Raw genomic sequence first — 112,503 nt, forward strand, 5'->3', positions numbered from 1 at the left:
ATCCCGACCTTCGGTGAACCACGTGTATACTGGGCTGATCAGGGACCTGGCCTCGAAGTATCTTCCTTCGTTGATCCAGTGCCGCGCGAGACAAATGGAGGCACGCAATTCCCACCAGCGGGCTTGCTGTTGCCGCGCAATCGCCACGGATCGCTGCAACTCGGCCTCTGCCTGGTCCCTCCTGCCGAGTCCTAGATTGATGGTGCCCCGGAGACGGTACAGCTCAGCCTCAAAGAACCTCTCACCTGTTGCTTGGGCGAGCTGAACGCCTTCGTCCAGCAGGCGAAGTCCGACTTCCGGCTCTCCGACCTTGGCATGGGCAAGAGCGAGTTGGCCCAAGTAGAGAGTGCGGCGGCCACGTTCGGAATTGCGGTAAGTTGCTGCCAAGGCGCTGCGCATCAGGTCGATCCCGGCTTGAAGGTCTCCTGCTTGGGCTAATAGCGCCCCGCGGAAGAAACGTGCTCTTCGTTCGATCGCCGCGAATTCATGCTCAACGCTAAGTGATATCGCCTCGTCGGCGTGCGCCAAGGCACGCTGTGCGTCGCCCCCGATTATTCCCAATATGACTATATTTCCCAGAGCCAGGGCGGTCGTGAAGCTTTGTTGCCTCGTTCGAGCAAGAGTTTCAGTCTGCTCGACCATCGCCGCAGACTGCTCAGGATAGCCAAGCACCAATAGAGTCGAGGAGAGCCACGCTAGGCTGTTCACCGCGTCATCGACTCCGAAGCGGCGATAGGTCGATAACGTTGTTGGATTGGTTGAACACAACGAGAGGGCTCGCTCCAAGTGGTTGCGCGAGTCGGCGAACGCGCCTGTGCAATGCAGCGTCTGTCCAATGAAGCGTGTGGCTAGGACGGAGACGCCAGGATGATCATACTCTGCGGCCAACGCAAGGCAGTGGCGGGCGTCCTCGAGGGCCGTGCTGTACTCGGCGCGAATGCTGTGGGCGAGGTAGTTGCCCCACAGGATCGTCATTCGCTCTTCTAGAGTGGCACTTTCGCCAAGTAACGCGCGAGCCCGCGAGAAGACCCGCGACGTCTCAGGCGCGGCGTCGCCCTCAGTCGCAGCGACTGCAGGCCCAAGAGCCAGATAGAAATCAAGTTCCTTGCGATCGCGTTGTGGCGAGCTCCGCAGCTGTTGGATCAACTCCAGCCCTTGCGCCAGATGCTTTACCGCCTCCGCGTTGGAGGACCGGCCGAGCGCACGCTTTCCGGCCTTGAGCCAATAATCCGTGGCCTGTTCAAACAGGCCAGCTTCAGTGAAATGGTGTGCAAGGATTTCAGGGGCGTTCACGGCGGCTATTTGGAAGTCTTGCTCGATGACGTGCGCTATCTGAGCATGGAGCTGCCGCCGCCGTCTTTTCAGCAAACTTTGATAAGCTGCGTCTCGCACCAATGCGTGCTTGAACGTGTACACCGCATCCGGCAAGTCACCTTGGCGGAAAATGAGCCCTGCCTGCTCGAGTTCAGAGAGGGACTGCTGCAAACGTGTTTCCTCACGAGCGACCACAGCTCGTATCAAGCAGTAGGAGAAATCACGACCGATGGTGGCGCCGATTTGGGCGATCTCTTTCACTGAGTGCAGGCGGTCGAGCCGAGCCATGAGCGAATCGTGAAGGGTTTCTGGGATCGCGAAAGGCGGTAACGGACTCCCGAGTTGGTAGCGGTCTTGATCTTCAACCAGAATGCCTGCTTCGAGAACAGCCTTTGTGAGCTCCTCTACAAAAAGCGGATTGCCGTCCGTCTTTGTTATGATCTGTTTCATCACGTCGGTCGGAAGCGCGCGGCCATTGGCCACCTGAGTGGCCACATCTTTAACGTCTTCGGGGTTGAGCCTTCCTAATGTCAAGCTTCTGACATTTGAAAGACCCGTCCAAGGAGGCTCAAACTCTGGTCGAAAGGTTACCAGCACAAGCATAGGCAGCAGACGGGCTCGCTCTACGATGAGGTCGAGCAGTTCGAGCGTAGTGTCGTCGGCCCAGTGGACATCCTCAATGAGCAAGAGGATCGGCTGTTTGCGCGAACGGATCTCGAAGTGATCGAGCAGCGCGGCAAGGGTGCGTCGACGTTGTTGTGCGGGACTTAGCTGCAGTGCCGGATAACGGCCTTCGAATGGGATCGAAAGCAACGCGGCAAATAGTGGTGCGACGGTTTCAACATCTGGTCCTCTCAAAGCGAGCAGCGATTCCAGCTTATCAAGCCGCTTCTCGGCTGTATCCTCCGCCTTAAGCCCTGCGCTCCTCTCCAACTGCTCGACCACCGGATGAAGTGCACTGTTGGCGTGATAAGGAGAACATTGATAACGAAATTGCAGGTGCGTTTGATGCTTGCCGGCACGTTCGGTTAGAGCCGTCGCAAGCCGCGATTTGCCTATACCCGGCTCGCCGGAGATGAGGACGATCTGGCCTTCGCCGGCCCAAGCCAAATCCCGACGTTCCAACAAGAACTCCAACTCAGAATCTCGGCCAATGAGATAGCTGAGCTCTGCCGGACGCACCGCCTCAAAGCGGCTCTTGGACGCCAAGAGGCCCTGAACGACCCACGCCCTTACGGGCGCGCTGATGCCCTTGAGCTGGTGGGCGCCCAAATCGCGAAGATCAAAGATGTCCTTAAGAAGACGGCGCGTCGAGTCCGCGACGACCACCGTATTCGGCTCGACCAAGGCTTGCACGCGAGCCGCGACATTAGGAGCTCCTCCAACCACGGAATGCTCCCGAAGTTTGCCCTCGCCGCCGAGGTCGCCGACGACCACCATTCCGGTGGCGATGCCGATGCGCACGGCAAGCGGTTCTCCTGCGCGCGTTTCAAGCCGGGCGACAGCAGCAATGATATCTAGTGCCGCCCTGACCGTGCGTTCGGGATCGTCCTCGTGTGCAATGGGATAGCCGAAATACGCAAGGATGCCGTCCCCACGAAAGTCCGCGAGAAAGCCGTCATAGGAGCGCGTTATACGAGCACAAGCGGCGTGATAGGCATCGATGACAGCGCCCATATCTTCCGGGTCAAGCCGCGCCGCCAAGGCGGTCGAATCGACCAAGTCGCAGATCATCACCGTGAGATGGCGGCGTTCGGCGTACGGCGCAACTGCAGCGCTCCCGACCGGGGAGGCAGTGCTGGGCGGTAGTGCACTTAGTCCGCTCATGAGGCGCTTCCGGTCGCCGAGCGGGATACCGATCTTTTCGAAGTCGAGTTCCGTTAATTGTGGCAGCACATCGCAATCTATGGCGTTCGCGATGAACAAGGACTCATACCGTCCCAGTCCCAACCCTCTCAGCCAAGTCCTGATTTCCATGGCAGGACCCTTGTGCGCAGCAGAAGATTCAGCATCTCAGCGCCTGATGTTTGTTCGGGACAACCCAATCCTGTTTCATTCATAGACTGCTTCAAGTGACCGTAGTGCGCCCACGGTAGCATGCTCTCGGCGCTGGATATGTGAACAGCGTCGCAATCCGATCAAAATACCAGCGAAACCCGGCAAGTGCCTTTTACGCAAGGAACTGGCGCCGTCGGCTTCAGCTCTATCGTCGCTGTGAAGACGGGTAGCTAGATTGGCCCCAAAGCAGCCTTACCAGCGGAGCCCCGTTGAAGGGGATCAACTTCGCCAACTCCTCGGTTTACCCGCCAAACCAGGTGCACAAGGTAGCCCATTTGGGGACGAGCAGATAGCGGAAAGGAGTGATCCGCGGCTCTCCGTCATACGTTCTAAATGCGAGAAGCCGCTTGTCGAGCAACTATGGTCGCTGCTATCCGAGTTTTAACTGTGCCAATCCCGGCCAAGGCCCGTGTGCCTCGCGGGGGTGTCGCGCGGCTGTCGACCGGTGTGAGCAAAGGGCCAAAGGCGAAGGTGAACTGGGCTGATTTGATCGGACGCGTCGCCTCTTCTGGTGACAGAGAGGCATTCAAGCGCCTCTTCGAGCATTTCGCGCCTCGCATCAAGGGATTGATGTTGAAGGCCGGGTGCAGTTCCGACGAGGCCGATGAGATCGCTCAAAGCACCCTGATCGCCGTGTGGCGGAAGGCAAGCCAGTTCGATCCGTCGACGGTCGGGGCCGCGGCCTGGATATTCACGATCGCGCGTAACCTGCGGATCGATATGTTCCGCAGCAAGGCGCGGGCAGACCGCGTGCGGGGTGGGACCGAGCTGCCGGATACGCCGGATCTCGCCGAACCGGTCGATGTTGTCATTTCACGCGTTCAAGACGCCGCTCGGATCACGTCAGCCATCGAGAAGCTGTCGGCCCAGCAATCCAGGGTCGTGACGCTTTCGTTCATCGAGGAAAGGCCGCATCCGGAAATCGCAAGCCTGCTGGGAATTCCACTCGGAACAGTGAAGTCGCGGATCAGACTGGCGATGAACCGCCTGAGAGAGCTATTGGACGAAGAAGCATGACCATCATCCATCATCATCCGCCGGAAGATCTTCTGGCCGACTTTGCCGCCGGCAGGTTGGAAGAGGCCCATCATCTGGTCGTGGGGGTGCATGTGGCAGAATGCGCCCGGTGCGCCCGGTTCGTGCGCGCGATAGAGCAGCTCGCGGGCTTGGCACTCGAGGATGTCGAGCCGGTGCCGATGGCAACGGATGCGTTCGAGCGCGTGTTGGCCCGGATCGACGTTGCGCCTCGACCGAGAGCTGCGCCGTCCTCAACCGCCACGTTCGGGATGGTGCGAGATGTTCCATCGGCGCTGCGAGGCTACCGGGTCGGCAAATCCAGGCGCGTTGCGCCAGGTCTCAGCATGCAGCCGATCGAGCTTTCCGGCTCGGGCAAGGCGCGGGCCTTCTTGCTACGGTCGGCGGCGGGCACGCGCATGCTGGAACACACTCACACCGGCACCGAGTTGACCCTCGTGCTCGAAGGCAGCTTCAGCCACCAAGGCGGTCGTTTCGGCCCCGGCGATTTCGACTATGGTGATGACGAGGTCGATCATCGTCCGATCGTTGGCGACGAAGGCCCATGTCTCTGCCTGGTTGCGATGACCGGTGATCTGCGTATGAACGGTCTGCTTGGCCGGCTGATCGGGCCCTTCGTGCGGCTTTAATCCACTCCACTGCCTCTCCGCCCGGTGATCCGAACGTGAGCCCGGAGCGTTTCAATGCCAAACGCAAGGGAGACGGGACATGGGCTGCTCACGTCCGGCAAAACAGGGACAGAGCGACGGATTGCCCGAACTGCTCGCGCGGGTGTCACGCGGCGACGCACGAGCTTTTTCGACGCTGCACACGCTGACACGAGGCAGGTTGCGCAGGACGGCGCTCGCCGTTGGAGCACCGTCTCACGATATCGAAGACATCCTGCAAGAGACCTATCTGAAGATCTGGCGCAACGCCTGCCGGTTCGAGGTCCATCGCGCTCCAGCGATGGCATGGATGTCTGCGATCGTCCGCAATACCGCAATCGATCATCTGCGGGTCAAAAGACTGGCGACTGACGAATTCGACGAGGCGCTATCGATTGCGGCAAGCGAAGACCCGATCGACGACCTCGATTATGCCTGCGCCGAACCCATTGCTTTTAGCGCATTGGCGCGGTTGCCGGAAGATCGCCGCAAGCTGGTGGCGCTCGCCTATCTCGAGGGCGAGAGCCGAGCGAGTCTGTCCCGACGCTTTGGCGTGCCCGTAGGAACGATAAAGACCTGGCTGCACCGGGCTCTCCTGACCGTGCGCAAGGACTGCCTGGCCGCATCTGGCACGACCTGAACGCGAGGGAGCACCGGCCTTGACCGCCGATATCGTGGAATTTCCGATGCGCAGGCACGAGGATCGCCTGGTGCTTGCGGTCATCAGGCTCGAAGAGATCGTGCGAGAGGTCGAACGTATTGCGGTCGAGCAGCCTGCGGATGGTCTGCATTGCCTCCTGGCTGTAATGGAGCGCCTGGGAGACGGGCTGGTCGACTCATCATCGCTGTTGCTGGACGACGATGCAAACGGCCGAATTCAGTCCGCATTCACGTCATTGTCCATCAAGATCGCGGAAACCAGAGAAGCATTGGTTGAGCTTGGCAAACGCACGCATCCCTGACTCGATCCGCGACGCGCCCGTCGGCGAGGGTATCTGCAATCCCGCTGCAATGCTAGTTGAGCAGAAGCAACGAGATATTCAGCGACATCGCAAACACGACCCAGCCGGCATACGGCAGGAAAAGCGCCGCCGCCAGCCGGTCTGCGGTCCACTGCCGCCAGACGAATGCGGCGATTGCGATGAATAGAGCTACGATCACGCCGAGTGCAACGTCCATGCGATGAAGCGAAAAGAAAATGGGCGACCAGGCGAAGTTGAGGACCATCTGAACGGTCCACAACTTCATCGCGGCGCCGTTCGGTTCCGCCTCGAAGGTGCGATATCCAGCTGCGGCAATGAGGAGGAATAGAACAGTCCAAACCGGAGCGAAGACCGCATCCGGCGGATTGAAGGACGGCTTGTTCAGGCCGGTATACCAAGCCCCGGGCCGGTTTAGCACGCCGATCAGAAAACCCGCGGCGAGAACGAGACAGAGGAACGCGCCGCCGCGATACCATTTCCAGCTCTTGCGGCGTTGGTCCATCGGCAGTTCGGTTCCGACGCGCATGATCAGGGAGCCATTCGTTGAGCGACGAGAAAGCCGGTCCAGGCGCTCACACCGGCGAGAAACGATCCCCAGCAGATGTCCGCCACGGACAACCCGGTAGACCAGTTTCGGAGCGTTGCTTGATTGGTCAGATCGTAGGTCGAATAGGTGAAGCATCCGAGCAGCGCACCCGAGGCAAATGCGCGCAACGCAGCGCCTTCCTGCTGCGCAGGTAGCACCGCGAACCAGATCAACCCGGCGGGATATGCCAGATAGAACAGCGCGGCGGCGGCTAAATTGGGCTCGGACCGCAACATATCGCCCAACACCGGTCGATAGAGCCTTTCCGCCATGCTCTTGAGCCAGATCATGTCGAGCCCAACGAAGGTCACCGCGACACTGAGATACGTGAAGACGATGTTCATGTGCGCTTTCCCTTCCGCCCTGTGTCCAGCGTTAAGACCTGGACGGAAGATTAACGAGCCGAGAGCCGCATCGGATCACATCCGCATGCTCGTGCGCGTTTGCGGCCCGCTACGTAGGGCCAAATCGCGGCGCGTAGGGGCGCCCGATCATTGCAGCGGCTGTTTGGGCGGCCACGGAAAGAATGCGTTGGTTCTCGCCTGATACTCTCGATACCGTTCGCCACGCGATCGCAGCATCTGCTCCTCGAGCGGGGGTATGCCAGTCACCTTCACGAGTATCCAGTACATGATGGCTGGCGCCGCGAGGCTGGCCCAGCCCCACAGGTATTGCGGCGACAGCGCGATGATTGGATAGGCCAACCATGCGAGCCATTCGAAGAAGTAATTCGGGTGGCGCGACCAGTGCCACATTCCCGTATCGCAAACGAGGCTGTGCTTGGAGTGCGAGAGCGTGAAGCGCCGCAATTGCTCGTCAGCGATCGCCTCGCCGGTGACCGCCGCAAGCATGACGACCGCGCCGGCATAGTCCTGCAGTCTCAGGCCGGGGTCCGGAGCGTGTGCGGCGAGAAAGATCGAAAACGGCAGCGGGATCGACGCCAACCCCTGCGACTGCAGGAAAAAGAACATCCGGCGGGGAGCGTCGCAGCCCCATTCGCGTGCATAGTTCGCATAACGCGGATCGTCGACACCTGCGGCGGCGCGACGCGCAATGTGTGTTCCAAGTCTTGCCGACCAGCAAAGCACCAGCCCCGCCACGAGAGCCCGGCGAGCCGACGAACCGTCTTCGAGAGGCCATAGGGCCGCGACAGAGCCAACGAACCCGACCGAATAGCACCAGATTGCGTCAACCCAGCCGGAATTGCCGGTGCGCTGTTGGACCACCCAAGCGAGCGCCATCAACGCGGAAAGAGCCAGCGCAATGCCGGCCATTGCCTGCAGATTCAGGAAAAGCATCCATTCACCGGAGCTGTTTTCATCGGTACGGCCGCCGTATGCGCCGGTTTCAGTATGCCAAGCTCGGATGCGCGAGGTGATCCAGGCTGCGTTGGGGAGCGTTCCTATGTGCTGCCCGCAAAAGGAATGCGAATCGGTGGCATCCGAGCCTGGCGGAATGGCTTTGACCTCGGAATTGGACATTTCTCGTGGCCGGTGGCCGGCAGTATCGCAATGGGGGCAGTTGAAAGATGCGCTTAGCAGTGATCGGGACGGGGATTGCGGGCAATGCTGCGGCCTGGCTCCTGTCGAAGCGCTACGCCGTGACTGTGTACGAGCGCGAGCTGCGGCCTGGTGGGCACAGTCATACCGTTCGGATCGACTATGATGGCGAAGCCATTGACGTTGACGTCGGCTTCATCGTGTTCAACGAGCTGAACTACCCCGAGCTATCATCCCTATTCACGCATCTGGGGGTGAAGACCGTCGAGACGTGCATGAGCTTTGCGATGTCGGCCGATCACGGCCGCTTTGAATGGCGTGGGGGCGGCGAAGGCCTTGTGCAAACTGCCTGCGGTCTGTTCGCTCAACCGAGCAATCTGGCGTCGCCGTCATACCTTCGAATGCTGGCCGACATCCTGCGATTCAACAAGGAGAGCGTGGCCGACTTGCGCGCCGGCCGGCTCGACAAGATGACGCTCGGCGAATATCTGCAAAGGGGGTCATTTGGGGTTCGTCTGTTCCATAGTTATCTCGGACCGATGGGGGCAGCCATCTGGTCGTCCTCGGCGGCGGATATTCTGTCCTTTCCGGCGGAGAACTTCGTTACTTTTTTCGACAATCACAGGCTCCTGCACCTGGATCGCCCGCGCTGGCGCACCGTCGAAGGCGGCAGCCGGCGCTATGTCGACCAGCTCGCCGCTAAGTTCAAGGACCATATTCGGCTAGGCTGCGCAGTCACCTCCGTAACCCGAACGGAACACGGCGTGACCATTCGCGACAGCCGTGGCGGGATGGAGAGCTACGATGCCGTTGTGATGGCCTGCCACAGCGACCAGGCTCTGGCGGCGCTGTTGGACGCCGACGCGCAGGAGAAGTCCATTCTAGGCGCCATCCGCTACAGTCCGAATGCTGTCTATCTGCATCGCGATCGCAGTCTGATGCCCAAGCGCCGTCAAGCATGGGCGTCCTGGAACTTTCTGCAATGGCGGCGACAAACACCGGTCGAGAACGACGCGGCCGTGACCTATTGGATGAACCGGCTGCAGGGCATCGACGAGCGCAAGCCTCTATTTGTCAGCCTCAACCCGCCGCGCGAGCCAGCCCCCAACCAGACATTTGCAAAATTCAATTTCGCTCACCCCCTCTACGATATGGCCGCATTCGCAGCCCAGCGGCGGCTTCCTGCGATTCAAGGTCGTCGCCGAACATGGTTCTGTGGTGCGTGGACGGGCTACGGCTTCCATGAAGACGGTCTGAGGTCCGGCATTCAAGTCGCGGAGGCCATGGGCTGTGCGCCGCCTTGGCGTCAGTCCACCTCATTGCCGGCGCAAGCAGCCGAGTAGTTGCGATGTTCGGATCGAGGCTGCCCAGAGGGAATGAGCCGGTCGCGCCGGTCGTGCTCTATCGGGGAAAGGTGATGCATGCGCGATGGCGGCCGGTGCAGCACAGATTCTCATACGAGGTGATGAGCCTTCTCATCGACTTGGACCGACTAGACGATGCAGATCGACAGTCGCGCCTGTTCGGAGTCAATCGAGCAGCAATCTTCAGCTTCCACGAGCGCGACCATGGAAACCGTGCGGGGGCAAAACTGGGCCAATACGCGCGGAAATTGGCGGTCGAGCGCGGCATCGACCTGTCGGGTGGCCGGGTTCTTCTTCTGTGTTATCCGCGGCTCCTGGGCTACGTGTTCAACCCCCTCTCGATTTACTTCTGCTATCGCGCCTCCGGCGAGCTCGTGCTGTTGATCTATGAGGTGCGAAACACCTTCGGAGAGATGCATTCCTACGTCCTGCCGGTGCTAGAGGCGGCCCGTGAGCGGGTGATCCGGCAAACCCAGGCTAAGGAGTTCTACGTCTCGCCTTTCATGGAGATGAGGACGCATTACCGCTTCAGCATCTCTCCGCCAGCGCGTCATGTGCGGGTCAGAATCCAGCAGAGGAACGAACAGGGTGCGATGTTTGCGGCCGCCTTTGTCGGACGACGGCGCCGGCTGACCGGTCCTCGACTTGTTGCGGCATTCTTTAGTCTGCCCTTTGTCACCCTTAAGGTGATGACCGCCATCCATTGGGAGGCGCTACGGCTTTGGATCAAAGGCGTTCCCTACGTGGCCCGGATGAAACAGGGCGGAATTTAGATCATGGACGTCATAGCCGATCACCAGACCGCGCGATTCGACGATGTGCCGTTCCTCGCCCGGCTCGCGCTGCGGCTTGCATCGCGACTCAGGTTCGGCAGCGTGCACGTGCGCCTTCCGGACCACAGGACCACGGTCTTGCGAGGGGTGGAATCAGGCCCGTCGGCCACGATTCAGCTCAACAATTATAGGTTCGCCCGCAGTCTGATCATGGGCGGCGACATCGGCATGGCTGAAGCCTATGTCAGGGGCGACTGGACGACGCCCGATCTCACGCAGCTTCTCTACGTGTTCTGTCTCAACGACGACCTCGTCGACAGCGCCTTTACCGGGAACATGCTGATCCGGCTCTGCCGCCGGATGCTTCACGGGCTACGCCGCAACACGCGAGGAGGGTCACGGCAAAATATCCATGCGCATTATGATCTCGGCAATGAGTTCTTCGCGGCATGGCTGGATCGAAGCATGACCTACTCGTCGGCTCTGTTCTCATCCGGGACCGCCGACCTTGCCGCTGCGCAACGGAACAAATACGAGCAACTAGCGAAGGACATCGATTTGCAGCAGGGCCAGACCGTCCTCGAGATCGGATGCGGTTGGGGAGGCTTCGCCGAATTTGCCGCGAAAACGTGCGGCGTCAGCATATTGGCACTTACCATCAGCAAAGAGCAGCACGAATTCGCGCGCCGGCGGATTCACGAAGCCGGGCTCGCCGAAATGGTCGAAGTCCGGCTGCAGGATTATCGCGATCAAACAGGTCAATTCGATCGCATTGCCTCGATTGAAATGTTCGAAGCCGTTGGCGAGCAGTTCTGGCCCGCATACTTTGATCAGCTGCATCAAAGGCTCAAGCCGGGCGGGCTGGCGGGTATCCAGACCATCACCGTCCAGGACGAACTCTTCGACAGCTACCGGCGCCGAGTGGACTTCATACAGCGGTACATTTTTCCCGGCGGCATGCTGCCTTCGGCCGCTATCCTGCGCTCGCTCGGCGAGCGTTTCGAGATTCCCATGATGCGTGAGCGCGTCTTTGGACAAGATTATGCAAAGACTATCGCAATCTGGCGAGCAAATTTCGGTCAGGCGTGGGCTGACCTGACCTCGCTTGGGTTTGACGAGCAATTCCGGCGACTTTGGGAATACTATTTGGCTTACTGTGAGGCGGGGTTTAAGGCCGGAAAGATCGATGTCCGCCAATTGGTCTTTGCGCGTCGAGGTTAGAACCTCATGGGCGGGTTGATAGCTGTTCTTGGCGACAGTCTTGGTTCCCTTTGCACGGCAGTCTTTAGCGCTGGCGGATCATTACTCGAAGGAGAGATGGGTTGAATTTGTTTGCGCTTCTGGCGCAGCACTTCTCGCTCTTCTCTGAAGCGCAGTTTCCAGCTCATCGCGGTGAGCAGATCCGACGACTTGGATTTGTGCTGAGACCTGCTTACGCTCGCGGGAATAGCGCGCTGTCGTGAGCGTCGAAAGAACCTATGTGCACAACAAGGATCGTCGCGGTTTGGTCCGACCGTAGCGGACTCGCTCCGGAATAACCGAGTACATGTCTTTCCTTCGCCAGAGGGCGAAGCCGCGCAGGTACGTCGACTGGACTGCCGCAATTCGCGCCGCGAGGTCAGCGAGCGTTGTGCGATAGGCTCGTGTGTCATGTTGCAACCAACAGAATGCCGCCGTTCCAACGGCGGCATTCGCCCGCCGTGCGTTTACTTCAGCTTGTATGTACCGGCTTGGCTCAAAGGCACTGAGATAGATTGCATTGCGCCTATCAAGGTTAACTATCGATCCAGCTTCGTTCATGTCCCGCTCAATACTATGCTGAGGAAAACTCCTTGGTAGGGTGGCCTCACACCATGGACACGCTCGAAACGATTGGGGTCATAGCCGTCTCTTTCGCCCCGTTTCTGGTCTCGCTTGGAGCGGTCCTCTCCGTTGGAGGGCCCCGCAAATGGCCATTCTTCTCATACGCGTGTTCGTTTGTAGCTGGCTTGGTGGCCGGAAAGGGTTACGGTTTTCTGCTGTGGTCCATTTGCTGGATCCTTGCGTGGGGATTTGCCGTGATTGCCCTGAAGAGGCGTGGGGTTCACTTGATCCGAACCTCTTCACCGGAAGATGGAGCTTCGCCACAGGATTATGAAGCAGCTCCCGGTCCCGAACAAGGATCGCATCAGCTAGAGAAGGATGCCGGGCCCGCAGCGCAGCGCTAGTCCATTGGACGGCGCCTGGTGGCCGGGGGCATAACCGGATGCGCCAGGTCCAGCGCGATGAGATTAGATTGAATCACCACCGCGCTTTGGGTCATTGTTTGAGCATGATCTTTTCGGAAAACCGCCCCACACTTTTCCTCTAGCGAGGGGCATTCAGTGATTGATTGCAATGTTACGGCGTCCATCGATCATGCGTTGCACGAGGTCCAGGCCGCGCGGCGTGACCTGACCATAACCGCCTTCTGCATGCGGCAGGCAGAAATGCTTCGCAGAATAGATCGAGCGAAAGCCAGACTCGCTGATCTGGTGCAGTCCCGGGACGGCGGAGCAAACCGAGCCGAGAGTTCCTGTGTTGTGACGATTTCCGAATCCTGCCCGCTCCATCGCTGGGGCTGGGGGCTGATTTAGCGATGGAGCGGGAGTCTCGGACTTCGATCGAACCAGCGCGGAAACCGACCGCATCCTAGACGCGCTTAATTGCAGTTGCGATTCTGGCCTGCTGGCGGCCGATGCATGGCACAATTCCGCAGCGGCTGCCTTTCGCAAAAAGCTATCGAGTGTTGCAGTCGAGCAATTTTCAAAGTCGCAATTACGCCCCAAGATCGTCGCTAGCCGGTCAGATTCGACCAGCGGGCGGACTGGCTAGGCCCGGCACACGTTTCGGCGGGGGCAGTGTGCCGGGTCGTCGCATTGCGGTGGAGACTTCGATGAAATCCATCGGTCGCCTTCGTTGGGACCCGACTATCAGGCGGGCCGCCTTTCCTGTCGGGACGGCGAGGCGTGTCCGGTCGGGGACCTGCTTGCCGACTGTAGCCAGGCAGAGCCTCGTACGCCATGCAGCATGGGACGGAACATAAGCGTTCACCTGCATTTTACGAATCGGGGAGCAACGCCCAACAAATCAATGCCAATCCGATGCAATTAAAGAGCAGCAAGCCAGTGAAGTTCATCCACCATGTTAGGGGATGCGCTGCGCGCCTGATCAGGCGGTTGCCGCGAGCTCGAAATGAGCCATCTCGGAACATGGAGAACGCCTGATAAGAACCGATGGTGAGCATCGCTAGGCCGAACGCGACTAAGATTGGCATCATTTCCTGGCCCCCAGCAATGCTTTCAGCTACCCGCGATGTAGAGGGGTGCGCCGAGGCCTCAAGCAATGCTCTCTCATTCAAAAAGAAAGCCAAGCAACTTGCCACTTTTCCCGACTGGGTTCCAGTGAGCTTGGCTGTCAGATCAATGGCCTGGTCGGGGGCACACGATCGTGCCCCGTGGCGTGGTGTAACTGACAGCAGGCCACCGCCAATTTTCCGGCGGGTCGGAAGGCATCAGCCTGCCACGGCGGGCAAGCCGACGATGGGATCATCGCTCAAGGGAGCGATGGTTTCCAGCGTCATGTAGCGGGCGCGCTGGACGGCCCATTCGTCGTTCTGTTCGAGCAGGATCGCACCGACGAGGCGGACAATGGCGTCCTCGTTTGGGAAGATGCCGACCACCTCGGTCCGCCGCTTGATCTCACCGTTGAGGCGCTCGATCGGATTGGTCGAATGCAGTTTGGCACGGTGCGGAGCCGGGAAGCTCATATAGGCCAGCACGTCGGGCTCGGCGTCATCCATGAAGGCGGCGAGCTTTGGCAGTTTGGGACGGAGCTGATCTGCGACCTTGCGCCATTGCGTCCTGGCCGCTTCGGCATCGTCCTGGGCGAAGGCGGTGGCGATGAAGGCGGAGACGACGCGCCGGCCGCTCTTGCCAGCATGTGCCAGGACGTTGCGCATGAAGTGGACGCGGCAGCGCTGCCAAGCGGTATTGAGCACCTTACTGACGGCGGCCTTGATGCCCTCATGCGCATCGGAGATCACGAGCTTGACGCCGCGCAGCCCGCGGCGGGCGAGCTTGCGCAAGAACGCGGTCCAGAACGTCTCGGCCTCGGAGGGGCCGATATCCATGCCCAGGATCTCGCGCCGGCCATCGCTGTTGACACCCACTGCGACGATCACCGCGACCGAGACGATGCGCCCCTGCTGGCGCACCTTCACGTAGGTGGCGTCGATCCACAGATACAGCCAGTCGCCCTCGATCGGGCGGGCGAGGAAGGCCTTCACTTTGTCGTCGATCTCACCGCACAGCCGGCTCACCTGGCTCTTGGAGATCCCGCTCATGCCCATCGCCTGCACGAGGTCGTCGACCGAGCGGGTCGAGACGCCCTGCACATAAGCTTCCTGGATCACGGCGGTCAGCGCCTTCTCGGCCATCCGGCGCGGCTCCAGGAAACCCGGGAAGTAGCTCCCCTTGCGCAGCTTGGGAATGCGCAGCTCGACGGCCCCGGCGCGCGTCTCCCAGCTCCGATCGCGGTAGCCGTTGCGCTGGGCCAGGCGCTCGGCGTTCTTCTCGCCGTAGGCCGCGCCGGTCAGCCCGGCGACCTCCAACTCCATCAGCCGCTGGGCGGCAAAGCCAATCATCTCGCGCAGCAGGTCGGCGTCGGGGGCCTTCTCCACAAGCGCGCGAAGGTTCATCATCTCGTCGGTCATCGGTGGTTCCTCGAATCAGGTTGGTGTCAGCAACCCGACCCTACCGGCGAATTGCCGGTGACCACCGCAAAGCCGTCCACCCGCTACGGCGCTATTTGAGGGCGCGCGGGCGGACGGCTTTGCTCTACCGAGCTACACCATCACTGGGGACACGACCGGGCACACCTGTTGCGCGCCCTCATAAGTGCATTTCGTGCCCGGTGGCGAGCCGCAGATTTTGGTCACATTAGCGCGAGATACGCATTGGCCCCATGTTGAGCGCCAACCCGATCCGCCCTTACAGCCGCACCCTTGGCAGCGACACGCGTTATCGGGGTACCCTAGCACGGCTAAGGAGGACGCTTTTGGCATCGCTTGCCAACCCCACGCGATAAGCGCGAGCGCGGCTACAGCTGCTACCGGTACGAGGCGTCTCATGGAGGCACGGTAAGCGGTCAGCGCGCGGCTTTCTTGGGAGGGCGCGCCAAAAAATTGCTGATCTCGGCCAACCGTCAGTGAGCCATCACCACCAACACGCCCGCGATAAGCCTAGCTGGTTCGGCGCTTACTGTGCATGGACGGGCTGTGCTGGAGTGCCCGCAGTCCATCCTTGGGTCCTTTGCGCGAAGCGAAGGGCGCCAGGACCGGATCGCCTCACCCTGCGCGACGTCTTGGTTTGCCAAGGTGCGATCAATCGCAGCCAGACGAGCCCACGCCTCGCGAAAAGGCGAGCGGTTCGAGGTAGGCTGCGCCGGCCGCGGCGCGCTCTGCTTTGAGCTGTTGCAGATTCACGGTGTTTTCCTGAACTGGTCGATTCCAAGCGACTTCTCGAGCGGCGCCGGCATCGGCTTCTCAACGGGGCGGCGCTTGCCGCGGATCCTTTGGTTCAATAATGCGGAAATTCCAGTTACGCCGCGAGCGCCGTTTCGCGGACGCGACGTGCGGTTTCTTTCTTGATGTTCCAGATCGGGCTTAGAACCCTCAGGACCAGCTCGGTATCGACGGCTGGAACAGCAATGTGACCGATAGTCGGATAAGCATAATCACCGAGGCTGTTTGATCATTGCTGCCGGTGCTTTTCGTTTTTCCAAGCGGTCTCCTTGCCGCTGATGTACCGCTTGGCGTAAGCCTCGAAGGTGATCGTTCCCGCTGCTTCTGCCTTCGCCTTCGCTCGATCCTCCTTGCGATGTTCGATCGGATCTTTGTTGTTTCGGACCAGAGCCCGAGCGGCGCTGGCGCCTTCGCGCGCCTGTGCCAAGCTCACGTCCCTCAGAGGACCGAGCCCCATGAGCCTTTCCTTGCTGGTTTTGGGTGACTTGAAACGGAAGATCCAGCTTGCCTTCCCGTTCTTGTCGAGGTCCAGGCGAAGTCCGTCGCCGTCAGACAGACGGTCGCCCGGTTTTGCGTTTTTGACCTCTTTCGCTTTCAGGATTTGGTGCATCTACCACTCCGGGTGTCCGCCTAAACCCACATCCCAACCCACGGCCATAGCGTGGCTATGGTCTTGCAGCGTCGGACGTCATCGAACAGAAATGTTCGAAAAGCGCTTTTAGATCAAGTACATGTTCGACGCGGAAAGACGGATTAGGACTAGCAGGGAGCGGAAGGGGTGTCTGTCAACCTCGCTGAAATTGCTCGTCTTTTTCGCTCGCGCCGAGAACAATCTACGGTCCTAACTACGGACTTCCCTAGCGGCTTCCTGACCGTAGTTTTTGGCCAATTCCAGCAATGCGCCGCGCTCCAAGGGCAGGGCGCTTTCCTCCGCCAGATCCCTGCAGATGCGCTCCATGCGCGCGAGCTCGTCGATGTCGTGCTGATGCTCCCCATGCCGCCGATCAGACTCCGGCGCCCCGCTCAGGTCAAGGACGGCCCGCGTAAGGAGCCTTCGACGGCGACACGCGTTAAGCACCAGAGCAGGAGGACGGAGGCGGTTATGAGTACCATCCCCCTAGACCTTGAACGAAGGTTCGAACAGCGCTGGGCCGCCCGATTTCCGCCGTCGGGGGTAGCGGTTGCAACTCGGTGGGATCGGCCTGAAAAGCATGATCAACAGCTGGCCACGCCCAGAAAGGGCAAACGAAAAAATCGCCAAGCGAACTTAGCTCGTTCAAGTTCAATGCCAGCGGCGTGAGCGCGGGACCGAAGTCCACGTGTTGTTGATTTGAGTCTCGCCTGCGCCAGGTTTCGATGGCGGCATGCCTCGCTCTGCTCGAGGCCACACACCTACGCACGCCGACGGCCGGCCCCTCAAGATCACGTTCCGAAAAGATGCGCGAGATGGGCCTGCGCGGCGTCCTGGTCTACCATTGCGGCCATCACATCGCGTTGCGCGCCAATCGGTGGCCTCATGATGTCCGCCTGTCTGATGTCGAGCGCGGTTCGTCTGCGGCTCATGCGGCAGCCGAGGATCTGATGTCAGGCCCGATTTCTACAGCGGCAGGCCGCCCACCAGCGTCGCGCGGGTGAACCGCAAGTGAATGTTCCGTTCAATGGCCGTTCCGCCTTAGCGTCCTATAAGCATCGTCGCAGGAACTCGCTTCCGTGCCCTTCGTTACAGATCGACCAAGAGGGAGAGAAACGGTGCTTATCCAAGCTGTAATTCTGTCGTTGGCCGCATTTGGACCGTTGCCGGCCGCGCCAGCCCAGGACACTCAAGTTCAACAGATCCAATTCCACGGAAGAGACGGCGCGTGTCCGGATGGCTACGACTTCAATTATTCGAACGGTCGCTGCTTCCCTAACGATTATCACGCCCCCGGCGCCTACGCTCGACAACGTTACGTCCAACCTCGCTACGGCTACCGCGACGACTATTACCGAGATCGCCGGGATCGGTACGCGCCAAGATATTACGAACGCGACTAGGTGAAGGCCCGCCAGCGTGAACCGGCGTTCGCCCGGTCACCGCCCGGGGGTGACCACCCGGTGACTGGCGCCGCGATCGAGGTATGAGCGCGGACCGAAGCCCGCCCCTTATGCTAGCGGTCCTGCTCCTCATAGGCATCAGCCATTTCAAACAACATCGCAGCGAGGCCCCGTTTGCGTGCAGCGGTCGCTACCGACTGGTCCCCGTCCTGGTGAGGCCGGGGGGTGGACTCCAATTTGAGCGCGTCCGCAATGTATTGCGCGGCCTGGCGTCGATAGTCGTCAATCAGTTCCTGGAACATCGGTGAGCCCCGAAGACGATTCATGGTCCGACTACCAAGCTAACCAAGATGCGCCGGTCGGAACTATGCCGCGCTTGCCACACTGATCCGAATTCGGTGTGGGACCGACCGCGCCCTAACGCGATGCTCTCTCGCGCGCAGCATTCAGGTCCGCTTTTGTTCCAGGGATTGCTGCTCCATCGGCGGGCCCTCGACTTGGGGGCGGCTCATTGAGGTCCCGCGGCCATGGCGCGCTGGCACGCGCTGCTGATGGCGTCGGCTGACTTGCGCAAGCTGAGACGAGAAGACCTACAAGGGTCAGCGAACCTGCCCACGTCATCGCCTGGATGCGCATGCCCCATCCAACCGACTGCCCGAAGAATCGATCCCCGATAGTTTAGGCGAATTCGGAGGATAGGCGCGCCAGCGTGAACCGGCGGGATTTCTGAAAATCATGCGCTCGTGGCCCGGCGCGGTTCTTGTCCGGTGATCGCGCGCCGGGCCTAACCATTCCCCGCTTCCCCCGTGAGGTTTGGCTAAGCTGAGGATAAAGCGATTCTCGAACACCTTATACTTGTTTGTGCAAGCCCCAGAACGCGATCAGCAGAAGGGCGATGGCCCCATTCCGAGCAATAAGAGAACGGTTTCCAGCATGACGAATCAAGCTCCGTTCTCGTGGAGGGTACACCGACGAAAACTCGCCTAATAGCCGCTCGTGAAGTCCATATGTGCCTGAAACACACGAGCCAGCGTGAAGCGGCGGTACAAGCCAATCGCGATCCACCACGCTCGCACCGCGCGAGTGTTGGCGATAGGCCTAGATTTCCGATTGAGGCGTGGTTCCTATGTCGGGAAGGGGACCGACGGCTCGCGCAGCGGTTGATATTCGCGTTGCGGGAATTTTCGGCAATCGGCGCTAAGTCTGAAGAGACGTCGTTGCCTCGGGCTGAGGATCTGTCGTTGAAGCGGGAATTAACGGAATTCCGCAGGCTTGAGCGGATATGCAGAGAACACGCCGTCATTGCTTCCTGTGACCTTGAGCGGGAGGGCCTGCTTAAGGTGGCTGAGTATTATCGGAACGCCATCGAAGCTCTGGAACGACGGCAGGACTCCCGCAAGTAGATTTCCCAAGTCGGCCGGTCGACGGACCGATGCCACTTTTCCACCTAGGACGCGCAGTATAGTGCTTCTGTGGACGCGGGCTGTTCCGCGCCTCGCCGCGACGAGGGCCGGCTACCCGGAATTCAGCTCGGGCGCGCCGTGGCAGCGACGTCTGTGTTCTATTTTCACTCGTACATCGCGCTGTCCTATTTCAATCCGGGTGCGCTCTACACGTGGGATTGGCTGGCGTATCGTAGAGCGAGCGGTGTCGACCTGTTCTTCGCGATCAGCGGGTTCATCGTCTGCTACATCACCGCAAAGCCGGATTTTTCGCCGGCGACCTTCCTGGCCAAGCGCTTCTTCCGCATTTATCCGGCGAACGCGATCGCCACGCTGGCGCTGGTCGCAATCGTGGCGGCCGGCGTCAAATGGCTGGACCGGAGAAAGGAAGCGCCGGAGCCATTTCAGACTATTGCATCCGGCACCACCCAAGCCTGACCCGGCCACGAGCACGCCGCCTGTCAGCTTCTTCCCGCTGCAAGTGTGAACCGGCGGTCTGTTCCGCTGGCGAGAGGCAGCATGACGACGAGCAGGTTCTCAGCCGCGGCTTTCATTTCCGCATGAAGAACTACCAGTTCTTGGCGTGCCGCCTCGATGTTCGCCGCTGGCAGGTTCTCCGCCTCGGCTGCGAAGATCCAGGAGACAGCCTGTTCATACGCGCTGCGGGGACTATCACCCAACAATTCTGCGAATCGCGGACGCGGTTCCAACCAAGTAGACGCGAGACTTCGCTCGTGACAGACCTACGTAAAACAGTTCTGCCTTGGCCAACATCAACGCTCTCAAAATTGAAGAGGATAACTACGGGGGCCTCCTCAACGAAGCCACCACGTTGCGACGGGCCACCGCGATCCGCGTCTACGTCCATGCGGTCAAGCAGGCGACCATCGGAGATGGGATTGGTGGGACGACGGAGGAGATCGAGCGTGCAGTGGGCTCTTGCCGAAGCCGATCGGATCGATCCGGTCAAGAACGGTCGGTTTCTAAGGTCGATTACTTTCGTAGTTTTTGACCGTAGATTTCAAGGTCAGGATCAATAAGACAAGCGCTATCAAAGCAATTCGGAGGAGGGAGTATCCGTCAACAAAGTCGTGCAGCCTAGGCAGGGTGGGACCTCACCTGTCCGGCTTCTTGACCAGCCGAGTTGGGCGGATTCTCGGCCGTTCCAAACGTTCAGCGTATTGTTTTATGAGAGCTTGGAATTGTTTACTTTTCCGCCAGCGGCTGACATTTGATGGATCTACTTTGACTTGAGCTGCGACTGTCGCCGAACGAATAAGTTTGTTCTCTGCTATCAGGCTGGCCGCCTGCTCGCGTGCAACATAGCGAGCGAGTACTTTTGGTGATGGCGGAGACAGCCCTAATTGTAAGAAGATGAGCTTTTTTAGCCACGGTCCGGGCGGAGACTCCTTGTGAGCTCGCAGCAGGTCAAAGTCGACCCATGAGAGTAGTGTCTTAGAGACTGCTTTCCCGTGCCTTACAGCCGCGCCCTTGGCGCTCTTCGTGCGCTGAGCCTCTCTAACCAGCCAAGCCGATACGGCCTCAGCGACTGTTAACGGCAGGATGTCCGTTGTTTCGCGCGGAATCTGTTCCTCATTGCCGGAGCCTATGGAGAATTTGTAGTCGTCCGTGAAGAGTGGCTAAGCGATTGAGCTAGAATCGCATTTGTCGTTGTGGACTGTTTTGCGTTTGCAGGGGTTTGATGCTTCGGGCGTCGGAACCTTGCAATTTCATTTTCAGGATTCCGTCGAATCGCCAACCATGATTCCGTCATCACATCGGAGGTGGCGATGCGACCGAAGAAGCACAGGACGACGGGATCGGGCGATCTGTTCCGGGCCAGGCTGGACCAAATCATCAATATGAAGCACGAGCTGGTTCAGCTCGCCGGCAAGGTCGATTGGGACTGGATCGACGGCGAGATCGCGCCGCTCTATAGCGAGAATGGTCGGCCCGGGATCGCGAGCCGCTTCATGATCGGGCTGTTGCTGCTCAAGCACATTTACGGGCTGTCCGATGAGGGGGTGTGCGAGCGCTGGGTCCACGACCCATATTTCCAGTACTTCACCGGCGAAGAGTTCTTCCAGCACGCATTCCCGCACGAGCGCTCGGACCTGAGCCACTGGCGCAAGCGGCTCGGCGACAAGCTGGAGCTGTTGCTGGCCGAGAGCTTGCGGGTGGCACACGAGGCCGGCGCGTTACGCAGCCAGGACATCAAGCGGGTCACAGTCGATACCACCGTGCAGCCGAAGGCGATCACCTTCCCGACCGATGCCAAGCTCTTGCACGCGGCGATCAAGGGGCTCAACCGTCTGGCGAGGAAGCACGGGGTCAAGCTGCGGCAGTCCTATCTGCGCATTGCCAAAACCGCGACAATGATGGCGGGACGCTACGGCCATGCCAAGCAATTCAAGCGGCATCAGCGGCAGTTGCGCATCCTGCGCAGCCGACTGGGCCGGATCATCCGCGATATCCGCCGCAAGATCGAAGGTCAGGCTGTGCTTGAGAACACGTTCGCCCTCCCGCTCAGCCGGGCCTCGCAGATCCGCTCGCAGCAGCAGCGCCAGCGCGGCTTCAAGCTTTATTCCTTCCACGCCCCGGAGGTGGAGTGCATCGGCAAGGGCAAAGCAGCCGCGCCTTACGAGTTCGGCGTCAAAGCCTCCATCGTCACCAACAACCGCCGTTCTCCCGGGGGCCTGTTCGTGCTGCACGCCAGGGCGCTACCCGATAACCCGTACGACGGTCACACCTTGCGGGACGTCATCGACCGCACCGAGACACTCACCGGCTGCGCGATCGAGCGGGCCTATGTCGACAAGGGATACCGCGGCCACGACGCACAAAATCCCCGACGGATCTTCATCTCCGGCCAGAAGCGCGGCGTCTTCGGTGTCATCAAGCGCGAGCTGCGCCGCCGCTCCGCCATCGAACCCATCATCGGACACCTGAAGGCCGATGGTCACCTCGGCCGCTGCTACCTCAAAGGCCGCGCCGGCGATGCGGCTAACGTCATCCTCTCAGCCGTGGGCCACAACTTCCGCCGCATCCTCGCCTGGCTCAGAGAACTCTTGTGCCTCATCCTGCTCCAGCTATGGCGCACGTTCGGCCGTCCCGCCCCGCTCAATTCGCCTTCTTAACGGACGACTTTCGACAAGAATGGTTCTGACACCGTTGCTGGCGATGCGGTCGAGCATCGCTGCAAAACCCGGCCGCTCTGCGATGGGGCCTGCACCGCTGACCACGGCATCGTAAAACTCGCCAACGAGCTCGTACCCGTTCGCATTGGCGAAGCGTTCGATAGCGGCGCGCTGTCGGCGGTCACTATCCTTGTCAGCGCCCACGTTTGCCGCGGATGAAGTGCGTAAATATGCAATAGCTTCCGGCCTTTTTGTGTTTCGGCGCATTGAGTTAGCTCCCATCTCTGTACGGATTTCTTGAGAAATCCTGCTCGTCGGCGGCGCGTGAGGTTCAAGCGTTGATTGCGCCACGAGGTCAAGGTTTGAGGCGAGGGTGGGGAGGCAGCAGCGGATGTCGGCGGATCACCGCTCCTCCAACCTAAGTTCACTATCGATCTGATCTTAAAGCTTAATTCTGCAGGCGCAGCCTGATCACGATGTCTAATCTACGGTGGTGAGCTACGCTTGTGGTCCGAATGTGGAGGCATTTCGGAAATATCGACTCTGCCCGGCGGGGCTTCGGCCGATTCAAGGAGCTCACCCGCTATGCCCGAAGCGATCTACGGCTGTGATGGTCGCTCTAAGGCACGTTCCTCGGCTGCAAGCGCCGTAGGGGCTACTGCAGCAGAACCGGCATATTCAGCGGTCCGCGGAAACCAAATCCATGCCAGCGAACGCTTATTGGATCGAGCAAGGTCATGTTTGGAAAGCGCTCGAACAGCAGGGGTAGGAGGATGTCGCCAATCGTTCGTCGCGAAAGGTGCGCGCCCGCGCAATGATGCGGGCCATTGCCAAAGGCCTGGTGAGGATTGGGCTCGCGAAGGGCATTATAGTTCTCGCCGTCTGGGACGATGTCTTCATCCCGGTTGGCAGAAGCCTGGATTGTCATAACGGTGTCGCCCTTCGGAATGAAGTAGTCTCGAATCTCCGTGTCCTCCGTTACGAGCCGTGAACTAGCCTGGATCGGCGCCACCCATCGGATTCCTTCCTCGAAGGCGGCCCGCCACTTGCCCTCCGCGCGCACGGCCTCGAGCTGATCGCGGTTGGTCAGCAGGCCGTAGAGCACAGTTAGCAGGGCGTCACGCGGCTCGTTGATGCCGCCGCCGATGGCGATTTTCACATTGGCGATAATTTGGCTTTCCGGAATAGGGTTCTTGGCATTCACCATGAAGGAGAGGGCGGAGGAGTCCGGCTCGCCCCGCACCCGTTCGGCATTCGCCCTGATACATCTATCCATCTCCGCGTTTGCAATGTCGGTTGCCTGGAAAGGCCCGGGAGTCCAACCGAAATTGCCGGCGCCATCGATCAGCATCTGCGACCATCGCTGCATGTCCTCATCGCTCGCATCCGGAACGCCCATTGCATGCGCCAACATCCGCGCAGCGAGAGGCCCCGCCAGCGCGGGAAACAGGTCAACGACCTGGCCGCGCGGCAACCGGTCGAGATACGCCTCCGCTAGGTCCTCATAAAGCGCGGCCCAGACGGATTCGATCGTCTTCGGCATTAGCGCCGGCATCATAGCCATGCGTTCGGTCCGGTGCTCGTCGTGGTCCTTCCGCATCAGCGTATGAGCCAGAAAGGCCCGCTTCATGGGCGTGTTAGGATCATCGGAGCTGAATATAACTGGATTATCTTTGACCCACTTTGTGTCGGCGGCCTTGGTAAGAAACGTCCGGCCCACTGACTTTACCCGCAACACGGGAGCTTCGCGCCTCAGGCGCTTGTAGATCGGATAGGGATCACGAACGAGGTCCGAGATGCTGATCGTCTCATCCAAGGGGCTCAATCGGGCAGTCGACATGACGGTCATCCGTGCTGGCAGCGCTATGGGCTAAACTTTCTTCAGCGATGGTCGTTCACGCGCAAATGGCAAATGATGGAGCGGTTCCTTGAGGAAAGCGGGAACGGTTGCCGCAGCGCAATCGCCAGTACCACGGCGGCGTTCGGAACGCTTTGCGATCCGGGCGGTTGCGCGAGATCTCAAAGCAGTAACCATGCGCGCGCTATGCTAGCACATGTGGTTTGACATGTGGGATGATCCGCGACCTACAGCCGCCGATCGCTGCCGCATCCCACGGCCGCGCATATGTCGGTTGTCAGGGGTAGACCGGCCCTAGCTTAAACCGGGCAAAACCGTCGCGATTGACCCGAAGCGGACAAACGGCTGATGTCTGCGCTGATAGAGCGGACTGTACGCTTGAGGAGCATTATGCCGGCACCGCGGTTGAGTGTTTGCAGTGCGCGAGAAATCAAAAAAGCTTTGAGCTGTGGTTCGTCGGGGAGCGCAAGCAACCGTCGCGGTCAAATCCCGGACCCGTCTGCCATCCAAGCTTACGTTGCGAGCTCTTCCAAGGTTGCCCTGGCTTCTCGCAGAATCGGCGTGTCCAACCCTTCCGTGAACGAGTTGTAGATCGGCGCGAGGAGATCGCGGGCTTTGTCGCGTTTGCCCTGGGCTACCCACAGCCGCGCAAGAGACGCAGCGGCGCGCAGTTGGTAAGTTCTGGCATTCTGCTTCTGTGCGACAGCAAGGGCGCGCTCAAAACAGAGCTCCGCTTCGGCCAGCTCTGACCGCCGGTGCGCAAGCAGCCACTCTCCTTTCCGACGGTGCAGTTCCGCCTCGACGAAACGCTCGTTCCTGGTTTCGGCAATGTCCAGCGCCTCGGTCAGCAGGTCAAATGCCTCATCAGGCCGACCCGCATGTTCGCAGCAGTTGGCGAGCAGGCTGAGGTCCCAAGTCTCGAAGATCAATGCACCCGTTGCTTTCATACCTTCATAGCCGTTGCGGGCGAGCGCCAGTCCTTTCTCCGCTTCGCCGCGTGTCACAAGCACGTGACCGCGCAGCATTGTGCAATGTGCCAACCAAAATAGAAATCCTTGCTGCGTCGCAATTGCAATCGCTTCCTCCAGCGGGTCGAAGGCAGCCTTCTCATCGCAACGGAAAAGATGCAGGGCAGCCGCATGCCACAGCGCATAAGCCAGGCTGTGCGAGTGGTGCAAAGTTCGACCCCAGAGCACCGCCTGCTCGGCCCGCGACAGTGCCTGGTCCTGGTGGCCAAGCATGAAGAGGTTGAGGGCCAAGAAGCTGAGCGCGCTTACCTTGCCGTCGGTCGTAACGCCTGGAAGGGGCCGGTACGTTTCGGAATCATAGATGGCAAGGACGCGCTCCTGACGATGCCTGGACGAGGCAAAATCTCCCAAAAAATGCAGGGAGAGACCCATGACAAGATGACCAGCCAGCGTTGCACGCGAGTCATCCTGTTTGCCGGAGAGACGTAACAATTTCTCAGCGCACTCCCGCGCTGCAATGTACTCGCCTCGCGTGGTGTGAAACGAGCCTTGTCCGTGAAGCACGTACGTGAGAGTGGCGGCGTCGCCAAGCTGGGCGCACAGTGCGTGGGCGCGAGCATAGGCTCGGCCTGTTTCGGGTGCCGCATATCCTTTGGAGGCGGACACGGTTAAACCGAGGGCCACCTGGAGTGGAAGTTCTTGCCGCCCGCGTTCGAGGTCGTTCGGCAGGGTTGATAACAGCTCCAACCCCTTCTGCAACTGCACCACCGCCTCGGTCACGGCCCCGCGTGCGATCGCTTGTTCGCCCGCCTTAAGCTGGTAGCGCACAGCCTTGTCGACCAGGCCAGCCTCCGCACAATGCCGCGCCAATAGATCAGGCTGCGTTTCCACGATTTCTGCAAATTGCCCCTCCAGGACTTCGCTGATGCGATGATGCAGCTGCTGCCGTTGGCCGCGTAACAAAGTGCCGAGGACAGCGTCCTGCACAAGCGCGTGTTTAAAGGTGTACTCCGCGTTGGGGGCAGCTCCCCGCTGGAACATCAATTCGGCGCTAACTAATTGTGCGAGAGCCTCATCGATCTGTTGCTGCGGGATCTGCGCAATCGCGCTGATTAATTCGTGAGAGAACGAACGACCAAGCGTCGCCCCGATCTGCACCAGCTCGCGCGTCTCAGGCAGACGATCCAGTCGGGCGAGAAGGGAGGCTTGCAGCGTCGTCGGGATTGACAGGGGTGTCGCCAGCTCCGTCAGCGCGGAGCGATCGCCGGCCTCGGCGACGACGCCACTTTCAATGACGGTCTTGGTCAGCTCCTCGATGAACAGTGGCACGCCATCGCTGTGGTCTATGATCTGGTCGGCGATCTTCGCAGGTAACTCCTTGCCGCCAGTCACGCCCGCGATCATTTCGGCACCTTGAGCGGGCGACAGGCGATTGAGCGTGAGAAAAGTCACCTGCGGGCGGCCGATCCAGGGAGGCACGAACTCCGGCCGAAAGGTGATGATCAGCAGGACCGGCAGGGCAGGCACGCGATCGACGGTCAGGTCCAATAGCTCCAGTGAAGTAGGGTCGATCCAGTGGACATCTTCGAACAACACGAGCACGGGCTCGCGTGCGGCTAGCCCCTCGAGCTGCGTCAACAGCGCCCGAAGCGTCTTCTCCTTCTGCTTTTGCGGGGTTAGGTCGAGCGGCGGATAGCGGTTGCCGGTCGGCACGGACAGCAGGTTCGCGATTAGCGGGGCAGCCTCACTGAGATCGTCGGTCGCGCGGGCAAGCATCGCCACAAGCTTGTCCAGCCGCTGCTCATGCGTGTCGTCGCGCCGAAATGCGGCCGCCCGTTGCAGTTGGGTGATGATCGGATAAAGCTCGCTGTCCTGGTGGTGGGGTGAGCAGAAATTTCGCAAGCGCGAATGCGGCCCTGCCTGAAGCCGCTCTTGCAGTTCTAGTGTCAGCCGAGACTTGCCGATCCCCGGCTCGCCCGACAGCAGCACTACGCGTCCGTCTCCTTTCGCCGCCTGCCGCCAGCGACGCATCAGCAGCTCGAGTTCTTCGTCCCGACCAGTCAGCGGCGTGGTGGGCGCGCGCAGTGCTTCGAAACGGCTGTCGACGCCGCTTGGCCCCTTTACCCGCCAGGCCGGAATTGGCTCGGAGAATCCGTTGAGCGCCATCCGGCCAAGGTCGTTGCAGTCGAACAGGTTGCCGACGAGTTGACGGGTGCTCGCCGCAATCAGAACAGTGTTGGGCTCGGCGACCCTTTGCAGGCCGCTGGCGAGTTGCGCAGCCTCGCCGATGATCCCCTGTTGATCCGCTCCGTTACCCAGGGAACCCCCGACCACGACCGGACCGGTGGCAACGCCGACGCGCAGCTCAAGCGGTCCGGCGCTGCCGAAATCGAGCCTGGAGACCGCTTCGACCAGTGCGAGACTGGCACGAACCGCACGTTCAACGTCGTGTTCATTCGCCTGTGGATGGCCGAAATACGCTAGAATTTCAGTCCCGGAGAGCCTCCCTACCGCACCGCCGGACCGGGAGATGATGGGCGTGCAGCAATGCTGGTAGGCCGTGATCAGTGCCTGCAGCTGCTCCGGATCAAGCCGGGCTGCGAGCGAGCTTGCGCCAGCAAGGTCGCAAACGAGAACGGTGACTTGTCGGCGCTCCGGCGCATGCGGCGGTGTCGGCGGTTCAATCTCGATATCACCGAGGGGGGTCGCAGCATCGGCGCATGAGGTCGTGCCCTGCCGTTGATTCCACTCTCGAAGAATTTCGCGGCGCAAAGCTTTGGTCGTGGTGTCCGGTTCGATCCCCAGCTCCTTTGCGAGCAGATCGGCGCAGGTGCGGTATTGGCGAAGCGCCGCGCCATGTCGCCCCTGCCGGGAATAGAGCTCCATCAGGGTGCGATGGACACGCTCTTGAAGGGGATCGGCCGCCAGCAGCCGGGCCGCCATGCGAATGCCGGGTTCGACCGCGCCCGTGGACAAATGATGGTCCAGCAGCCTGGTCATGGCTTCGAGCGCAAGTTCGCGAAATCGCTCACGTTCCGCCGTTACCCAGCTCTCGAACTCGGGTGCGCGAACCTGGAAGCCATCGAGAAGTTCGCCGCCGTAGAGTGCGATGGCCTGCTCCAGATGTTCGGCTCCTTCTTGCGCAACCAGCTCCGCGAACAGACTGGCGTCGGTGGTCAACGCCGATGGTTCAAAGCTGATTGTGTCTTCGTGAGCAATCAAAGCGCCTGGATCGACGTGCGACAGCGCCTTGCGCAGAAGGCTGAGCGCCTGTCGCAGGCTGTCGCGCGCCTGCACCTCGCTATGGTCGCCCCATAGCAGGGCCGCAAGTTTCGCCCGCGCTTGTGCCCGGCCCGGGTTCAGCGCCAGATAAGCTAGCAGCGCGCCGGCCTTCTTGGTCGACAACGGGACCGGCTCTCCGGGATCGGTCTGGAGCCGGAAACCGCCGAGAAGTGCGAGATTGACCTTCGCCATATCGGTCGCAACCTGGCTTAAGGGGCAAGAAACGCACCCCGGCCGAAGATTTTGCGAATTTATCACGCTCGGAGCCACAGGTCGATTGCGGCCCGACCGTAGGGTTCTTGGACGAAGAGGGCATTCGATCGGTGCCGCATATGAAGCGGCTCACATCGCGGGGCGGCACATCGAATTAAGGCTCGTTCGGAAATTGGTATGCCTTTATTCAGCAGGAGACTGCCATGAAGAAAATGTTGTTGATGGCCGCCATCGCAGCGGCGACGGGTGCAGGAGCTGGAGAGCTTCCAAGCTTCGAACTGACAGGCTTTCCGATCGCGCGGCACCAGGTCGCGGTGATGGGAGCACGAGACGTTCAGGAGCAGTCGGTCACCCCAACGCTGACGTTCGGCGGCATGCCCGCGTCTCCGCATCAGATTGCCGTCTTGACGCCGCGGCCCAGCATCACGGCGAACGCGGCGGCCGTGAAGCCGGCGACTGTTGGTCTCGCGACTGAATGAGAGGCGAGATTGGGGGGCTGGGGTGCTGACAGCATTGGTGCTCATTTGCTCGGCTTCGGCCGCAGCCGATCCTGGCGACTGCACGCGCAGCAACGCAAACACGGTGGTGCGCGTGCCGGCCGAGTTCGGAAATCCGGCGACCTGCTTCATGCAGGCGCAGGCCTATATCGCGGGGAGCTCGATTGGACGGGAGCTCGAGGCCAACGAGCGGGTCAGGATTATCTGCGTGCCACGTGAAAGCATCATCGCTTCCACGCCGGGTGAATGACCAAGAAGTCGCTCTGGCCGCAAGGTCATGCGCGTCGCATCAACACGATACGCCATCGTGGTGGGTCGGGGTGAGCTGCGTGCGCAAGCAACAGCCTGTCCGCTCTTGAAGTCGCAGCGCGAAATCGAAAGTCATAATTACTGATTTTGCTCGAGTGATCGCAAGAAGAGAAGCAGTCTCGCTCTGCTGTCGGCCGATGGAAGCCCCCCATACGGCTTCATGCTATTGCCGGGCACTGCCTCATCCGGGTTCGCGATGAAGCGATCAAGTGCTTTCTCGTCCCAAACTAATCCCGCACCCTTGATGGCGCTGGACTAGCCGTAGTTTGCTACCGCGCCAGCTTTCCTTCCGACAATGTTGTGCAGGTGAGGCCCAAGTCGATTGTCACCATTCTTGGTCGAGTGACAGGTTCGGCAAAAACTGTTGAACACCTGCTCCCCCAATTTGACGTCCAGGCGGCGGATCGAGTCCTGACACATGGCAGAAGGCGGTAAAAGGATGGCCGCGGTACCGACCAGCGATGCCCGCCAGCGACGTCGAACCCTGTGCTTCACTCCTGCGACCATCAGCCAACTACTCAATCACCTAGCCTGTCCGCGGGCTTGGCCCACTTCGTCCAGATATCTTCCTCACCTTCGCATCTTCCTCCGACGGATCAGGGCAATTTACGCCTTCCAACGTCAGAGCCAAAGCCGACTGTGTCTTACTTGGGTCGAACAGTCATTGTCGGCTTTTGGCCCGTAGCTGCCCTCTCAGGTGATCGCGGCTACGTCAACTGTTGAGGGAGGAGCGGACAACCCGCGTCGCTGCCTCCAGAGCCGGTTTGACCCGAAGCGAACATCTACGTTGGGATCGTCGGTGTTAGGGAAGAATAGTTGCTAGCCGTTCACCTTGTAGTCGGCGATGGCTCCTTGGCCCTCTGACGAAGCCAGCCAGTCAATGAAGATTTGTCGCGGATCCTTTTTTGAATGCGGTCGTGCACGCAACAGTTCATGATCGCGATCATCGATATCATCGCCATAATTTCAGCGAGCAAGCACTGCCACGAGGTGCCCGTCACTTGACCGGTTAGGGCCCTTCGTCATATTTTTCCGAGAAAGACGAGCCATGAGACTCGTCGGCTTCGGAGGAAGACATGAACAACACATGGGCCGTCCTTGCGGGGACGACCCGCGATCCCAGGAGCGCGAACTATCCGCCCGCGACCGAGCTTGCGGACGGCACGCTGCCGCCGGCCGGCGCGGAGGGAAATTTCATCATCGGCCCGACACATAATCCGGCGCCCGAGACGATCGCAAAGGAGGGCGTGCCGAAAGGCACCATCACGACGTTCACGCTGTCGTCCAAGGACAGCGTGATCTACAACCCCGGGCTGATCCGTGACGACGTACCCGGCTGTGGCAACTCTTCGATCATGAGCACGACGACGGTGTCGGGCGACAAATCCAACATGATCGTCACCACCAGCCATCCCGGCACATGGACCCGCAATATCGAGGTCTATGTGCCGGCGAATTATGTCCAGGGCACAGAGATCCCGTTCATCGTGCTCGGCGACGGCGGCTCCACCGCCTGGAAGGACATGAACACGACGCTGGATAATCTGATCGCGCAGCGTCGCGTGCCGCCGATGGTGTCGATCCAGGTCGGCAATGGCGGACAGGACGCACAAGGCGCGCAGCGTGGGCGCGAATACGACACTGTGTCGGGCACCTACGCGCAATTCATCGAGCGTGAGGTATTGCCGCTGGTCGAAGAGAAGGCCGGCGTGAAGCTGACGAAAAATCCCGATGGGCGCGCCACCATGGGGTTGAGCTCGAGCGGCACTGCGGCTTTCACCATGGCGTGGTTTCATCCCGAGCTGTATCGCCGGGTGCTGGCCTATTCGCCAACCATGGTGAACCAGCAATGGCCGTGGAATCCGGCATTGCGCGGCGGTGCCTGGGAATATCACAGCGCGTGGGCGGGGCCGGCCGGTCCCAACCTGATCGTGAAGGCAGGCCAGCTGACGCCGTCGGATCAGCCGACCGGCGCGCCGCTGATCCCGGGTTCCCCGACAAAACCGATCCGCTACTGGTTCGAGATGGGCGATCAGGACCTGTTCTATCCCAATCCGACAATCCCCGACGGCATGCACGACTGGACGCTGTCCGCCGCGCTGATGGCAAAAGTGCTGGCGGAGAAAGGCTATCACTACCAGTACCTGTTCGCGCGCAACGCCAAGCATGTCGACCGCCCGACAGTGGCGCAGACGCTGCCTTCGGCGCTGGAATGGCTGTGGAAGGGCTATCCGGCTCCATGAGGTCTAGCCACGTAAGTAAGGGCGAGAAGCCCGGCGATCTTCCAACCGAGCAGGCAGGCAATTCACTCTGGTGATCAATCCGAACCGCAAAGACGCTTGGGCCCCATACAAGGGTTTCGGATGCCGGCCGCATGAGGGGCGGGGCCGCTGTTCGGTGGCCGGCGTCCGAAAGCCTCCAAGGGAGGAAACCGCGCTTGAGGGACGTAAGGCGGTGCGGCAGGCGCTAGGGGGATTTGAGCGCCGCGGGTGAGTTCGGTGATTGCGATCGAGCCGGCCCGACGAGTTGTGCGACGGTGAAGCTGCAGACGAATGCGCGGCGGATGGCATCGAACTCCACAAGTTTTCCCACGATTTGCGACGGCTGGTGGATACCTGGGTGCGCTCTGCCGTGGCCGGTCGAGAGCCGGCGAGCGCGACGGGCAGATTTGCGGGATTGCGTCACGGTCATGAGGTGCATCCTGATGCGGCTCGTTGGGGCTGTCGGTCGATGCCGTGGCGTGCAACCGCGCGCAAAGACCTCGATGACGATCATGCGACCGCCGCAGCATGGACAACTCGGCTTGTTGGCATCGGTAGGTTGGCCCTCGGGCTTTGCAACGGCGAGCAGCTCACGGGCGCGTGCGATGTTGTCGGCGCAGGCGCCTTTGGCGAACAGGCCGTAGTGGCGGATGCGGTGCAAGCCTTTTGGCAGCACGTGGATGAGGAAGCGGCGGATGAACTCGAAGGTGGCGAGCTTCATCTGCTTGTAGCGATCGCGGCCCTCGATGCGGTAGTCCTTCCATTTGAACTGGACCCTGACCGGTCCGAGCGAAGAGGAATCCCATAGGCGGCGATCCGAGGCTCTTACGATCGATGGTAATCATGGGCGTTGGTCCTGTCTCCGCAAATGCGGTCACTGCGATGCTCGTGAGAAGGCTCGCGCCGACAGCCGTCGGCACGACAGATTGTTTCAGATGGATGTTCTTGGGCGTTTGCCGTGCGCTCAGGTGCGATGTCTGGTTCGTGGAGATCAGTAGACGCGCCGCGCGCCGATTTCTTACGCAGCTGAACCAATGAGGATGATGGCTACTCATCGGCTGTCGCGCCAAGCGTCTAAATATAAGGAGGATCTTCGTACTTCTTCAACGGTCGTCCGTGATACGCCAATGTCGGCGAGCAATCGGTCGTCTAATTCGAGAAGCTCACCGTATTGACGGCGTCGATCCAACCATAGTGCTATTCCGACCAACTGCGCGAACGGAAATTGCCAGAACCATCTAAGATCTGGAAAAGCGGGTGAAGCTACGCGGGATGCATCGGTTGAAGCTCGCGTTGTGCTGCTGCAAGACATGTTTCATCTCCCTAACGGAGCGAAACAACGCTTGGCTCGAGAGCTTGTCGGGCGGTTGTCGAAGGCCCGAGCGACAACGCTACCATGTCCCCCTTCGGCTTACAAGCCGAGCCGAGGTCTGCTCTTGGTCCATTGGCGAAACTACAGTCCGCCCCCGTTGAGGTCTGCTTCGCAGGGTTCAGCAGACGCAAACTGCTCGCGTTCGAAACTATCCGGGACGCCGCCGAGCCGTATCCAGTTAAGAAGACGAACGGAAGACCCGCCGTTTTACGGCCAATCCCCCAAAATGAGGAACAGGTTGCATGACGACCACCATCTCTCACCTGTACGACAATTATTCCGATGCCGAGCGGGCGGTCACCCAGCTCGAGAGCGCCGGCGTGCCGCACTCCGACATCAGCATCGTCGCCAACAATTCCGACAAGTACGGTTCACAGGGCGGGAAAGTCGACCGTGATCCCGACGGTGTCGACGATCGCGCGGAAGGGCCCGCGCTGCGGGTCTCTTTTTCTGAACGGGTGCTCCGAGGAGCAGCGACCCTGCGAATGCTGTTAAAACGAATGTCGAGCCGAAACGATATGGGATGGTAGCCCATCAAGAAGGTGGGCAGCAGCCGTAAAAGGTTGAGGGACCATTGGCCGATGAGGGGTAGCCTGTCAACCGTTAGGAACGAGCGCCCCTGCGGCTAGTTCGACGATCAGTCTTGCGTTACATCTCGCAAGGACACTCTCGGAACCACAGGCGTTGCCGAGTTTTGGCGAAGGCGTTCGGCAGTGAGTTTCATGCGGCGGTCAGTCGGTGGGCAGAGCGGATATGAGATTCGAGCGTCGGGTTGGTGACTACCTCGCCGCAGAAGCAGCGCGCAATCCTTTCTGTCCGCTGTGTGGGCAGTGGCAATCCCAGGTCGGGCATTCGATCCTTCTAGGCCCTCCAGTCGCTCTGGCGGCGCCAAGCCTGCCAAAATTCGATTGCGGTAACTGCAAAACAGGAAGAGACTTTGACGGTCGGACCCAACAAGCCCCCACGGCTATCACCGAAGGAGGAGGGAATGATCGCTTATAATTATGGATGGAAGCCACCCACTGCTGCCCAACGTGAGGCGCAACGGGTCTTCAAGGAAACCGATGCCAAAGTAGCGATGTCCGAGTATGAACGCATCCAAGCGGCGTTTCATGCAAACCGCGAGAGGTTAAAGGCTGAACGACTTGCTCGCGAGGCCGAAGCGGCGGCCCGGAAGCACAAAAACCTGATCACGGCCCACTCTCCGAATGTGCACGGCGGTCTTCGGCACCGTTAATAAGCGCATCCAAAATTATAAATCGGAAGGGCAGGCGCTTGCGAAGTGCAGGCCGGCTTAGTGGTTCGGCTGCGCACATAATTCATAGGAGCGCGATTGCGCCGAAACAACGTCTGCATGGGTTGATGTCGCCGACCTAATGACGCTAGGCGGCCCGGCCCGAGAGCAAGCGCAAAACATAAGGGAGTGCCGCGATGTCCATCGACGACCGCCACCGTGACAAGAACGGTGAGATCAACAAGAAGCACGGCAACACCCTCATTCGTACACTGCGCAAGATTTACGGCAACACCTTTGCCGCCGGCCACCCCGAGACAGCGAAGCTGGGTGAAGTGTTCCAGCATCTCAATGAGACATCGCTAAGCCAGCTGGTTCACGATCACAAAAACGGGCACCTCGAAAAGAAAATCAAAAAGGTAGAATAGCTCGCCGTCCGCTCAGCTTTCAGCAAATAGGGACCCGCTACCCGGCGCTACGAGTACGGCCGCGCGATTTCATGGGTGGACGCTCTTTTGCCTTGCTCCGCTAGTTTCTCATCCCACCCTCCAGTTTTGGAGCTGCAGTACATTGCTGCCGGTAAGAAATTCAGCCCAATCCTTCATTAGAGCCCGTCGCTTTTCCAACTTTTGGCCCCGCTGATAGGCTGCGGTGGTCTCGCTCTTGTATTTAGTCGTCCGTTAAGAAGGCGAATTGAGCGGGGCGGGACGGCCGAACGTGCGCCATAGCTGGAGCAGGATGAGGCACAAGAGTTCTCTGAGCCAGGCGAGGATGCGGCGGAAGTTGTGGCCCACGGCTGAGAGGATGACGTTAGCCGCATCGCCGGCGCGGCCTTTGAGGTAGCAGCGGCCGAGGTGACCATCGGCCTTCAGGTGTCCGATGATGGGTTCGATGGCGGAGCGGCGGCGCAGCTCGCGCTTGATGACACCGAAGACGCCGCGCTTCTGGCCGGAGATGAAGATCCGTCGGGGATTTTGTGCGTCGTGGCCGCGGTATCCCTTGTCGACATAGGCCCGCTCGATCGCGCAGCCGGTGAGTGTCTCGGTGCGGTCGATGACGTCCCGCAAGGTGTGACCGTCGTACGGGTTATCGGGTAGCGCCCTGGCGTGCAGCACGAACAGGCCCCCGGGAGAACGGCGGTTGTTGGTGACGATGGAGGCTTTGACGCCGAACTCGTAAGGCGCGGCTGCTTTGCCCTTGCCGATGCACTCCACCTCCGGGGCGTGGAAGGAATAAAGCTTGAAGCCGCGCTGGCGCTGCTGCTGCGAGCGGATCTGCGAGGCCCGGCTGAGCGGGAGGGCGAACGTGTTCTCAAGCACAGCCTGACCTTCGATCTTGCGGCGGATATCGCGGATGATCCGGCCCAGTCGGCTGCGCAGGATGCGCAACTGCCGCTGATGCCGCTTGAATTGCTTGGCATGGCCGTAGCGTCCCGCCATCATTGTCGCGGTTTTGGCAATGCGCAGATAGGACTGCCGCAGCTTGACCCCGTGCTTCCTCGCCAGACGGTTGAGCCCCTTGATCGCCGCGTGCAAGAGCTTGGCATCGGTCGGGAAGGTGATCGCCTTCGGCTGCACGGTGGTATCGACTGTGACCCGCTTGATGTCCTGGCTGCGTAACGCGCCGGCCTCGTGTGCCACCCGCAAGCTCTCGGCCAGCAACAGCTCCAGCTTGTCGCCGAGCCGCTTGCGCCAGTGGCTCAGGTCCGAGCGCTCGTGCGGGAATGCGTGCTGGAAGAACTCTTCGCCGGTGAAGTACTGGAAATATGGGTCGTGGACCCAGCGCTCGCACACCCCCTCATCGGACAGCCCGTAAATGTGCTTGAGCAGCAACAGCCCGATCATGAAGCGGCTCGCGATCCCGGGCCGACCATTCTCGCTATAGAGCGGCGCGATCTCGCCGTCGATCCAGTCCCAATCGACCTTGCCGGCGAGCTGAACCAGCTCGTGCTTCATATTGATGATTTGGTCCAGCCTGGCCCGGAACAGATCGCCCGATCCCGTCGTCCTGTGCTTCTTCGGTCGCATCGCCACCTCCGATGTGATGACGGAATCATGGTTGGCGATTCGACGGAATCCTGAAAATGAAATTGCAAGGTTCCGACGCCCGAAGCATCAAACCCCTGCAAACGCAAAACAGTCCACAACGACAAATGCGATTCTAGCTCAATCGCTTAGCCACTCTTCACGGACGACTATTTATGGGCCAGCGCGGCTTCACGTACGCCATCCGGATAATCGGTGCATTCCTCCGCCCAAGTTGCAAAGGTTGACCGGAAGCCATGCACCGTGACGTGTCCGTAACCGAGACGATCGAGCAGGGCGAGCATTGCGTTTTCGGAGAATGCTCCGCCATCAGGACTGGTGAAGATCAGTTCGACTTGGCTTCCATCGCGCAACTCGTCAAGCACCGCTGATGCAGATTCGGACAAGGGAACGTAATGATCCTGGTCCATCTTCATTCGTTCACCCGGAATTTTCCACGTTGAGTTTGGCCGATCGATCTCGGACCAACGCGCCTCGACCGCCTCATTGGTGCGGCAAGCCGTAAAGATTAGGAAGCGCAACATGGCAGCAGCTCTGCCCGGAGCGCTAGCCAGAGGTGTCATAAATGCCGGCGCCTCCGCATAAGGCAAAGCGGGGTGATGCCGGACGACTCGCTTGGTGCGCTTTGGAAGTTTCTCGCGCATCTGCCGCGTTAGTTCGGCTGGATTGCGGAAGTCCGGATCATCGATATCGACGTTCTTTGCGATGATGGTTTCGATTCGGCCGCGGACGCGGTTTGCAGTCTCCCGCTTCTCCACCCAAATCGGCTCCAGCAGATCGTAGATGTGGCTTGGCTTGATCTCCGGGATGGTCAATTTGCCTATGGTGGCGTAGGCGTAGCGCTTGAGGGAGGACGGCCACTGTTCGCGATGCTTCTCACTCCAGATCGACCAGTTCGCCCGAATGTAGGCTTCTGCGCATTCTTCGAACGTCGGCAAGACCACCTTCGCCACGACGGCTTTCGCCTCTTCGCGCGCCTTTCGACGTTCCTGGACGATGTCGACGCCGGCTGTGCTGCGATCGCCCTTGACGCGCAGCCGGGCCGCATCGCGGGCAAGCCGCGCGTCCTTTAGCGATACCTCCTTCGACGAGCCAAGACCGTGCCACCGCTCTTTCCCGTCCTTCCAATACCTATAAGACCAGCTTCTCGACTTTGGTCCTGTGACGATCAAGTAAAGGCCGCCGCCATCGGCATATTTACCGGGCTTTGTGAGGCGCTCTACGTCGAGTGGTTTGAGCCGTCCAGCCATTGTTCCTCCGAGGAATCGTCCTCCGAACCCACGGTCTTCAGCTACGGTCGGTGACCCGATTAGGAAGAACACCGACGAACTGCGAAGTACAGTCCTTCGGCATAAGTCACTGAATTTGCTGTGGAGTTCGAACGACCACGAACACTGGCGAACAATATACTGGCGGAAGGGGTGGGATTCGAACCCACGGTACCCTTGCGGGCACGCCGGTTTTCAAGACCGGTGCCTTAAACCGCTCGGCCACCCTTCCAGTGCAATAGTTTCAACCATTCAGGGCTGATCCCGTCGAGCACGATGCGAACAGTCCGCGATTCTGGACATGTTACGGATAGACGTCTCTTACGGCCTGAGAAAGCCCACCGCAAGCGCGGTGAAACCGGGCAATGGGGCGCCTCGGCGTCCTTGTTGGGCTTGCGCCTGGTCGCCGATTTGGGCGCGCCTTCCGCTTATTCACAAGGGGCGGCCGCGCCGCGCTGGCAGGGGAAATTTACGGGGGCTGTCGGCGGTGGGGCGGCGTTCCAGGGCTTCGATAGCTTTCCGATAATACTCTGCCACCTTGAGGAGGCCCTCGCGCTCGAGCTCGAAGGAAGCAATGGCCGCGTGCTCTCTGCAAGTGCGTTCGAGCCTGAGGAATTCCTTTAATTCCCGGTTCACCGGCAGTTCCTCAGACCGGAGAGATGACGACATCAGCAGCAAAGGCAATGCACCCAATTGCCGAAAGTTCCCGCATTATCAAATATCAACCTGCAAGCGAACCTGCCCATAGGTACAGGGTGGTTCAGTCCTGGACGCCAATGTGCGCGCGACCTCGCGGACTGCGGGCGCCTGTCGCTCGCGAAATCCGGCACGACCTCACGCGCCGCGGGTGCGGCAGCCGGGCGGAGGAAGCGCGCTCGATCTCGTTGGCGAACGTGCGGTGGCGAACGGGTCGATCACAGCGGCAACCCAGGTGCGCCACAATTTGTCGATCTGTCGCTGATCTGCCACCGAAGGGCACATGGCCCTGTGGCTGAGCAGCTGGGGGCGCTCAGTTCGCGTGTCGACGCCTTGGCTTCCGCGCACGCCGCCATCAACAATCCGGGGCAAAAAAGGGGAAGACCATAGAACGACGCTTCGTGCGTTAGCGGTGCGTGGCTCCTGACATACCGCATCGACCGTCACTGCCGTCACAGTGCTCCGACACCAAGGGGCGCTGTTTGCGTGTCAGCGAGGCGAGAACTCGTACCTCTCCAGTCGCTCAATGGCTGCCTCGCGTTCGTGCTGGCCCAGCCAGACCAGCGCCAAAAGCAGCGTGCCGCAAAGCGCCGCAAGCCCGAAAACCAGACGCTTCATCGCGTGTGAATTCGAGTGCGCTGGCAAGGTTCCTGATGAGCCGGTGATCGGGAAAAACTGGCAGTTTCCGGTCGGGAATCATGTAAGCTCCACTGTGCGGCCGGTGTCCATTGCAAGCCCCTATCGGCCGCATATCGGGAATGCACGGCCTCGCTTTCTCTGCCCGGAGAGAGCGGGGCCGTTTTATGATGGGATCGTTCGTGACTGCGGAGTACGTCAGTCCGGTTGCGGCGCAGGTCGCCGATTCACTGATGGTTTCGCGAACATCGAGAGGAGAGTCGGGCCGGCGCGGCGATCCCGAATCACCTCGCCGAAAAATCCCCGGGCCTTACCAAAGGTTCTTTCTCATCATGCGAGGCAGGCCAGGATGGCAAGCACGACATCGGCGCCGAGTTCGCCTGAGTACATCCACAAAGTAATTCCAGCACCGAGCGTAAGAACAATCACCTTAAGAGCAATCATCGTCGGTCTCCCCTCAAACTCCTGCGGTGAAAACTAGGGGCGTTCTGTTTCCGGGATGCTTCGAGCCGGGAGGCAAGTTGTTTCCTTCACCGAACCGTTATCGGATCTCGTCTGGCAGTTCCTCGCCACGGCGTTGCCTCGCTGGCGATTCCGCTTTCGGCGGCCTGCCGGTGTGGGCGCGAGATTCTGCCCAGAAAACCTTGAAAAGGCAGGCATTTCGGCTTGCGCCGCCACACGCGGGATGCGGCACGCGGAACTCATTCCTCACCTCCGCGTTGTCTCGCCATGACTGAAGACCTTTCCTTCCGACGCAAACCCCTGACCCCCGAACAGCGCCAGGCGCGCGATGCGGCTCGCCGGATCGAGGCCGACAAGGCCATGCGCGACCACGAAGCGGCGCAGAAGGCGTTTTACGCCAACAAGGAACGGCTGAAGGCCGAGCGGCTCGCACGTGAAGCTGCCGCCGCGAAGGGCTGAACGCACCGGTCGCAGCCCGCCGATATCGCCCGGGTCGGTCGCCGACGCCCTAGTGCCGCTTGGAGAGCCCTTCTCGTTCAGGGCCAGCGAATGCACGGGTGGCTTCGGACGCAATCCGGCAATCGTTCGCGACCTTGAGCAACCCGCTTCGTGCCAGGTCTATGGTGGAAAGGGCGGCCTGCTCCAGGCAGAGGCGTTCAAGCCGCCGAAACTCGCGCAGTTCTCTGTTCATGCGTCAGATCTCGATGCCCCCGGCGATGCGGGCTGAGTCTACTTAATAAGTGCTTAACATCCTCCAGTAGCTGATCTGGCTGACACGGAGCTGGCGGCAGCGCTGAACACACCCGCCTGTTGCATGCGGCAGGCTTGACGGCGTTTGCGTTCCGCCGGAAGCTTCAAATGATCCTCAAGTCACGCGAAATACGGAGACGTTCGCTTCCGGCAATCCGATCCCCTTCAGTGACAACGCAATGGAGCCGACCATGACCACGTTCGACAAGCGCGAGCAGGGCTTCGAGGCCAAATTCGCCCACGACGAGGAGCTCATGTTCAAGGTGACGGCCCGGTCCAACAAGCTGCTTGGACTGTGGGCCGCCAGCCAACTCGGCCTTAGCGGCGATGCCGCAGCCAACTACGCGGCGGCGCTGGTGACGGACCATCTGGAGAGCCGGGCGCTCGACGAGGTCCTGGACAAGGTGTCGGGCGATCTTGCCGGCAAGGGGGTGGCGCGCGAGCAGGTCGCCGAGAAGCTCCAGGAATGCCTGCATCAGGCCATGAAGCAACTCGAAGCAAAGGAGTGAGCGCCGCGCGGCATGGCGCTCACAGCGCCATGTGGATGATCTCGATAGGCTCGCCGCCGAGGCCGTGAGAGAACTGTCCCCGACCCATGCTTCTGAAACCGTAACGTCGGTAGAAGGATTCGGCGTTGATCGTGGCTTCGAGGCGGATCGGCCCGCTGTGGCCGAGCCGCGCCTGGGCCACGCCGATGTCGAGCAGCCGCTGCCCCACGCCGGAGCCCGCCGCCGCGGGCAGCACGAACAATCGGGTGACCTCGCCGGGCTCGGCATCGACGAAGCCGATGACGACGTCGTTGCGAACACAGACGCTCATTCGCCCCTTGGCGATGAGCTCTTCGTAGAACCGGGGCGTCCGGTCCCCCATCCAGTTCTCGACCTGCGCCGGTGAATAGCATCCGCGCGAAAGACCCGCGATCGAGGCCTTGGTGATCTCAAACACGGTCTCCGCGTCGTCCAGGCGGGCGGGCCTGAAGCAGATATCGTCAGCGGGCATGGGGACTCCGGATCAGACCGTGCATCGCCAATCGAACGCCTCACTCGGCGTGTCCGCGCATTCCGGAATCGCTGAGCTTGTCGACATAGGCAATTCCGAGCGCCGAGACGATGAAGGTGATGTGGATCAGCACCTGCCACATCACGCCGGTCTCGGTGAAGCCGGCGCGGCTCGAGCCGAGATTGCCGGCCTCGATGAAGGTGCGCAGCAGCGCGATCGAGGAGATGCCGATGATGGCCATGGCGAGCTTGATCTTCAGCACGCTCGCATTGACGTGGCCGAGCCATTCCGGCTCGTCCGGGTGGCCCTGGAGGTCGAGCCGCGAGACGAACGTCTCGTAGCCGCCGACGATGACCATCACCAGCAGGTTGGAGATCATCACGACGTCGATCAGCGCCAGCACGCTCATCATGATCTGCTGTTCGGTGAGATCGAGGGCGTGCCAGGAGAGATGCCAGAGCTCCTTCAGGAACAGCGCGATGTACACGCATTGCGCCACGATCAGCCCGAGATAGAGCGGCAGCTGCAGCCAGCGCGAGCCGAAGATGATCATCGGCAGCACGCCGAGCCGCGGCGAGGTCAGGCGGGGTTCGGTCCTTGGCTCAGGCTCAACCGACATTCAGGCAGCATCCTCGCGAGCAGAGACGATTTCGCTTTTCTGTACCCCGACAAGATGGCCGGCGGAAGACGTGCGTGCGCTTGGCAAGGCTTGGCGGCGATCGCGCCGTTTCATGCTAGCGTGGACGCGGCCGTCGGGCGACGGCCAGAATCAAGGAGGAGTGACGTGCCGAACAGCTTTGGCGGCGTGCTTGGGAGAATCGCGCTTGTTGTGGCGATGATGCTCGGTGCCCGCGGGGTGTCGGCGACGCCGCTGACGCCGTTTCGCTACGAGGCGCAGGCCCAGCGCCATTGTCCGCATGACCAGGTGGTCTGGCTGGATTTCAGGAAGGGCGTCTACTACGCCAGGGGCCAGAAGCGCTACGGCCAGGGTTTTGATGGCAGCTTCGTCTGCCTCAGCGAAGCCCGCGAGGGCCTCTATCGCCGGTCGCTGCTCGGCCTGCGCTGAGCAAGTGACTGGCGCTCCAGAGCGCCGGTTATTTCTGACCCGGCAGCTTCACCGGCACGTGCGGGGAGGTGCTGATGGTACGAGGGCTTCCATCGGGATAGGTGCGATCGCCGCGGATCAGCGATTCCAGAACCAGAAAAAATTTCTCAGCAAGCATTTGCGTCACCTTCGTTGGTGATGGCCTCTCGAAATAGGTCGAGGCGCCAAACGCAGAAATTCAATCAACTAAAAGAGAGCAGGGCAATCCAGAACGGATGGCACGCTGCGTCGCGGTGTAGCTGTGCCAGAGGTCAGGAAAGGCGTGGTGATGCTCAGGCGAAGGCCAGTGCCACCAGGCTCGAGCACAACAGCACCAGACCGCCTGCGGTCAATACCAGGAAGCCATCGGATACGAGGTCATGATTGCGCATGGGACACCTGTCGCTCTCGTCTTCGATGCCCGCTCGGATCGATCAAAACCGTCCGAACGTGCCGCCCTGAAAGAGGTGATGCTTGCCGTCCGTGCGAGTGCCTTCAGGCCCTCGTCCGGTAACCTTCGAACGCATGGGCCAGGAAAATCCCCGCGCTAACCAGACCCATCAGTGCCGAAACCGTCTCGATCATCGTTAAATTCCAGATCCCGCCGTTGCATGCGAGAGAACGCGTGCGGCCTTGCACAGTCAAAAGAATTCCAGTGAGCGGCGTGACAATGGGGGTGGGGTGAGGATTTGGCGCAACAGAATGTCCGGGAGTGGCACAGAGCAGGGGGCCTGCGCTCCGTAGATCAACGGGGACAAACGAACGGCGTGTTTACCATCCCGGCGTGATCGCCGCGGGCTCCCCATTTCCGCCGTGTTCGGGTTGCGTTATCGTTACCGCATCCGATGCGGTGGTGGGCCGCCTCGGAGCAAAGGACCGGACAGCGCGTGCCCGTCACCCAAGCGGGCTGGGTACGCCTCCGGCAGAATGGTATTTGGGGCGAATGGGGATCCGACGGTCAGATTCGGTTTTGCGGGCCGCGCGCGGGATTGCGGCGGCCGCGACCTGCCTCGCGCTCGCCAATTGCGCGTCGTCCAACAAATTCGCCAGCCGCGTCGATCCGAAATACGGCGTGTCCTCGAGTCCCCGGGTCGTGGCCTGGGGTGATCCGGTCCCGAAGGGCGGCGGCACCTACCGCGTCGGCAAGCCCTATGTGGTGGCCGGCAGGACCTACGTGCCGGAGGAGGACGTCAACTATCGCGCCGAGGGCCTGGCGTCCTGGTATGGCGATGACTTCCACGGCCGTCTGACTGCCAATGGCGAAGTGTTCGATATGGGCTCACTGACCGCGGCGCATCCGACCCTGCCGATGCCGTCCTATGCGCGGGTGACCAACGTGTCGAACGGCAAGTCGCTGATCGTCCGCGTCAATGACCGCGGGCCCTATCACGGCAACCGGCTCATCGACGTCTCGAACAAGGCCGCCGAACTACTTGAATTCAAAGGAAACGGCGTCGCCAGGGTGCGCGTCGAATACGTCGGCCGGGCGCCGCTCGAGGGCTCCGACGACCGTCAGCTGATGGCGACACTGCGCACCGGCATCCCGGCGCCGTCGCCCTCGATGGTCCGGGTCGCTGCGGCGAAGCCCTTCGTGCCGGAGCTGCCTTCATCGACCCGCGGCGCCATTCGCGGCGAGGTTCCGATGCCGGAGGGGCGGCCCTACAATCTCGGCAACACCGCCGCCGACATGGCCTCGCTCAATGCGACCTCGGAGATGTCGGCTTCGAGCCGCAGCCGGGGCCGGGCGCTCCAGAACGCGCGCGCCGTGTCCTATGACGATGGCGGTCGCTATAGCACCGAGAGCGCTCCGTCTGCCGCCTATGCCTCGGACGGCGCCGCCGAAGCCCGCAGCATCCTCAGCGGGCGCGGTCTTTACTGAACCCGGAAGGGGCGTCTCGGCGCTGACGCTGACGGCGCTTGCAGGCAACCAGGCCGGCCGCGGTTTTACCGCCGGCAAGGATTTGCCGATCCCGGTCCGGTGGGCGCCGCACACGTCGCGATGCGGAAGGATCTCGCTGCCTAATGCATGATCCGGGAAAGTGCGACGGGGTTCTCCGCAAGATCATGCGCAAACCCAAACGTGATGACGAGTGATCCAAATCTCGTCCTGCTTTAGCGCGTCGCCGCCCCACGCAGGAAGTCCGCCAGCGCCGCATTGACTTCCTCGGGCCGCTCCTGCTGCACCCAATGGCCAGCGCCCTCGATGATCAGCTTCTGCGTTAGATTGGGCAGCACGCGCTCGAGTTCCTTGACGCGCTTGGCTCCGATCAGCCCGGTGATGACGGCGTCTTTCGAACCGGCAATGAAGAGGGATGGCTGGTGGATCTGTGCATCCTGCCAAGGCGCCGTCAGCTCCCAGTTGCGGTCGAGGTTGCGATACCAGTTCAGCCCGCCGCGGAAGCCCGACTTGCGGAAGGCGTCGGTGAAATAGGCGAGGTCGGCCTCGCTGAGCCAGGCGGGCAGCGGTTCTGCAGCGGTCGCGTGGCCGAGAAAGCCCTTGCCCTCCTGCACGAACATGGCGGCGGTGGGATCGGCGAGGCCACGTCCGCCGAGCACGATGCGCATGGTGCGGGCGACGTCTCGCTCGAGCTCCGCCTCCGCGACGCCCGGCGCCTGGAAATACTGCCAGTAGAAGTTGGTCACGCCGCCCTCGCGCAGCAGGTCGAGCGGCCTGCCGCGGCCGCGGAATGGCGGCGGCACGCTCAGGCCCGCCACCGCCGTGAAGATGTCGGGCCGAAACAGCGCCGCATGCCAGGCCACCGGCGCACCCCAATCGTGGCCAACCACCATGGCCTTGGTTTCGCCGACCGCCTGGACGAGACCAACGACGTCACCGACGGTGTCGAAGATCGAGTAGGCGTTCACCTCGGCCGGCGCCACGCTCTGGCCATAGCCGCGCATGTCGGGAGCGACGACGTGAAACCCGGCATCCGCCAGCGCCGGGATCTGGTGGCGCCAGGAGTAGGACAGTTCCGGCCAGCCGTGGCAGAGCACGACCAGCGGACCCTGGCCGGCTTCGCGGATGTACAGATCGATCCCGTTGGCCTTGATGGTGCGAGTGGAGGACATCGCTTTTCCGCCTTGTTTCAGGGGTTTGGTCGATAAATATAAGGTGTCACGATAGGGTCGTGACGAGAATCATGCAAACTCCGCCGCCGGCGCCAGCCTCGTGTTGTTCGCACCGGATCCAGCTGTTAGAACGCCGCTCTCAGGGGTTGGCCATGGCATTTCGTCTTTGTTCGCTCCGCCGCAGCCGGCTCACCGCCGGAGGGATGGCGCGCGGGCTGATCGCTGCCATTCTGGTGGCGGGGATCGGTTGGGGCGGGGCGCTCTATGCGGCCAACCAGAGCGTCCAGGGCGCCAAGAAGACAGAAGATGCGGGGTTCGACGGCGATGCGCCCACCGCGATCCTGATCGAGGCGTCCAGCGGCAGTGTGCTGTTCGAGAAGAATGCCGACGAGCTGCGCGCGCCGTCCAGCATGATGAAGCTGATGACGGCGGAAGTCGTGTTCAACGCCATAAAGAAAGGCGACATCAAGCTCACCGACGAGTACCGGATCAGCGAGAACGCTTGGCGCAGGGGCGGGGCGCCCTCCGGCGGCTCGACCATGTTCGCCGCCATCAACAGCAAGGTGTCGGTCGACGATCTCCTGCATGGCGCGATCATCCAGAGCGGCAATGACGCCTGCATTGCGCTCGCCGAAGCCATGGCGGGCAACGAGCGGATCTTCGCCGCCGACTTCATGACCAAGCGGGCCCGCGAGCTCGGCCTCACCAAATCGACCTTCGCCAATTCCAACGGTCTGCCCGATCCCGGCAACAAGATGACAGTGCGGGAGCTCGGCATCCTCGCCCGGCACATCATCCTGGACTTTCCGGAGTTCTACAAACTGTTCGGCGAGAAGGAGTACACCTGGAACAAGATCCGTCAGCCCAACCGCAATCCGCTGCTGAATTCGATGGAAGGCGCTGACGGCCTCAAGACCGGCTACACCAAGGAAGGCGGCTACGGCATGGTCGGGTCTGCGGTGCAGAACGGCACCCGGCTGATCGTCGTCGTCAACGGGCTGGAAGACCCCGAGGATCGCGCCACCGAAGCCAAGAAAATGCTGGAATGGGGTTTTCGCAACTTCGAGACCCGCACCCTGATCGCGGCCGACCAGCCGGTCGGCTACGCAAAAGTCTTCGGTGGTGAAAGTCGCTCGGTGAAGCTCGTCGCCAAGACGCCCGTGAAGGTGATGGTACACAAGAACGGCAGCGACAAGCTGATTGCGCGCGTCGTCTATAAAGGTCCGGTACGGGCGCCGGTCGAGGCCGGTCAGCAGGTCGGCGTGGTCAAGGTCTGGCGTGGCGGCAACATCGCGGTGGAGACGCCGGTCTATGCAGGTGAAGCGATCGGCACCGGCTCGACCATGCGGCGCGCGATCGACGGTGCCAGCGAGCTTGTGATCGGCATGTTCCGCGCGGGCGCCGAGAAGCTCTGATCATGAGTGAGAGCGCGGTACAACGACCGTCCGGACGCGGACGCTTCATCACCTTTGAAGGCGGCGAGGGGACGGGCAAGTCGACCCAGATCAAGAAGCTCGCCGACCGCCTCAAGGCGGCACGGATGCGCATCCTCGTCACTCGCGAGCCGGGGGGCTCGCCGGGCGCCGAGATCATGCGTCACCTGGTGCTGTCAGGGATGGGCAAGCTGCTCGGGCCCGAGGCCGAGACGCTGCTGTTTGCCGCCGCCCGCGACGATCATGTCCGCACCGTGATCCAGCCCGCTCTGAACCAGGGCGCGTGGGTCCTCTGTGATCGCTTTGCGGACTCGACGCTGGCCTATCAGGGCAGCCTCGGCCGCGTCCCGATCGGTCTGATCAACGCGATGCAGCGCGTCACCATCGGCGATCTCAAGCCGGATCTCACCATCATCCTCGACCTGCCGGTCGAGATCGGCTTGCAGCGTGCCGCGGTGCGCCGCGGCGCTGGCACGCCCGACCGGTTCGAGAGCGAGCAGCTCAGCTTTCATCAGGGTCTGCGCGAAGCCTATCGCAAGATCGCGGCGGAAGAGCCTGCGCGCTGCGTGCTGATCGACGCCAACTCCGATCCTGATACGGTCGCAGACCGCGTCTGGACCGCGTTGCGCGAGCGTCTTCTTCCCACGACCGCCTCGGTGATCTCAGCATGAGCCCGCGTCAGGCCGAGCGTGAGACCGCCATCCCACATCCGCGCGAGACGAGCCTTCTGTTCGGCCATCGCGAGGCCGAGACGGCGCTGCTGACGGCCTATCGCAGCGGCCGGATTCCGCACGCCTGGCTGATCGGGGGACCGCAAGGCATCGGCAAGGCGACGCTCGCCTATCGCATGGCGCGCTTCGTGCTGGCGCACGGCCAGCCGCTTTCGCCGACCGTGCAGAGCGCCGAAAACCTCGCGATTGATCCCGATGACGCCGTGCCGCGGCAGGTGGCGGCCGGCTCGCATGGGGGGCTGCTGACACTGGAGCGCACTGCCAACGACCGCGGTGTGATGCGCACCGTCATCACCGTCGATGAGACGCGCGACACGATCGGCTTCTTCGGCTCGACGGCGGCTGCTGAAGGCTGGCGGGTCTGCATCGTCGACACCGTCGACGAGCTCAATCCGAATGCGGCCAACGCGCTTCTGAAGATCCTTGAGGAACCGCCGCAGCAATCGCTGTTCCTGCTGGTGAGCCACGCGCCCGCGCGCGTGCTCGCCACGATCCAGTCGCGTTGCCGTAAGTTGCGCCTGCGGCCGCTCGCGACGGACGAGGTGATCGGTGCAGCAGCTGCAGCCGCCGACCTTGCGCCGACCGATCTGGCGCTGCGCGAGGTCGCGGAGGCCTCCGAGGGTAGCGTCGCGCGCGCCCTGACGTTGCTTGGTGGAGACGCCCTGAAACTGCAGCAGCGCACGGCGGCGCTGCTGGCGCGTTTGCCGCAGGTCGACCCGCGCGAACTGCACACGCTCGGGGATTCGCTTGGCACCAGCGACCGCGTCGCGCTCGCGGCCTTCATCGATGGCATCGACCGCTGGATCGCGGAGCGTCTGCATGCGGACGAAGCCAATGCCAACCAGAACCTGCCGCGCCTTGCGCGCCTAGCTGAGGTATGGGAAAAGATCGTCCGCGCCGCGCGCGACACCGAAATCTACAATCTGGAGCGAAAGCCCTTGGTTTTCTCGGTGTTCGGCTGGCTGGCGGACGCAATGCGATAGAGCATGATCCGGAAAAGTGTGGAGCGTTTTCCGAAACGATCATGCTCAAAACAATGACCTAACGCAGGTTCGTTTCCAAATTTCGAGAAGCCGGTAAAGGAATTCGTCGTGGCAACGCGAGCTAAGAAAACCGTCAAGGGCAAGAGCAGCAGGAAAAAGGCTGCCAAGAAGGCCGAAAAGAAAGCCGCGAAGAAGGCCGTGAAGGCGCGTGCGTCCAAGACCGCGAAGAAGGCCAAGAAAGCCGCTGCAAAGAAGGCCGTGACGAAGAACAAGGCGTCGAAGAACAGCGCTGCCAAAAAGCCGCCCAAGGCTCCCGCGAAGAAGGTCGCGAAGAAGCCGGCTGCGACTGCCGTGGTCGCCGTTCCGGCTCCTGTCGCCACGCCGCCGAAGGTTAAGAACCCCAAGGTGTCGAAGCCCAAGGTATCGAAGCCCAAGTCTTCGACACCGAAGACTCCGCCTGCGACGAAGCCCGCCGCAGCTCCGCAAGCCACAGCTTCCGTTGCTGCGCCCGCGCGCGACAACGTCTTCTACATCACGACCGCGATCGCCTATCCCAATGGCAGCCCCCATATCGGCCACGCCTATGAGGCGATCGCAACCGACGCGCTGGCGCGCTTTGCGCGGCTCGACGGCAAGGACGTGTTCTTCCTGACCGGCACCGACGAGCACGGTCTAAAGATGGTCCAGACCGCACAGAACGAAGGCCTGACGCCGGCCGCGCTCGCGGCCCGCAATGCCGGCCGCTTCAAGGAGATGGATGAGCGTCTGAACGTGTCGTTCGACCGCTTCATCCGCACCACCGAGCAGCAGCACCATCGCTCGACCCAGGAGATCTGGCGCCGCATGGAGGCGAACGGCGACGTCTATGCCGATATCTATTCCGGCTGGTACTCGGTACGCGATGAGGCGTATTACGCCGAGGACGAGACGCGCCTGAACGACGACGGCGTGCGCCTCGGGCCGCAGGGCACGCCGGTCGAGTGGGTGGAGGAGAAGAGCTACTTCTTTCGCCTGTCGGCCTATCAGGACAAGCTCCTGAAGCTGTACACGGACAATCCCGATTTCATCGGTCCGGATTCGCGCCGCAACGAGGTGGTAAGCTTCGTCAGGGGTGGCTTGCGCGATCTCTCGATCTCGCGCACCACGTTCGACTGGGGCGTCAAGGTGCCTGGCGACGAGGAGCACGTGATGTACGTCTGGGTCGACGCGCTCACCAACTACATCACCGGGGTCGGCTTTCCCGACGAGAGCGACGGCAACTGGCGCTACTGGCCGGCCGACGTGCACATCATCGGCAAGGACATCATCCGTTTCCACGCGGTGTACTGGCCCGCGTTCCTGATCTCGGCCGGCATTCCCGTGCCGAAGCGGGTCTATGCCCACGGCTTCCTGTTCAACCGGGGCGAGAAAATGTCCAAGTCGGTCGGCAACGTCGTGGACCCCTTCAACCTCGCCGAGCAGTACGGCGTCGACCAGATGCGCTATTTCTTCCTGCGCGAGGTGCCGTTCGGGCAGGACGGCAACTACAACCACGAGGCCATCGTCGCGCGCATCAATGCCGACCTCGCCAACGATCTCGGCAATCTCGCGCAGCGCTCGCTGTCGATGATCGCCAAACAGCTCGGCGGCGTGCTGCCCGAGCCCGGCGAGTTCAGCGAAAACGACAAGGCGATCCTGGCGATGGCCGATGGCATGATTGCCGCATCGCGTGAGGCGATGGCGACGCAGCAGATCCATCAGTGGCTCAACGCCGTGTGGGCCGTGGTCGCGGAGGCCAACCGCTATTTCGCGGGCGAGGCGCCGTGGGCGCTGGCCAAGACCGATCCTGCCAGACAGAAGACGGTGCTCTATGTCACCGCCGAGGTGGTGCGCCAGATCGCGATCCTGGCCCAGCCGGCGATGCCGACTGCATCCGGCAAGCTGCTCGACAGCCTCGGTATCCCCGAAGGCGAGCGCAATTTCGCCATGCTCGGCGGTGCGAATCGGATCGCGCCGGGCTCGACGCTGCCGGCGCCGACGCCGGCATTCCCGCGCTACATCGAGCCGGCGGCCTGAGGCGTTTCGACGATGCTGGTCGACAGTCACTGCCATCTGGATTTTCCCGACTTTACGGAAGATCTCGACGGGATCGTGTCGCGCGCTCGAGCGGCCGGCATCACCCGCATGGTCACGATCTCGACGCGTGTGCGTAAGCTGAACCAGCTTCTGCCCATCGCCGAGCGCTACGAGGACGTCTACTGCTCGGTCGGCACCCATCCGCATCATGCGGATGAGGAGGACGGCATCACGCCGGACGAACTGATCGCGCTCACCGGGCATCCCAAGGTCGTCGCGCTCGGCGAGGCCGGGCTCGACTATTTCTACGACAACGGCTCGCCGGAAGCGCAGGCGAGGGGCTTTCGTGCCCATATCGCCGCGGCGCGCTCAACCGGCCTGCCGCTCGTGATCCACACCCGCGAGGCCGACGCGGATTGCGCCCGCATCCTGGAAGAGGAGGCGGCACGCGGATCGTTTCGCGCCGTGCTGCATTGTTACACCGGCGGGCGCGAGCTCGCGCTGAAGGCGGTGTCGCTCGGGCTCTATATCGGCTTCACGGGCATCCTGACTTTCAAGAAGTCAGAGGCCCTGCGCGCGCTCGCGGCCGAGCTGCCGCCGGACCGTATTCTGGTCGAAACAGACTCGCCCTATCTTGCGCCGGGCAAGTTCCGGGGCAAGCGCAACGAGCCGGCCTATGTGGTCGAGGTCGCCAAAGTGCTCGCCGAGACGCGCGGCGTGTCATTCGATGAGATATCACGCCAAACGAGCGAAAACTTCTTCCGCCTGTTCTCCAAGGTGAAAGCTTGAGAGTGGAAGCCGCATGACGCTGACGCTGACGATCCTGGGCTGCGGCTCTTCCGCCGGCGTGCCGCGCCCGGCCCTCGGTTGGGGCGCCTGCGACCCCAGCAATCCGAAGAACCGCCGCCGCCGCTGCTCGCTGCTGGTCGAACGGAAGTCCGAGCACGGCACCACGCGGATCGTGATCGACACCTCGCCGGACCTGCGCGAGCAACTGCTCTCGACCAATGTCGACCACATCGACGCGGTGTTCCTGACCCACGAGCACGCGGACCAGACCCACGGCATGGACGACCTGCGTTCGGTCGTCATGCACATGCGCCGCCGTATCCCGACCTATTTCAACCTGTCGACCGCCAAGGACATCATGGCGCGGTTCTCCTACTGCTTCATTTCGCCTGAGGGCAGCGACTACCCGCCGATCCTGACCCGGCATTCGATCGAAGCGGGCGAGAGCCAGACCATTCTGGGGAAGGGCGGCGCCGTGACGATGACAGCCTTCCTGGTACAGCACGGCGCCATTCCCGCGCTCGGCTATCGCATCGGGGATGCCGCCTACACGCCCGACCTCAATGACATCCCGCGCGAGAGCTGGGGCGCGCTGGAAAATCTCGACCTGTGGATCGTCGACGGCCTGCGCTACACCAGCCATGTCAGCCATTTCAGCATCAATGATGCGCTGTCCTGGATCGAGCGCTTCAAGCCGAAGCGCGCGGTCATCACCAACATGACCGCCGATGTCGATTATGAGGTGATCAGGCAATCGCTGCCTGCTGGCGTGGTGCCCGCCTATGACGGCCTGCAGCTGGAGACGCACTGATGGGGCGGGGTCACCGAGCGTAGCGCAGCACGGCCTCGCGAACCAATCGGCAGCGTCCTCGTGTGGCGCCCTATTGGAGGGAGCGGTTGCAGACCTGCAACCAGTCAAGGTCGGAGAGGGGAGTAACTTCCACGGATCACCGGGACGTGCCGGACAAGAACGCCTCAATGCGTCCATTGAATCAGCTCAGGTCGAGATCGCCTTCACCGAGCCCACCTCGTTGCGCAGCAGGAATTTCTGGATCTTGCCGGTGGACGTCTTCGGGATCGGTCCGAACACGACCGCCTTCGGCGTCTTGAAGCCGCTCATGTGCGAACGGCAGAAGGCGATGATCTCGGCCTCGGTCGCGCTGGCTCCGTCCTTCAGCTCGACGAAGGCGCAAGGCACCTCGCCCCATTTCGGATCGGGCTTGGCCACGACGGCTGCGAAAAGCACGGCCGGGTGCTTGTAAAGGACGTCCTCGACCTCGACTGACGAAATGTTCTCGCCGCCGGAAATGATGATGTCCTTGGAGCGGTCCTTGATGATGACGTAGCCGTGCTCATCGAGCACGCCGAGATCGCCGGTGTGAAACCAGCCGCCCGCGAAGGCTTCCGTCGTCGCCTTCTCGTTCTTCAGGTAACCTTTCATCACGATGTTGCCGCGGAACATGACCTCGCCGACGGTCTCGCCGTCGTGCGGCACCTCCTGCATCGTTTGCGGATTGATGACGGTGACGGCTTCCTCGAGCGGATAGGGCACGCCCTGCCGCCGCTTCATGCGCGCGCGTTCGGCGGCGGGGAGGTTGTCCCAGCCGGGCTGCTCGGCGCAGACGGAAGCGGGGCCGTAGACCTCGGTCAGGCCATAGACGTGGGTCAGCTTGATGCCGATGCTCTCGGCGCCTTCCAGTACCGCGACCGGCGGTGCGGCGCCGGCGATCAGGCCGACGACGCGGCGTGCGGCGCTGCCTTTCGGCGCGTCGGGCGCGTTGATCAGCGTGTTGTAGACGATCGGCGCACCGCACATATGCGTGACGCCTTGCTGCCTGATCAGCTCGAAGATCTTTGTTGGTTCGACCTTGCGCAGGCAGACGTTGACGCCGGCGGCGGCCGCGATGGTCCAGGGGAAGCACCAGCCGTTGCAATGAAACATCGGCAGCGTCCAGAGATAGACAGGGTGCTGGCCGAGATTGCCGGCGAGGATGTTGCTGACGGCGTTCAGATACGCGCCGCGATGATGGATGACGACGCCCTTGGGATTTCCCGTCGTGCCCGAGGTGTAGCTCAGCGCGATCGCGTCCCATTCGTCCTGCGGCGTGATCACGGCGAAGTCGGGATCGCCTTGCGCGACGGCGGCCTCATACTCGATCTGGCCGATGCGCATTCCTCCCTTGAAGGCGGCATCGTCGACGTCGATCACGAACGGCTGGGGCCCGCTCATCCGCGCCAGCGCATCGGTGATGACGCCCGAAAATTCGGGATCGACCAGGAGGATCTTCGCCCCGCCATGATCGAGCTGGAAGGCGATGGAGGGCGCATCGAGCCGGATGTTGAGCGCGTTGAGCACGGCGCCGGTCATCGGCACCGCGAAGTGCGCCTCGTTCATGGCGGGGATGTTCGGCAGCATCGCCGCCACGGTGTCGCCGACGCCGATGCCCTTGCCGGCGAGATACGATGCAAATCGCCGACAGCGCTCATAGGTCTGCGCCCAGGTGAAGCTGCGGCCTTCATAGACGGTGCTGACGTGGTCGGGATAGACCGCTGCGCTGCGCGCCAGGAAGCTGAGCGGACTCAGCGGCACGTAATTCGCCGGGGTCTTGTCGAGGCCGATATTGTACGGGTTCTGGCGCTCACTCATCGACACCCTCCTCAAACGCGTCAAAGAAATCCGATCGAGATCCAGGGGAAGATCGCAACGATGATCAATCCCGCGAGCAGCGCCAGCAGATAGCCCCAGATCGGCCTGATGCCTTCGGCCGGATCGACGCGTCCGATGGCGCAGGCGGCATAATAGCCGACGCCGAAGGGCGGAGCGAATAGTCCGATACCCATGGCGAGAATGATCACCATGGCATAGTGGACCTCGTGCACGCCGACAGCGCGGGCGATCGGAAACAAGAGCGGCCCGAACAGCACGATCGCCGGAATGCCCTCGAGCACGCTGCCCAGGATGGTGAATGCCAGGATGGACACGGCGATGAAGGTCGCCGCCCCGCCCGGCAATCCCGTCATGGCGGCCGCCAGCGAGCGCGAGAAGCCGGATTGCGTCAGGCCCCAGGCCATGCCGGTGGCCGTGCCGATGATCAGCAGGATCGCTCCCGACAGCGCCGCGGTCTCGACCAGCATCGGAAACAACCGCCGCCAGTCGATGCGGCGGTAGACGAGCAGGCCGACCAGGGCGCCGTAGACGATGCCGATAGTGGAGACCTCGGTCGCAGTCGCGATGCCCTCGACCACGGCATAGCGGATCACGAAGGGCAGCGCGAGTGCGGGCAGGGCGATGATGAAGGTCTTGCCGATCTCGGATGCCGTGGCGCGGCGGACATGGCTCATGTCCTCGTGGCGGTAACGCCACCACACCAGCATGCAGAGCGTGATGGCGAGCACGACGCCGGGCAGCAGGCCGCCGGTGAACAGCGCCGCGATCGAGACGCCGGTGACCGAGCCGATGGTAATCAGCACGAGGCTCGGTGGAATGGTTTCGGTCTGGGCGCCGGTTGCCGCCAGCAGCGCGACGAGATCGCCGGGCTTGGCGCCGCGCTGCTTCATCTCCGGGAACAGCACGGGCGCGACAGCGGCCATGTCGGCAGCCTTGGCGCCTGATATGCCCGAGACCAGGTACATGGCGCCGACGAGGACGTAGTGCAGGCCGCCGCGGACATGGCCGAGCAGGCTCGCCAGGAAGGCCACCATGGCCCGCGCCATGCCGGTCATCTCGATCAGCAACCCCAGGAACACGAACAGCGGCACCGAGAGCAGGATGAGGTGGCTCATGCCCTCGTCCATCCGCCCGACCAGCACCATCACGGGCGTCCGCGTGGTCAGCGCCAGATAACCGAAGATCGCAAGCCCAAAGCCGAACGCAATGGGAACGCCGGCAAAGACGCAGAAACCGGCCACGCCGACGAAGAAGATGACCAGGTTGAGGTTGCCGAGCGGCCGCAAATATCGCTGCGCCAGCCAGAACAGACCGACGACGACGGCAACCGAGATCACGGCCGCAAGCACCATCCGGTAGTCGGCGGCCCGCAGCAGCCGCAGCAGCGCGAACGCCGCCATCAGGCAGATGCCGGCCGGCAGCGCCGCGGCGCGCCACATGTTCGAGATCTGCAGCGCCGGCGTGGTGATGAAGCTTTCCTCGTAGGCGTAGTCCCAGGACGGCCACACGATCAACGCCAGGAACGCCAGCGCCGCAGAGGTTGCGACCAAATCGAGATAGACCCGCATCGCCGGTCCGGCGCTCGCGACCACGGCGGTCATGCGCATGTGCTCGGAGCGGCGGAACGCGACCGCCGCGCCCAGCATGGCGAGCCACAGGAACAGGATCGAGGCGAGCTCGTCCGACCAGATCAGCGGCCGGTGCAGGCCGTAGCGCGCGACCACGCCGGCGAACAGGATCACGATCTCGGCGACCACCAGAATGGCCGCCGGAATGTCGACCAGGAGGCCGAGGAGGCGCTCCGTCGAGGCCAGCAGAGAGGATCGGCGAGGGGACTGAACAGCCGCCTCGCCCGCCACTTCGGTCACCTGAACCTCGACATGAGCCATGACGGCCCCAACGCGTTATGAGAGCTTGCCGACGGCCTTCTCCAGGAGGTCCCAGGCCTGGTCGCCATATTTACCCTTCCACTCGGCGTAGAAGCCGGCGGAGCGCAGCTTGTCGCGGAACGGCGCGACGGCGGGCTGGTTGAAGGTCAGGCCCTTGCCCGCGAGCTCCTGCTGCAGATTGGCATTGAGCTTGGCGGTGTCTTCGCGCTCCTTGACGGCCGCGGCATTGATGTTCTTGGCGACGATGGTGCGCACGTCCTCCGGCAGCGCGCTCCAGGCGCGGCGGTTGGCCAGGAACCAGAAGCCATCCCACATGTGGTTGGTCAGCGAGCAGTACTTCTGCACCTCGTACAGTTTGGCGGTCGAGATGATCGCCAGCGGGTTCTCCTGGCCCTCGACGATCTTGGTCTGGAGCGCCGAATAGACCTCGCTGAAATTGATCGAGGCGGGTGCGGCGTCGAACGCCTTGAACATCGAGGTCCACAGCGGCGACACCGGGACGCGGATCTTGAAGCCCTTGAGGTCGTCGGGACCGGTGATCGGCTTGGTCGAGGACGTGGTCTGGCGGAAGCCGTTGTCCCAGATCTTGTCCATGACCTCGAGGCCGGCCTTCTTGATCTCGCCGCGGACATGGGCGCCGAGGTCGCCGTCCATGGCCTTCCAGACCATGTCGTAGTCGGGGAACGCAAAGCCGATGCCGTTGATGGAGGCCGCCGGCACCAGGGTCGACAGGATCAGGCCCGACAGCGTGAAGAACTCGACGCCGCCGGAGCGGATCTGGCTCAGCATGTCGGTGTCGGAGCCGAGCTGGTTGTTCGGGAATATCTGGAGGTCGAACTTGCCGTTGGTCTCGCTCTTGATCGCCGCCGCCATCTCCTTGGCGCGCACGTTCAGCGGATGGGTGTCCGGCAGGTTGTTGGCGTATTTGTAGGTGAACTCGGCGCTCTCGGCGCGGGCCACATGGGGCGCACTGAGGCCGCCCAGGACCGCGGTCGCGGCGGAGGCCTTGAGAAGCGTGCGTCGGGAAAATCGCGTTGAAAAGACCATGGGTCTGCTTCCTCGGAAGGATTGTTTTTGTTCTGAGATGCAAACCTATACGGACGTCACGTCAGAAGGTCATCTGCGATCTCGTGAAGCTCGCTTATTGCAGCCGGACAACGGCACGGCAATATCGGCTTTTGGCACCTGGGCGTGACAGAAAAGTACGAAAACGACCCCATGCACGGTAGCCGTCAAGGGTCGGACGACGGTCGAGCGCCGCGGTCGGAAAAGGCGCTGGAGCGAACGTTTGGTGTCAGCAATTCCGCCTAAATATTTGATCCAATTGTATATAAATATATTCCATAATATACCTTATGCGAATTACGGACATGGCGGTCCCCGCTGGGTGTCGATATGGGTTGGATCTGAGTCGTTCGCGCTGGATCCGAGTTTGCACCCCTCCTTTCGGCAAGCGCGAGCGCTGCGCGTGCGGAACACGGCCGGCGAACTTGTCGCGAAAATGGGCCACCGTTCAGTGGCGTGCGCGGCGTCGTCACCCGACGGTGCACGTCCTGGGGCGGCCCGCCGGCGGCGTGGCGAACCAAGCGGAAGGGTCCGTCGGACCAGCTCGAGGTGCCCTCGAGGGTCGATCACCACCCTGCTCCCGGCGGCTTGATGCAGCCTGTCGAGGGCCAACGTTAGTCCCGAGCCCAAACCGGGATGCGTGTCGTTGGGCATCCTTCAAAGCGTCGAGCAAAGCTTGGGCGTGCATTCCGGCGGGTCCCGGCACTGAGCAACGTCGCTTAAGAACAACCGCTGCCGGAGCGAGAGTTCAGAGGGCCTCCTGGTTTGAGCTGCCCTCCGAGAACTCGCGCCGCCAGGCTGGCGGCCTGACGCGGCTGCGGCCCTACCAGGTCGGCAGGTACGTGCCCTTGAAGCGCGCCTCCAGGAACGCCTTGACGGGCTCGGAGTGATAGGCCTCGATCAGCGGCTTCACCCAGGGCTTGTCCTTGTCCTCTTCGCGGACGGCCAGGATGTTGACCCAGGGACCATCGGGGTTTTCGCGGGCGATCGCATCGGTTGCCGGGTTGAGGCCGGCCTGCACCGCGTAATTGTTGTTGATCGAGACGACGTCGACGTCCTGCAGCGCGCGCGGAAGCTGGGCTGCATCGAGTTCGACGAAGCGGAGCTTCTTCGGGTTGTCGGTGATGTCGGCGATGGTCGAGGAGACGTTGTTCGGGTCCTTCAGCTTGATCGCGCCATGCAGCGCCAAAATCATCAGGCCGCGGGCGCCGTTGGAGGGATCGTTGGCGATCGCGACGCGCGCGCCTTCGGGCAGATCGGCGAGCTTTTTGTATTTCTGCGAGTAGACGCCCTGCGGCGAGCCGATCGTGTTGGCGACCTTGACGATCTTCCAGCCGGTCTTGGAGATCTGGTTCTTCAGGTATGGCTCGTGCTGGAACGAATTGGCTTCAAGGTCCTTCAGCGCCAGCGCCTGGTTTGGGATCACGTAGTCGGTGAACTCGACCACCTTGATGTCGAGGCCGCGTTCGGCACCGACCTTCTTCACGACATCGAGGATCTCGGCATGGGGACCGGCCGTGACGCCGACGCGGATCGTTTCGGCCTGGGCAGCGGTCGCAAGCAAGGCTGCAGCTGCAAGGGTTGCGAGAAAACGCATTGAAGTCTCCAGTTTCGAAAAAGTTTGGTTCAGCGGTGCCGCAGCCGGCGGTTGACCCGGCGCGCGAGGTAGTCGCCCGCGCTCTGTACGAGCTGCACCAGCGCGATCAGCACGACCACCACGGCGAGCATCATCTCCGGCATGAAACGCTGGTAGCCGTAGCGGATGCCAAGATCGCCGAGGCCGCCGCCGCCGACCGCGCCGACCATGGCGGAGTAGCCGAGCAGGCTGACCACGGCGAGCGTCAGCGCCAGCAAGAGGCCCGGCAGCGCCTCGGGGATCAGCACCTTGAGCACGATCTGGATTGGCGAAGCCCCGAACGAGGACGCGGTCTCGATCAGCCCGCCATCGACCTCGCGGATCGCAGCTTCCACGAGGCGCGCGATGAACGGCGCGGAGGCGATGGTCAGGGGCACGATCGCGGCGGTCGAGCCGATCGAGGTGCCGGCAATGAGCCGGGTGAACGGGATGATGGCCACGACGAGGATAATGAAGGGCGTCGACCGCGTCGCATTGACGACCATGCCGAGCACGCGATTGACGAGCGGGGCCGCGAACAGCTCGCCCTTCCGGCTCGTGGCGAGGAAGACGCCGAGCGGCAGGCCGAAGGCGGTGCCGAGCAGCGCGGCGATGCCGACCATGTACAGGCTCTCGCCCGTGGCCTGGATGATGAGGTTGATGAGTTCAGGCGACATGGCCGAGATGCTCCGCCGAGAATTGATATTGAGAGAGCCAGGCGAGAACCCGCGCCTGCACGTCCTCGCCGCCGGGTACACCGAGAACGAGCGAGCCGAGATGCTGGCCGCCGATCTCGTCGATGCGGGCCGACAGCAGCGCCACGTCGAGCCCGAGCTCGCGCGCGAGCCGCGCCACCACGGTGTCACCGGCCCCCGCCCCGCGCACCTGGACGCGGATCACGGCCTGCCCGCCGGCAGGTCGCTCCGGAACGATCCGGCTCGCCAGCGAGACCGGCAGGCTGTCGCCAATCACCTCGGCGAGGAAGGACTGCGTGATCGGATGCTTGGGATGGGTGAAGATGTCGGCGACATGGCCGCTCTCGACGACGTGTCCGGCGTCCAGCACCACCACTTCCTTGGCGAGCTGGCGCACCACGGACATTTCGTGGGTGATCAGCACGATGGTGACCCCAAGCTCGCTGTTGATGTTGGCGAGCAGGTCGAGGATCGCGCGCGTGGTCTGCGGATCGAGCGCCGAGGTCGCCTCGTCCGACAGCAGCACGCTCGGCCGCGTCGCGAGGGCTCGCGCGATGCCGACGCGCTGCTTCTGGCCGCCGGAGAGTTCCGAAGGATACCGGTCATGCTTGTCGGCGATGCCGACCAGCGCGAGCAGCTCGGTCACACGGGCCTTGATGTCGGCCTTGGTCCAGCCGGCAATCTCGAGCGGCAGCGCGATGTTGTCGGCGGCCGTGCGCGTGGACAGCAGGTTGAAGTGCTGGAAGATCATGCCGATCGAGCGCTGCGCCAGCCGCAGCTCGCGGCCGGCGAGCGCCGAGATGTCCCTGTCGTCGACGATGACGCGGCCCGTGGTCGGCTTCTCCAGCCCGTTGATCAGGCGCACCAGGCTGGACTTGCCGGCGCCGGATCGGCCGATCACGCCGGTGATGGAACCACGGGGAATCGCGAAGTCGATATTCTCGAGCGCGTTGACGCCGGGCTTGCCGCGATAGGCCGGGTAGGTCTTGGAGATGCCTTCGAAACGGACCATCGCGCCCGGCTCGACTGCAGCGGGTGAGATCGGTTCAAGCGTTTCGATCGGTTGTCCGGTCGCGAGCGATTGGTGGGCGTTCATGGAGGAGGCCTTCATGCACAATAGTTCGCGTTCCCGCGCCCCGGGGGGCGCATGGGAACCAGGTCGCATCGAGCGACGGGGAGCAGCGGTGAGGCCCCGAAGGAACGCGCTGCACCGCAGCAGGCACCATCGCCTTTTCCGGTCTTTCTTGCAATTTCAGATATTTGGCAGGAGTTGGACGAAGATTTCCCATTCCTTCCCCGGAGAAGAATATTCCTCCGCGGGGGTATCGGCCTCGCGCCCGGCTCAGGAGACCCTCAGCCAGGGCAGCACGATCAGCAAGAGCCCTGCGAAATAGAGCAGCCCGAAGATCAGCCCAAATCCCCAGAACTGGCCCTTTCCGATATAGCCGCTGCCGAAATACATCGGCGCCGGTCCGGTTGCATAAGGCGAGATCACGCCCATCAGGCCGAGCGAATACATGCAGAGCATGGCCAGCGTCGTGACCGGCAGGTCGGCGATGCCGGAGCCGACCGCCAGCACCACCGGCAGCACGGCAGCGGCGTGCGAGGTGATGCTCGAGAAGAAATAGTGGATCCAGAAGAACAGCGCGACCAGCAGGAGCATCGCGGTCGAGGGCGGCAGCCCCGCGAGCGGTTTTGCGTATTCGGTCGCGAACCATTTGATGAAGCCGATCTCGTTGAGGCCGGAGGCCAGCGTCAGCAGCGAGGTGAAATAGAAGAACACCTCCCAGGCGCTCTTCTCGCTGACGATGTCGGCGAATTCGATCACGCCGGTGACGAGCATCAGGGAGATCACGATGAACACGACGGTGGTGGCGTTGACGAAGTTCGAGCCGAGCACGGGCACGCGGATGTCGGGGCTCGATCCCGCGATCCACAGGAACATCGCGAGCACGATCAGCACCAGCATGATCCATTCGTTGCGTGACATCGGCCCCATGGCCGACAATTCCTTCGCCGCCCATTCGGAGATCTCCGGACTGCGCTTCACCTCCGGGCGGCACACGACGTAGCTGAGCAGCGGCACCAGCACCATCAGCAGGATGCCGAGCGGCGCGAAGCCGATGAACCATTGCCCCCAGCTCACCTCGACCCCGGCGGTCTTCTTGGCGATCGCCAGCGCCGCCGCGTTGGGCGCCAGCGCGGTGAAGAACAGCGAGCTGGTGATCGCGGTCGCGGCGAAAGCCGTCCACATCACATAGGTGCCGATCTTGCCGGCGGTCGGTCCGGGCTCCGAGCCGTAGATGCGCGGAATGTTGCTGATGATGGGATAGACGATGCCGCCGCTGCGCGCCGTATTTGAGGGCGTTGCCGGCGCCAGCAGGAAATCCGACATGGCGACCGCATAGCCGAGGCCGAGCGTGTTGCGGCCGAGCCGCTGCACCAGCACCAGCGCGATGCGCCGGCCGAGCTGGCTCTTGCGGTAGCCGATCGAGAACACGAAGGCGCCGACGATCAGCCACACCGTGCTCTCGGCGAAGCCCGCCAGCATCCAGCGCAGCGATTTGCCAGGATCCGGGTCGATATAGCCGGCGACGCCTGCGACCGTCAGGCCAATGAGGCCGACAGCGCCGACCGGCATCGATTCCAGGATGAGCCCGGTGATGACGGCCGCGAAAACGGCAAAATAGTGCCACTGATTGACGTTGAGCCCCGACGGCACGGGCCACAGATAGATCGCCAGCCACACCACGAGCGGCGCGATCAGCTTCCAGCGAAACCCTTTTGCTTCAGGCGCCTGTGAACTAGCGGCCATAAGCCCTCCCCTCGATTGCCGTCACATCGTCGTTGGCGGGCCGTTCTTGTCGCAGTTCGGCGTATACGAACTGTCCGCAGCGCGATCAATGGCCAGACTCGGGTTCTGTCGCTCCGCGCCCCGATTTTCCGGAGGCTCACAAATGCCCGGTGCGCCGGTGCTCCGGCTCACTGCCGTGGACACCGGAAAGCGGATGGTGGTACCGATGGTGATCCAGTTGGCGTTCTCGCCGGTGATGTTGCGGCCGTAGATTACGTCGACGGAGAATATCTCGTTTAGCCGGTAACGCACGCCGGAGGGATTGGCGACCGCCGAGAAGTCGCCGTTCGAAGCCGCCGAGATCCAGCTTTCGACCTTGCAGGAGCCGACCTCGGAGATGTCGGCGGCATCCACCGCATAGGCGCCATTCGCGGCGCGCGCATCCCGTGCCGCAACTGCGACAAGAGCCGCAATTGCGGCGGTTATTCCGGCTCGTCCAGCCAAGCCCATAGCCGGATGTCAGCAGGGTCTTCGCCTCGACAAGGCCCGGATTCTGGGACTATCTTCGCGCCATGAGCGAGCATCATCACGGCCACGATCACGACCATTCGGAGCTGTCGGAGACCGAGCTGCGCGTGCGCGCGCTCGAGACGATCCTGACCGAAAAAGGCTATGTCGAGCCGGCCGCGCTCGATGCCATCATCCAGGCCTACGAGACCAAAATCGGCCCGCATAACGGGGCACGCGTCGTCGCCAAGGCCTGGACCGATCCGGCCTTCAAGCAGGCGTTGCTGGAGGACGGCTCCAAGGCGATCGGCACGCTCGGTCACGTCAGCCGCGTCGGCGACCATCTCGTCGTGGTCGAGAACACACCGACGCGGCACAACATGGTCGTGTGCACGCTGTGCTCCTGCTACCCCTGGGAAATGTTGGGGCTGCCGCCGGTCTGGTACAAGGCTGCGCCCTATCGTTCGCGCGCAGTGAAGGATCCGCGCGGCGTGCTCGCCGATTTCGACGTGACCCTGCCGACGGACATGGAGATCCGGGTCTGGGACTCGACTGCGGAGACCCGCTTCCTGGTGCTGCCGATGCGCCCCGCGGGCACCGAAGGCTGGAGCGAGGAGCAACTCGCCGAGCTCGTCACGCGCGATTCCATGATCGGCACCGGCTTTCCGAGGACGCCGGGAGCGCCGTCATGAACGGTGTGCACGACATGGGCGGCATGGACGGGTTCGGCAAGGTCGAGCCCGAGCCGAACGAACCGATGTTTCATGAGGAATGGGAGTCGCGCGTGCTGGCCATGGTGCGCGCCATGGGCGCGGCTGGCGCCTTCAACATCGACACCTCGCGTTTCTATCGCGAGACGCTGCCGCCGCATGTGTATCTCTCGAGCTCGTACTACAAGAAATGGTTCCTCGGGCTCGAGGAGATGCTGATCGAGAAGGGCTACCTTACCCGCGAGGAAGTCGCTGCCGGACACGCGATGAAGCCCGGCAAGGCGCTCAAGCACGGCAAGTTCGACCTCGCCAATGTCGAGCGTGTGATGGTGCGCGGCAAGTTCGCCCGCCCTGCCCCGGCGCCGGCGAAATTCAACATCGGCGATCGCGTGCGTGCCAAGAACATTCATCCGGCGACGCATACGCGGCTGCCGCGCTATGTCCGCGGCCACGTCGGCGTCGTCGAGCTCAACCATGGCTGCCACGTGTTTCCTGACTCGGCGGCGATGGAGCGCGGCGAGGATCCGCAATGGCTCTACACCGTCGTGTTCGAGGGACGTGATCTCTGGGGCGAGGACGGCGATCCGACGCTGAAAGTGTCGATCGACGCGTTCGAGCCGTACCTGGATCCGGCATGATGAGCAGCACGGCTGCTGCTGCCGCGACGGCGGCGATCCCGAGCATTCCCCGCGATGACGACGGCCCGGTGTTTCGCGCGCCCTGGGAGGCGCATGCGTTCGCAATGGCCTTGACGCTGCACGAGCGCGGCGTATTCACTTGGCCCGAATGGGCCGCGGCGCTCGCCGACGAGATCAAGCGCGCGCAGGCCGCCGGCGATCCCGACACGGGCAAGACCTACTATCTGCACTGGCTTGCCACGCTGGAAGGCCTCGTCGCGCGCAAGGGCGTTGCTTCGATGGAAACGCTGCACCGCTACCGCGACGCCTGGGATCACGCGGCGGATCGCACGCCGCACGGCAAGCCGATCGAGCTGCGGCCGGAAGATTTTGGCTAGCCGTCGCTGAGTTCGTCATTGCGAGCGCAGCGAAGCAATCCAGAACCCCTCCGCGGCGGCGGTCTGGATTGCTTCGTCGCAAAGGCTCCTCGCAATGACGCGGCGTCCTCAGCGCCCCGCCACAAACTCCCGCCACCCCTTCGCCCGCAAACTGCACGCCGGGCACTCGCCGCAGCCATAACCCCAGTCATGCTGCGCGCCGCGTTCGCCGAGATAGCAGGTGTGGGACTGCTCGCGAATGAGGTCGACCAGGCCGTCGCCGCCGAGATCATGCGCCAGCTTCCACGTCGCGGCCTTGTCGATCCACATCAGCGGCGTATGCAGCTCGACCGGCCTCGCCATGCCGAGCGAGAGCGCGGCCTGCATGGCGCGGATGGTCTCGTCGCGGCAATCGGGGTAGCCGGAATAGTCGGTCTCGCACATGCCGCCGACGATGTGGGTGATGCCGCGCCGGTAGGCCAGCGCCGCGGCAAAGGTCAGGAACACGAGGTTGCGGCCGGGCACGAAGGTGTTGGGCAGGCCATCGGCGCCCATCGCGATGGCAACGTCGCGCGTCAGTGCCGTCTCGGACACGGCGGCCAGCGTCGGAATGGACAGCGTGTGGCTGTCGCCGAGCTTTGCGGCCCAATCGGCGCGCAGGCCCTTGATGCCGTCGAACAGGCGGTCGCGGCAAGCGAGCTCAATGGCGTGGCGCTGGCCGTACTCGAACCCCAGCGTCTCCACGCGGGCAAAGCGGCTCAGCGCCCAGGCGAGGCAGGTGGTAGAATCCTGACCGCCGGAGAACAGCACCAGTGCGGTTTCGGAGGAAAATGCGTCACTCATGGCCGCGCTTTAGCACTGCGCACCTCGCCCGCCAATCGGTGGAAATCGGCCTGTTCCGGCGCACGCCGCTGGGAACGGCTGCCCGCTTTTGGCATAAGGCTTTGGACCCAGGAGAACGGCCCGCAATGACCCCTTCCCGCGACATTTCCCGCCTGATCGAGATCATGGCGGCGCTGCGCACGCCGGTGACCGGCTGCCCCTGGGACCTCGAGCAGGATTTTGCGACCATCGCGCCCTACACGATCGAGGAAGCCTATGAGGTGGTCGACGCGATCACCCGCGGCGATCTCGACGACCTCCGCGAAGAACTCGGCGACCTGCTGCTCCAGGTCGTGTTCCACGCCCAGATGGCTGAGGAGCAGAACGCCTTTTCCTTCGGCGACGTGGTCGAGGCCATCACCCGCAAGATGATCCGGCGCCATCCTCACGTCTTCGCCGACAAGGACGGCAATCTCGCCCCGCACCACGTCAAGGAAGTCTGGGACCGCATCAAGGCCGAGGAGAAGGCCGAGCGCGCCGCCCGCCGGCCGCCGGAGGAGACATCGGCCCATAAGTCGCTGCTGTCCGGCGTCAAGGCCGGCCAGCCGGCGCTGACGCGCGCGATGGAGCTGCAGCGCAAGGCCTCGACCGTCGGCTTCGACTGGAACGACCCCCGCGCGGTGCTGCACAAGATTCGCGAGGAGGTCGACGAGATCGAGGCGGCATTGGACCGAAGCGACAAGCAGGAGATTGCCGAAGAGACCGGCGACCTGATGTTCGCACTCGTCAACCTCGCCCGCCATGTCGATGCCGATCCGGAAGCCGCGTTGCGCGCGACCAACGCGAAGTTCGAGCGGCGCTTTGCGTTCATCGAGCGCGCGCTGCAGGCGCAGGGCCGCACGCTGGAGCAGGCCTCGCTGGAAGAGATGGACGCGCTTTGGAATGCGGCAAAGAGTGACGAGCAACAACTTGCGACAGGCGGGAGAACCAATCGAGCCCGCCGCTAACTCCGCCGTCGTCCCGGCGAAGGCCGGGACCCAACAGGAGGCAATTTGGCGAACGCTCGGAGTTATGTGTTGGTTGGTACGAAGACCGTGCGATCTCGACAGATCGTGCGGGATGGGTCCCGGCCTTCGCCGGGCCGACTAAACTCATAGATCAAGCCACGCGCGGCACGGCGTCGAACCTGTTCACCACGATATCCCGCTTGGTCTCATCCACCCGCACGGTCATGTCGAAGCGGCCATCGTGCAGCTCCTTGGCCAGCACCTCGGAATTGCGATGCAGCCAGGAGATGCCGGCGCCGTCCGACGCGTCGATGGAGAGATCGAGCGTGGTGCGCTTGGCGGCTAAGCGCTCCTCGATCGCGGCAAGCAGCGCGTCGATGCCCTCGCCCGACACGGCGGACACCAGCATCGCCGGATGGTCCTCCGGCCGGCGCGCGGCGATGTTCAAGAGCTCTTCGCGCTGCTGGGCGTCGTAGCGGTCGATCTTGTTCCAGACCTCGATGATGCGGCCGCTGTCATCGGGATTGATGCCGAGCTGGCGCAGCACCGCGTCGACGTCGCTCTGCTGCGCCTCGGCATCCTCGTGCGAGATATCGCGCACATGCAGGATGACGTCGGCCTCCAGCACCTCCTCCAGCGTGGCGCGGAAGGCGGCGACGAGCTGCGTCGGCAGGTTGGAGATGAAGCCGACGGTGTCGGACAGCATCGCCTTGCCGCCATGCGGCAGGTTGAGCGCGCGCAAGGTGGGGTCGAGGGTTGCGAACAGCATGTCGGCGGCCTGCACGTCTGCACGGGTCAGCCGGTTGAACAGCGTCGATTTGCCGGCGTTGGTGTAGCCGACCAGCGCCACGACGCGGTACGGCACGCGCTGGCGGCCGGCGCGATGCAGCCGACGCGTGGCCTGCACCTTCTTCAGCTCGCTCTCGAGCTTGGTGATGCGTTCCTGGATCAGGCGGCGGTCGGCCTCGATCTGGGTCTCGCCGGGACCGCCCATGAATCCGAAACCGCCGCGCTGGCGTTCGAGATGGGTCCAGGATCGCACCAGGCGCGAGCGCTGGTAGTTGAGATGCGCGAGCTCGACCTGGAGCGCCCCCTCCTTGGTCTTGGCGCGGCGGCCGAAGATTTCCAGGATGAGACCGGTGCGGTCGAGCACCTTGGCGTGCAGCTCCTTCTCGAGATTGCGCTGCTGGATCGGCGCCAGCGCGCAATCCATCACCACGAGCTCGACGTCGAGGCTCTTGGCCAGCGCGGCGATCTCCTCGACCTTGCCCTTGCCGATATAGGTGGCGGGCCGGATCTGGCTGATCGGCGCGATGATCGCATCGGCAATGACGAGGTCGATCGCGCGCGCGAGGCCTGCGGCTTCATCGAGCCGCGCCTCGGCGTCACGTTGGACATGACCTTCCGATTGCGCGTCGGCACTTCCCGCGCGCACTCGTAAATAGGGACCGATGACAAGCACCCGCCCCGTCTGCTTAGCCCCTGCCGACCGCGGACGGTCGGCCTCCCCGTCGAAATTCCGGGGTTCCAATCAGATCACTCTCAAGCCGGCTGATCCTCGCCGCCTTCGAACAACTGGATGGGCGCGCCCGGCATGATGGTCGAGATCGCATGCTTGTACACCAGCTGCGAGTGACCGTCGCGACGGAGCAGCAAACAGAAATTGTCGAACCAGGTCACGATGCCCTGGAGCTTCACTCCGTTGACCAGAAAGATCGTCAGTGGCGTCTTGGTTTTGCGAACGTGATTAAGGAAGGTGTCCTGCAGGTTTTGTGCGCGGTCTGCCGCCATTGTTTTTTTCTCGCTTTGAGTTTCTTTTTATTGCGCCGGATGCGGCCCTCTTTGTGAGATTCGGGGCCTCTTCCGGTTGCCGCTCCTCATGAGATCCCCCTCGGAGGAACGGCGGTTCGATTAGAAGACAGGTCGGGTTATTAGGCAAGCCGCTTCGCGCGGCAGCCCATGCTCTATTGCCCCGAAAAACTACGGAAATCGATGGTTTTCCTCGTTTAACCCTGGCGGGCCGCCGCGATGTCGCGCTGCTGGCCTCTTGTCTCCTGTATGCGGGCCGGTATCCACCTCGCTCGCAGCGCTTTAACCGACGCCGAGTGCTTTCAGCTTCCGGTGCAGAGCCGACCGTTCCATGCCAACGAACTCGGCCGTACGAGAAATATTTCCTGAAAAACGGCTGATCTGTGCGATCAAATAGTCGCGCTCGAACACTTCGCGTGCTTCGCGCAACGGCAGGCCCATGATGTGCTCGCCATTGTTGCTGGTCGGCATCGCCGGCACCATCGAGCCGACGTCCTGCGGCAGCATGTCGGCGGTGATGATCACCTCCGGGCCGCCGGCGGCCAGAATCATGACTCGTTCAACGTTGTTGCGGAGTTGGCGCACATTGCCCGGCCAGACGTGCGATTGCAGCACCGCCATCGCGTCCTGACCGATCTGGCGCTTGGGCAGGCCGCTGCCAGCCGAGATCTGCTCCATGAAGTAATCGATCAGCTCCGGAATGTCCTCGCGCCGCTCCGACAGCGCCGGCACGCGGATCGGCACCACCGAGAGCCGGTGGTAGAGGTCCTCGCGGAAATGCCCGGCCGCGATCTCCTCCTCGAGGTTGCGCGCGGTCGAGGAGATGATGCGCACGTCGACCTGCACCTTGGCGGTGCCGCCGACGCGCTGGAACGACTGCTCGACCAGGACGCGCAGGATCTTGTTCTGGGTCTCGCGCGGCATGTCCGCGATCTCGTCGATGAAGAGCGTGCCGCCATGCGCCTCTTCGAGCGCGCCGGGCTTGCGCGGCTGCTCGCCGTTGGACTGCTCGATGCCGAACAGCTCGTGCTCCATGCGCTCGGGCGTGATCGCGGCGGCGTTGATCACGACGAAGGGACCGTCGGCCCGGCCCGAGGCCGCATGCAGCGTGCGCGCGGTCAGCTCCTTGCCGGCGCCGGCGGGGCCGACGATCAGGATGCGGCTGTTGGCCTTGGCCGCGCGTTCGATGGTCTGGCGCAACTGGTTCATGCTGGGCGAGCGGCCGACCAGCTGGCTTGCGCTCGGCGCGAGCTGCTTCAGCTCCTTGACCTCCCGCTTCAGCCGCGAGTTCTCCAGCGCGCGATTGGCGACCAGGATCAATCGGTCGGCCTTGAACGGCTTCTCGATGAAGTCGTAGGCGCCGCGCTTGATCGCGGCGACCGCGGTCTCGATGTTGCCGTGGCCGGAGATCATCACGACCGGCAGATCGGCATTGTCCTTCTTGACCTGCTCCAGGAGCTGCAGCCCGTCGAGCTTGGAGCCCTGCAGCCAGATGTCGAGGAACACCAAATGCGGCCTGCGATTGGCGATCTCGGCGAGCGCCGAGTCGCTGTCGCGTGCGGTCCGTGTGACGAACCCCTCGTCTTCGAGAATGCCCGCGACGAGATCCCGAATATCGGCTTCGTCATCGACAATCAGAATTTCACTAGCCATGGGTCGCGCCTGTCTTGTCAGCTGCCTGTTGAGGCTTCGATTTTCGTTGAATCATTGGTCTTCTCGTCCGGCTCTTTGGTTCCGGCCGCCGGCTCTTTTGTTTCCTGCGCCTTGATGGAATCCGCAGGCGTTTCCTTGATATCCGGGACGGTCGCGTCCTTCGTCCTTTGCTTGGCGGCCGGCGCCTGCTCGGTTCCCTCGGCCTTCTTGGCCTGGCCGGAAACCGCAAAGCGCATGCGCATCCAGGCGCCGCGCTGGCCTTCGCGGAAGTCGCCGGCATCCTTCAGCTCGATGCGCCCGCCATGGTCTTCCAGCACGCGGCCGACGATCGCAAGGCCAAGGCCGGTGCCCTTGGCGCGCGTGGTCACATAGGGCTCGAGCAACCGCGAGCGCGCGACCTTGGGCAGGCCGATGCCGTTGTCGATCACGTCGATCAGCACGTCATCGCCCTCGCGCGACACCACGACGTCGATGCGGCCTTTGCCGAGCTCCTCCGGCGGGACCTGCTCGATCGCCTCGGTGGCGTTCTTGACGATGTTGGTGACCGCCTGCGAGATCAGCCGCCGGTCGAACTGGGCGCGGAGCGGATCCTCCTTGAACTCGGCTTCGATGTCGAGCTCGGGATGGGCGACCTTCATCAGGAACACCGCCTGCCGCACCGTGTCGGCGACATCCTCGCCCTCCATCACGGGCTTCGGCATCCGCGCAAAGCGCGAGAACTCGTCGACCATGCGCCTGATGTCGTCGACCTGGCGCACGATGGTGTCGGTGCACTGGTCGAAGATCTGCTTGTCCTTGGCCTCGGTGATGTCCTTGCCGAACTTGCGGCGGATGCGCTCGGCGGAGAGCTGAATCGGCGTCAGCGGATTCTTGATCTCGTGAGCGATGCGGCGCGCCACGTCGCCCCAGGCCGAGGTACGCTGGGCCGAGACCAGCTCGGTGATGTCGTCGAGCGTGATGATGTAGCTGTCGTGCGGCTGGTTCTTCTCGGCGCTGACGCGGACCGACAGGTTGCGCTCGGTGCCGTCGCGGGTGATCGTGATCTGGCCCTGCACCAGGCGCTGGGTTCCTTCCCGCGCCGTCTTCATCATCTCGTCGAGCTCGGGCAGAACGTCCGAGAGCGGATGGCCGAGCGTCTCGGCTTCGGAGTGCCCGATCAGCTTCTCGGCGGAGCGATTGAGGATGCCGACACTGCCCGAGGTATCGACGCCGATGATGCCGGCGCTCGCCGAGGACAGCACGGCCTCGATGAAGCGGCGGCGGCTGTCGATGAGGTCGCTGGCGTTGACGAGCTCGTCGCGCTGGCTGCGCAATTCCTGCGTCATCTTGTTGAAGGTCTCGCCCAGCTGGGCGAGATCGCCTTCCGACTGGTGTACCGGCACCTTCACATGGAGATCGCCGGTCGACACCGTATGGGCCGCGTTCATCAGGCGCCGGATCGGCGCCACCAGCGAGTTGGCGAAGTTCAGCCCGATCAGCACCGAGGCCATCAGGATGGTCAGCGCGATCACCGCGAACATCAGCGCGAAGGCGACCTGGATGCCGAGCCGCCGCGACTCGATCTGGGCATATTCGGCGACGCTGACCTCGGTCTGCTTGAGTTGGTTGACCACGTTGGGATCAAGCGGCCGCGCGACGTACAGGAACGTGTCGTTGAAGGCGCGCAGGCGGATCACCGCGGCGACGTAGCTCGCATCCGGCAGCACCGCGATCTCGGGCTCGTTCTCGTTGACGTTGCTGAGGAAGTCCGGCGCCGGCGGCGAATAGGCCAGCCGCATGCCGGTGTCGGCGGATTCCAGGATGTTGGTGTTCTTGTCGATGATCATCGCGCCCGGCAAATTGCGGGAGCTGGCGCTGGCAGTCAGCATCTCGCGAAACGAGCGGCGGTCCTGGTCGTAGAGCGGCCTTGCGTGGGCGATGTCGTTGGCCATGCCGAGAATGTCGCCGCGGATCAGCTGCGCATGGTCCTGCATGTAGGCGCGCGCGATGTTCAGCGAGTTCTGGATGACCTCCTTGGTCGGCCCGGAGAACAGCCGGTCGAGGCCGCGCTCGAGGGTGACGTTTGCGACCACGGAGACCAGCACCGCCGGCAGCAGCGCAACGATCGAGAACAGGCTGACGATCTGGACATGCAGGCGCGCCGCCGCCCTGCCCCGCCGCCGCGCCAGGATCAGCTGCCAGAGCTCGCGGGTGATGATCCCGACCAGCAGCAGGATCGTGCCGGCATTGATCAGGTAGAACGAGCGGACCACCTCCGGCGTCGGATCGATCCGCGTCAGGCCGGTCAGGACCAGGAAGGTCAAAAGGCCCGACAGCAGCGCCAGCGCCACGGCAAAGGGCGCCAGCCAGCGTCGCGGCGACCAGCGCCGCGGCTCTTCGGCTGGGGCCGTGTCAAAGGATGCGGCCGAGGTATCTGCGCTGGTCATTCCGACAATGGTGCTGAAAACGGGTCCGCGGCGGGCGGAGACTGATGTATTCGTACCACATTGTTGCCGAGACACTACAGTGTCAATTAGCACGTGATCTCAGTAGTTTACGGAATTCAACTTCTTCTTTTGGCCACGATTTACCAATTCGAGGACGACGGGATTCGACGGCCGCCGGCTGCTCGGCGAAGCTCCGCGGCCATCTCACTTCAGTGAAATCGTGATCTGGCTGAGGTTGGCCGCGAGCTCCAGGCCCGCCTTTGGACCCTGCAGGACGAGGGTCACGCCCTTTTCGTTGCGCAGCTGAACGCCATTGATGCCGCCGACCAAAGCGAAGCCGCCGCCGACGGAACTGTATGTCCCGGCAAAGTCGGCGACGTCGCGGATTCCCGACGCTCGTCCCTCGAACCGGCCGATGGTCGCCCCAGCGGTGATGCCCAGGCTCAGGCCGCCGACGGTGAACGGATATGTCCGGCCGCGATAGCTCAACACGCCGCGGCCTGCGCCGCCGCCGACCAGAAGGCCGGCCTTGACGAACTTGACGCGGACTTGCCCGGTCGCTTGTGCGAAGGATGGCGTCGCGGGCATCGCGAGCAGGACGAGCACCAGCGCCGCGAGGCCGGTTGCGACGGCGCGCAGGACGCCTTTCAGTCTAGGGCTTCTCGGCATCGACCTTCTTCCACGTCTGGTCGGGATCGAACTGCGTCGTGCGCCGCGCGATGAAGCTGGTCCGCGTGCCGAGATCCTTCTGGTAGACGGTGCCGTCATGGTTGACCAGAAAGGTCATCACGCCGGAATTGCCGTATTCCGCGGGCCATGCGATCAGCGCGAAGCCGCCGATCATCTTGCCCTTGACGACATAGTTGAGCGCTCCGCCGGGCGCGTTGGGCCCCTGGCCCTTCAGAATGTGGAAGTAGTAACCGTGATAGGGCGCCGGCTCGTCGCCTGCACCTTGCTTGTAGCCCTCCGCCGAAGCCTCCGCGACCAGGGCGCCGAGCGGGCTCGGGTCGTTGTCGTCGCGCCAGAACAGGCCGTCCTTCTTGCCGGCCGTGGAGACGAAGCGCTGTGCGTAGACGCCCGCACCCTCGCCGCGATCCTTCCCGGCATATTCGTTCTGCGCGTCGACATAGGCGAGCGCGGTCTGGATCGCGTCGAGCTCGTTGCGGCCGATGCGGCGGCGAAGCACCTCGATGCGGCCTTCGTCGGTATCGAACTCCCAGCCGTTCCTGGTGTTGACCAGCGGAATCGGGAACGGGAAGTCGTCGGGCCCGAGCAGCAGCGTGGCCTTCTTGTTGCCCTCGGCCTTGATCGCATGCCTGGCGTCGTACATCGAGACGAACCGCGCGCGGATGTCGGCGTCGGCGACCTCGTCGCCGGACGAGACGATGTCGTCCGCCGCCCTGCCCAGCACCTTCAAGAGGTCGCGCGGACCGCTCTTGGCTGCAGCAGCGAGTGCGGCGGCCGCGTCCTCCGGCGTCTTGTAGGATTCCTGCGCCTGTGACACTGATCCCAGAAGCGCCAGCGCCATGATGCCCGGCAGTACCGCGCGATAAAGCGACATCAGGCCGATCATGGCGCGACCTCCGCAGGAATCTTCGCGCCAGCGGCGAGCCAATCGCTGTAGGTGCGGAATTTCAGACCAAGCTTTTCATAGTGGACGCGCAGATAGCCGTCGCTGCCACGGGTCACCGCATCGGGCATCACGTATTCGACCTCCTGCGCCATGACGCCGACATAGGCCTTGTCGCTGCCGATATAGCTGAAGCGGTAATAGCCGAGGCCGTTGCCGAGATGGCCGAGCAGCGTGATGTCGTGCTTCAGTGCGATATCCGAGCGCCGGCCACCGCCACCGCCGCCGCGGAAACCACCTCCTCCGCCTCCTCCGCGGAAGCCGCCGCCTCCACCACCACGCATCGCCATTCCGCCACCGCCACCGCGACCTGCAAAGCTCGGTCCGCCACCGCCGCGCGGCATGCTGGCCATACTGGCCCGTCCCCGCGCTGATGCCGCGGCCGCCGCCCGGCCGGAGGAGACGTTCATCGCGCCGCCGCGATTGCCACCGCCGCCACGGTTGCCCGCGCCGCCACCGGCACGGTTCGCAGCCTTTGCACGATCTCCGCCACCCTTGGCGCGATCTCCGCCGCCCTTGGCGCGGTCACCGGCACCGGCACGATCGCCGCCGCCCGGCCGGTCGCGCGTCCCTGCACTGGGGCGATCCCCGGCACCCGGACGATCGCCGCGATTGCCGGCGCGATCACCGGGGCCGCCACGATCACCGCGATCACCTGCGCGATCGCCACGATCACCTGCACGATCACCTGCACGATCGCCGGCGCGGTCTCCAGCGCCTTGGTTCGGACGCAGCACCTGGTTGCCGTCGCGGCCGCGGAAATCCATCCGGTCCGATACGCCGGCCTTCAGATTGTTGTTGCCGAAGCGCTGCTGAACATTGGTGTTGTTGTAGCGCACGCCCTGGCGATGGGCCGGATTGTGCTGCCAGCCGTTGCCGATGTTGGTGGTGCGATGGTTGACGTAGACGTTGCGGTTGCCCCAGTTGCAGCCGCCGCCCCAGTAATTGCCCCAGCGTCCGATCGCCCAGGCCGTGCCGAAGGCGAGCCCGGCGGCAACCATGCCCGCGCCGATATAGGAGGGATAGCCCCAGTAATACGGCGGATACTCCGCGTACGGCCAGGTGCCGTAGACCGTCGCCGGGTCGTAATACGGCACGTACATCTCCGCAGGATTGGCCTGCTGGATGACGACGACCTGCTTGCCTTCCTGCGACTGGACGCTGACCTTCTGCTGCTTGGTGGTGACCAGCTTCTTGTTGTCATAGGCCTTGTTGCGCAGACGCTGGATCGCGTCCATCACGTCGGGCTGCTGGGCGAGAAAGGCGTCGCCCAGCTTCTGGGTCCAGTCGAGCTTGTCGCTCATCATGGAAAGAACTTCGGCTGTGCTCGCGAGCGCCTTGACGCTGTCGTCCCAGCCCTGCTTGTCGACCTCGGTCTTCAGCGCATCGCCCTTCAGCGTCTTGCGTTCCTTCAGCCAGCGGTCGGCCTGTACCACTTCGAGCGGATAGGTGGAAGCGGCCAAGACGTTGGCGAGCAGTTCGTCGGGATAGAGCGCGATCGGTGCAACCAGGGCTTCGAGCTGTTCCGGCTTCAACAGCTCGGCAGCCGGTGCTTGCGCGGTTGCAGGCTGCGCCTGCGTGCTCGGCGTCGCCGGCTTGTCGGCCGTCTGCGCAATTGCCGCGACCGGCATCGCCAGCATCAGCGCAATTGCCATCAGGGTCCTGCGGCAGCGAGACATTCCAACCTCCATCCAACTTTCCGACCGAAGATCGGGGCCGCGGCATGGGCGCTCGTTGATCGAGATCAACGAAACGGAAGCGGCCGTTTCTGTTGCAACGCGAGAGCGAATGCTTCACTCGATCAGCTCGGCCTCCATCAGCAGCCGGCTCGGTACCGTCAACCCAAGCGCATTGGCGGCTTTCATGTTGATGACGAGCTCGAACTTGCTGGCGAATTGCACCGGAAGCGTGCGGATGTCCGCGCCTCGCATGATGCGATCGACATAGCCGGCACCATCGCGAAACTGCTGGGTCAGATCGGCACCATATGACATCAGGCCGCCATTGGCGGCGTAGAAGCGGACAGCGAAAATGGCCGGCACGCGGCGCTGTGCCAGCAAGGGAATCGTCATCGCGCTCTGTGCGCTGAAGAAGCCGCCGTCCGGCAACACGACAAGGCCGGCTCCATTGCGCGCCGCCGCCTCGATCACCCCCGCGATGTCGGCTCCGCTTCGAACGCTCGCACCGGTGATCTTCATGCCGAGACGGCCTTCCATCTGGTGCGCGGCATCGATGTAGAATGGCGCATAAGGTGCCGAGTCCGGATTGAACAGAACCGCGGCGTGAGTCATGCCGGGCACCATGTCCTTGAGCAGGCTGAGCCACTTCCCGCTCATCGAGTGCTCGTAGAGTGAGAAGCCGGTCAGATTTCCGGTCGGTCGCGCCAGATTGGCAACCAGACCGGTCCCGACCGGATCAGAGAGCCCGACGAAGACGATCGGAATTCGCTGGGTGGCATCGCGCAATGCCCTGGTCGTGCCCGTGCTGGTCGCGAACAGGACGTCCGGCATGGTCGCGACGAGCTCGAGCGCCTCCAGTTTCTGCCGTGCCGGATTGGGACCCGGCCAGCGTATTTCGAGCCGATAGTTCTGGTTGGCGATCCAGCCGCGATCGGCCAGCCCCTGCTGGAACGCATCGACCCGCATCTGGGCTCCGGGATCGCCCGCAACATTGCCGGTCAACACGCCCACCGAAGGCATCGACTGCCAGGGGGCCCTCTCCTGCGCTCGCGCGGCGACCGGAAACACAGCCGCAGCGCCAAGCAGAGCCATCAACTCGCGGCGTCTCATGATCAAACCACCACCCCAATTGCCCGCGTCCAGCCCGGCCGTGACGAAACGGCGAAAGGAAACGGCCTCGGCGGGCTCAAGGTTTGATCGAGATCAAGATACCGCTGTCAGCGAATGAGCGGCAGCCTGATCGTGAACTGGGCACCGCCCCAGGGCTGGTTCTCAGCGGCGATCGTGCCGTGATGGGCCTCGATGATGGTCTTCACGATCGCAAGCCCCATTCCCATTCCTTGCGGCTTGGTCGTGAAGAACGGATTGAAGACGTTTGCGAGATCCGCGGGGGCGATGCCTGGCCCGGTATCGGAAATCCTGATCTCGGCCTGGCTGCCGGTCCGCATGGTCGACACGGCGATGTCGCGCTTTTTCATGTCGGCATCCGAGACTGCATCCATCGCATTGATGATCAAATTGAGCACGACCTGCTGAAGCTGCACGGGATCGCCCTTGACGTGCAGACCCGCGGGCACGGGCATGTAGGTCAGCGCGATGCGGCGGCCATCGGCGACGGCGCTCACCAGTCCGATCGCTTCCCGTACCGTGTCGTTCAGCTCGATATCCCTGACCTCGAACGGGGTCTTCTTCAGGACGCTGCGCAGCCGGCGGATCACCTCGCTCGCCCGCTGGTCGTCCCGTCTGATGTCGGCGAGGATCTGCCGGATCTCCTCGATATCGGGCGGAGCGGCGCTGAGCATGAGCTCCGCCGTCTCGGCGTTGGTCAGAATGGATCCGAGCGGCTGGTTCAATTCGTGCGCGATCGAAGTGGTCAGCTCGCCAACGGCCGAGTACCGGTTCACGTGCGCAAGTTCCGCCAGCCGCTGGCGCGATTCCACTTCGGCGAGCCGGCGGCGGCGACGCTCGTGCAGCAGCCCGCTGATGAGCGCGGCCTGGACCAGAAATACCGCCGAGATCATCAGCATCTGCCAGCGATAGCGCTCCCAGATGTTCGGTTCTCGAAACAGGATTTCGCTGCCGGGAGGCAACCGGCTCTCGCTGATGCCCCAGCGCTGCAATTCCCGCCAATCATATCTCGGCGCCGCGAAGCCGAGCGGCTCATAGGTGATGCTCGAAGGTTTTGTGCCTCCGAGAACGCGGAGGGCGACGCTGACGGTCCTCGAACTCGTTTCGGCAGCCGAATGCATGGGGCCGCCGACGGTGCTGCCGCCGAAGAAGGGGTCCTGGTAGGAAAAGATCGGTGCATTCGCAACCGCGTGCAGGCTGCGCAGGGCGATGTCGCTCTCGTGGACCATCCCGGCTGCGTCGACCGACATCAGGCCCCAGAACAGGACGGTGTGCGGTGGGAGACTGGATGCTCGTTTAAGGATCTCCTCGAATGACAGGTCCGAATACCAGATCAGCTCCAACCGCTCGCGCATCGGCTTCAGCTCGCGCTTCACCTCCTCCATCCAGAACTTCTCCAGCGGCGAAGCACCGATCACCATCGCGACCGCCTTCGTGTCCGGCAGCAGCTGAAGGATGTTGGCGAATGCAGCCGTGAAGTCGTTGCGGATCGCCACGACGACGTCATTGTCGGTGAGATCGGAGCGGTCGATCAGCCGGTATTCGACCGCGGAAAGAATCAACGGCGTGTCGGGAAAAAGTCTCGCGCGGTATCTCTGGGCAAACCGGGCGGCCGGCGCGCCAATCGTGAGCACAATATCGGGCAGCGCCCCCTGATAGAGCGATTGCAGATATTCGACGAAGGGCGCCTCGGGACCGGGATTGTTGAACCTCGCCGTGAGCAGCGCATGCTCCTGGATGTCGAGCGGCCATGGCGATTTCCGCTCGAGCTCGGCCTTGATGTCGCGTGCGTATTCGCTCCACGGCCGAAACTCGCGGCCAAAGGAATGCAGCACCAGCACGCGCTTGAGCTCGCCGCGCAGGTTCCGCTCGACGCCACTTGCCTTATCCGGCGACATGCACCCGGCGACGAACAGGCCCAGGCAGAACAGCACGGCAGGCCACGACCTGACCGGATCAGAGGACATGCGTCCGCTCAGCTCCAATTCCCGCAGCTTCCGGCGGCTGCTTTCCGGACAATTCTAGCGGCAATTGTCGCGCACGGACAGCCCGTGAGAACACGCCTCAGCAGCGGGTGATGGCGCGACCGCACCTGCGCCTTCGCAAGGAAGCCGAGGCGAGGCGTGCCATTGCAGGACAATCCCGCGGCAAAGGCACAATCTGTCGCTAGGAAGCGGGGCAGCGGAAATAGCGGATTTCCATATCCTCCATGCCCGGAAATAGCCGGACGATGCTGTTTGCATCCAGCTCCTTCAGGCTCAACTGAATGCTGGAGAGCATTATGTCGGTCGCGCAGGCCGCAATCAGATTGACGTTCGGGCCGTTGTCCTTCCTTGCCTTGATCCGGCAGCGGGCGAATTTTCCGACGATCTGATCTCCGTCGACGATGAAGCCGCCGCCATAGACATCCGACATGTCGGTGAAGCCGAACTGCGCGCCTTTCCGCGCAAACACCTTGCTGCAATTATCGGCATCGCCCGCCCACGCGCCGTTGAGATCGAGGGCCCTGGCGCTGGCGGCGGCAACGACCAGCGAGATCAACGTTGCGCCGAGCGTGATCAGTTTCCGTGAAGCCATCTGATGTGTCCTTTTCTCAACGTTCAATGGCCGCTCAGCACGAGTGTCTGGATCGGCAGCAACAGCGCCTGGATGCGTAGCAGCAATGCGTGCACGAGGCCGACGCCGTCCACGACGTGCAGCGCGATCTTCCGGCTGGTCGGCGTGTCCTTGGCCGAAATTTCCTCGTGGTTGCTGGTGTAGGCATTGACGACGCAGCTCGAGCCCGGCGTCACGCCCTCGAGCCCGCCTTTGTAGAGCGGCTCGAGGAACACGAGGATCGTGCCGGGACGAACGGCATTCTGCGCTTCCAGCAATTGCTCGCCGGACCGGAATTGCCCGGCTGCGATGTAGTCCTGCACGGTCGTGATCACCATCGGGATAATCACCCAGGGTCTGGATACGCAGGTCGCCTCCGCCACCATGCCGGTCTGCATCACCTGCGCCTCGATCTGGCCGAAGCCGGCCTGGAGAATCTTTCGGCCGGCTTCTTCCGGAATGAGGACGCCGGCCGGGCGCATCAGCTGGTTGACGACGTCGCCAGGGCGAACCAGGAACTGCTCGACCCGCCCGTCGACACCGGCGCGGACGATTGTCTTGTCGAGATCGACCTGGGCTTGGTCGAGCGCGGCCTCGGCGCTGGCCTTCTGCGCCGGCAGCAGCGTTGATATCTGCAAGGAGGCGGATTGCTTCGCGGCCGTCGCGGCATCTACACCGGACTGGCGCTGATCGACCAGGACCTGAAGCTTCTCGATGTCACGCTGCGGCACGATGCCGGGGTTGCGGCGCTGGAGCTCTGTCTTGACGTCGAGCTCGTCCTTGGCCTGCTGGTAATTGGCTTTCGCCTCCCCGATCTGCGCCTCGGCCTTGACCACATCGGCCTGTGCCGTCTGCATGGCGGCATCGACCTCGGCGACTTTTCGCTTGGCCGTCTCGAATGCAGCCTGCTGCTTCGAGCTGTCCAGTGTGAACAGCACATCGCCCTTCTTGACCGGTGCGCTGAAGCCGACCTTGACCTCGGCAACACGGCCCGAACCTTCGGGAAGGATCGGCACCGTTCGGAAATACAGGGTCGCCGACGACGTCGACGGATGGAAGTAGAAGATCATGGTGATCAGCGACACCGTTAGCATCAGGCAGGCGGTGATGCCCCAGCGCAGCTCGTACCAGACCGAGAAAAAGGTGATCTCCTTGCCGAAACGCTTGCCCTGGACGTAACGGCGGTAGAGGTAGTCGGGCAGGATCGTCAGCAGGGAACAGAACATCAGCTCAAACATGGCTGTGCTCCTTCTCCCTCGCCGCTGCCGGCTTGTCTGCAGGAGGCGCCGCCGCCGCGGCCTCAGCCGGCATTCCCTCGCTGTCGGCTGCAGGCGTCACTTCGGCAATCTTCTCGACGGAATCGGCGATGCTGCGCAGTGGCGTACCGAAATCCGGGATATCGATCATCGCAAGCAGCAGGCCCGCGATCCAGAAAATGTGCATATGGGTGAACAACGAGATCAGGCCGAGCACGGCGACGAACTCGAATTGCAGCTTCTGCGACTTGTGCGCCATCCGTTCCGGCAGGCTGTGCAGCTTCCAATAGAGCGTGCCGAGCCAGAGCAGGGTGCCGATCAGGAATAAGCCCATCACCACCATGAGCGGATCGGTGCCGCTTCCTGGGGCGAGATAGAACGGCAGATGGTGCGGAGCCATCGGATGAAGTTGATCGCTCAAACGTCTCTCCCGGTCAGCCAACGTGCACTTGCGGTACTGTGTTCGGGCCGCGTCCCGATTTGCTTGATTTGAATCAAGGGAACGCCCATTGCCGGACATAGCGTCCCGGAAGCTGAATGCACAATCCAGGGGAGCCGCTGCCATGCCCGGCCTCGACGAACTCATTCCCAGCGCCACGCAGATCCGCAAAGAGGCCGCACTCAAGGAGGCCGAGAAGGCGGAGGAATATGTCCGCCTCGCCGCGGCCGCCGAGGCCGAGAAGCTGGCCCTGATCGAGCGGCTGGGCAAGCCTTCCGGCAAGACCGAGGAGGAGAAGATCAAGCTCGCCTCGACCATCATCCAGCGTGCGGTGCGAAACGGGCTCACCGAGGTCATGGTGTATCGTTTCCCCAATACGCTCTGCACCGACAAGGGACGCGCCATCAACCAGATGGAAAAGGGCTGGGAGAATACGCTGACCGGCATCCCCAAGGAGATCTTCCAACTCTGGACCGACTATCTGAAGCCGCGCGGCTATCGGATCGCCTATCAGGTCATCGAGTTTCCAGGCGGCGTGCCCGGCGACATCGGCGTGACCCTTTCGTGGGGCGACGAGTAGTGCCGTAGCAGCGGAAGGACGGGGCATGGCCAAGGACGATTCTGCCGGGCGGATGAAGCGCAAGGACTATGAGAAGGAGCTGGAAAAGCTCCAAGTCGAGCTGTGCCATCTCCAGGACTGGGTCAGGGCCGAGAAGCTGAAGGTGATCATCATCTTCGAGGGGCGCGACGCCGCCGGCAAGGGCGGCACCATCAAAGCCTTGACCGAAAAGGTCAGCCCGCGCGTCTTCCGTGTCTGCGCCCTGCCCACCCCCTCCGACCGGCAGAAATCCCAGCTGTTCCTGCAGCGCTATATCGAGCAGTTCCCGGCGGGTGGCGAAATCGTGATCTTCGACCGTAGCTGGTACAACCGCGCCGGCGTCGAATATGTGATGGGCTTCTGCTCGCCGGCCGAGCACAAGCGTTTCCTGGAATTGTGTCCGCAGGTCGAGAAATTCGCCGTCGAAGGCGGCATCATCCTGATCAAGCTCTGGCTCGAGGTCGGCATGGAGGAGCAGGAACGCCGCTTCATGGCGCGTATCGAGGATCCGCTGCGACAGTGGAAGCTGAGCCCGATGGATACCGAGTCGTTCGGGCGCTGGTACGATTATTCGCGCGCGCGCGACATGATGTTCGAGGCGACCGATACCAAACATGCGCCGTGGCGACTGATCCGCTCCGACGACAAGCGGCGCGCGCGCCTCAACGTCATCTCGCATATCCTGCGGACAATCCCTTACAAGAAGGTCAAGCGCGACAAGGTCAAGCTGCCGTCGCGGTCGCACAAGGGACGCTACAACGACCAGGCAAGCCTGCGTGGATTGAAATTCGTCGAAGAGCGATACTGAACCGCGCGATATTGAAAGCGAAACGGGCTGCGATGACGCAGCCCGTTTGCCTTGAGGCTCTGGTCCGGCCTATTTCAGGCGGATCGTGACGCCGCCGACCGCGGCCGACACTTCCGCGCCGACCCGGGGACCGGTGAGCTGAAGAATCACGCCATTGGCGTTCTGCAACTGGACGGCACCGGCGCCCGCTGCGACCGCACCGCCGGCTCCGCCTACCGCATAGGACCCTTCGATCGACGCGGGTCCCCTCAGATTGAGGGCCTTGCCCACGAACTTGCTGGTCGATGCGCCGATGGTGAAGCCGACGCTCATGCCGGAGACCGTAAAGGGATATCTCTTCCCCCTCAGGAGCAGCACGCCCTCCCCGCCGCCGACGCCGACCACGAATCCGCCCTTGGTGAAGACCACCGCAACGTCGCCGGTCTCGGCACGCAACGGCGTGCTGAAACCGGTAACGGCTGCGAGCGAGGCGACCAGGACGGCGCCGATGGTGAACTTTCTCATGACGATTTCTTCCTCCTATTGAGCCAGGATCATGGCGAAGTAGCCAAACACGGTAAGCAGGATGCCCGAGACGGCATAGCCGACCGGAAATCCGATCCAGGGTACCGAGCTCTGGATTTCGACCGCCGCCTCGCGGCACGGTCCTGAATGCGATCGGGCGCCGGCGACGCCGCCCATCAGCACGGCAGGATTGATCTTGAAGACGTGGTAGCCGATCGCCCAGACGATGAAGGGCGGGATCGTGCAGGCGATGAAGCCGACCAGGAAGATCTTCAAGGCGACCGCGCCGGTGAGCTGTGCCAGCAGTCCCGCGCCGGCATTGACGCCGACGATGGCGACGAAGACGACGAGGCCGAGATCCTCCAGCACGTTGCGCGCCGCATTCGGCGTGTTGCCGAAGAAGCGCAGCCGCGACACGACCGAGGACACGATCACGCCCGACAGCAGGAGGCCGCCGGCGTTGCCGAGGCCGATCTTGGCGCCGAACGCCGGGAACTCGATCATGCCGATCAGGAAGCCGATGATCATTCCGACAGCCAGCGTCAACAGATCGGTCGAGGTGTTGGACCGCGCAATGCGGCCCCACATCTCGCCGAGCTCGTTGACGGCGGACTTGAGGCCGACTACCGAGACGATGTCCATGCGCTCCAGCTTGGTCTTGAGACCGGCGGGAATCTGCACGCCGCCGCGCTCGACCTTGGTGACCTGGAGCTGGCCGGCAATCGCGGTATCCCGGAAGGACTCGAAGGTGCGGCCCACCACCTCCTTGTTGGTGATGAGGATCTCCGCCTGGTCCATGGGAATGCCGAGCGTCTTGGCATCGGCGACCTCCGGGCCGATCAGGCCCATCTTCTCGGTGAGATGCTCGGTCGAGCCGCCGAGTGCGACGATGTCGCCCTTCTGCAGCACGAGTTCGGGATCGGCCCCTTGCGGCACGCCGTTCCGTCCCACATTGACGATGCGGTATTCCGGATTGATCGCGCGGAATTTCGCGATGCTCATGCCGACGGTCGCCGGATTTTCCAGCCGGTAGGCACGCAGACCGAACTGGCGATAGCCGGTCAGGCCGCCGCCCTCGAGGTCCTTGACGCCGAACTCCTGCTCATACTGCTTGGCGGCGGCCTTGGCATCGACGCCCCACCAGCGCGGCAGATATTTGCAGATCAGGATGATGCCAACGGTGCCCCAGATGTAGGTGATGCCGTAGGACAGCGCGATCATGCCCGAGGCTTGCTCGGGCTTCATCCCCTCGGGCAGCTTGACGACGCCGGAGCTGATGGCCTGCTCGGCCGAACCGATCGCCGCCGACATGGTCTGCGACCCCGCCAGCATGCCGCCGGCCGCGCCGGGCGGCAGCGAAAACATCTTGGCGCCGAGCACGACGAGCGAAAGGCCGACGACACTCGACACCACGGCCAGCAGACAGAATTTGAGGCCGTCGCCCTTCAGGCTGTTGACGAAGGACGGACCGACGCGCAAGCCCACGCCGTACATGAAGAGATAGTAGAACAGGCTCTTGGCAAAATTGTTCAGCTCGAGCTTCACACCATAGGTGGAGGCCCACACCGACAGACCGGCGCCGACCACGATGGCGCCGGCGACCATGCCGAGGCCATAGCCCTTGATGCTGGCCCGCCCGATATAGACGGCGAGCCCAACGACGAAGAACAGCAGCAGATACGGGTTCTGCTGCAGGAATGTGAAGAACGCCTGCATGTTCGTCCCCTCCAAGCCTTATGACGCGGCCTTCAGCTTCGGCTGAGCACCGGGCTTCGGCCGGCCGAGTTTTGCCAGGGCTTCCGTGCGCACGAGCTTCAGTCCCTCCTTGGCGTCGTAGCCATGGATCTCCTTGACATCTAGCTTGCGCATGAAGTCGATGGTTTCCTGGGTGATGACCTGGCCGGGCACCATGATCGGGAAGCCCGGCGGATACGGGATCACGAAATTGGCCGAGACCAGCTCCGGTCCGGCCTTCAGGCGGCGGTCGATCTCGGGATCGTTGAGGCGGATGTGCTCGCAGCCGGCGACGTCATAGGCGGCGTAGAAGCCGCTGCGGATGTCGCCTTCGTTGGTCTTGTCGCCGGCATCGCCGCGGAAGCTCGGGTGGAAATGCGAGAAGTTCGGCAGATCGGGCACGTCTTTCATGAGGCTCGTCACCCGCGCCTCGAAGGTCTTCCTGGCATTGGCGCCGCCCTGGGCGAGGCCGCGGTCGATCTCGCCGGCGATCTCGGCGAGCACGCGGATCAGATGCGCAACGTCGCTGCGGGTGTTGTTGATGTTGGATTGGACCAGTACCGAGTTGCGCGAGGTCTTGTTGACCTGGATGTCGTACTCGTTGGCGAGAATGCCCTTGAACTGGGTGCCGTCGAACCCCGCGGTACCGCACACCAGCGTCATGCGGGTCGGATCGAGGCAGAACTCGTCCTCGTCCAGGCTCTTGAGCGTATTCGCCCAGTTGACGCCGGGGGCGAGAAAATCGGTGAAGCCGCTCTGGCGATATTGCGCCGGCACCATGGCATCGGCACCGAGGATGCGGAAATATTTCGAAATCAGCGGATTGTTGTTGACCGCCTGGCGGATCGCGAACGCGATCTCGATCGCATTGGCGACGAGGCCATAGCCCTCGAGCTCCATCTGCCGCCGCGAGATATCGAGGCTGGCGATCAGCTGCTGGTTCGGGCTGGTCGAGGCATGGGTGAACACCGCTTCCTTGAACTGCTGCTCGACGGTGTGGAATTCCACGTCCTTCACCGAAAGCATCGAGCCCTGGCGGATCGCCGACATCGACTTGTGGGTCGAGTTGGTCTGGTAGACGCGCAAGCGAATCTGCCTGGGGTCGGGGATCAGCCGGGTCTTGAGCAGCAGCTCGTCCGACGGGTTCTTGCCCAGCTCGGCCTGCTGCTTCTCATAGGCGGCGACCGACTTGGGATCGCGCATCCACGCCTCGATCTCGTTGGCCGCGCCGAGGCCAGTGCGGCGACGCAGGAATGGAGAAAAGCGCGCGAAGCCGAACCAGGCCTCGTCCCAGAGGAAGATCAGGTCGGGCTTGATGGCGAGGCATTCCTCCATCACCCGGCGGGTGTTGTAGATGTGGCCGTCGAAGGTGCAGTTGGTCAGGTCGATCATCTTGACGCGGTCGAGCCGGCCGTCGGCCTTGGCGTTCAGGAGCGCCTGCTTGATCGTCTTCAGCGGCACCGCGCCGTACATCGAATATTCCGTCATCGGGAAGGCTTCGACATAGAGCGGCTGCGCGCCGGCCAGTACCATGCCGTAGTGATGCGACTTGTGGCAGTTGCGATCGACGATCGCGATGTCGCCGGGCGCGAGCAGCGCCTGCACCGCCATCTTGTTGGACGTCGAGGTGCCGTTGGTGACGAAGAACACGCGATCGGCGCCGAGGGCCCTCGCCGCCTTATCCTGCGCCTTCTTGATGTTGCCTGTCGGCTCCAGCATGCTGTCGAGGCCGCCGGTGGTGGCGCTGCTCTCGGCGAGGAACAGGTTCGGCCCGTAGAACTCGCCCATGTCGCGGATCCAGTCGGACTTGAAGATCGACTTGCCGCGGGCGATCGGCAGCGCATGGAAGGTGCCGATCGGACGCTGGGCGTATTTCTTGAGATTGTCGAAGAACGGCGTGTCGTAACGATCCTGGATGCCTTCGAGGATCGACAGATGCAGCTCCAACAGCTCCTCGACCGAATAGAAGATGCGGCGGACGACGCTGGCCTCGGGATTGCCGGCGAGCTCCTCCACGTCGCGGTTCGAAATCATGTAGAGATCGAGCTCGGGCCTGACCCGCTTGATGATCTGCGCGAGCCGCAGCGCGGATGCGTCGGTTTCATCGTTGAGGCCGGCCGCGGCCATGATCGAGCGGAGCACCGGCGCATTGTGCCGCGAACGCAACCCAAAGCCCTCGTTGATGATGACCGCCCCGATGTTCGGATTGAGCATCGTGGCGCAGAAGGCATCCTCCAGGCTGCCGACGATGACGGGCTCATAGACGAAGCCGTCGACCGGCCGCCGCAGCTTGCGCCATTCTGCGGCGAGTGCCGGCCACTGGCCGGATGATACGCCGGTGACGATCAGGGTTTCGAAATATGGCCGGCGCGCCGCATGCGCGCCGAAGCTCGGTGGTGCCAGCTCGGGCGCATCGCCATTGCCGTCATCCTTTGCGCTCCAGTCGCTGGCATGCTGACGAAAGGATCGCGTCGCCAGCGCCTGGGAAATTCTTGTCGCAAGGGCGAACGATGTCGCGCCGTCGCCGGCGACTGCTGCTTCCCGCAGCGCCGCCATCAGTTGCGGACCGGGATAGCCGTGATACTCCTCCGTGACCGAAAGCTCGGCCAAGGCCGCGTCGTAGGCCGCGCGATTGCCGACGCGAGCCCAGACCTTCGCGGCCTCCACCAGGTCGCGCCAGTCGTCCGCCCGTGCACCAGGGCCGGAGAAGAACTGGTCGATGCGCTTCTGTGCGGGCTTGGTGTCTTTGGACATGGCTCTCTCCCGATTGGTGCCGGCCATTGGGTGAATGGTGATGGCCGATCGTGAGCGCGGCGCCTCGAGCTCCATTGATCCAAGTCAACGATCGCGCGTTATGAGGAACCGCGTTCCGCAGCCGTTGTTCTTTGCAACGCAGCACGCCCGGTCAGGCGGTGCGTTGCATCGTCCCGGCATGATCCTCGCCGAGGACGCTGTCGAGCGAGCGCAGCCACTGGCTGCTGTCGGTCCTTTCCGCCAATCCCTCGGCGCGCAGCAGATCGCGCAGCTGCGCGTGCGCGCCGACAATGCAGAAGCCGATCCGGCGCGCGGCAAGCTCATCGCTCAGATCGCGCAGCATCCGCGCGCCGGCGAGATCGATATAGGGCGATGCCGAAAGGTCGCAGGCGACCAGTCTGATGCCGGGGGAGCCCCGCAGCGCGACCAGCGCAGCATCGCGGATCGTCTCGGCGTTGATGTAGAGCAGCGAGGCTTCGGGCCGGAACGCGATGACGCCGACCAGCGGCTCGACGTCGTCATGCCTGGCGCTATCGGAATAGCGGCCGCTGCCCGGCAGCCGGCCGAGAAACGCCACGTTCGGCTGCGAGGCCCGCGCCAGGAGCAGGAAGATCGAGGCAATCGATGCCAAGAGGACGCCCTGCAGAATGCCGAGCAGCAGCACCGCGACCAGCGCGATGGACGCGGCAAGGAAGTCGATCCGGCTGACCTGCCACATCCGCTTGAGCGCGCCGATATCCACGAGCTTGTAGACCGCGGCAAAGACGACGGCTGCGAGCACCGCCTTGGGCAAATTGGTCAATAGTCCTGTAAAGAACAGCAGACAGAGCCCGAGGGTCACCGAGCAGATCACCAGCGCCAGCGGCGTTCGCGCGCCGGCGCTGTCATTGACGGCGGATTGCGACAGGCCGCCGGCGACCGGATAGCCGTGGCCGAAGGCCGCAGCCAGGTTCGCGGCGCCCAGCCCCAGAAATTCCTGGCGCACGTCGAGCGCATAGCCGTGCTTGGCGGCAAAGCTGCGCGCGGCCGAGACACCTTCGATATAGGCCAGCAGCACGCAGCCGGCGGCGAGCGGAAACAGGTCGTCGAACTCCAGAAGGCCGAAGGTCGGCAGCTCCACCGCCGGCAGCCCCTCCGGTATCTTCCCGGTAACTGGCACACCCATCGCCGCAAAGCCGAAGATCGTCGCGACCAGGATCGCCAGCGCCACGATGGTGATGCCGACCGGCTTGCCCGGCAGCCGCCGTTCTCCGAGCAGCAGGAGCAGCAGCGCGACCGCCCCGATCGTCAACACCAGCGGATGGATCTGGCCGAACTGCCCGATCAGCTTGATGGCCCGGTCGAAGAAATTATGACCGCCTCCGGCGACGCCGAGCAGGCTCGGCAACTGGCTCATGATGATGGTGAGCCCTGCCCCGGCCTTGAAGCCGACCAAGATGCTGTCGCTGACGAGGCGGACCAGCACGCTGAGCATGAACAGCCAGGCGATGAAGCACAGCACCGCCACTGCAAACGCCGCGAGGCTCGCGATCTGCGCATAGCGCGCCGCGTCGCCGCCCGCGAGCGCGCCGACGGTGCCGGCGATCATCAGCGAGATCGCCGAGGTCGGGCCGATCGCAAGCTGCCGGGACGAGCCGAGCAAGGCGTAGCCGAGGCCGCCGAGCATATAGCCGTAGACGCCGACCTGCGGCGGCAGGCCGGCGAGCGCCGCATAGGCCAGCGAGACCGGGATCGCGTAAGCGGCGAGCGTGATGCCCGCGACGGCGTCGGAGGGGAGCCATTCGCTCCGGTAGGCAGCAAGCCAGCCGGCCGGCGGAAAGAACCGCAACCAGTTCGCGTCAGGCGGCGCGTTCATCTCATCACCTCACGTGGTGTCGCTTCGCAGCGCAACAGGACAATCAGCAGCGCAACCACGGGAATGCCGAGCGCAAGATCGGGAAAGGCCTTGGTGGCGAAGGCCCCGGCGGCCGCGCCGCAGCCGAACACCGCGCACAGTGCGAAGAAGATGGCCGACTTGCGCAGGGTGCCGAGCGGCGCCCCTCCGTAGACGACCGCAAAAATGGTTTCGACGGACTGACGCATGTTGCCGGTGATCATCACCGTGCTGCACACGGAGCCTTCGACCTTCACGAACATCGCCGCCTGGATCGCCGCAACCATGGAAATGCCGAGCGTTCCGGCAAGGTCTGGCAGCCGGTTGTGCAGGATGCCGATCGTGATCAAGAACACGATCTCGACGAGGATACTGAGTGCGCCGGCGCGTTCGCCGGCAGCACGGCGCAGCCAGGCGGCGATCACGATGCCGGCGGTGAAGGCCAGGATCGGCGGTACGAAGTGCAGGGCCTTCATCCAATCGCCGGCCATCGCGTAGACCCAGAGGAAGATCACATTGGCGGTCTGGGCATTGGCCATCACGCCATGGATGATCCAGGTATAGGCGTCGATATAGCCGCCGGCGAAAGCAAGCAGCAGCACGATTTCGACCGTCTCATCGCGGCGGATCGCGCCGGCTGCGACGTCCAGAGTACTCATGTCGGCAATAGCCGCTGTCGCGAACTCTTCATCGCGGCATTGGCGGCGGCCTGCCCCCGGCAAGGCTTGATCTGGATCAAGCAACGATCCCGCGCGCCTAATCAAATCCGCCGCAATATGCCGGGGGAAATGCGACCATGGATACCGTCAGGTGGATCATCACCACCGCACCGGAAATCTTCCTGTTGCTGGCGATGGCGCTCGGCACACTGCTCGGCCGCATCAAGATCCGTGGCTTCTCGATCGGGACCACAGCCTGCATCCTGATCGTCGCGGTGCTGATCGGACAACTCGGGCAGTTCACGTTCCCGCCGATCCTGCGGGCGATCCTGTTCAGCCTGTTCGTTTTCACCATCGGCTATCGCTCGGGGCCGGAATTCTTCGCGTCCTTGAGCTTTCGAACCCTGACGCAGGTTGCGCTGGCGCTGGTGATCGGAGCCACCGGGCTCGTCCTGGTGCTCGTCTTCGCCTCTGCATTCAAGCTTGATGCGGGCACCGCGGCGGGGCTGACTGCCGGCGCGCTGACCCAGTCCTCCGTGATCGGAACGGCGTCGGGTGCGCTGGCGCAGCTTGGGCTTCCGAACGACGTGCTGAAGCAGCAGGAGGCCAATATCGCGGCCGGCTATGCCGTGACCTACGTGCTCGGCTACATCCTCACGCTCCTCTTCGTGCCGTTCGCGGCGCCGCGGCTGATGCGTATCGATCTCAAGGCGGAGGCAAAGAAGCTCGAAGCCGAGCTTGCCGGCGGCGCGCCGCCCAAGACAGAAAACCTGTCCTATCGCAAATTCCAGGCCCGTGCCTATCGCGTGTCCGCCGGCGCAGGCCGCACCGTCGCGGCGATCGAGGCCGAGATCGGCAGCCGTACGGTGGTGGAACGGATCGTGCGCGGTGGAGCCGACATCAAGCCGCTGCACGACCTCATGCTCGAGGCTGGCGACGACATCGTCATTGCTGGTCCCACCGCCGCGATCGTCGCGGCCAAGCCGATCCTCGGGGCCGAGATCGATGCGGGAGAACTGCTGCGCAACCTGCCCGGCAACGTGATCGAGGTGCTGGTCGAGAACCGCGAGCTGCACGGCCGCTCGCTCCGAGACATCGTCGAGCGGCTGGGTGACAATGCGCGCGGCGTATTCCTGCGGGCGCTCACCCGCATGGGCCGCGAGGTGCCGCTCGGTCCCGATACACGGGTCTATATCGGCGACGTCATGACGCTGGTCGGCAGCACCGGCAATATCGCGCGGGCAACGGCGCGGGTCGGACATGCCCTCAATACGAGCGATCGGACCGACATCGCCTTCCTTGCGGTCGGCATCGCTGCCGGTCTTCTGGCCGGTCTCGCCAGCTTCAAGGTCGGCACTGTCGCGCTGACGCTCGGCGGCGGTGGCGGCGCGCTGATCGCAGGGCTCGTGTGCGGCTGGCTGCGGACGCGCAGGCCCGGCATCGGTGCGATGCCGCCGGCCGCACAGCAGACGCTGAGCGATCTCGGGCTCGGCGGCTTCATCGCGGCCGTCGGCCTCGGCAACGGGCTTGCCGCCTGGTCGGCAATCCAGACGCAGGGTCTCCTGCTGGTCGGCATGGGCATCGTCGTCACGCTGGTTCCAATGACGGTCGGAACGCTCGTTGCCTATCATTTGCTGCGCATGAACCCGGTCGTGACCTGCGGTGCGCTCGCCGGCGCGATGACGGTCGATGCCGCCGTCACCGGTGCCTGCGACGTGGCCCAGAGCCAGACCCCGGTGCTCGGCGTCGCCGTCCCCTATGCGGTCGGCAATGTCGTCCTCACCGTGCTCGGCCCGATCGTGGTGGCCGCCACGTTCACGGGTTGAGGAGGCCGTGATGTGCTTTGATCTCCCCGCAATCCGTCGCCTCCTTGCAACCGTCCTGCTCCTTCTCGCCGGCGCCGTGGCGCCGGCGCGCGCCGGGGCCGAAATCCGCATCCAGGAGGAGATCTGGGCGCTGCCCCTGCCACTGCCGATGTTCGCCTATCTGGTGCGGCCCGCCGGCGACGGCCCCTTCCCGCTGGTGATCATGAACCACGGCGTCTCGCTCAATCCCACGGACCGGAGCTTCTTTCCGCTGGTGGAATTCCGCGACGCCGCGAAATGGTTTGCCAGGCGCGGCTATCTCGTGGTCGCGCCGGTCGGCAGCGGGTATGGCGCAGCCGCCATCGATATTCCCGAGCGTGCGCTCTATGGGCCGTTCTTCTCCAAGGTCGGCAAGTGCACCAATCCGAACTTCCATGATGCCGGCCTTGCGGTCGCGCAGGTCGATCTCTGGATCATCGAGTATCTGGCGGCCGAGAAGCGCATCGTTCCAAAGGACGTGATCGTGGTCGGACAGTCCGCCGGCGGCTGGGCATCCATCGCCCTGTCGAGCGTTAATCCCGCACAGGTGAAGGCCATCATCACCTTCGCCGCCGGCCGCGGCGGCCGGGTCGGCGGCAAGCCCAACAACAACTGCGCGCCCGACAGGCTGGTCGAGGCCACAGCGGACTTCGGCCGCACCTCGCGGGTGCCGATGCTGTGGATCTACATCGAGAACGACACGTTCTTCGGGCCCGACCTGTCGAAGCGGATGCATCAAGCCTTCACCGCGGCCGGCGGCCGCGCCGAATATCATCTGATGCCGCCGTTCGGCAACGAGGGGCACTTCTTCATCGGCTCGCCCGATGCGATCCCGCTCTGGTCGCCGCTGGTTACGAAGTTTCTCGAGGCACAGAAATAGATCTGCCCTGGAGGCGCAACCATGTTCACCATCCGTGATCATATCTGTGGCGTCCTGGCTGGCGCCGTCGTCGGGCTTGCGACCTATCCTGCTATCGCTTCGCCGCAAGCCGCAGGGGCCGATAAGCCTCCCGAGGTGGCCACGCGCGGTCAGCGCGAAGCAAAGGACATCAGCTACGGTGATTGGCAAAAGTTCTGCTTCAAGGCCGGCGGCGCGCCGATGCTGTGCCGGACGACCATCACCGGGACATTCCCGACCGGCCAGGTGGCTGTGCGCGTCGACCTGATCGAACGCGAGGGCACCCCCACGGCCCGGCTGCAGCTCTTTGTGCCGGTCGGCATGTACCTGCAGCGGCCGCCCAAGCTGTCCGTCGACCCCGGCAGCAGCTTCAGCGTGCCCTACAACTGGTGCCTGACCAATATCTGCATCGCGGCTGACGTCGTCCCATCCGGGATCGTCGAGGAAATGGAGTCGGCAAAGACAATGGCGCTCGAGGTCGTCGATTCGAACCTGCTGGCGCTGACGACATCGGTGCCGTTGGCACAGTTCGGCACGGTCCACAAAGGTGCGCCCACGAAGATGCTGGAGCAGTATGTCGACGAATGATCGGTCTTCCCGCGCTAAGCCGCCGCCGCACGCGTGACTGATTCGATCAATGCCTGCGCCGTGAACGGCTTTGTCAGATAGGCGAAGCAACCAGACGCAACCGCGGCACTACGGTTCACCGGGCTGTCATTGCCGGTAATGTAGATCACCGGCGCCGTGACGCCCTCCTCCGCCAGCTTGCGGCGCAGCTCGAGGCCGGACTTGCCGTGGAGATCGATGTCGAGGACAATGCAGATCGCCTCGTCGAACCCGCCGTGATCAAGCAGGGCCGCCGCCGAATCGAACAGCGTCACGGCGTATCCGTGTGCGCGCAGCAGCCGGTTCATGCTGACTCGCATGGAGGTATCGTCGTCGACGATGAAGACTGATTCGCGCATCGGCAAGAAGCGACATTCGGAGCCGGCACGATGGTGATGCGTGAGCTGCAATCAATCCGCGTGCCGCAACCGCATGGCAGCACTACGTTGATGCGCTTCATATTGTCCTTTGGGGCAGTGACATGGGAGGAACTGGATTCGACGCGACGGAATGGCTAACCGCCATTCGAATCCAGCATTCCAAGCCGCTCCGCGATCGAAACGAGCTCGGCGAGCGAATGAACCTGCATCTTCTCCATCACCTGATGGCGATGCGCTTTCACGGTCCGCTCGGTCGTCCCGAGCTCGTACGCGATCTGCTTGTTGATCTTGCCGCGGACGATGAGATCGAACACCTGCCGTTCGCGCTGGGTCAGCGTCGCAAGGTGGACCCGAAATGCTTCGAGCTTGCCGCGTTGGCTGCGCGCGGCATCTTGCCTCGCCAGTGCACGCGCGATCGCATCGAGCAGCAGCTCCGATGAAACCGGTTTGGTCAGGAAGTCTTCCGCTCCCGCCTTGATGGCCAGCACGGTCGTCGGCGTGTCGGCGTGACCCGTGAGGAATATGATCGGCAACGTCGAACCCGCGGCGATCAGGCGATTTTGCAGTTCCGGGCCGCTCAAGCCCGGTATGCGCACGTCGAGCAGGATGCATCCCGGCTGCTCGTCGTCCGGCGCCGCGTCCAGGAGATCCTGCGCCGATGCGTAGGTTTTGACGTCATAGCCGGCAAGCTTCAGCCGGCGCTCGATCGCCGTCCGGAACGATGCATCGTCATCGACCACGTGGACAAGGCCGGGCACCATTTACCTCGCATAAAATTCATTAAAGCAATCTTTTAACCGAGACCCTGTGGTTGCCAACGGTTCAAAAACCGAAACATTTGCTTCGCAACAGAATACTTTTCAGCCTCCATGGAGGTCTTTCTCAATCCGCGCAGCGAACGCCTCCCGCTGTCCCTTGGGACATTGACCCTTGGGACAATGGATTGGAATACCTCGTTAGTCGTAAATCAACCTCGGCGGGAGTGCGATTGCGCGGCGAATTTCCGCTGCGAGAGGTTTTTGTCTCAAAGTCCAATTCGACGGCAAGCTGAGGAGCTGGCCCATGTTCGTTCGCATCACCACTGATTCCGCGCTTCGCCCCAATTCCCTTCGCGACCTCGGCATGACAAGCGATTCAAATGCGCTCGTCAGTTTAATCGAGTTTTCCTACAAGAAGGGCACCGAGATCTATGGCGAGAAGGAACCTGCCGAATACGTCTACCAGGTCAAGTCTGGCGCGGTGCGGAGCTACAAGCTGCTGTCGGACGGCCGCAGGCAGATCGGCGCATTTCACCTGACCAGCGACATTTTCGGGTTGGAGAACGGAAACGAGCACCGCTTCACCACGGAGGCGATCGTCGACACCACGGTGCGCCTCGTGAGGCGGGAGAGCCTCGAGATGGTGGCCGAGAGCGATGCGGTGGTCGCGAAGAACCTGCTCAGCATGACCACGAACAATCTTCAGCATGCGGAAGATCACATGCTGCTGCTCGGCCGCAAGACCTCGCTGGAGCGGGTCGCCGCTTTCCTGCTGGAAATGGACAAGAGGCTGACCGCTGCGGGCGTCCTGGCGCTGCCAATGTCGCGGCGCGATATCGCCGACTATCTCGGCCTGACGCTGGAAACCGTCTCGCGCGCCCTCTCCCGGCTGCACGAGCTCGGCATCCTCGGCTTCGTCGGCAACACCCAGCGCCAGATCGTGCTGCTGGACCGAAACCAGCTCGCGAGCCTCGATCTTCAACCCTGAGCGACAGGCTCATTGTCCCTTCCTGCCCGGGAGGCGCGTGATCGCTTCGAGATGCTCGATCGTCTTGCGCAGGACCTCGAACAGGATGGCCGCCGACCAGCCGAACAGCAGGACGCCGTTCATCGCCGTCAACGGCCCCATCAGCCGCCATTCGGGCACTGGCGTGATGTCGCCATAGCCGAGCGTGGTGTAGTTCACGAAGGCGAAATACAGCAGGTCGCTTCCCGCCGGCGCCACCTGGACGAGCCAATACACGCAGACCCAGGCCAGCACCTCCAGGGTGTGCGCGACGTTCAGCGCTGCGGCCGTTGCGACCATCACCCCCATCAGATGGAGCCGCGGACCCTCGGTGTGTCGCAGGCCGGCGGTTCGGGCGATCGACACGGCGACGACCGTCGCGAGTGCGTGGATCCCGATATTGATCGCGCTGACCAGCGCGCCGACCAGGACTTGAAGCAACATCAGGGCTTGCCCATGCGATCATGAACTCATCTTCGGACGGCGGTGGAAATCCCGGACTGCTCCTGCTCCCCTAGCGCTGCGGAACGATCGATCTGGATCCAGGCCGCTGCGAGCTCCCAGGCGACCGCCAGGATGATCGGGCCGATGAAGAGACCGATGATGCCGTGCGCCAATGTGCCGCCGATGACCCCGATCAGGATGACGAGCGTCGGGGTGCTCAGGCCGCGCCCCATGACCAACGGTTTGAGGATATTGTCGAGCAGGCCGACGACGACAAGGAAGATCGTCAGAGGCACCGCCGTCGCGACGTCCTTGTCCATCCAGATCCAGATCACCGCGGGCACGAGAACGATCGCGGCACCGATCTGCACGATCGAGAGCAGCAGAACGACGATGGCAAGCAAGCCTGCGCTCGGGATGCCCGCAAGCTTGAGGCCGATGCCGGCCAGCAGCGCCTGGATGATTGCGACGCCGATCACGCCTTGCGACACCGCCCGGATCGTCGCCCCCGCCAGTTCGAGAAAATGCTCGCTCTGCTCCGGCACGATGCGGAACAGGAAACCACGGACCGCGCCAACGAGCTGCGGTCCATAAGGAAACAGGAAGCCGGCGACGAGTACCGAGACCAGGAACTGCAGCGTGCCGACGCCGGCACTGCCGGCGAACGACAGCATCACCCCCGCCACCGGTTTCAGATACGGCGCGACATCGCGCAGAACGGCGCGGATGTTGGTATAAGCCAGCGTCCAGAGATCGAACAGCTGCTGGCCGATCAGCGGCCAGTCCTTGAGCCATTCCGGCGCGGCCTGGAGCACGAGATCGCCCTCGCCGATCTGGGTCGCGAGGTCCTTGATGCCTTCGACCGCGCTGAGCCCGAGCCATGCCGCCGGACCGATGACGATGCCAAGCATCATCAGCGTGAGGATGGCCGCTGCCGTTCGAGGCCGGCCGCCGAGGCGTTTGGCCAGCCAGCTGAAGGCTGGATAGAAGGCGACCGCGAGCACCGCGCTCCAGGTCAGGATCGGCACGAACGGGCGGATGATCAGAAACGTCCATGCGATCAGGAGCCCCAGCAATCCAAGACGGATCACGAGCTGGACAATCTGCTCCGCGGAGAGAAGCTTGCGAAGTGTGGTCAAGACGACGCCGTCCTTCCGGGAATGCGGATACCCGATGGACGTAGCCGCCTCCCCCGCCCGGCATTCTTGATCCAAATCAAGCGGCCGCGGACACGCGTCCCTCGTCCCCGGTCCGGGGCAGGCCGGGCGAGCGGTAAACGGACTTTATAAGCCTCTGCAATAGTTACGGTAATTGCGATGCCGCGCGGATGGCGAAATACACAAGGGCAAAGCTGATCCGCACTCGCCGGCGGGAACGGATTGCCTCATCTCCGGATTGACCGGGATGGATAGAGTCTTTCTTGCGACGATGGTTTCGGCCGTGCTGCTGCTGATCGTGGCCGCGGACCTCTTGGTCAACGGCGTCGGCCTGCAGCCGCCGCCGGCGCAACTTGCCAACGTGGTGCCGGTGCATGTGCGCCTGGTCAGATAGGCGCGCCGCCTCGCCTTGTGGCGAAATGACTAATTTGGGGGTTCCCTCGGAACCTTTCGGCCCCATCCGGACTTCTGCTCACCGCGTCAGCCACAACGGCAAGCGCGATCCGGACAGGCTCAGCTCCGCTGTGGTAGGGGAGCTGAGCCACCGCCGCGCAAACGCGTCCAGCGTTTGTCCCGTAAACTAGCCCCCGCTCCGATAGACCTGGATATCGAGATCCCGGATCTTCTTCCGCAGCGTGTTGCGGTTGAGGCCGAGCAGGTCGGCTGCGCGGATCTGGTTGCCGCGGGTGGCGGCGAGCGCGGCCGTGAGCAGCGGCACCTCGATCTCCTTGAGGATGCGGTGATAGAGGCCTGGCGGCGGCATGCCGTTCGGAAAGCCCTGGAAGTGCGAGGACAGATAGGCCTCCACCGCGCCGCCGAGATTGTCGACACCCTGCTGGACCGCGGCGCCCGGGCTGACCGAGGGCGGCGCCAGCTCGCCGTCGATAACGGAGGCCGTGATCACGTCCTGCGGATAGAGCGCGGCAAGGCGCCGGGCGAGGTTCTCGAGCTCGCGGACGTTGCCGGGCCAGCGGTGCTGCTTCAGCCGCTCCAGCGCCAGCGTGTCGAGCTTCTTCGGCGGCAGACCGTCCTTCTCGGCCAGCGAGAAGAAGTGACGCACGAGATCGGGCAGGTCCTCGATACGCTCGCGCAAGGGGGGCAGGCGCAGCGGCACCACGTTGAGGCGGAAGAACAGATCTTCGCGGAACAGGCCCTGCTGGATCAGGACGCGCAGATCCTTGTTGGAGGCGGCGACGATCCGCACGTCGGTCTTGATCGGGGTGCGGCCGCCGACGGTGGTGTATTCGCCCTGCTGCAGGACGCGCAGCAGGCGGGTCTGCGCCTCCATCGGCATGTCGCCGATCTCGTCGAGGAACAGCGTGCCGCCCTCGGCCTGCTCGAACCGGCCCGAGGCGCGGGTGTTGGCCCCGGTGAAGGCACCGCGCTCATGGCCGAACAATTCTGATTCGATGAGGTCGCGCGGGATCGCCGCCATGTTGACGGCGACGAACGGGCCGTTGCGCCGCTTGCCGTAATCGTGCAGCGCGCGCGCCACCAGCTCCTTGCCGGTGCCGGACTCGCCCGTGATCATCACGGTGAGATCGGTCTGCATCAGGCGCGCCAGCACGCGGTAGATTTCCTGCATCGCCGGCGAGCGGCCGACCAGCGGGATCGCCTCCATCTCGGCGTCCTCGTCCGGCGTCGAGACCCGTTCCTTGGGCTCGGCCAGCGCGCGGCCGACGATGGCGATCAGCTCCTTCAGGTCAAAGGGCTTTGGCAGATATTCATACGCCCCGCGCTCGGAGGCGCGGATCGCCGTCATGAAGGTGTTCTGCGCGCTCATGACGATGACGGGCAGATTCGGCCGCATCTTCTTGATCCGCGGCAACAGGTCGAAGGCGTTCTCGTCCGGCATCACCACGTCGGTGATGACGAGATCGCCCTCCCCCTGGCTGACCCAGCGCCACAGCGTTGCAGCGTTGCCGGTGAGCCTGACCTCATAGCCGGCGCGGGAAAGTGCCTGATTGAGAACCGTGCGGATGGCGGTGTCGTCATCAGCGACGAGAATGCTACCTGCGGGCATCGTTAATCCTCATGTTGCCCCCTGTGACGCAGACGACGACTTCCCGGCAGAGCCGTCGCGACTGCTTTGATCGGCATGTTTCGCCGATGTGGAATACATCGGCATCAGCACGCGGAAGGTGGTCTTGCGCGGCTGAGATTCGCATTCGATGATGCCCCCGTGATCGCCGACGATTTTTGCGACCAGCGCCAGACCCAGACCTGAACCGGTCTGCTTGGTGGTCACGAAGGGATCGAACAGGTTGGGCAGAAGATCGTCGGGCACGCCCGGTCCGTTGTCCCTCACGCAGAATTCGAGCGGCAGGGATACCCGGGATTTTTGACCGGGGACTGACAGGCGCACGCCGGGGCGGAACGCGGTGGTGAGCTGGATCTCGGCGTCGGGCACGTCGATCAGCGCTTCGGCGGCATTCTTCACGAGATTGAGGAACACCTGGATCAGCTGATCCTGGTTCGCCAGAACCGGCGGCAGCGAGGGATCGTAATCCTCGATGAAACGGATGTTGCGGGCAAAGCCGGACTGCGCCAGCCGCTTCACGTGGTCGAGCACCGAATGGATGTTGACGGGGCCGCGCACCACGGGACGTTCGTCGCCGAACACCTCCATACGGTCGACCAGCGTCACGATCCGGTCGGCCTCGTCGCAGATCAGCCGCGTCAGCATGCGGTCTTCGGACGAGGCCTGCTGCTCCAAAAGCTGCGCCGCACCGCGGATGCCCGAAAGCGGATTCTTGATCTCGTGCGCGAGCATCGCTGCTAGCGCTATCACCGAGCGCGCTGCGCTGCGATGGGTAAGCTGCCGATCCATCTTGTCGGCAATGGTGCGCTCCTGCAGCATCACCACGATATGACCGGGCCGCTCGGTGAGCGGGGCCACGTGCAGATCGACCTGACGGTCGCCGCCCATGCGCGGCGTGCCCAGATCGACCTTGTATTCATTGACCGGCGAGTTCGAGGAGCGCACCTGGTCGATCAGCGCCAGCAAGGGGCTGCCGAACGGCACTAGCTCTTTCAGCGACTGCCGCTTCAAAAACTGCGTCGAGATCTCGAAAAAGGCTTCGGTTGCGATGTTGGCGGCGACGATCTTGCCGTCGGGCCCGATCATCAGCACGGGATTGGGAAGCGCATCCAGGATCGCATCGCTGTCGGACAGAAGCGACCGACGATGTTCAGCGGCTGAGCTCATGCAGCAGCGCTCCATGCGAAGTCGTCGAAGGCATCTTGTAGTGAACTGTGAACGAGGCGCGGATCCTCGGAGGTGAGGATCTTCTGGCGCCAGGATTTCAGCTTCTCGGCCGGCGCGCGGCTCGCATCTGCCGCGACGTCGAGTGCCCAGCCCAGATGCTTGCGCGCATGCCTGAGGCCGACGCGCAGGCCATAGAGCGCGCAGACGCCCTCATAGAGCGTGCGGACATAATGCAGCTGCGTCTGCAGTGACGGCATGGCTTCCACTGCCCCGCCCTTGAGGCGCCGGCCGATCTGGCCGGGCAGCCAGGGCTGGCCTTGCGCGCCGCGGCCGATCATCACGGCATCGGCGCCGGAGGCCTCGAGCGCGGCGAGCGCTTTCTCATATGAGGTGACGTCGCCATTGACGATGAGCGGGATAGAGATCGCCTCGCGCACGGCGCGGATCGCGTCCCAATCGGACTCGCCCTTGTAGAACTGGCAGCGGGTGCGGCCGTGAACGGTGACGAGCTTGATGCCGGCGGCTGCGGCGCGCCGCGCGAGTTCCGGCGCATTGCGGCTGCGGTCGTCCCAGCCGAGCCGCATCTTGAGCGTCACCGGAACCTTCACCGCCGCGATCGTCGCATCGATCAGGCTGACGGCGTGGTCGAGATCGCGCATCAAGGCGGAGCCGGACTGGCCGCCTGTGACATGGCGGGCCGGACAGCCCATGTTGATGTCGATGATGTCGGCGCCTTCGGCTTCCGCGATGCGGGCGCCCTCGGCCATCCAGTGCGCCTCGCAGCCGGCGAGCTGGACCACATGCGGGCCAATTCCGGTCGCTTCGCAACGCAACCGCGACATCCGATGGCCGTTGGCAAGCTCATCGCTCGCGGTCATCTCGGAGACGACTAGACCGGCCCCGAGCTCGGCCACGAGCCGCCGAACGGGCGAGTCAGTCACCCCCGACATCGGCGCCAGGAAGACCGGGGTGGCGACTTCAATATCGCCTATTTTCAACGGCTTAGAGCCGGATACTGCCGGGCCGGTCACAGGGGTCTCGTCAACTCAGCAGCGCCTCATCGCGCTGGCCATGACTATCTTGCGCACAATTCTTGTGCAGTCAAGCGTCATGCCTACAGTTTAGACAGTTCTGCAGAGTCTTTCAAGTGCAGTGCAGCAAAATGCTGTTTCCCACAATCCGGGGAAACCCCCTTTTTTTGCGGGCCTGCCGTGCTAGAGGCATGCCGGCAAATCACCCCCTGCTCTTTCATTAGCAACTGAGTATCTGAGTCCTATGGCGAAATCACAACGCACCGCTGTCGTGCTCGTGGCGGCCGGACGCGGCCTGCGGGCCGGCGCCGGCGGTCCGAAGCAATATCGCGAGATCGGCGGCGTGCCCGTGATCCATCGCGCCATGGAAGCCTTCAGCCGCCATCCTGATGTGTTCGCAGTGCAGCCGGTCGTGAATCCCGACGATAGCGCCATGTTCACGGCAGCGGTCGCGGGATTGAAACACGAGGCGCCGGCCAAGGGCGGCGCCTCCCGTCAGGCTTCGGTGCTCGCCGGCCTCGAGGCGCTCGCCAAGCACGAGCCGGACATCGTCCTGATCCACGACGCCGCGCGGCCCTTCGTCTCTGAAGGCGTGATCTCGCGCGCGATCGAGGCAGCGCACCGCACCGGCGCTGCGATCCCCGTTGTTCCCGTCACCGACACCATCAAGGTCACCGGCGCGAGCGGCAATGTCGAGGACACGCCGGACCGGTCGCGCCTCAGAATCGCGCAGACGCCGCAATCCTTTCGTTTCGACGTCATCCTCGAGGCGCATCGTCGCGCAGCGAAGGACGGGCGTTCCGATTTCACCGACGATGCCGCGATTGCCGAATGGGCGGGATTGACGGTTGCAACCTTTGAAGGCGATGTTGCCAATATGAAGCTCACCACCCCCGAGGATTTCGTGCGCGAGGAAGCGCGCCTGGCTGCCCAGCTCGGCGACATCAGGACCGGCACCGGCTACGACGTGCATGCGTTCGGCGAAGGCGACCACGTCATGATCTGCGGCCTGCGCGTGCCGCACACGAAAGGTTTCCTGGCGCATTCCGACGGCGATGTCGGCCTGCATGCGCTGGTCGATGCCATCCTGGGCGCGCTCGCTGACGGCGACATCGGCTCGCACTTCCCGCCGAGCGACGCCAAGTGGAAGGGCGCCTCCTCCGACCAGTTCCTGAAATACGCAATGGAGCGCGTCGCCCAGCGCGGCGGCCGCGTCGCCAATCTCGAGGTGACGCTGATCTGCGAGCGTCCGAAGATCGGTCCCTTGCGCGACACCATGCGCGCGCGCATCGCCGAGATCTCCGGGGTCGACATCTCCCGCGTTGCGGTGAAGGCGACGACCAGCGAGCGGCTCGGCTTCACCGGCCGTGAGGAAGGCATCGCGGCCACCGCGAGCGCCACCATCCGCCTGCCCTGGAGCCTGTAAGGCCATGGGCGGCAGCGACGCACGCGCCCTCTCCCGCTCGCTGCTGGATTTGTGCCGGATGCGCAAGCTGACGATCGCGACGGCGGAGTCCTGCACCGGCGGCCTCGTCGCCGGCGCACTGACCGACATCCCCGGCTCGTCCGATGTGATCGACCGCGGCTTCGTCACCTATTCCAACGAGGCCAAGCGCGCGATGCTGGGCGTCGAAGCCAGCACGCTGACGAATTTCGGCGCGGTGAGCAAGGAGACCGCAACCGCCATGGCGATCGGCGCGCTGGAGCGTGCGGATGTCGATCTCGCTGTCGCCATCACCGGCATTGCCGGACCCGGCGGCGCCACGCCCGGCAAGCCGGTTGGTCTCGTGCACCTCGCCGCCGCCGCGCGCGACGGCCGCATCATTCACCGCGAGCACCGTTTTGGCGCGATCGGCCGCAGCGCGGTGCGCGCCCGCTCGGTGGTCGAGGCGCTGCGCATGCTGATGGATCTCGCCCGCGGCCCGCAAGTTCAGGCCAAGCCGCAGCGCACCGCCGCCAGCCGCCTGCGCCCGCGCGTCACCCGCTCGCCGCGCCGGCATGCGGTCAAGCGCCGGCCGCCGCGCTCGCCGCGGGGCTGACGCCCCGTCACCCCGGGTGAGTGACTTGTCCGCCGTAACTCAACGAGCGAAGGAGGAAGCCGGGACATCCCAAGCCCCTGCATATCGCTACTGTCATTGCGCCGTTCGCTCGGTCCGACAGATCACGGGAAGCTTTTGCTCGATCGCCTTCGCGAGCACCGTTCCCATGGTCCGTCCGAGCTCTTTCGCGATCGTCGTCATCGGCTTGGTGCCTGCGAGCTTTCTGAGCCGGTTGACGTCGTCCTCGCTCCACGATCTCTTCCAGCGCGCCATGTCTCCAGTCCCGGTCCACGAGCCTCTGCATCCGACTCAGATTTTAGTTGAATTTCACAGGAAATACATCCGTTGCAGGTGCGCCGCTCCCGGCAAGGGGTGTTCTGTCGCGGCCCCTTCGTTTTGGCACAAATTGCACTTGCCACGGGTGGTCGCCGGAACTCTGAGTCCTTGATTGTGGGGCGGCTTGCAGGTGCCCTTCCGGCGCTACAAGCCCTTGTGCTGTCCGTCGGGCAAAACACTCAGCCGACGGGTCAATCTCGCGCGCATTAATATTCCCCTTTACCGAATTTCGGCTTTCGCGTATTCATCCGTCCACTCATCCCGATCACATCGCGATCGTCACGAACACGGGGTGAGCGGCGGTGGACGCTAGTCACATCGCCCCGAGAAGGCTTCGCAGGGCGGGCAACCGTGAGCGGGCACCATCGCGCACACGACCGGTGTGGTTTGCGTACGGCAAACCGTGTCGTCCTGGCGCCGGGGTCTGTGCGCCAAATCTTGCAGTGATGAGGCCGGCCCGACCGGGTACGCGCATCAGCCATCTGCGAGGCGACGGGGGGCAATAGTGCAACGCTCCCCGGGGAGAGCACGGCATAAGCCGTCAAACCCCTGCGCAGGGAAGGCCGTGTGTTTGGCTTCACCTGTATGCCGCTGTGCAGCCTCTTGTAGCGCAACCTTCGCGCAGTGGACCGTGGGTGCCCGGCCGGCGCCCGGCCTTCCCTGCGCCCTCGACCAGAGAGCGCGATACGACGAAGCAAAGCTCGGACAAAACGCGTCGCGAGATTAAAGCGTCATGTCTGTTTTCCAAAAGTCACCTTCTCCGCGATCGGCGGCTTCATCCTGCTGACCTCGGGCATCCTGTTCCTGGTCATCCTCGCCCGAGGCATGCGCGCGCCTGGGGTCGAGGCCGGCCCCTATCGCTTTGCACTGGCCGTAAACCAGCCCGCGACCGTGCGGTTGCGCTCAACACCCACGCGCTCTGGGTGGCGCTGATGATCGCGCTGACCCTCACCAATTACGGCTACCCGATCCTGACGCTGGCGATGACCGAGGGCACGTCGGTGCCGGCCGTCTATGTGGGGGCGCAGTGATGAGTGCGCGCGACCTCTTCACCTTCAGCAATCCGCATTTCACGCGGGGCGTCGGCATTACCGCTGCGATTCTGATCGTGACGGCGATTGCCGGCTTCATCGTGCCGCCCTTCGCCCAGCCCTGGGTCCAGTTCGCCAATGTCTGGGACGCGATCTGCAGCGCCGCCGGCGTGCCGCAGCGCGCGACGAACGTCACAGCGCCTGAACAGGCGAAGCGCCTGTCGGAGGTCGTACTCACGTCGAACACGCTGTCGCGCCCGAGCCAGGAGGCGATCGGCCGTGGTGCGACGCTGGCGCAGCGCTGCGCGATCTGTCACGGCCCGACGGGGATCAGCCGGGCCGACTCGCCGAACCTCGCCGGACAATATGCGGCGGTGATCTACAAGGAGCTGCACGATTTCCGCTCAGGCGCGCGCACCAATGCCGTGATGTCGCCGTTCACCGTCAATCTGACCGATCAGGAGATCGCCGATCTCTCGCTCTACTACGCCTACCTGCCGCGGCTGCCGGCGTACCATCCGACGCCGCAACTGCCGAAGCCCAGCATCGTCATCTACGGCGCGCCGATGCGCGGCATCGCGCCCTGTGGCTCCTGTCACGGCAGTCTCGACAACAAGACCGGCAGCCCGTGGCTGGAAGGCCAGTCTGAAGCCTATATGAAGGCCCAGCTCCAGGCCTTCGCTTCCGGCGAGCGCCGCAACGACATCAGCCAGCAGATGCGCAACATCGCACGCGCGATGACACCGCAGGAGATCGAGCAGGCCGCGGCCTATTACGCCTCGCAGCCCCCGGATGTGGTGAAGGCGGTGGATTGAGGGTTGGGCGCGCCTGCCTCCCCATCGTCATTGCGAGCGCAGAGAAGCAATCCAGACGGTCTCGGCGGAGGTATTCTGGATTGCTGCGTCGCAAGAGCTCCTCGCAATGACGGCGGAGGGAGCGCCCCTGATCGTAAGGCCTACGTCGGCGCCAGCTTCGGCCGGCCATAGATCGCATCCGCCCGCTTCTCGAACGCCGTCGCGAACCGCGCGAAGGCGGCGTCGAACATCGAGCCCATCAGCATCGCCAGCATGCGGCTCTTGAATTCGTAAGACAGGAAGAAACCGACGTCGCAGACGCCCTCACCTTGGGGCTCGAACGTCCAGCGGTTTTCGAGATTGCTGAAGGGACCTTGCAGATATTCGACCAGGATCTTCAGATTGGCGCGGTCGAGCGTCACGCGGCTGGTGAAGGACTCCTTGACCAGCTTGAACGACACCGTCATGTCGGCGACCAGCACCTCGGTGCCGTCGGGCTTCGCCATGCGCTGGCGCACCTTGAGCGCGCTGCACAGCGGCACGAATTCCGGGTAGCGCTCGACGTCGGCGACCAGATCGAACATCTCGGATGCGCTGTGATTGACACGGCGCTTGCTCGAAAAACGGGGCATATCGATTCAGCCGGCGCTAGCTGCCCGCGCGGCTTTCAGTCTCGCAAAATCCTCGCCGGCATGATGCGAGGAACGGGTGAGCGGGCTCGCCGACACCATCAGGAAGCCCTTGGTGTAGGCGACCTTTTCATAGGACGAGAACTCGTCCGGCGGCACGTAGCGCATCACCGCATGATGCTTTCGGGTCGGCTGCAGATATTGCCCGATGGTCAGAAAGTCGACGTCGGCCGAGCGCAGATCGTCCATCACCTGCTGCACCTCGTGGCGCTCCTCGCCGAGCCCGACCATGATGCCGGACTTGGTGAAGATGGTGGGATCGAGCTCCTTGGCCCGCTGCAGCAGGCGGATCGAGTGGAAATAGCGCGCGCCCGGCCGCACCGTCAGGTAGCGCGACGGCACCGTCTCGAGATTGTGGTTGAAGACGTCGGGTCTTGCGGCGACGACGACCTCGAGCGCGCCTTCCTTGCGCAGGAAGTCCGGCGTCAGGATCTCGATCGTGGTCGAGGGGCACGCGGCGCGGATGGCGCGGATGGTCTGGGCGAAATGCTCGGCGCCGCCGTCGGTGAGGTCGTCGCGGTCGACCGAGGTGATGACGACGTGGGCGAGACCCAGCTTGGCCACGGCCTCGGCGACGTTCTGCGGCTCGGCCGCATCCAGCGCATTCGGCAGGCCGGTCTTGACGTTGCAGAAGGTGCAGGCCCGGGTGCAGGTGTCACCCATGATCATGAAGGTCGCGTGCTTCTTGTCCCAGCACTCGCCGATATTCGGGCAGCCTGCCTCCTCGCACACCGTGTGCAGCCCGTTGGCGCGCACGATGGTGCGGGTGTCGGCATAGCCGCGGGTATTGGGCGCGCGCACGCGGATCCAGTCCGGCTTCGGCGGGGAAGCGGAATCGGGGCGATTCACCTTTTCGGGGTGGCGCGGGCGCAGCGGGTTCGAGATGGTGTCGACAATAACGACCATAGGGTATCCGGCCTGTTCAGGTCCTACCTAGTCGGTCTGGCCCGGCATCGCAACCCGGCTCGCACCACTTCAGGGAACATGGCAGATATGGGCAATATCCTGCTCTGTTCTCAGGCGATTCTCATCTCGAATGGCTCCAGTCTCGAAACCTTCCACCCCCCGGCTTGGCAAGCCCCTGAAGCGTTCCTTTTTCGCCCGCGATGTGCGCGAGGTCGCCCACGACCTGATCGGGGCGACCCTGCTGGTCGACGGCGTTGGCGGGATCATCGTCGAGGTCGAGGCCTATCACCATACCGAGCCGGCGGCGCACTCCTACAATGGCCCGACGCTACGGAACCAGGTGATGTTCGGCCCGCCCGGCTACGCCTATGTCTACCGTTCCTACGGCATCCACTGGTGCGTGAACTTCGTCTGCGAGGAGGAGGGTTCCGCCAGCGCCGTGCTGATCCGCGCGCTGGAGCCGACGCATGGCTTGGCCGCGATGCGGCGCCGCCGCCATCTCCAGGATCTGCACGCGCTGTGCTCGGGTCCGGGCAAGCTGACGGAGGCGCTCGGCATCACCATAGCGCACAACGCGCTCCCCTTGGACCGGCCGCCGATCGCGCTGCACGCGCGGACGGAAGACTTGGAGGTCGCAACCGGCATCCGGATCGGCATCACCAAGGCCGTCGAGCTGCCCTGGCGCTATGGCATCAGGGGCTCGAAGTTCTTGAGCAAGCGGTTTCCGAAGTAGACCTACGACGCCTGCTTCAGCCGCTCCAGCGCCTCCAGCAGCTTGGCCTTGCGGGCCAGCGCCGCCTCGCGCTTTTCACGCTCCTCCTCGACGACCTCCTCGGCCGCGTTGGCCACGAACTTTTCGTTCGCGAGCTTGGACTCGGCGCGCTTGATGTCGGCGTCGGCCTTGCCGATCTCCTTGTCGAGACGCGTACGCTCGGCAGCGACGTCGATCACGCCCTTCAGCGGCAGCGCGGCTATTTCGCCGCGCACAAGCAACTGAACGGCACCGTCAGGCGCACGGTCGGCGATGGAGATGTCGGACAGCCGCGCCATGCGCTTGATGACGTCGGTCCAGCGCGGCGCACGCTCCTTCGTTTCAGTCGAGCTGCCCGCGAGCACCAGCGCCGTCAGCGTCGCCGGCGGAATGTTCATCTCGGCGCGCACCGAGCGGATCTGCGTCACGAGGTCGATGACCCAGCCGATCTCGGCTTCCGCCTCGGGATCGGTGAAATCGGCATGGTCGAAGATGGGCAAGACCAGGGCCGGCGAGATCAGCGGATCGATCGGCCCGGCAGCCACGGCGAGCATCGCGAGCTGCTCCGGCGAAGGCCCGGACGGCTTCAGCGGCCACGGCGCCAGCGCGAGCAAGCCGTCGCGCTTGGCCGTCACCTCCCACAGCTCTTCGGTGATGAAGGGCATGAAGGGGTGCAGCAGCTTCAGGATCTCGTCGCGCGCCCAGGCCACCATGGCGCGGGTTTCGTCCTTGGCGGGGCTATCCGGGCCGAGCAGCACGGGCTTGGCGAGCTCGACGTACCAGTCGCAATAGACGTTCCAGACGAAGCGATAGATGGCGCCGGCGGCGTCGTTGAAGCGATAGGCCTCGATCGCCTCGGTCACCTCGCGCGCGGTGTGCGCGGTCTCATGCGCGATCCAGCGGCTCAGTGTCTCCTTGGTCTTCGCCGGCTCGAAGCCGTCGGGCACGACGCACTGGTTCATCTCCGCGAAGCGGCAGGCGTTCCAGAGCTTGGTCGCGAAATTGCGGTAGCCCTCGACCCGGCTGGTGGCGAGCTTGATATCGCGGCCCTGCGCCGCCATCGCGGCCAGCGTGAAGCGCAGCGCGTCCGCGCCATACTCGTCGATCAGTTTGAGCGGATCGATGACGTTGCCCTTCGACTTCGACATCTTGGCGCCCTTCTCGTCCCGGACGAGGGCGTGGATGTAGATCGTCGAGAACGGGATCTCCTTCATGAAGTGCATGCCCATCATCATCATGCGGGCGACCCAGAAAAAGATGATGTCGAAGCCGGTGACCAGCGCATTGGTCGGGTAATAGCGCTGCACCTCGGGCGTGTCGTCGGGCCAGCCGAGCGTCGAGAACGGCCACAGCGCCGAGGAGAACCAGGTGTCGAGCACGTCCTCGTCGCGCGTGATGAAGCCTTCGCGCTTGTTGCGGTCGAGCGCCATCTCGCGGCCCTGCTCGACCGTGATGACCTCCTGCTCGACGTAATAGCCGAGCGCGTGGCTGATCGCCTCCTCCTCGGTCTCGGCGACGAACACCTTTCCGTCAGGCCCGTACCAGGCCGGGATCTGATGGCCCCACCAGAGCTGGCGCGAGATGCACCAGGGCTGGATGTTCTCCATCCACTCGAAATAGGTCTTTTCCCAGTTCTTCGGCACGAACGAGGTTTCGCCCGAACGCACCGCGGCGATCGCCGGCTTCGCCAGCGTCTTGGCGTCGACGTACCACTGGTCGGTCAGATACGGCTCGATCACGCTGTTGGAGCGATCGCCATGCGGCACCATGTGGGTGTGCGGCTCGATCCGCTCGACGAAGCCGAAGGCTTCCAGCCGCTCGACGATGCGCCTGCGCGCCACGAAGCGGTCGACCTTGTTGAATTCCTCGGCGAATTGCGCGGCGCCTTCCGGCAGGTCGCGCAGGTAATCCTCGTTGTCGAGGAGATCGAGGCAGCCTTCCTTGTCGAGCACGCTGATGCGCCGCAGGCCGTGGCGATTGCCGACCTCGAAGTCGTTGAAGTCGTGCGCCGGCGTCACCTTGACCGCGCCCGAGCCCTTCTCGGGATCGGAATATTCGTCGGCGACGATCTTGATCTTGCGGCCGACGAGCGGCAGGACGACGTTCTTGCCGATCAGCTTCTGATAGCGCTCGTCCTCGGGATGCACGGCAACGCCGGTATCGCCGAGCATCGTCTCGGGGCGCGTGGTCGCGACGACAATGAAGGTCGAGGGATCCTCGGGGCTGAAGGTCTTGCCTTCGATCGGATAGCGCAGATACCAGAGGCTGCCCTTGACCTCGGTCTGCTGCACTTCGAGATCGGAGATCGCGGTGAGCAGCTTGGTGTCCCAGTTCACCAGCCGCTTGTCCTTGTAGATCAGGCCCTCGCGGTGCAGTTCGACGAACACCTTGACGACGGCCTTCGAGAGGCCCTCGTCCATGGTGAAGCGCTCGCGCGACCAGTCGCAGGACGCACCGAGCCGCTTGAGCTGGTTGATGATGGTGTCGCCGCTTTCGGCCTTCCACTGCCAGACCCGCTCGAGAAACTTCTCGCGGCCCATCTCGCGACGGCCGGGCTGCTGGCGTTCCATCAGCTGCCGCTCGACCACCATCTGGGTGGCGATACCGGCATGGTCGGTGCCGGGCTGCCAGAGCACGTCGCGGCCGCGCATGCGCTCGAACCGGCACAGGACGTCCTGGAGCGTGTTGTTGAGGGCGTGTCCCATGTGCAGCGAGCCCGTCACGTTCGGCGGCGGGATCACGATGGTAAAAGGCACCGCGTCGCGGCGGTCGGGACGCCCGGCCTTGAAGGCGAGGCTGTCCTCCCACACGACGGACATGCGGGCTTCGATATCGGCGGGCTGGTAATTTTTCTCGATCATGGGGCTGCTAGAAAGCCGCGCGCGGGGGCCAAGTCAACGAAAAGTCAGCGGAAAGCGAGTCGGCACAGCGCTTTCCGGCCCGGTCCGGGACCGAATGTGACACTCAAGCCGGGCTTTATGAGGGCCCTCGGGCTGCTCTCAACGGCCGCCGCGCGAGACCCGCTCGATTTCGGCCTTCACGATGCGTTCAACCAGGCCCGGAAGATTGTCGTCGAGCCAGGACTTCAGCAGTGGACGCAGCATCTCCTTGACCAGATCCTCCAGCGTCCGCGCATTGCTGCTCAGTACCGTGTGGGCCAGGGAGTTGAAGGCGGATTCGACTGCGGAGACGGTCGATTGCGCGAGGATCGGCTGCTGCGGCGGCAGTGGCGGCGCGTCGAAGTCGACCGGCGCGTAGGACGGCGGAGGCGCCGGACGCGGCGGCGCCGATTCGGCGAATTCGAGATCGTCGCGCGGCTCGACCTTGCGGAAGCTTGGCGGCGGCGGAGCCGGCGTCGGCGCCGGGTCCATCGCCATCTCGTCGGTCAATTCGAGCACGTCGGGTTCTGGCTCGGGCTCCGGCTCCGGAGCACGGACCTCGGGGGCAGGCGTGGCCGCGTCGAGCCCGGCCAGCAGCGCGTCGATATCGTCCTGGCTGTTCGGTCCGGCATCCACGGCGGGCGCGGCTGGCGGCGGTGCCGGAGCCGGCTTCGCAGCCGGAGTTGGCGCTGGCTTCTCGGCGGCAGGTTTGGGCGGAGCGACCCTGGATGGCGGAATGTCGTTCATCGGCTTCGGCGGCGCGGCGGGCGCTGCAGCCTTCTCGGGCTTCGCAGCTTCGGCCGGCGGCGGCTTGGCCTCGTCGTCGGCAATGATGCGCCGGATCGAGGCCAGAATCTCCTCCATGGAGGGTTCTGTGACCTTTGCAGGCTGCGTCATCTCCGACTCCACATCATCAACGCCCTCGCATGCGTTGTTTTACACCAAGCACGACAGGATTGGCCGGTTCCGCGACGAGCCCCCCGACATTTTCGCCGCGGCAGCCCGACTTGTCCCCAGATCACGGCTCAACGTGCGGCGGCGCGCCCCTGCCCTCGGCACTCAAGCTTTACGCATACGATATCGAATGCGGAGCGAATCGACCCGCATCTTCTTGACAAGGCTACGTCAGGGATTTTGATGATTGCAAGCAAAGCACCGGTCGGCCCGCAATTGTTTGCGAGGCCGACCGGATAGTTACGGGAATTAGCGCCCGTCAGGCGTGCGCACGCCGCCCCAGCTGTCGCGGACCTGATGGTAGTGAACGCTAGCGTCGTAGACCGTGGTCGCAAGGCCGAGCACCTGCGGCGACAGACGGCCGACGGCGGCGAGGACGTTATACGATGCCACGACGCGGTCGTGTTGTGCGGTCACCAGCGCGACGCGCGCATTGACCAGCGCCTGCTGCGCGTTGAGCACGTCCAGCGTGGTGCGCTGACCGGCCTTGGCTTCCTCCCGCACACCGTTGAGTGCGATCTCGGACGCCGTCACCTGCGCCTGCGCGGACTGCACCTGCGCCTTGCCGGCCTGCAACGTCCCCCAGAACTGCACGATGTTCGCGCGGGCCTGGTCACGCGTGGTTTCGAGGTTGAGACGCTGCTGCGCCAGGTTTTCCTTGGACTGGCGGATCAGCGAATATTCTGCGCCGCCCTGATAAATCGGCACCGAGAGCTGCGCGATCGCGGACGCGTTGAAGGAGCGCAGCTGGATCAAGGACTGTTCGTTCGACTGCGTGGCCGCTGCCTGGACCGTAACCGTCGGCAGCAACGCACCTTCGGCGACTTTGACCTGCAAGAAATTGACGTCGATGCCATACATTGCGGCGGTGACGTTGGGATTCTCGATCAAGCCGAGCTCGACGGCCGAAGCGAGCGTTGGCGGCAGGAACCGATCGACCGGCGAGCCCGGTGCGAGGTTCGTCGGCTCGTTGCCGATGATGCGGCGGAAGTTCGCCCGCGTCGTGGTGAGGTTCGCCTCCGCGGTGAGCGCCTGCGTCTTGCCGGCAGCCAGTTGCGCTTCCGATTGCGCAA

General features: G+C 63.3%; 100 protein-coding genes, 1 tRNA gene and 4 pseudogenes (2 of these 105 cut by a window edge). 42 read left to right on the top strand and 63 right to left on the bottom strand.

Annotated features, from left to right (window positions below; translation table 11 throughout):
* Positions 1-3,240: the 5' portion of an AAA family ATPase gene (locus ACRQ5Q_RS21595; RefSeq protein ID WP_439392253.1), read on the bottom strand. Its footprint begins 90 nt before the window's first position; 3,240 of the gene's 3,330 nt are visible here — the first part of the coding sequence; it begins with the start codon at positions 3,238-3,240; its stop codon lies off the left edge, out of view.
* A gap of 603 nt (positions 3,241-3,843) precedes the next feature.
* Between ACRQ5Q_RS21595 and ACRQ5Q_RS21600 the strand changes: the two genes are divergently transcribed.
* The 4 genes from ACRQ5Q_RS21600 to ACRQ5Q_RS21615 all read left to right on the top strand — a co-directional run bounded on the left by ACRQ5Q_RS21600 (position 3,844) and on the right by ACRQ5Q_RS21615 (position 6,016).
* Positions 3,844-4,389 (top strand): sigma-70 family RNA polymerase sigma factor, encoded by a 546-nt coding sequence (locus ACRQ5Q_RS21600; RefSeq protein WP_439375603.1) that lies wholly within the window; start codon positions 3,844-3,846, stop codon positions 4,387-4,389.
* A complete protein-coding gene (locus ACRQ5Q_RS21605) occupies positions 4,386-5,036 on the top strand; it encodes a ChrR family anti-sigma-E factor (RefSeq protein WP_439392254.1) in 651 nt (216 codons plus the stop codon). The genes ACRQ5Q_RS21600 and ACRQ5Q_RS21605 overlap by 4 nt, the downstream gene beginning before the upstream one ends.
* 121 nt (positions 5,037-5,157) lie before the next feature.
* On the top strand, positions 5,158-5,694 hold the full coding sequence (locus ACRQ5Q_RS21610; protein ID WP_439368054.1) for an RNA polymerase sigma factor: 537 nt from the start codon (positions 5,158-5,160) through the stop codon (positions 5,692-5,694).
* A gap of 19 nt (positions 5,695-5,713) precedes the next feature.
* Positions 5,714-6,016: a hypothetical protein gene (locus tag ACRQ5Q_RS21615; protein ID WP_439392255.1), complete on the top strand. Its 303-nt coding sequence runs from the start codon at positions 5,714-5,716 to the stop codon at positions 6,014-6,016.
* A 52-nt stretch (positions 6,017-6,068) separates the two neighbouring features.
* Here ACRQ5Q_RS21615 and ACRQ5Q_RS21620 read toward each other — a convergent pair whose 3' ends face one another.
* The 3 genes from ACRQ5Q_RS21620 to ACRQ5Q_RS21630 all read right to left on the bottom strand — a co-directional run bounded on the left by ACRQ5Q_RS21620 (position 6,069) and on the right by ACRQ5Q_RS21630 (position 7,921).
* Positions 6,069-6,563 (bottom strand): TspO/MBR family protein, encoded by a 495-nt coding sequence (locus ACRQ5Q_RS21620; RefSeq protein WP_439392256.1) that lies wholly within the window; start codon positions 6,561-6,563, stop codon positions 6,069-6,071.
* 2 nt (positions 6,564-6,565) lie between these two features.
* Entirely contained in the window at positions 6,566-6,967 is a 402-nt protein-coding gene (locus ACRQ5Q_RS21625; protein ID WP_439368051.1) for a DUF2177 family protein, read from the bottom strand.
* 147 nt (positions 6,968-7,114) lie between these two features.
* Positions 7,115-7,921, bottom strand: coding sequence for a DUF1295 domain-containing protein (locus ACRQ5Q_RS21630; protein WP_439399849.1), 807 nt, complete (start codon positions 7,919-7,921; stop codon positions 7,115-7,117).
* Positions 7,922-8,151: 230 nt separating this feature from the next.
* On the opposite strand from ACRQ5Q_RS21630, the gene ACRQ5Q_RS21635 reads away from it, so the two are divergent.
* From ACRQ5Q_RS21635 to ACRQ5Q_RS21645, 3 genes are read left to right on the top strand one after another with little or no spacing between them, the layout of a single operon-like run.
* Positions 8,152-9,465, top strand: coding sequence for an NAD(P)/FAD-dependent oxidoreductase (locus ACRQ5Q_RS21635; RefSeq protein ID WP_439392257.1), 1,314 nt, complete (start codon positions 8,152-8,154; stop codon positions 9,463-9,465).
* A gap of 5 nt (positions 9,466-9,470) precedes the next feature.
* On the top strand, positions 9,471-10,259 hold the full coding sequence (locus ACRQ5Q_RS21640) for a DUF1365 domain-containing protein (RefSeq protein WP_439392258.1): 789 nt from the start codon (positions 9,471-9,473) through the stop codon (positions 10,257-10,259).
* Between the two features lie 3 nt (positions 10,260-10,262).
* Entirely contained in the window at positions 10,263-11,480 is a 1,218-nt protein-coding gene (locus tag ACRQ5Q_RS21645; RefSeq protein WP_439392259.1) for a class I SAM-dependent methyltransferase, read from the top strand.
* 2,311 nt (positions 11,481-13,791) lie between these two features.
* On the opposite strand, the gene ACRQ5Q_RS21650 is transcribed toward ACRQ5Q_RS21645, so the two are convergent.
* The 4 genes from ACRQ5Q_RS21650 to ACRQ5Q_RS21665 all read right to left on the bottom strand — a co-directional run bounded on the left by ACRQ5Q_RS21650 (position 13,792) and on the right by ACRQ5Q_RS21665 (position 18,137).
* Positions 13,792-14,991, bottom strand: a complete 1,200-nt coding sequence (locus ACRQ5Q_RS21650; RefSeq protein ID WP_439392260.1) for an IS256 family transposase — start codon at positions 14,989-14,991, stop codon at positions 13,792-13,794.
* An 886-nt stretch (positions 14,992-15,877) separates the two neighbouring features.
* On the bottom strand, positions 15,878-15,997 hold the full coding sequence (locus tag ACRQ5Q_RS21655; RefSeq protein ID WP_439399850.1) for a hypothetical protein: 120 nt from the start codon (positions 15,995-15,997) through the stop codon (positions 15,878-15,880).
* Positions 15,998-16,030: 33 nt separating this feature from the next.
* Positions 16,031-16,411 carry an Arm DNA-binding domain-containing protein gene (locus ACRQ5Q_RS21660; protein WP_439392261.1) on the bottom strand — a complete coding sequence of 127 codons (381 nt, stop codon included), beginning with the start codon at positions 16,409-16,411 and terminating at the stop codon, positions 16,031-16,033.
* Between the two features lie 1,537 nt (positions 16,412-17,948).
* Positions 17,949-18,137: a hypothetical protein gene (locus ACRQ5Q_RS21665; protein WP_439392262.1), complete on the bottom strand. Its 189-nt coding sequence runs from the start codon at positions 18,135-18,137 to the stop codon at positions 17,949-17,951.
* A gap of 1,239 nt (positions 18,138-19,376) precedes the next feature.
* On the opposite strand from ACRQ5Q_RS21665, the gene ACRQ5Q_RS21670 reads away from it, so the two are divergent.
* A complete protein-coding gene (locus ACRQ5Q_RS21670) occupies positions 19,377-19,715 on the top strand; it encodes an acyltransferase family protein (protein ID WP_439392263.1) in 339 nt (112 codons plus the stop codon).
* Between the two features lie 23 nt (positions 19,716-19,738).
* On the opposite strand, the gene ACRQ5Q_RS21675 is transcribed toward ACRQ5Q_RS21670, so the two are convergent.
* Complete coding sequence (locus tag ACRQ5Q_RS21675) at positions 19,739-19,957, bottom strand: hypothetical protein (protein ID WP_439392264.1); 219 nt, start codon at positions 19,955-19,957, stop codon at positions 19,739-19,741.
* Between the two features lie 83 nt (positions 19,958-20,040).
* Here ACRQ5Q_RS21675 and ACRQ5Q_RS21680 point away from each other — a divergent pair, with 83 nt between their 5' ends.
* A complete protein-coding gene (locus tag ACRQ5Q_RS21680) occupies positions 20,041-20,289 on the top strand; it encodes a hypothetical protein (protein WP_439392265.1) in 249 nt (82 codons plus the stop codon).
* Positions 20,290-21,067: 778 nt separating this feature from the next.
* A complete protein-coding gene (locus tag ACRQ5Q_RS21685) occupies positions 21,068-22,414 on the top strand; it encodes an IS5 family transposase (RefSeq protein ID WP_060909953.1) in 1,347 nt (448 codons plus the stop codon).
* On the opposite strand, the gene ACRQ5Q_RS21690 is transcribed toward ACRQ5Q_RS21685, so the two are convergent.
* The 3 genes from ACRQ5Q_RS21690 to ACRQ5Q_RS21700 form a co-directional block, all read right to left on the bottom strand.
* Entirely contained in the window at positions 22,367-22,696 is a 330-nt protein-coding gene (locus tag ACRQ5Q_RS21690) for a recombinase family protein (RefSeq protein WP_439399851.1), read from the bottom strand. The genes ACRQ5Q_RS21685 and ACRQ5Q_RS21690 overlap by 48 nt on opposite strands.
* Before the next feature lie 373 nt (positions 22,697-23,069).
* On the bottom strand, positions 23,070-24,254 hold the full coding sequence (locus ACRQ5Q_RS21695) for a cytochrome P450 (RefSeq protein WP_439392266.1): 1,185 nt from the start codon (positions 24,252-24,254) through the stop codon (positions 23,070-23,072).
* Positions 24,255-24,784: 530 nt separating this feature from the next.
* Positions 24,785-28,714, bottom strand: coding sequence for a BTAD domain-containing putative transcriptional regulator (locus ACRQ5Q_RS21700; RefSeq protein WP_439392267.1), 3,930 nt, complete (start codon positions 28,712-28,714; stop codon positions 24,785-24,787).
* Between the two features lie 224 nt (positions 28,715-28,938).
* On the opposite strand from ACRQ5Q_RS21700, the gene ACRQ5Q_RS21705 reads away from it, so the two are divergent.
* The 3 genes from ACRQ5Q_RS21705 to ACRQ5Q_RS21715 all read left to right on the top strand — a co-directional run bounded on the left by ACRQ5Q_RS21705 (position 28,939) and on the right by ACRQ5Q_RS21715 (position 31,784).
* Positions 28,939-29,214 carry a hypothetical protein gene (locus ACRQ5Q_RS21705; RefSeq protein WP_439392268.1) on the top strand — a complete coding sequence of 92 codons (276 nt, stop codon included), beginning with the start codon at positions 28,939-28,941 and terminating at the stop codon, positions 29,212-29,214.
* Positions 29,215-29,236: 22 nt separating this feature from the next.
* Positions 29,237-29,482 (top strand): hypothetical protein, encoded by a 246-nt coding sequence (locus ACRQ5Q_RS21710; RefSeq protein WP_439392269.1) that lies wholly within the window; start codon positions 29,237-29,239, stop codon positions 29,480-29,482.
* 1,135 nt (positions 29,483-30,617) lie between these two features.
* Positions 30,618-31,784, top strand: a complete 1,167-nt coding sequence (locus ACRQ5Q_RS21715) for an alpha/beta hydrolase (protein ID WP_439392270.1) — start codon at positions 30,618-30,620, stop codon at positions 31,782-31,784.
* Positions 31,785-32,259: 475 nt separating this feature from the next.
* On the opposite strand, the pseudogene ACRQ5Q_RS21720 reads toward ACRQ5Q_RS21715, so the two are convergent.
* Positions 32,260-32,577, bottom strand: a pseudogene (locus ACRQ5Q_RS21720) (transposase); the annotation flags it as partial.
* 276 nt (positions 32,578-32,853) lie between these two features.
* Positions 32,854-33,114, bottom strand: coding sequence for a DUF1127 domain-containing protein (locus tag ACRQ5Q_RS21725; protein ID WP_439392271.1), 261 nt, complete (start codon positions 33,112-33,114; stop codon positions 32,854-32,856).
* Positions 33,115-33,416: 302 nt separating this feature from the next.
* Here ACRQ5Q_RS21725 and ACRQ5Q_RS21730 point away from each other — a divergent pair.
* The 3 genes and pseudogenes from ACRQ5Q_RS21730 to ACRQ5Q_RS21740 form a co-directional block, all read left to right on the top strand.
* Positions 33,417-33,602: pseudogene (locus tag ACRQ5Q_RS21730) on the top strand (general stress protein); the annotation flags it as partial.
* Positions 33,603-34,162: 560 nt separating this feature from the next.
* A complete protein-coding gene (locus ACRQ5Q_RS21735) occupies positions 34,163-34,411 on the top strand; it encodes a hypothetical protein (protein WP_439392272.1) in 249 nt (82 codons plus the stop codon).
* A 194-nt stretch (positions 34,412-34,605) separates the two neighbouring features.
* Positions 34,606-34,836, top strand: coding sequence for a hypothetical protein (locus ACRQ5Q_RS21740; RefSeq protein ID WP_439392273.1), 231 nt, complete (start codon positions 34,606-34,608; stop codon positions 34,834-34,836).
* 252 nt (positions 34,837-35,088) lie between these two features.
* Here the strand turns inward: ACRQ5Q_RS21740 and ACRQ5Q_RS21745 are convergent, their stop codons facing one another.
* The 5 genes from ACRQ5Q_RS21745 to ACRQ5Q_RS21765 form a co-directional block, all read right to left on the bottom strand.
* Positions 35,089-36,435, bottom strand: coding sequence for an IS5 family transposase (locus tag ACRQ5Q_RS21745; RefSeq protein WP_060909953.1), 1,347 nt, complete (start codon positions 36,433-36,435; stop codon positions 35,089-35,091).
* 167 nt (positions 36,436-36,602) lie between these two features.
* Entirely contained in the window at positions 36,603-37,703 is a 1,101-nt protein-coding gene (locus ACRQ5Q_RS21750) for a tyrosine-type recombinase/integrase (protein ID WP_439392274.1), read from the bottom strand.
* Positions 37,704-37,863: 160 nt separating this feature from the next.
* Positions 37,864-37,953, bottom strand: a tRNA-Ser gene (locus tag ACRQ5Q_RS21755).
* A 200-nt stretch (positions 37,954-38,153) separates the two neighbouring features.
* Positions 38,154-38,414: a hypothetical protein gene (locus tag ACRQ5Q_RS21760; protein ID WP_439392275.1), complete on the bottom strand. Its 261-nt coding sequence runs from the start codon at positions 38,412-38,414 to the stop codon at positions 38,154-38,156.
* A gap of 492 nt (positions 38,415-38,906) precedes the next feature.
* Complete coding sequence (locus tag ACRQ5Q_RS21765; protein ID WP_439392276.1) at positions 38,907-39,035, bottom strand: hypothetical protein; 129 nt, start codon at positions 39,033-39,035, stop codon at positions 38,907-38,909.
* A gap of 747 nt (positions 39,036-39,782) precedes the next feature.
* On the opposite strand from ACRQ5Q_RS21765, the gene ACRQ5Q_RS21770 reads away from it, so the two are divergent.
* On the top strand, positions 39,783-39,974 hold the full coding sequence (locus ACRQ5Q_RS21770) for a hypothetical protein (RefSeq protein WP_439368041.1): 192 nt from the start codon (positions 39,783-39,785) through the stop codon (positions 39,972-39,974).
* 49 nt (positions 39,975-40,023) lie between these two features.
* Here the strand turns inward: ACRQ5Q_RS21770 and ACRQ5Q_RS21775 are convergent, their stop codons facing one another.
* Complete coding sequence (locus ACRQ5Q_RS21775; RefSeq protein WP_439368040.1) at positions 40,024-40,206, bottom strand: hypothetical protein; 183 nt, start codon at positions 40,204-40,206, stop codon at positions 40,024-40,026.
* A 250-nt stretch (positions 40,207-40,456) separates the two neighbouring features.
* Here ACRQ5Q_RS21775 and ACRQ5Q_RS21780 point away from each other — a divergent pair, with 250 nt between their 5' ends.
* Positions 40,457-40,774: a DUF1476 domain-containing protein gene (locus ACRQ5Q_RS21780; RefSeq protein WP_439368038.1), complete on the top strand. Its 318-nt coding sequence runs from the start codon at positions 40,457-40,459 to the stop codon at positions 40,772-40,774.
* Between the two features lie 19 nt (positions 40,775-40,793).
* On the opposite strand, the gene ACRQ5Q_RS21785 is transcribed toward ACRQ5Q_RS21780, so the two are convergent.
* Complete coding sequence (locus ACRQ5Q_RS21785; protein ID WP_439368036.1) at positions 40,794-41,264, bottom strand: GNAT family N-acetyltransferase; 471 nt, start codon at positions 41,262-41,264, stop codon at positions 40,794-40,796.
* 40 nt (positions 41,265-41,304) lie between these two features.
* Positions 41,305-41,883, bottom strand: a complete 579-nt coding sequence (locus tag ACRQ5Q_RS21790) for a TIGR00645 family protein (protein WP_439392277.1) — start codon at positions 41,881-41,883, stop codon at positions 41,305-41,307.
* A gap of 216 nt (positions 41,884-42,099) precedes the next feature.
* Here ACRQ5Q_RS21790 and ACRQ5Q_RS21795 point away from each other — a divergent pair, with 216 nt between their 5' ends.
* Positions 42,100-42,330: a hypothetical protein gene (locus ACRQ5Q_RS21795; protein ID WP_439375601.1), complete on the top strand. Its 231-nt coding sequence runs from the start codon at positions 42,100-42,102 to the stop codon at positions 42,328-42,330.
* Positions 42,331-42,358: 28 nt separating this feature from the next.
* Here ACRQ5Q_RS21795 and ACRQ5Q_RS21800 read toward each other — a convergent pair whose 3' ends face one another.
* On the bottom strand, positions 42,359-42,487 hold the full coding sequence (locus tag ACRQ5Q_RS21800; RefSeq protein ID WP_439368033.1) for a hypothetical protein: 129 nt from the start codon (positions 42,485-42,487) through the stop codon (positions 42,359-42,361).
* Positions 42,488-43,291: 804 nt separating this feature from the next.
* Between ACRQ5Q_RS21800 and ACRQ5Q_RS21805 the strand changes: the two genes are divergently transcribed.
* Complete coding sequence (locus tag ACRQ5Q_RS21805) at positions 43,292-44,227, top strand: septal ring lytic transglycosylase RlpA family protein (protein ID WP_439368032.1); 936 nt, start codon at positions 43,292-43,294, stop codon at positions 44,225-44,227.
* 233 nt (positions 44,228-44,460) lie between these two features.
* Here the strand turns inward: ACRQ5Q_RS21805 and ACRQ5Q_RS21810 are convergent, their stop codons facing one another.
* Positions 44,461-45,417 (bottom strand): alpha/beta fold hydrolase, encoded by a 957-nt coding sequence (locus tag ACRQ5Q_RS21810; RefSeq protein WP_439368031.1) that lies wholly within the window; start codon positions 45,415-45,417, stop codon positions 44,461-44,463.
* A 152-nt stretch (positions 45,418-45,569) separates the two neighbouring features.
* On the opposite strand from ACRQ5Q_RS21810, the gene ACRQ5Q_RS21815 reads away from it, so the two are divergent.
* From ACRQ5Q_RS21815 to ACRQ5Q_RS21840, 6 genes are all read left to right on the top strand, one after another.
* Positions 45,570-46,832: a D-alanyl-D-alanine carboxypeptidase family protein gene (locus tag ACRQ5Q_RS21815; protein WP_439368030.1), complete on the top strand. Its 1,263-nt coding sequence runs from the start codon at positions 45,570-45,572 to the stop codon at positions 46,830-46,832.
* Positions 46,833-46,834: 2 nt separating this feature from the next.
* Positions 46,835-47,521, top strand: coding sequence for a dTMP kinase (tmk, locus tag ACRQ5Q_RS21820; protein WP_439368029.1), 687 nt, complete (start codon positions 46,835-46,837; stop codon positions 47,519-47,521).
* Positions 47,518-48,564, top strand: a complete 1,047-nt coding sequence (locus ACRQ5Q_RS21825) for a DNA polymerase III subunit delta' (protein WP_439392278.1) — start codon at positions 47,518-47,520, stop codon at positions 48,562-48,564. Before tmk ends, ACRQ5Q_RS21825 begins: the two co-directional genes overlap by 4 nt.
* Positions 48,565-48,672: 108 nt before the next feature.
* The gene (gene metG, locus ACRQ5Q_RS21830; protein WP_439392279.1) at positions 48,673-50,619 is read left to right on the top strand and encodes a methionine--tRNA ligase; all 1,947 of its coding nucleotides are present in this window, start codon (positions 48,673-48,675) and stop codon (positions 50,617-50,619) included.
* A 12-nt stretch (positions 50,620-50,631) separates the two neighbouring features.
* Positions 50,632-51,408 (top strand): TatD family hydrolase, encoded by a 777-nt coding sequence (locus tag ACRQ5Q_RS21835; protein ID WP_439368026.1) that lies wholly within the window; start codon positions 50,632-50,634, stop codon positions 51,406-51,408.
* 13 nt (positions 51,409-51,421) lie between these two features.
* Positions 51,422-52,219: an MBL fold metallo-hydrolase gene (locus tag ACRQ5Q_RS21840; RefSeq protein WP_018641959.1), complete on the top strand. Its 798-nt coding sequence runs from the start codon at positions 51,422-51,424 to the stop codon at positions 52,217-52,219.
* 186 nt (positions 52,220-52,405) lie between these two features.
* Here the strand turns inward: ACRQ5Q_RS21840 and ACRQ5Q_RS21845 are convergent, their stop codons facing one another.
* From ACRQ5Q_RS21845 to ACRQ5Q_RS21880, 8 genes and pseudogenes are all read right to left on the bottom strand, one after another.
* Positions 52,406-54,055: an acyl-CoA synthetase gene (locus ACRQ5Q_RS21845; RefSeq protein WP_439392280.1), complete on the bottom strand. Its 1,650-nt coding sequence runs from the start codon at positions 54,053-54,055 to the stop codon at positions 52,406-52,408.
* A gap of 20 nt (positions 54,056-54,075) precedes the next feature.
* Positions 54,076-55,965, bottom strand: coding sequence for a TRAP transporter large permease (locus ACRQ5Q_RS21850; protein ID WP_439392281.1), 1,890 nt, complete (start codon positions 55,963-55,965; stop codon positions 54,076-54,078).
* Between the two features lie 15 nt (positions 55,966-55,980).
* On the bottom strand, positions 55,981-57,012 hold the full coding sequence (locus ACRQ5Q_RS21855; RefSeq protein WP_439368022.1) for a TRAP transporter substrate-binding protein: 1,032 nt from the start codon (positions 57,010-57,012) through the stop codon (positions 55,981-55,983).
* Between the two features lie 841 nt (positions 57,013-57,853).
* Positions 57,854-58,627, bottom strand: coding sequence for a MetQ/NlpA family ABC transporter substrate-binding protein (locus ACRQ5Q_RS21860; protein ID WP_439392282.1), 774 nt, complete (start codon positions 58,625-58,627; stop codon positions 57,854-57,856).
* 29 nt (positions 58,628-58,656) lie between these two features.
* A complete protein-coding gene (locus tag ACRQ5Q_RS21865; protein ID WP_439368019.1) occupies positions 58,657-59,322 on the bottom strand; it encodes a methionine ABC transporter permease in 666 nt (221 codons plus the stop codon).
* Positions 59,312-60,436, bottom strand: a complete 1,125-nt coding sequence (locus ACRQ5Q_RS21870; RefSeq protein ID WP_439392283.1) for a methionine ABC transporter ATP-binding protein — start codon at positions 60,434-60,436, stop codon at positions 59,312-59,314. The genes ACRQ5Q_RS21865 and ACRQ5Q_RS21870 overlap by 11 nt, the downstream gene beginning before the upstream one ends.
* Positions 60,437-60,682: 246 nt before the next feature.
* Positions 60,683-62,155, bottom strand: coding sequence for a DASS family sodium-coupled anion symporter (locus tag ACRQ5Q_RS21875; RefSeq protein ID WP_439392284.1), 1,473 nt, complete (start codon positions 62,153-62,155; stop codon positions 60,683-60,685).
* 136 nt (positions 62,156-62,291) lie between these two features.
* A pseudogene (locus tag ACRQ5Q_RS21880) lies at positions 62,292-62,644 on the bottom strand (hypothetical protein).
* Positions 62,645-62,706: 62 nt separating this feature from the next.
* Between ACRQ5Q_RS21880 and nthA the strand changes: the two are divergent.
* From nthA to ACRQ5Q_RS21895, 3 genes are read left to right on the top strand one after another with little or no spacing between them, the layout of a single operon-like run.
* Positions 62,707-63,333, top strand: coding sequence for a nitrile hydratase subunit alpha (nthA, locus tag ACRQ5Q_RS21885; protein WP_439392285.1), 627 nt, complete (start codon positions 62,707-62,709; stop codon positions 63,331-63,333).
* Positions 63,330-63,989: a nitrile hydratase subunit beta gene (nthB, locus tag ACRQ5Q_RS21890; protein ID WP_439392286.1), complete on the top strand. Its 660-nt coding sequence runs from the start codon at positions 63,330-63,332 to the stop codon at positions 63,987-63,989. The genes nthA and nthB overlap by 4 nt, the downstream gene beginning before the upstream one ends.
* Positions 63,989-64,366, top strand: a complete 378-nt coding sequence (locus ACRQ5Q_RS21895) for a nitrile hydratase accessory protein (RefSeq protein WP_439399852.1) — start codon at positions 63,989-63,991, stop codon at positions 64,364-64,366. Before nthB ends, ACRQ5Q_RS21895 begins: the two co-directional genes overlap by 1 nt.
* Positions 64,367-64,474: 108 nt before the next feature.
* Here ACRQ5Q_RS21895 and queC read toward each other — a convergent pair whose 3' ends face one another.
* Complete coding sequence (queC, locus tag ACRQ5Q_RS21900; RefSeq protein ID WP_439368011.1) at positions 64,475-65,188, bottom strand: 7-cyano-7-deazaguanine synthase QueC; 714 nt, start codon at positions 65,186-65,188, stop codon at positions 64,475-64,477.
* 125 nt (positions 65,189-65,313) lie between these two features.
* Between queC and mazG the strand changes: the two genes are divergently transcribed.
* Positions 65,314-66,174: a nucleoside triphosphate pyrophosphohydrolase gene (mazG, locus tag ACRQ5Q_RS21905; RefSeq protein ID WP_439368010.1), complete on the top strand. Its 861-nt coding sequence runs from the start codon at positions 65,314-65,316 to the stop codon at positions 66,172-66,174.
* Positions 66,175-66,325: 151 nt separating this feature from the next.
* Here the strand turns inward: mazG and hflX are convergent, their stop codons facing one another.
* From hflX to ACRQ5Q_RS21965, 12 genes are all read right to left on the bottom strand, one after another.
* Complete coding sequence (gene hflX / locus ACRQ5Q_RS21910) at positions 66,326-67,705, bottom strand: GTPase HflX (protein WP_439368009.1); 1,380 nt, start codon at positions 67,703-67,705, stop codon at positions 66,326-66,328.
* Between the two features lie 11 nt (positions 67,706-67,716).
* Complete coding sequence (gene hfq, locus ACRQ5Q_RS21915) at positions 67,717-67,965, bottom strand: RNA chaperone Hfq (RefSeq protein WP_007591126.1); 249 nt, start codon at positions 67,963-67,965, stop codon at positions 67,717-67,719.
* 300 nt (positions 67,966-68,265) lie between these two features.
* Positions 68,266-69,636 (bottom strand): nitrogen assimilation response regulator NtrX, encoded by a 1,371-nt coding sequence (gene ntrX, locus ACRQ5Q_RS21920; RefSeq protein WP_211401803.1) that lies wholly within the window; start codon positions 69,634-69,636, stop codon positions 68,266-68,268.
* A 17-nt stretch (positions 69,637-69,653) separates the two neighbouring features.
* On the bottom strand, positions 69,654-72,062 hold the full coding sequence (locus tag ACRQ5Q_RS21925) for an ATP-binding protein (RefSeq protein WP_439392287.1): 2,409 nt from the start codon (positions 72,060-72,062) through the stop codon (positions 69,654-69,656).
* A 204-nt stretch (positions 72,063-72,266) separates the two neighbouring features.
* A complete protein-coding gene (locus tag ACRQ5Q_RS21930) occupies positions 72,267-72,731 on the bottom strand; it encodes a hypothetical protein (RefSeq protein ID WP_439392288.1) in 465 nt (154 codons plus the stop codon).
* Positions 72,715-73,635 carry a DUF2950 domain-containing protein gene (locus ACRQ5Q_RS21935; protein WP_439368006.1) on the bottom strand — a complete coding sequence of 307 codons (921 nt, stop codon included), beginning with the start codon at positions 73,633-73,635 and terminating at the stop codon, positions 72,715-72,717. Before ACRQ5Q_RS21935 ends, ACRQ5Q_RS21930 begins: the two co-directional genes overlap by 17 nt.
* Complete coding sequence (locus ACRQ5Q_RS21940; RefSeq protein WP_439392289.1) at positions 73,632-75,371, bottom strand: DUF3300 domain-containing protein; 1,740 nt, start codon at positions 75,369-75,371, stop codon at positions 73,632-73,634. Before ACRQ5Q_RS21940 ends, ACRQ5Q_RS21935 begins: the two co-directional genes overlap by 4 nt.
* A 114-nt stretch (positions 75,372-75,485) precedes the next feature.
* Positions 75,486-76,481 carry an ABC transporter substrate-binding protein gene (locus ACRQ5Q_RS21945; RefSeq protein WP_439368003.1) on the bottom strand — a complete coding sequence of 332 codons (996 nt, stop codon included), beginning with the start codon at positions 76,479-76,481 and terminating at the stop codon, positions 75,486-75,488.
* A 107-nt stretch (positions 76,482-76,588) separates the two neighbouring features.
* Positions 76,589-78,466 (bottom strand): sensor histidine kinase, encoded by a 1,878-nt coding sequence (locus ACRQ5Q_RS21950; protein ID WP_439368002.1) that lies wholly within the window; start codon positions 78,464-78,466, stop codon positions 76,589-76,591.
* Between the two features lie 199 nt (positions 78,467-78,665).
* Positions 78,666-79,076 carry a hypothetical protein gene (locus ACRQ5Q_RS21955; protein WP_439368001.1) on the bottom strand — a complete coding sequence of 137 codons (411 nt, stop codon included), beginning with the start codon at positions 79,074-79,076 and terminating at the stop codon, positions 78,666-78,668.
* 23 nt (positions 79,077-79,099) lie between these two features.
* Complete coding sequence (locus ACRQ5Q_RS21960; protein WP_439368000.1) at positions 79,100-80,332, bottom strand: HlyD family secretion protein; 1,233 nt, start codon at positions 80,330-80,332, stop codon at positions 79,100-79,102.
* Positions 80,325-80,750 (bottom strand): hypothetical protein, encoded by a 426-nt coding sequence (locus ACRQ5Q_RS21965; RefSeq protein WP_439375599.1) that lies wholly within the window; start codon positions 80,748-80,750, stop codon positions 80,325-80,327. The genes ACRQ5Q_RS21960 and ACRQ5Q_RS21965 overlap by 8 nt, the downstream gene beginning before the upstream one ends.
* A gap of 163 nt (positions 80,751-80,913) precedes the next feature.
* On the opposite strand from ACRQ5Q_RS21965, the gene ACRQ5Q_RS21970 reads away from it, so the two are divergent.
* Positions 80,914-81,369 (top strand): hypothetical protein, encoded by a 456-nt coding sequence (locus ACRQ5Q_RS21970; RefSeq protein WP_439367999.1) that lies wholly within the window; start codon positions 80,914-80,916, stop codon positions 81,367-81,369.
* A gap of 25 nt (positions 81,370-81,394) precedes the next feature.
* Positions 81,395-82,195, top strand: coding sequence for a polyphosphate kinase 2 (ppk2, locus tag ACRQ5Q_RS21975; RefSeq protein WP_439367998.1), 801 nt, complete (start codon positions 81,395-81,397; stop codon positions 82,193-82,195).
* A 69-nt stretch (positions 82,196-82,264) separates the two neighbouring features.
* On the opposite strand, the gene ACRQ5Q_RS21980 is transcribed toward ppk2, so the two are convergent.
* From ACRQ5Q_RS21980 to ACRQ5Q_RS22000, 5 genes are all read right to left on the bottom strand, one after another.
* Positions 82,265-82,699, bottom strand: a complete 435-nt coding sequence (locus tag ACRQ5Q_RS21980) for a hypothetical protein (protein WP_439367997.1) — start codon at positions 82,697-82,699, stop codon at positions 82,265-82,267.
* Positions 82,700-82,714: 15 nt separating this feature from the next.
* A complete protein-coding gene (locus ACRQ5Q_RS21985; protein WP_439367996.1) occupies positions 82,715-84,415 on the bottom strand; it encodes an aspartate:alanine exchanger family transporter in 1,701 nt (566 codons plus the stop codon).
* Between the two features lie 18 nt (positions 84,416-84,433).
* The gene (locus ACRQ5Q_RS21990; protein ID WP_439367995.1) at positions 84,434-87,187 is read right to left on the bottom strand and encodes a decarboxylase; all 2,754 of its coding nucleotides are present in this window, start codon (positions 87,185-87,187) and stop codon (positions 84,434-84,436) included.
* A gap of 151 nt (positions 87,188-87,338) precedes the next feature.
* Entirely contained in the window at positions 87,339-89,042 is a 1,704-nt protein-coding gene (locus ACRQ5Q_RS21995) for a SulP family inorganic anion transporter (RefSeq protein WP_439392290.1), read from the bottom strand.
* Positions 89,039-89,719, bottom strand: a complete 681-nt coding sequence (locus ACRQ5Q_RS22000) for a YoaK family protein (protein WP_439367993.1) — start codon at positions 89,717-89,719, stop codon at positions 89,039-89,041. The genes ACRQ5Q_RS21995 and ACRQ5Q_RS22000 overlap by 4 nt, the downstream gene beginning before the upstream one ends.
* A 137-nt stretch (positions 89,720-89,856) precedes the next feature.
* Here ACRQ5Q_RS22000 and ACRQ5Q_RS22005 point away from each other — a divergent pair, with 137 nt between their 5' ends.
* The 3 genes from ACRQ5Q_RS22005 to ACRQ5Q_RS22015 are packed head-to-tail and all read left to right on the top strand — an operon-like array spanning position 89,857 to position 93,049.
* A complete protein-coding gene (locus ACRQ5Q_RS22005) occupies positions 89,857-91,545 on the top strand; it encodes an aspartate:alanine exchanger family transporter (protein ID WP_439392291.1) in 1,689 nt (562 codons plus the stop codon).
* A 10-nt stretch (positions 91,546-91,555) separates the two neighbouring features.
* A complete protein-coding gene (locus ACRQ5Q_RS22010; RefSeq protein ID WP_439392292.1) occupies positions 91,556-92,443 on the top strand; it encodes an alpha/beta hydrolase family protein in 888 nt (295 codons plus the stop codon).
* A gap of 21 nt (positions 92,444-92,464) precedes the next feature.
* The gene (locus ACRQ5Q_RS22015; RefSeq protein ID WP_439392293.1) at positions 92,465-93,049 is read left to right on the top strand and encodes an invasion associated locus B family protein; all 585 of its coding nucleotides are present in this window, start codon (positions 92,465-92,467) and stop codon (positions 93,047-93,049) included.
* A gap of 14 nt (positions 93,050-93,063) precedes the next feature.
* Here ACRQ5Q_RS22015 and ACRQ5Q_RS22020 read toward each other — a convergent pair whose 3' ends face one another.
* Both ACRQ5Q_RS22020 and ACRQ5Q_RS22025 read right to left on the bottom strand, forming a co-directional pair.
* On the bottom strand, positions 93,064-93,477 hold the full coding sequence (locus ACRQ5Q_RS22020) for a response regulator transcription factor (RefSeq protein ID WP_439367988.1): 414 nt from the start codon (positions 93,475-93,477) through the stop codon (positions 93,064-93,066).
* A gap of 104 nt (positions 93,478-93,581) precedes the next feature.
* Entirely contained in the window at positions 93,582-94,205 is a 624-nt protein-coding gene (locus ACRQ5Q_RS22025; RefSeq protein ID WP_439399853.1) for a response regulator transcription factor, read from the bottom strand.
* 304 nt (positions 94,206-94,509) lie between these two features.
* Here ACRQ5Q_RS22025 and ACRQ5Q_RS22030 point away from each other — a divergent pair, with 304 nt between their 5' ends.
* On the top strand, positions 94,510-95,193 hold the full coding sequence (locus tag ACRQ5Q_RS22030; RefSeq protein ID WP_439367986.1) for a helix-turn-helix domain-containing protein: 684 nt from the start codon (positions 94,510-94,512) through the stop codon (positions 95,191-95,193).
* Between the two features lie 9 nt (positions 95,194-95,202).
* Here ACRQ5Q_RS22030 and ACRQ5Q_RS22035 read toward each other — a convergent pair whose 3' ends face one another.
* Positions 95,203-95,655 carry a potassium channel family protein gene (locus ACRQ5Q_RS22035; protein ID WP_439392294.1) on the bottom strand — a complete coding sequence of 151 codons (453 nt, stop codon included), beginning with the start codon at positions 95,653-95,655 and terminating at the stop codon, positions 95,203-95,205.
* A gap of 26 nt (positions 95,656-95,681) precedes the next feature.
* Entirely contained in the window at positions 95,682-96,794 is a 1,113-nt protein-coding gene (locus ACRQ5Q_RS22040; RefSeq protein WP_439367983.1) for an AI-2E family transporter, read from the bottom strand.
* Between the two features lie 265 nt (positions 96,795-97,059).
* On the opposite strand from ACRQ5Q_RS22040, the gene ACRQ5Q_RS22045 reads away from it, so the two are divergent.
* Positions 97,060-97,206, top strand: a complete 147-nt coding sequence (locus tag ACRQ5Q_RS22045) for a hypothetical protein (RefSeq protein WP_439367982.1) — start codon at positions 97,060-97,062, stop codon at positions 97,204-97,206.
* A gap of 186 nt (positions 97,207-97,392) precedes the next feature.
* Here the strand turns inward: ACRQ5Q_RS22045 and ntrC are convergent, their stop codons facing one another.
* Genes ntrC through dusB form a run of 3 tightly spaced genes read right to left on the bottom strand, consistent with a single transcriptional unit; the run spans position 97,393 to position 101,018 of the window.
* Entirely contained in the window at positions 97,393-98,835 is a 1,443-nt protein-coding gene (gene ntrC, locus ACRQ5Q_RS22050; protein WP_018641898.1) for a nitrogen regulation protein NR(I), read from the bottom strand.
* Positions 98,836-98,844: 9 nt separating this feature from the next.
* Positions 98,845-100,020 carry a two-component system sensor histidine kinase NtrB gene (locus tag ACRQ5Q_RS22055; protein ID WP_439367981.1) on the bottom strand — a complete coding sequence of 392 codons (1,176 nt, stop codon included), beginning with the start codon at positions 100,018-100,020 and terminating at the stop codon, positions 98,845-98,847.
* Positions 100,017-101,018 carry a tRNA dihydrouridine synthase DusB gene (gene dusB / locus ACRQ5Q_RS22060; protein ID WP_439399854.1) on the bottom strand — a complete coding sequence of 334 codons (1,002 nt, stop codon included), beginning with the start codon at positions 101,016-101,018 and terminating at the stop codon, positions 100,017-100,019. Before dusB ends, ACRQ5Q_RS22055 begins: the two co-directional genes overlap by 4 nt.
* Positions 101,019-101,295: 277 nt before the next feature.
* Between dusB and ACRQ5Q_RS22065 the strand changes: the two genes are divergently transcribed.
* Both ACRQ5Q_RS22065 and ACRQ5Q_RS22070 read left to right on the top strand, forming a co-directional pair.
* Positions 101,296-102,477: a bifunctional 2-C-methyl-D-erythritol 4-phosphate cytidylyltransferase/2-C-methyl-D-erythritol 2,4-cyclodiphosphate synthase gene (locus ACRQ5Q_RS22065; protein ID WP_439392295.1), complete on the top strand. Its 1,182-nt coding sequence runs from the start codon at positions 101,296-101,298 to the stop codon at positions 102,475-102,477.
* Positions 102,478-102,481: 4 nt separating this feature from the next.
* Positions 102,482-103,090 (top strand): CinA family protein, encoded by a 609-nt coding sequence (locus ACRQ5Q_RS22070; RefSeq protein WP_439367979.1) that lies wholly within the window; start codon positions 102,482-102,484, stop codon positions 103,088-103,090.
* A 93-nt stretch (positions 103,091-103,183) separates the two neighbouring features.
* Here ACRQ5Q_RS22070 and ACRQ5Q_RS22075 read toward each other — a convergent pair whose 3' ends face one another.
* Positions 103,184-103,363: a hypothetical protein gene (locus ACRQ5Q_RS22075; protein ID WP_439392296.1), complete on the bottom strand. Its 180-nt coding sequence runs from the start codon at positions 103,361-103,363 to the stop codon at positions 103,184-103,186.
* 813 nt (positions 103,364-104,176) lie between these two features.
* Between ACRQ5Q_RS22075 and ACRQ5Q_RS22080 the strand changes: the two are divergent.
* Both ACRQ5Q_RS22080 and ACRQ5Q_RS22085 read left to right on the top strand, forming a co-directional pair.
* Positions 104,177-104,457, top strand: a pseudogene (locus ACRQ5Q_RS22080) (cytochrome C oxidase subunit I); the annotation flags it as partial.
* Complete coding sequence (locus tag ACRQ5Q_RS22085; RefSeq protein ID WP_439392297.1) at positions 104,457-105,272, top strand: c-type cytochrome; 816 nt, start codon at positions 104,457-104,459, stop codon at positions 105,270-105,272. The pseudogene ACRQ5Q_RS22080 and the gene ACRQ5Q_RS22085, both read left to right, overlap by 1 nt.
* A 140-nt stretch (positions 105,273-105,412) precedes the next feature.
* Here ACRQ5Q_RS22085 and ACRQ5Q_RS22090 read toward each other — a convergent pair whose 3' ends face one another.
* A complete protein-coding gene (locus ACRQ5Q_RS22090) occupies positions 105,413-105,883 on the bottom strand; it encodes a type II toxin-antitoxin system RatA family toxin (protein ID WP_439367973.1) in 471 nt (156 codons plus the stop codon).
* Positions 105,884-105,889: 6 nt separating this feature from the next.
* Positions 105,890-106,846 (bottom strand): lipoyl synthase, encoded by a 957-nt coding sequence (lipA, locus tag ACRQ5Q_RS22095; RefSeq protein ID WP_439392298.1) that lies wholly within the window; start codon positions 106,844-106,846, stop codon positions 105,890-105,892.
* 130 nt (positions 106,847-106,976) lie between these two features.
* Between lipA and ACRQ5Q_RS22100 the strand changes: the two genes are divergently transcribed.
* Positions 106,977-107,579, top strand: coding sequence for a DNA-3-methyladenine glycosylase (locus ACRQ5Q_RS22100; protein ID WP_439392299.1), 603 nt, complete (start codon positions 106,977-106,979; stop codon positions 107,577-107,579).
* A 2-nt stretch (positions 107,580-107,581) separates the two neighbouring features.
* Here ACRQ5Q_RS22100 and ACRQ5Q_RS22105 read toward each other — a convergent pair whose 3' ends face one another.
* The 3 genes from ACRQ5Q_RS22105 to ACRQ5Q_RS22115 form a co-directional block, all read right to left on the bottom strand.
* Positions 107,582-110,458, bottom strand: a complete 2,877-nt coding sequence (locus ACRQ5Q_RS22105; protein ID WP_439392300.1) for a valine--tRNA ligase — start codon at positions 110,456-110,458, stop codon at positions 107,582-107,584.
* A gap of 138 nt (positions 110,459-110,596) precedes the next feature.
* Complete coding sequence (locus ACRQ5Q_RS22110; RefSeq protein WP_439392301.1) at positions 110,597-111,373, bottom strand: PopZ family protein; 777 nt, start codon at positions 111,371-111,373, stop codon at positions 110,597-110,599.
* A gap of 306 nt (positions 111,374-111,679) precedes the next feature.
* Positions 111,680-112,503 carry the 3' portion of a TolC family outer membrane protein gene (locus ACRQ5Q_RS22115; RefSeq protein WP_439367967.1) on the bottom strand. It continues 562 nt past the right edge of the window, so only the last 824 of its 1,386 coding nucleotides appear in the window; its start codon lies beyond the right edge, outside the window; it ends in the stop codon at positions 111,680-111,682.

Source organism: Bradyrhizobium sp. PMVTL-01 (assembly GCF_051861855.1).
Lineage (GTDB): Bacteria > Pseudomonadota > Alphaproteobacteria > Rhizobiales > Xanthobacteraceae > Bradyrhizobium.

Coding starts and splice junctions, on each gene's coding strand:
- ACRQ5Q_RS21605 (WP_439392254.1), top strand. CDS start 4,386: ATGACCATCATCCATCATCATCCGCCGGAAGATCTTCTGGCCGACTTT.
- ACRQ5Q_RS21620 (WP_439392256.1), bottom strand. CDS start 6,563: ATGCGCGTCGGAACCGAACTGCCGATGGACCAACGCCGCAAGAGCTGG.
- ACRQ5Q_RS21625 (WP_439368051.1), bottom strand. CDS start 6,967: ATGAACATCGTCTTCACGTATCTCAGTGTCGCGGTGACCTTCGTTGGG.
- ACRQ5Q_RS21630 (WP_439399849.1), bottom strand. CDS start 7,921: ATGCTTTTCCTGAATCTGCAGGCAATGGCCGGCATTGCGCTGGCTCTT.
- ACRQ5Q_RS21635 (WP_439392257.1), top strand. CDS start 8,152: ATGCGCTTAGCAGTGATCGGGACGGGGATTGCGGGCAATGCTGCGGCC.
- ACRQ5Q_RS21640 (WP_439392258.1), top strand. CDS start 9,471: ATGTTCGGATCGAGGCTGCCCAGAGGGAATGAGCCGGTCGCGCCGGTC.
- ACRQ5Q_RS21645 (WP_439392259.1), top strand. CDS start 10,263: ATGGACGTCATAGCCGATCACCAGACCGCGCGATTCGACGATGTGCCG.
- ACRQ5Q_RS21650 (WP_439392260.1), bottom strand. CDS start 14,991: ATGACCGACGAGATGATGAACCTTCGCGCGCTTGTGGAGAAGGCCCCC.
- ACRQ5Q_RS21660 (WP_439392261.1), bottom strand. CDS start 16,411: ATGCACCAAATCCTGAAAGCGAAAGAGGTCAAAAACGCAAAACCGGGC.
- ACRQ5Q_RS21665 (WP_439392262.1), bottom strand. CDS start 18,137: ATGTTCCAGGAACTGATTGACGACTATCGACGCCAGGCCGCGCAATAC.
- ACRQ5Q_RS21685 (WP_060909953.1), top strand. CDS start 21,068: ATGCGACCGAAGAAGCACAGGACGACGGGATCGGGCGATCTGTTCCGG.
- ACRQ5Q_RS21690 (WP_439399851.1), bottom strand. CDS start 22,696: ATGGGAGCTAACTCAATGCGCCGAAACACAAAAAGGCCGGAAGCTATT.
- ACRQ5Q_RS21695 (WP_439392266.1), bottom strand. CDS start 24,254: ATGTCGACTGCCCGATTGAGCCCCTTGGATGAGACGATCAGCATCTCG.
- ACRQ5Q_RS21700 (WP_439392267.1), bottom strand. CDS start 28,714: ATGGCGAAGGTCAATCTCGCACTTCTCGGCGGTTTCCGGCTCCAGACC.
- ACRQ5Q_RS21705 (WP_439392268.1), top strand. CDS start 28,939: ATGAAGAAAATGTTGTTGATGGCCGCCATCGCAGCGGCGACGGGTGCA.
- ACRQ5Q_RS21715 (WP_439392270.1), top strand. CDS start 30,618: ATGAACAACACATGGGCCGTCCTTGCGGGGACGACCCGCGATCCCAGG.
- ACRQ5Q_RS21725 (WP_439392271.1), bottom strand. CDS start 33,114: ATGTCTTGCAGCAGCACAACGCGAGCTTCAACCGATGCATCCCGCGTA.
- ACRQ5Q_RS21735 (WP_439392272.1), top strand. CDS start 34,163: ATGATCGCTTATAATTATGGATGGAAGCCACCCACTGCTGCCCAACGT.
- ACRQ5Q_RS21740 (WP_439392273.1), top strand. CDS start 34,606: ATGTCCATCGACGACCGCCACCGTGACAAGAACGGTGAGATCAACAAG.
- ACRQ5Q_RS21745 (WP_060909953.1), bottom strand. CDS start 36,435: ATGCGACCGAAGAAGCACAGGACGACGGGATCGGGCGATCTGTTCCGG.
- ACRQ5Q_RS21750 (WP_439392274.1), bottom strand. CDS start 37,703: ATGGCTGGACGGCTCAAACCACTCGACGTAGAGCGCCTCACAAAGCCC.
- ACRQ5Q_RS21765 (WP_439392276.1), bottom strand. CDS start 39,035: ATGAAGCGTCTGGTTTTCGGGCTTGCGGCGCTTTGCGGCACGCTGCTT.
- ACRQ5Q_RS21770 (WP_439368041.1), top strand. CDS start 39,783: ATGACTGAAGACCTTTCCTTCCGACGCAAACCCCTGACCCCCGAACAG.
- ACRQ5Q_RS21775 (WP_439368040.1), bottom strand. CDS start 40,206: ATGAACAGAGAACTGCGCGAGTTTCGGCGGCTTGAACGCCTCTGCCTG.
- ACRQ5Q_RS21780 (WP_439368038.1), top strand. CDS start 40,457: ATGACCACGTTCGACAAGCGCGAGCAGGGCTTCGAGGCCAAATTCGCC.
- ACRQ5Q_RS21785 (WP_439368036.1), bottom strand. CDS start 41,264: ATGCCCGCTGACGATATCTGCTTCAGGCCCGCCCGCCTGGACGACGCG.
- ACRQ5Q_RS21790 (WP_439392277.1), bottom strand. CDS start 41,883: ATGTCGGTTGAGCCTGAGCCAAGGACCGAACCCCGCCTGACCTCGCCG.
- ACRQ5Q_RS21795 (WP_439375601.1), top strand. CDS start 42,100: ATGATGCTCGGTGCCCGCGGGGTGTCGGCGACGCCGCTGACGCCGTTT.
- ACRQ5Q_RS21800 (WP_439368033.1), bottom strand. CDS start 42,487: ATGCTTGCTGAGAAATTTTTTCTGGTTCTGGAATCGCTGATCCGCGGC.
- ACRQ5Q_RS21805 (WP_439368032.1), top strand. CDS start 43,292: ATGGGGATCCGACGGTCAGATTCGGTTTTGCGGGCCGCGCGCGGGATT.
- ACRQ5Q_RS21810 (WP_439368031.1), bottom strand. CDS start 45,417: ATGTCCTCCACTCGCACCATCAAGGCCAACGGGATCGATCTGTACATC.
- ACRQ5Q_RS21815 (WP_439368030.1), top strand. CDS start 45,570: ATGGCATTTCGTCTTTGTTCGCTCCGCCGCAGCCGGCTCACCGCCGGA.
- tmk (WP_439368029.1), top strand. CDS start 46,835: ATGAGTGAGAGCGCGGTACAACGACCGTCCGGACGCGGACGCTTCATC.
- ACRQ5Q_RS21825 (WP_439392278.1), top strand. CDS start 47,518: ATGAGCCCGCGTCAGGCCGAGCGTGAGACCGCCATCCCACATCCGCGC.
- ACRQ5Q_RS21835 (WP_439368026.1), top strand. CDS start 50,632: ATGCTGGTCGACAGTCACTGCCATCTGGATTTTCCCGACTTTACGGAA.
- ACRQ5Q_RS21840 (WP_018641959.1), top strand. CDS start 51,422: ATGACGCTGACGCTGACGATCCTGGGCTGCGGCTCTTCCGCCGGCGTG.
- ACRQ5Q_RS21845 (WP_439392280.1), bottom strand. CDS start 54,055: ATGAGTGAGCGCCAGAACCCGTACAATATCGGCCTCGACAAGACCCCG.
- ACRQ5Q_RS21850 (WP_439392281.1), bottom strand. CDS start 55,965: ATGGCTCATGTCGAGGTTCAGGTGACCGAAGTGGCGGGCGAGGCGGCT.
- ACRQ5Q_RS21855 (WP_439368022.1), bottom strand. CDS start 57,012: ATGGTCTTTTCAACGCGATTTTCCCGACGCACGCTTCTCAAGGCCTCC.
- ACRQ5Q_RS21860 (WP_439392282.1), bottom strand. CDS start 58,627: ATGCGTTTTCTCGCAACCCTTGCAGCTGCAGCCTTGCTTGCGACCGCT.
- ACRQ5Q_RS21865 (WP_439368019.1), bottom strand. CDS start 59,322: ATGTCGCCTGAACTCATCAACCTCATCATCCAGGCCACGGGCGAGAGC.
- ACRQ5Q_RS21870 (WP_439392283.1), bottom strand. CDS start 60,436: ATGAACGCCCACCAATCGCTCGCGACCGGACAACCGATCGAAACGCTT.
- ACRQ5Q_RS21875 (WP_439392284.1), bottom strand. CDS start 62,155: ATGGCCGCTAGTTCACAGGCGCCTGAAGCAAAAGGGTTTCGCTGGAAG.
- nthA (WP_439392285.1), top strand. CDS start 62,707: ATGAGCGAGCATCATCACGGCCACGATCACGACCATTCGGAGCTGTCG.
- nthB (WP_439392286.1), top strand. CDS start 63,330: ATGAACGGTGTGCACGACATGGGCGGCATGGACGGGTTCGGCAAGGTC.
- ACRQ5Q_RS21895 (WP_439399852.1), top strand. CDS start 63,989: ATGAGCAGCACGGCTGCTGCTGCCGCGACGGCGGCGATCCCGAGCATT.
- queC (WP_439368011.1), bottom strand. CDS start 65,188: ATGAGTGACGCATTTTCCTCCGAAACCGCACTGGTGCTGTTCTCCGGC.
- mazG (WP_439368010.1), top strand. CDS start 65,314: ATGACCCCTTCCCGCGACATTTCCCGCCTGATCGAGATCATGGCGGCG.
- hfq (WP_007591126.1), bottom strand. CDS start 67,965: ATGGCGGCAGACCGCGCACAAAACCTGCAGGACACCTTCCTTAATCAC.
- ntrX (WP_211401803.1), bottom strand. CDS start 69,636: ATGGCTAGTGAAATTCTGATTGTCGATGACGAAGCCGATATTCGGGAT.
- ACRQ5Q_RS21925 (WP_439392287.1), bottom strand. CDS start 72,062: ATGACCAGCGCAGATACCTCGGCCGCATCCTTTGACACGGCCCCAGCC.
- ACRQ5Q_RS21930 (WP_439392288.1), bottom strand. CDS start 72,731: ATGCCGAGAAGCCCTAGACTGAAAGGCGTCCTGCGCGCCGTCGCAACC.
- ACRQ5Q_RS21935 (WP_439368006.1), bottom strand. CDS start 73,635: ATGATCGGCCTGATGTCGCTTTATCGCGCGGTACTGCCGGGCATCATG.
- ACRQ5Q_RS21940 (WP_439392289.1), bottom strand. CDS start 75,371: ATGTCTCGCTGCCGCAGGACCCTGATGGCAATTGCGCTGATGCTGGCG.
- ACRQ5Q_RS21945 (WP_439368003.1), bottom strand. CDS start 76,481: ATGAGACGCCGCGAGTTGATGGCTCTGCTTGGCGCTGCGGCTGTGTTT.
- ACRQ5Q_RS21950 (WP_439368002.1), bottom strand. CDS start 78,466: ATGTCCTCTGATCCGGTCAGGTCGTGGCCTGCCGTGCTGTTCTGCCTG.
- ACRQ5Q_RS21955 (WP_439368001.1), bottom strand. CDS start 79,076: ATGGCTTCACGGAAACTGATCACGCTCGGCGCAACGTTGATCTCGCTG.
- ACRQ5Q_RS21960 (WP_439368000.1), bottom strand. CDS start 80,332: ATGTTTGAGCTGATGTTCTGTTCCCTGCTGACGATCCTGCCCGACTAC.
- ACRQ5Q_RS21965 (WP_439375599.1), bottom strand. CDS start 80,750: ATGGCTCCGCACCATCTGCCGTTCTATCTCGCCCCAGGAAGCGGCACC.
- ACRQ5Q_RS21970 (WP_439367999.1), top strand. CDS start 80,914: ATGCCCGGCCTCGACGAACTCATTCCCAGCGCCACGCAGATCCGCAAA.
- ppk2 (WP_439367998.1), top strand. CDS start 81,395: ATGGCCAAGGACGATTCTGCCGGGCGGATGAAGCGCAAGGACTATGAG.
- ACRQ5Q_RS21980 (WP_439367997.1), bottom strand. CDS start 82,699: ATGAGAAAGTTCACCATCGGCGCCGTCCTGGTCGCCTCGCTCGCAGCC.
- ACRQ5Q_RS21985 (WP_439367996.1), bottom strand. CDS start 84,415: ATGCAGGCGTTCTTCACATTCCTGCAGCAGAACCCGTATCTGCTGCTG.
- ACRQ5Q_RS21990 (WP_439367995.1), bottom strand. CDS start 87,187: ATGTCCAAAGACACCAAGCCCGCACAGAAGCGCATCGACCAGTTCTTC.
- ACRQ5Q_RS21995 (WP_439392290.1), bottom strand. CDS start 89,042: ATGAACGCGCCGCCTGACGCGAACTGGTTGCGGTTCTTTCCGCCGGCC.
- ACRQ5Q_RS22000 (WP_439367993.1), bottom strand. CDS start 89,719: ATGAGTACTCTGGACGTCGCAGCCGGCGCGATCCGCCGCGATGAGACG.
- ACRQ5Q_RS22005 (WP_439392291.1), top strand. CDS start 89,857: ATGGATACCGTCAGGTGGATCATCACCACCGCACCGGAAATCTTCCTG.
- ACRQ5Q_RS22010 (WP_439392292.1), top strand. CDS start 91,556: ATGTGCTTTGATCTCCCCGCAATCCGTCGCCTCCTTGCAACCGTCCTG.
- ACRQ5Q_RS22015 (WP_439392293.1), top strand. CDS start 92,465: ATGTTCACCATCCGTGATCATATCTGTGGCGTCCTGGCTGGCGCCGTC.
- ACRQ5Q_RS22030 (WP_439367986.1), top strand. CDS start 94,510: ATGTTCGTTCGCATCACCACTGATTCCGCGCTTCGCCCCAATTCCCTT.
- ACRQ5Q_RS22035 (WP_439392294.1), bottom strand. CDS start 95,655: ATGTTGCTTCAAGTCCTGGTCGGCGCGCTGGTCAGCGCGATCAATATC.
- ACRQ5Q_RS22045 (WP_439367982.1), top strand. CDS start 97,060: ATGGATAGAGTCTTTCTTGCGACGATGGTTTCGGCCGTGCTGCTGCTG.
- ntrC (WP_018641898.1), bottom strand. CDS start 98,835: ATGCCCGCAGGTAGCATTCTCGTCGCTGATGACGACACCGCCATCCGC.
- ACRQ5Q_RS22055 (WP_439367981.1), bottom strand. CDS start 100,020: ATGAGCTCAGCCGCTGAACATCGTCGGTCGCTTCTGTCCGACAGCGAT.
- ACRQ5Q_RS22065 (WP_439392295.1), top strand. CDS start 101,296: ATGGCGAAATCACAACGCACCGCTGTCGTGCTCGTGGCGGCCGGACGC.
- ACRQ5Q_RS22070 (WP_439367979.1), top strand. CDS start 102,482: ATGGGCGGCAGCGACGCACGCGCCCTCTCCCGCTCGCTGCTGGATTTG.
- ACRQ5Q_RS22075 (WP_439392296.1), bottom strand. CDS start 103,363: ATGGCGCGCTGGAAGAGATCGTGGAGCGAGGACGACGTCAACCGGCTC.
- ACRQ5Q_RS22085 (WP_439392297.1), top strand. CDS start 104,457: ATGAGTGCGCGCGACCTCTTCACCTTCAGCAATCCGCATTTCACGCGG.
- ACRQ5Q_RS22090 (WP_439367973.1), bottom strand. CDS start 105,883: ATGCCCCGTTTTTCGAGCAAGCGCCGTGTCAATCACAGCGCATCCGAG.
- lipA (WP_439392298.1), bottom strand. CDS start 106,846: ATGGTCGTTATTGTCGACACCATCTCGAACCCGCTGCGCCCGCGCCAC.
- ACRQ5Q_RS22100 (WP_439392299.1), top strand. CDS start 106,977: ATGGCTCCAGTCTCGAAACCTTCCACCCCCCGGCTTGGCAAGCCCCTG.
- ACRQ5Q_RS22105 (WP_439392300.1), bottom strand. CDS start 110,458: ATGATCGAGAAAAATTACCAGCCCGCCGATATCGAAGCCCGCATGTCC.
- ACRQ5Q_RS22110 (WP_439392301.1), bottom strand. CDS start 111,373: ATGACGCAGCCTGCAAAGGTCACAGAACCCTCCATGGAGGAGATTCTG.